The sequence below is a fragment of the Mycoplasma sp. P36-A1 genome (assembly GCF_049478495.1).
In the GTDB taxonomy this organism is placed as follows: domain Bacteria; phylum Bacillota_I; class Bacilli_A; order JAJDGJ01; family JAJDGJ01; genus P36-A1.
The window spans coordinates 1557130-1672472 of record NZ_CP168083.1 but is presented as its reverse complement, the minus strand read 5'-3'; the positions used below and the strand labels follow the sequence as shown (position 1 = coordinate 1672472).

110 protein-coding genes, 2 tRNA genes and 3 riboswitches (2 of these 115 only partly in view) are annotated in these 115343 nt (G+C 26.0%); of the genes, 72 read left to right on the top strand and 40 right to left on the bottom strand.

What is annotated here, in order from left to right:
* The 6 genes from ACD762_RS08165 to ACD762_RS08140 all read left to right on the top strand — a co-directional run.
* Positions 1-1495: the 3' portion of an SWIM zinc finger family protein gene (locus ACD762_RS08165; protein ID WP_423363497.1), read on the top strand. The gene continues 149 nt to the left of window position 1, outside the view; only the last 1495 of its 1644 coding nucleotides appear in the window; its start codon lies off the left edge, out of view; its stop codon occupies positions 1493-1495.
* Positions 1488-2957, top strand: a complete 1470-nt coding sequence (locus ACD762_RS08160) for an SWIM zinc finger family protein (protein WP_423363496.1) — start codon at positions 1488-1490, stop codon at positions 2955-2957. Before ACD762_RS08165 ends, ACD762_RS08160 begins: the two co-directional genes overlap by 8 nt.
* 13 nt (positions 2958-2970) lie before the next feature.
* On the top strand, positions 2971-6207 hold the full coding sequence (locus ACD762_RS08155) for an SNF2-related protein (RefSeq protein ID WP_423363495.1): 3237 nt from the start codon (positions 2971-2973) through the stop codon (positions 6205-6207).
* Between the two features lie 27 nt (positions 6208-6234).
* Complete coding sequence (locus ACD762_RS08150; protein WP_423363494.1) at positions 6235-6870, top strand: flavodoxin family protein; 636 nt, start codon at positions 6235-6237, stop codon at positions 6868-6870.
* 627 nt (positions 6871-7497) lie between these two features.
* Positions 7498-8691 (top strand): M20 metallopeptidase family protein, encoded by a 1194-nt coding sequence (locus ACD762_RS08145; protein ID WP_423363493.1) that lies wholly within the window; start codon positions 7498-7500, stop codon positions 8689-8691.
* Positions 8684-10219 (top strand): AbgT family transporter, encoded by a 1536-nt coding sequence (locus ACD762_RS08140; RefSeq protein WP_423363492.1) that lies wholly within the window; start codon positions 8684-8686, stop codon positions 10217-10219. Before ACD762_RS08145 ends, ACD762_RS08140 begins: the two co-directional genes overlap by 8 nt.
* Before the next feature lie 356 nt (positions 10220-10575).
* Here ACD762_RS08140 and ACD762_RS08135 read toward each other — a convergent pair whose 3' ends face one another.
* On the bottom strand, positions 10576-11565 hold the full coding sequence (locus ACD762_RS08135) for a carbon-nitrogen hydrolase family protein (RefSeq protein WP_423363491.1): 990 nt from the start codon (positions 11563-11565) through the stop codon (positions 10576-10578).
* 381 nt (positions 11566-11946) lie between these two features.
* Here ACD762_RS08135 and ACD762_RS08130 point away from each other — a divergent pair, with 381 nt between their 5' ends.
* The 9 genes from ACD762_RS08130 to ACD762_RS08090 all read left to right on the top strand — a co-directional run bounded on the left by ACD762_RS08130 (position 11947) and on the right by ACD762_RS08090 (position 29588).
* Positions 11947-15591: an InlB B-repeat-containing protein gene (locus ACD762_RS08130; protein ID WP_423363490.1), complete on the top strand. Its 3645-nt coding sequence runs from the start codon at positions 11947-11949 to the stop codon at positions 15589-15591.
* A 377-nt stretch (positions 15592-15968) separates the two neighbouring features.
* Positions 15969-16361, top strand: coding sequence for a hypothetical protein (locus ACD762_RS08125; protein ID WP_423363489.1), 393 nt, complete (start codon positions 15969-15971; stop codon positions 16359-16361).
* Between the two features lie 223 nt (positions 16362-16584).
* Positions 16585-17346 (top strand): ABC transporter permease, encoded by a 762-nt coding sequence (locus ACD762_RS08120; RefSeq protein ID WP_423363488.1) that lies wholly within the window; start codon positions 16585-16587, stop codon positions 17344-17346.
* The gene (locus tag ACD762_RS08115) at positions 17333-18052 is read left to right on the top strand and encodes an ABC transporter ATP-binding protein (RefSeq protein WP_423363487.1); all 720 of its coding nucleotides are present in this window, start codon (positions 17333-17335) and stop codon (positions 18050-18052) included. Before ACD762_RS08120 ends, ACD762_RS08115 begins: the two co-directional genes overlap by 14 nt.
* A gap of 2 nt (positions 18053-18054) precedes the next feature.
* Positions 18055-18993: an ABC transporter substrate-binding protein gene (locus tag ACD762_RS08110; RefSeq protein ID WP_423363486.1), complete on the top strand. Its 939-nt coding sequence runs from the start codon at positions 18055-18057 to the stop codon at positions 18991-18993.
* 1067 nt (positions 18994-20060) lie between these two features.
* Positions 20061-21974 carry a MucBP domain-containing protein gene (locus ACD762_RS08105; RefSeq protein ID WP_423363485.1) on the top strand — a complete coding sequence of 638 codons (1914 nt, stop codon included), beginning with the start codon at positions 20061-20063 and terminating at the stop codon, positions 21972-21974.
* Positions 21975-22660: 686 nt separating this feature from the next.
* Positions 22661-25642 carry a MucBP domain-containing protein gene (locus tag ACD762_RS08100; RefSeq protein ID WP_423363484.1) on the top strand — a complete coding sequence of 994 codons (2982 nt, stop codon included), beginning with the start codon at positions 22661-22663 and terminating at the stop codon, positions 25640-25642.
* 287 nt (positions 25643-25929) lie between these two features.
* Positions 25930-27318, top strand: coding sequence for a MucBP domain-containing protein (locus ACD762_RS08095; protein ID WP_423363483.1), 1389 nt, complete (start codon positions 25930-25932; stop codon positions 27316-27318).
* Between the two features lie 266 nt (positions 27319-27584).
* On the top strand, positions 27585-29588 hold the full coding sequence (locus ACD762_RS08090; RefSeq protein WP_423363482.1) for a MucBP domain-containing protein: 2004 nt from the start codon (positions 27585-27587) through the stop codon (positions 29586-29588).
* Between the two features lie 32 nt (positions 29589-29620).
* Here ACD762_RS08090 and ACD762_RS08085 read toward each other — a convergent pair whose 3' ends face one another.
* The gene (locus ACD762_RS08085) at positions 29621-30046 is read right to left on the bottom strand and encodes a hypothetical protein (RefSeq protein ID WP_423363481.1); all 426 of its coding nucleotides are present in this window, start codon (positions 30044-30046) and stop codon (positions 29621-29623) included.
* 228 nt (positions 30047-30274) lie between these two features.
* Here ACD762_RS08085 and ACD762_RS08080 point away from each other — a divergent pair, with 228 nt between their 5' ends.
* Entirely contained in the window at positions 30275-30469 is a 195-nt protein-coding gene (locus tag ACD762_RS08080) for a hypothetical protein (protein WP_423363480.1), read from the top strand.
* A 2-nt stretch (positions 30470-30471) separates the two neighbouring features.
* On the opposite strand, the gene ACD762_RS08075 is transcribed toward ACD762_RS08080, so the two are convergent.
* Positions 30472-31293, bottom strand: a complete 822-nt coding sequence (locus ACD762_RS08075) for a LysR family transcriptional regulator (RefSeq protein ID WP_423363479.1) — start codon at positions 31291-31293, stop codon at positions 30472-30474.
* A 103-nt stretch (positions 31294-31396) separates the two neighbouring features.
* Between ACD762_RS08075 and ACD762_RS08070 the strand changes: the two genes are divergently transcribed.
* Positions 31397-32374 carry a YeiH family protein gene (locus ACD762_RS08070; RefSeq protein ID WP_423363478.1) on the top strand — a complete coding sequence of 326 codons (978 nt, stop codon included), beginning with the start codon at positions 31397-31399 and terminating at the stop codon, positions 32372-32374.
* A 25-nt stretch (positions 32375-32399) separates the two neighbouring features.
* Here the strand turns inward: ACD762_RS08070 and ACD762_RS08065 are convergent, their stop codons facing one another.
* The 3 genes from ACD762_RS08065 to ACD762_RS08055 form a co-directional block, all read right to left on the bottom strand.
* Complete coding sequence (locus ACD762_RS08065) at positions 32400-32801, bottom strand: hypothetical protein (RefSeq protein ID WP_423363477.1); 402 nt, start codon at positions 32799-32801, stop codon at positions 32400-32402.
* 80 nt (positions 32802-32881) lie between these two features.
* Entirely contained in the window at positions 32882-33343 is a 462-nt protein-coding gene (locus ACD762_RS08060; RefSeq protein ID WP_423363476.1) for a hypothetical protein, read from the bottom strand.
* 17 nt (positions 33344-33360) lie between these two features.
* The gene (locus tag ACD762_RS08055) at positions 33361-33762 is read right to left on the bottom strand and encodes a hypothetical protein (RefSeq protein ID WP_423363475.1); all 402 of its coding nucleotides are present in this window, start codon (positions 33760-33762) and stop codon (positions 33361-33363) included.
* 297 nt (positions 33763-34059) lie between these two features.
* A riboswitch (cobalamin riboswitch) is annotated at positions 34060-34230 on the top strand.
* Between the two features lie 77 nt (positions 34231-34307).
* Between ACD762_RS08055 and ACD762_RS08050 the strand changes: the two genes are divergently transcribed.
* The 6 genes from ACD762_RS08050 to glmS all read left to right on the top strand — a co-directional run bounded on the left by ACD762_RS08050 (position 34308) and on the right by glmS (position 43358).
* Positions 34308-35219: an ABC transporter substrate-binding protein gene (locus ACD762_RS08050; protein ID WP_423363474.1), complete on the top strand. Its 912-nt coding sequence runs from the start codon at positions 34308-34310 to the stop codon at positions 35217-35219.
* On the top strand, positions 35212-36219 hold the full coding sequence (locus tag ACD762_RS08045) for a FecCD family ABC transporter permease (RefSeq protein ID WP_423363473.1): 1008 nt from the start codon (positions 35212-35214) through the stop codon (positions 36217-36219). Before ACD762_RS08050 ends, ACD762_RS08045 begins: the two co-directional genes overlap by 8 nt.
* 1 nt (position 36220) lies before the next feature.
* Positions 36221-36985, top strand: a complete 765-nt coding sequence (locus ACD762_RS08040; RefSeq protein WP_423363472.1) for an ABC transporter ATP-binding protein — start codon at positions 36221-36223, stop codon at positions 36983-36985.
* A 294-nt stretch (positions 36986-37279) separates the two neighbouring features.
* Positions 37280-39355 carry a type I DNA topoisomerase gene (gene topA, locus ACD762_RS08035; RefSeq protein ID WP_423363471.1) on the top strand — a complete coding sequence of 692 codons (2076 nt, stop codon included), beginning with the start codon at positions 37280-37282 and terminating at the stop codon, positions 39353-39355.
* Positions 39356-39391: 36 nt separating this feature from the next.
* Positions 39392-41161, top strand: a complete 1770-nt coding sequence (locus tag ACD762_RS08030) for a MutS-related protein (protein ID WP_423363470.1) — start codon at positions 39392-39394, stop codon at positions 41159-41161.
* Between the two features lie 409 nt (positions 41162-41570).
* Positions 41571-43358, top strand: coding sequence for a glutamine--fructose-6-phosphate transaminase (isomerizing) (gene glmS, locus ACD762_RS08025; protein WP_423363469.1), 1788 nt, complete (start codon positions 41571-41573; stop codon positions 43356-43358).
* Between the two features lie 49 nt (positions 43359-43407).
* On the opposite strand, the gene ACD762_RS08020 is transcribed toward glmS, so the two are convergent.
* From ACD762_RS08020 to ACD762_RS08010, 3 genes are read right to left on the bottom strand one after another with little or no spacing between them, the layout of a single operon-like run.
* On the bottom strand, positions 43408-44058 hold the full coding sequence (locus tag ACD762_RS08020) for an ATP-binding cassette domain-containing protein (protein ID WP_423363468.1): 651 nt from the start codon (positions 44056-44058) through the stop codon (positions 43408-43410).
* A 2-nt stretch (positions 44059-44060) separates the two neighbouring features.
* Positions 44061-46085, bottom strand: a complete 2025-nt coding sequence (locus ACD762_RS08015) for a hypothetical protein (protein WP_423363467.1) — start codon at positions 46083-46085, stop codon at positions 44061-44063.
* 23 nt (positions 46086-46108) lie between these two features.
* Positions 46109-46426 carry a lactococcin 972 family bacteriocin gene (locus tag ACD762_RS08010; protein WP_423363466.1) on the bottom strand — a complete coding sequence of 106 codons (318 nt, stop codon included), beginning with the start codon at positions 46424-46426 and terminating at the stop codon, positions 46109-46111.
* A gap of 586 nt (positions 46427-47012) precedes the next feature.
* On the opposite strand from ACD762_RS08010, the gene glsA reads away from it, so the two are divergent.
* The gene (glsA, locus tag ACD762_RS08005; RefSeq protein WP_423363464.1) at positions 47013-47945 is read left to right on the top strand and encodes a glutaminase A; all 933 of its coding nucleotides are present in this window, start codon (positions 47013-47015) and stop codon (positions 47943-47945) included.
* A 102-nt stretch (positions 47946-48047) separates the two neighbouring features.
* On the opposite strand, the gene ACD762_RS08000 is transcribed toward glsA, so the two are convergent.
* The gene (locus tag ACD762_RS08000) at positions 48048-49226 is read right to left on the bottom strand and encodes a cation:proton antiporter (protein ID WP_423363463.1); all 1179 of its coding nucleotides are present in this window, start codon (positions 49224-49226) and stop codon (positions 48048-48050) included.
* Between the two features lie 48 nt (positions 49227-49274).
* Positions 49275-49351: riboswitch (Fluoride riboswitch) on the bottom strand.
* 254 nt (positions 49352-49605) lie between these two features.
* Here ACD762_RS08000 and rpsL point away from each other — a divergent pair.
* The 5 genes from rpsL (at position 49606) to ACD762_RS07975 (ending at position 56454) form a co-directional block, all read left to right on the top strand.
* Positions 49606-50025 (top strand): 30S ribosomal protein S12, encoded by a 420-nt coding sequence (gene rpsL / locus ACD762_RS07995; protein WP_423363462.1) that lies wholly within the window; start codon positions 49606-49608, stop codon positions 50023-50025.
* A gap of 91 nt (positions 50026-50116) precedes the next feature.
* Complete coding sequence (gene rpsG, locus ACD762_RS07990; protein WP_423363461.1) at positions 50117-50587, top strand: 30S ribosomal protein S7; 471 nt, start codon at positions 50117-50119, stop codon at positions 50585-50587.
* Positions 50588-50621: 34 nt separating this feature from the next.
* Entirely contained in the window at positions 50622-52691 is a 2070-nt protein-coding gene (gene fusA, locus ACD762_RS07985; protein ID WP_423363460.1) for an elongation factor G, read from the top strand.
* A 108-nt stretch (positions 52692-52799) separates the two neighbouring features.
* Entirely contained in the window at positions 52800-53984 is a 1185-nt protein-coding gene (tuf, locus tag ACD762_RS07980; RefSeq protein WP_423363458.1) for an elongation factor Tu, read from the top strand.
* A gap of 406 nt (positions 53985-54390) precedes the next feature.
* The gene (locus ACD762_RS07975) at positions 54391-56454 is read left to right on the top strand and encodes a BspA family leucine-rich repeat surface protein (protein WP_423363457.1); all 2064 of its coding nucleotides are present in this window, start codon (positions 54391-54393) and stop codon (positions 56452-56454) included.
* Between the two features lie 15 nt (positions 56455-56469).
* Here the strand turns inward: ACD762_RS07975 and ACD762_RS07970 are convergent, their stop codons facing one another.
* From ACD762_RS07970 to ACD762_RS07955, 4 genes are read right to left on the bottom strand one after another with little or no spacing between them, the layout of a single operon-like run.
* Entirely contained in the window at positions 56470-57369 is a 900-nt protein-coding gene (locus ACD762_RS07970; RefSeq protein ID WP_423363456.1) for an energy-coupling factor ABC transporter ATP-binding protein, read from the bottom strand.
* On the bottom strand, positions 57354-58109 hold the full coding sequence (locus tag ACD762_RS07965; protein WP_423363455.1) for an energy-coupling factor transporter transmembrane component T family protein: 756 nt from the start codon (positions 58107-58109) through the stop codon (positions 57354-57356). Before ACD762_RS07965 ends, ACD762_RS07970 begins: the two co-directional genes overlap by 16 nt.
* Positions 58099-58383 carry an energy-coupling factor ABC transporter substrate-binding protein gene (locus tag ACD762_RS07960; RefSeq protein ID WP_423363454.1) on the bottom strand — a complete coding sequence of 95 codons (285 nt, stop codon included), beginning with the start codon at positions 58381-58383 and terminating at the stop codon, positions 58099-58101. Before ACD762_RS07960 ends, ACD762_RS07965 begins: the two co-directional genes overlap by 11 nt.
* Complete coding sequence (locus ACD762_RS07955) at positions 58376-59125, bottom strand: energy-coupling factor ABC transporter permease (RefSeq protein ID WP_423363453.1); 750 nt, start codon at positions 59123-59125, stop codon at positions 58376-58378. The genes ACD762_RS07960 and ACD762_RS07955 overlap by 8 nt, the downstream gene beginning before the upstream one ends.
* Positions 59126-59265: 140 nt before the next feature.
* Positions 59266-59386: riboswitch (cobalamin riboswitch) on the bottom strand.
* Between the two features lie 274 nt (positions 59387-59660).
* Between ACD762_RS07955 and ACD762_RS07950 the strand changes: the two genes are divergently transcribed.
* Entirely contained in the window at positions 59661-61334 is a 1674-nt protein-coding gene (locus tag ACD762_RS07950; protein WP_423363452.1) for an FAD-dependent oxidoreductase, read from the top strand.
* A gap of 116 nt (positions 61335-61450) precedes the next feature.
* Here the strand turns inward: ACD762_RS07950 and ACD762_RS07945 are convergent, their stop codons facing one another.
* Positions 61451-62335 (bottom strand): LysR substrate-binding domain-containing protein, encoded by an 885-nt coding sequence (locus tag ACD762_RS07945; protein ID WP_423363451.1) that lies wholly within the window; start codon positions 62333-62335, stop codon positions 61451-61453.
* Between the two features lie 95 nt (positions 62336-62430).
* On the opposite strand from ACD762_RS07945, the gene ACD762_RS07940 reads away from it, so the two are divergent.
* Together ACD762_RS07940 and ACD762_RS07935 are read left to right on the top strand one after the other, a co-directional pair.
* A complete protein-coding gene (locus ACD762_RS07940; protein ID WP_423363450.1) occupies positions 62431-62973 on the top strand; it encodes a chromate transporter in 543 nt (180 codons plus the stop codon).
* On the top strand, positions 62973-63518 hold the full coding sequence (locus ACD762_RS07935) for a chromate transporter (protein ID WP_423363449.1): 546 nt from the start codon (positions 62973-62975) through the stop codon (positions 63516-63518). Before ACD762_RS07940 ends, ACD762_RS07935 begins: the two co-directional genes overlap by 1 nt.
* A gap of 66 nt (positions 63519-63584) precedes the next feature.
* On the opposite strand, the gene ACD762_RS07930 is transcribed toward ACD762_RS07935, so the two are convergent.
* From ACD762_RS07930 to ACD762_RS07920, 3 genes are read right to left on the bottom strand one after another with little or no spacing between them, the layout of a single operon-like run.
* Positions 63585-64319, bottom strand: coding sequence for a hypothetical protein (locus ACD762_RS07930; RefSeq protein ID WP_423363448.1), 735 nt, complete (start codon positions 64317-64319; stop codon positions 63585-63587).
* A complete protein-coding gene (locus ACD762_RS07925; protein ID WP_423363447.1) occupies positions 64319-65176 on the bottom strand; it encodes an ATP-binding cassette domain-containing protein in 858 nt (285 codons plus the stop codon). The genes ACD762_RS07930 and ACD762_RS07925 overlap by 1 nt, the downstream gene beginning before the upstream one ends.
* Positions 65176-65541, bottom strand: a complete 366-nt coding sequence (locus ACD762_RS07920) for a GntR family transcriptional regulator (RefSeq protein ID WP_423363446.1) — start codon at positions 65539-65541, stop codon at positions 65176-65178. The genes ACD762_RS07925 and ACD762_RS07920 overlap by 1 nt, the downstream gene beginning before the upstream one ends.
* Before the next feature lie 199 nt (positions 65542-65740).
* Here ACD762_RS07920 and ACD762_RS07915 point away from each other — a divergent pair, with 199 nt between their 5' ends.
* The 3 genes from ACD762_RS07915 (at position 65741) to ACD762_RS07905 (ending at position 68175) form a co-directional block, all read left to right on the top strand.
* Positions 65741-66919, top strand: coding sequence for a DUF4026 domain-containing protein (locus ACD762_RS07915; RefSeq protein WP_423363445.1), 1179 nt, complete (start codon positions 65741-65743; stop codon positions 66917-66919).
* A 206-nt stretch (positions 66920-67125) separates the two neighbouring features.
* The gene (locus tag ACD762_RS07910; protein WP_423363443.1) at positions 67126-67815 is read left to right on the top strand and encodes a hypothetical protein; all 690 of its coding nucleotides are present in this window, start codon (positions 67126-67128) and stop codon (positions 67813-67815) included.
* A gap of 6 nt (positions 67816-67821) precedes the next feature.
* Positions 67822-68175, top strand: a complete 354-nt coding sequence (locus ACD762_RS07905; protein ID WP_423363442.1) for a hypothetical protein — start codon at positions 67822-67824, stop codon at positions 68173-68175.
* 80 nt (positions 68176-68255) lie between these two features.
* Here the strand turns inward: ACD762_RS07905 and ACD762_RS07900 are convergent, their stop codons facing one another.
* The 3 genes from ACD762_RS07900 to ACD762_RS07890 are packed head-to-tail and all read right to left on the bottom strand — an operon-like array spanning position 68256 to position 70521.
* Positions 68256-69227 (bottom strand): CAP domain-containing protein, encoded by a 972-nt coding sequence (locus ACD762_RS07900; RefSeq protein ID WP_423363441.1) that lies wholly within the window; start codon positions 69225-69227, stop codon positions 68256-68258.
* Positions 69166-70056 (bottom strand): metallophosphoesterase, encoded by an 891-nt coding sequence (locus tag ACD762_RS07895; protein ID WP_423363440.1) that lies wholly within the window; start codon positions 70054-70056, stop codon positions 69166-69168. Before ACD762_RS07895 ends, ACD762_RS07900 begins: the two co-directional genes overlap by 62 nt.
* A gap of 3 nt (positions 70057-70059) precedes the next feature.
* Complete coding sequence (locus tag ACD762_RS07890; RefSeq protein WP_423363439.1) at positions 70060-70521, bottom strand: hypothetical protein; 462 nt, start codon at positions 70519-70521, stop codon at positions 70060-70062.
* A gap of 317 nt (positions 70522-70838) precedes the next feature.
* Here ACD762_RS07890 and ACD762_RS07885 point away from each other — a divergent pair, with 317 nt between their 5' ends.
* Positions 70839-71171 carry a DUF1904 family protein gene (locus ACD762_RS07885; protein ID WP_423363438.1) on the top strand — a complete coding sequence of 111 codons (333 nt, stop codon included), beginning with the start codon at positions 70839-70841 and terminating at the stop codon, positions 71169-71171.
* A 102-nt stretch (positions 71172-71273) separates the two neighbouring features.
* Positions 71274-72368, top strand: coding sequence for a PucR family transcriptional regulator (locus ACD762_RS07880; RefSeq protein ID WP_423363437.1), 1095 nt, complete (start codon positions 71274-71276; stop codon positions 72366-72368).
* An 88-nt stretch (positions 72369-72456) separates the two neighbouring features.
* Here the strand turns inward: ACD762_RS07880 and ACD762_RS07875 are convergent, their stop codons facing one another.
* Both ACD762_RS07875 and ACD762_RS07870 read right to left on the bottom strand, forming a co-directional pair.
* Positions 72457-73203: an NAD-dependent protein deacylase gene (locus ACD762_RS07875; RefSeq protein WP_423363436.1), complete on the bottom strand. Its 747-nt coding sequence runs from the start codon at positions 73201-73203 to the stop codon at positions 72457-72459.
* Positions 73167-73793, bottom strand: a complete 627-nt coding sequence (locus tag ACD762_RS07870) for a flavodoxin family protein (protein ID WP_423363435.1) — start codon at positions 73791-73793, stop codon at positions 73167-73169. The genes ACD762_RS07875 and ACD762_RS07870 overlap by 37 nt, the downstream gene beginning before the upstream one ends.
* A 291-nt stretch (positions 73794-74084) precedes the next feature.
* Between ACD762_RS07870 and ACD762_RS07865 the strand changes: the two genes are divergently transcribed.
* Complete coding sequence (locus ACD762_RS07865) at positions 74085-75122, top strand: VanZ family protein (RefSeq protein ID WP_423363434.1); 1038 nt, start codon at positions 74085-74087, stop codon at positions 75120-75122.
* A gap of 45 nt (positions 75123-75167) precedes the next feature.
* Here ACD762_RS07865 and ACD762_RS07860 read toward each other — a convergent pair whose 3' ends face one another.
* Both ACD762_RS07860 and ACD762_RS07855 read right to left on the bottom strand, forming a co-directional pair.
* Positions 75168-75506 carry a hypothetical protein gene (locus ACD762_RS07860; RefSeq protein WP_423363433.1) on the bottom strand — a complete coding sequence of 113 codons (339 nt, stop codon included), beginning with the start codon at positions 75504-75506 and terminating at the stop codon, positions 75168-75170.
* Positions 75497-76741 carry a DUF1576 domain-containing protein gene (locus ACD762_RS07855; RefSeq protein WP_423363432.1) on the bottom strand — a complete coding sequence of 415 codons (1245 nt, stop codon included), beginning with the start codon at positions 76739-76741 and terminating at the stop codon, positions 75497-75499. Before ACD762_RS07855 ends, ACD762_RS07860 begins: the two co-directional genes overlap by 10 nt.
* Before the next feature lie 256 nt (positions 76742-76997).
* On the opposite strand from ACD762_RS07855, the gene ACD762_RS07850 reads away from it, so the two are divergent.
* From ACD762_RS07850 to ACD762_RS07805, 10 genes are all read left to right on the top strand, one after another.
* On the top strand, positions 76998-78260 hold the full coding sequence (locus ACD762_RS07850) for an IS30 family transposase (protein ID WP_423363431.1): 1263 nt from the start codon (positions 76998-77000) through the stop codon (positions 78258-78260).
* Between the two features lie 442 nt (positions 78261-78702).
* A complete protein-coding gene (locus ACD762_RS07845; protein WP_423363430.1) occupies positions 78703-79197 on the top strand; it encodes a hypothetical protein in 495 nt (164 codons plus the stop codon).
* A gap of 310 nt (positions 79198-79507) precedes the next feature.
* Complete coding sequence (locus ACD762_RS07840; RefSeq protein ID WP_423363429.1) at positions 79508-80269, top strand: C39 family peptidase; 762 nt, start codon at positions 79508-79510, stop codon at positions 80267-80269.
* 1 nt (position 80270) lies between these two features.
* Positions 80271-81410, top strand: a complete 1140-nt coding sequence (locus ACD762_RS07835; RefSeq protein WP_423363428.1) for a hypothetical protein — start codon at positions 80271-80273, stop codon at positions 81408-81410.
* A gap of 339 nt (positions 81411-81749) precedes the next feature.
* Positions 81750-82034: a hypothetical protein gene (locus ACD762_RS07830; RefSeq protein ID WP_423363427.1), complete on the top strand. Its 285-nt coding sequence runs from the start codon at positions 81750-81752 to the stop codon at positions 82032-82034.
* A 1-nt stretch (position 82035) separates the two neighbouring features.
* Positions 82036-83178 (top strand): hypothetical protein, encoded by a 1143-nt coding sequence (locus ACD762_RS07825; RefSeq protein WP_423363426.1) that lies wholly within the window; start codon positions 82036-82038, stop codon positions 83176-83178.
* A 377-nt stretch (positions 83179-83555) separates the two neighbouring features.
* Positions 83556-83819 carry a hypothetical protein gene (locus ACD762_RS07820; RefSeq protein ID WP_423363425.1) on the top strand — a complete coding sequence of 88 codons (264 nt, stop codon included), beginning with the start codon at positions 83556-83558 and terminating at the stop codon, positions 83817-83819.
* 64 nt (positions 83820-83883) lie between these two features.
* A complete protein-coding gene (locus tag ACD762_RS07815) occupies positions 83884-84960 on the top strand; it encodes a hypothetical protein (RefSeq protein ID WP_423363424.1) in 1077 nt (358 codons plus the stop codon).
* 223 nt (positions 84961-85183) lie between these two features.
* A complete protein-coding gene (locus ACD762_RS07810) occupies positions 85184-85426 on the top strand; it encodes a hypothetical protein (protein WP_423363423.1) in 243 nt (80 codons plus the stop codon).
* A 1-nt stretch (position 85427) separates the two neighbouring features.
* Positions 85428-86567, top strand: coding sequence for a hypothetical protein (locus ACD762_RS07805; protein WP_423363422.1), 1140 nt, complete (start codon positions 85428-85430; stop codon positions 86565-86567).
* Positions 86568-86709: 142 nt separating this feature from the next.
* On the opposite strand, the gene ACD762_RS07800 is transcribed toward ACD762_RS07805, so the two are convergent.
* The 9 genes from ACD762_RS07800 to tdcB all read right to left on the bottom strand — a co-directional run bounded on the left by ACD762_RS07800 (position 86710) and on the right by tdcB (position 96650).
* On the bottom strand, positions 86710-86967 hold the full coding sequence (locus ACD762_RS07800; protein ID WP_423363421.1) for a TIGR03905 family TSCPD domain-containing protein: 258 nt from the start codon (positions 86965-86967) through the stop codon (positions 86710-86712).
* Between the two features lie 88 nt (positions 86968-87055).
* A complete protein-coding gene (locus ACD762_RS07795) occupies positions 87056-89404 on the bottom strand; it encodes an HAD-IC family P-type ATPase (RefSeq protein ID WP_423363420.1) in 2349 nt (782 codons plus the stop codon).
* A gap of 122 nt (positions 89405-89526) precedes the next feature.
* Positions 89527-91179: an SdrD B-like domain-containing protein gene (locus tag ACD762_RS07790; protein WP_423363419.1), complete on the bottom strand. Its 1653-nt coding sequence runs from the start codon at positions 91177-91179 to the stop codon at positions 89527-89529.
* A 116-nt stretch (positions 91180-91295) separates the two neighbouring features.
* Positions 91296-92780: a DUF1846 domain-containing protein gene (locus ACD762_RS07785; RefSeq protein WP_423363418.1), complete on the bottom strand. Its 1485-nt coding sequence runs from the start codon at positions 92778-92780 to the stop codon at positions 91296-91298.
* A 111-nt stretch (positions 92781-92891) separates the two neighbouring features.
* A tRNA-Gly gene (locus tag ACD762_RS07780) sits at positions 92892-92965 on the bottom strand.
* Positions 92966-93012: 47 nt separating this feature from the next.
* A tRNA-Gly gene (locus ACD762_RS07775) sits at positions 93013-93086 on the bottom strand.
* 146 nt (positions 93087-93232) lie between these two features.
* On the bottom strand, positions 93233-93706 hold the full coding sequence (locus ACD762_RS07770; protein WP_423363417.1) for a hypothetical protein: 474 nt from the start codon (positions 93704-93706) through the stop codon (positions 93233-93235).
* A 240-nt stretch (positions 93707-93946) separates the two neighbouring features.
* Complete coding sequence (locus ACD762_RS07765; protein ID WP_423363416.1) at positions 93947-95536, bottom strand: IS1182 family transposase; 1590 nt, start codon at positions 95534-95536, stop codon at positions 93947-93949.
* Positions 95537-95645: 109 nt separating this feature from the next.
* A complete protein-coding gene (gene tdcB / locus ACD762_RS07760) occupies positions 95646-96650 on the bottom strand; it encodes a bifunctional threonine ammonia-lyase/L-serine ammonia-lyase TdcB (protein ID WP_423363415.1) in 1005 nt (334 codons plus the stop codon).
* A gap of 390 nt (positions 96651-97040) precedes the next feature.
* Here tdcB and ACD762_RS07755 point away from each other — a divergent pair, with 390 nt between their 5' ends.
* Both ACD762_RS07755 and ACD762_RS07750 read left to right on the top strand, forming a co-directional pair.
* Complete coding sequence (locus tag ACD762_RS07755; protein WP_423363414.1) at positions 97041-97856, top strand: tRNA 2-thiocytidine biosynthesis TtcA family protein; 816 nt, start codon at positions 97041-97043, stop codon at positions 97854-97856.
* Between the two features lie 17 nt (positions 97857-97873).
* Complete coding sequence (locus ACD762_RS07750; protein ID WP_423363413.1) at positions 97874-98644, top strand: type III pantothenate kinase; 771 nt, start codon at positions 97874-97876, stop codon at positions 98642-98644.
* A 39-nt stretch (positions 98645-98683) separates the two neighbouring features.
* Here ACD762_RS07750 and ACD762_RS07745 read toward each other — a convergent pair whose 3' ends face one another.
* On the bottom strand, positions 98684-99535 hold the full coding sequence (locus tag ACD762_RS07745) for an aldo/keto reductase (RefSeq protein ID WP_423363412.1): 852 nt from the start codon (positions 99533-99535) through the stop codon (positions 98684-98686).
* 18 nt (positions 99536-99553) lie between these two features.
* Positions 99554-100309, bottom strand: coding sequence for an SDR family NAD(P)-dependent oxidoreductase (locus ACD762_RS07740; RefSeq protein ID WP_423363411.1), 756 nt, complete (start codon positions 100307-100309; stop codon positions 99554-99556).
* Between the two features lie 131 nt (positions 100310-100440).
* Between ACD762_RS07740 and ACD762_RS07735 the strand changes: the two genes are divergently transcribed.
* Together ACD762_RS07735 and ACD762_RS07730 are read left to right on the top strand one after the other, a co-directional pair.
* Positions 100441-100866: a hypothetical protein gene (locus ACD762_RS07735; RefSeq protein WP_423363410.1), complete on the top strand. Its 426-nt coding sequence runs from the start codon at positions 100441-100443 to the stop codon at positions 100864-100866.
* A 428-nt stretch (positions 100867-101294) separates the two neighbouring features.
* Positions 101295-101537: a hypothetical protein gene (locus ACD762_RS07730; protein WP_423363409.1), complete on the top strand. Its 243-nt coding sequence runs from the start codon at positions 101295-101297 to the stop codon at positions 101535-101537.
* Between the two features lie 373 nt (positions 101538-101910).
* Here ACD762_RS07730 and ACD762_RS07725 read toward each other — a convergent pair whose 3' ends face one another.
* The 4 genes from ACD762_RS07725 to ACD762_RS07710 form a co-directional block, all read right to left on the bottom strand.
* Complete coding sequence (locus ACD762_RS07725) at positions 101911-102999, bottom strand: tyrosine-type recombinase/integrase (protein WP_423363408.1); 1089 nt, start codon at positions 102997-102999, stop codon at positions 101911-101913.
* A gap of 204 nt (positions 103000-103203) precedes the next feature.
* Positions 103204-103932 (bottom strand): DUF3800 domain-containing protein, encoded by a 729-nt coding sequence (locus tag ACD762_RS07720; RefSeq protein WP_423363407.1) that lies wholly within the window; start codon positions 103930-103932, stop codon positions 103204-103206.
* Positions 103933-103988: 56 nt separating this feature from the next.
* Positions 103989-104522, bottom strand: a complete 534-nt coding sequence (locus ACD762_RS07715; RefSeq protein ID WP_423363406.1) for an HIRAN domain-containing protein — start codon at positions 104520-104522, stop codon at positions 103989-103991.
* Positions 104523-104554: 32 nt separating this feature from the next.
* Positions 104555-105193, bottom strand: coding sequence for a LexA family protein (locus tag ACD762_RS07710; RefSeq protein ID WP_423363405.1), 639 nt, complete (start codon positions 105191-105193; stop codon positions 104555-104557).
* Positions 105194-105375: 182 nt separating this feature from the next.
* Here ACD762_RS07710 and ACD762_RS07705 point away from each other — a divergent pair, with 182 nt between their 5' ends.
* From ACD762_RS07705 to ACD762_RS07610, 20 genes are all read left to right on the top strand, one after another.
* Complete coding sequence (locus ACD762_RS07705) at positions 105376-105585, top strand: helix-turn-helix transcriptional regulator (RefSeq protein ID WP_423363404.1); 210 nt, start codon at positions 105376-105378, stop codon at positions 105583-105585.
* A 2-nt stretch (positions 105586-105587) separates the two neighbouring features.
* On the top strand, positions 105588-105857 hold the full coding sequence (locus tag ACD762_RS07700) for a hypothetical protein (protein WP_423363403.1): 270 nt from the start codon (positions 105588-105590) through the stop codon (positions 105855-105857).
* A 40-nt stretch (positions 105858-105897) separates the two neighbouring features.
* A complete protein-coding gene (locus ACD762_RS07695) occupies positions 105898-106416 on the top strand; it encodes a BRO-N domain-containing protein (RefSeq protein WP_423363402.1) in 519 nt (172 codons plus the stop codon).
* A 75-nt stretch (positions 106417-106491) separates the two neighbouring features.
* The gene (locus ACD762_RS07690; RefSeq protein ID WP_423363401.1) at positions 106492-106755 is read left to right on the top strand and encodes a hypothetical protein; all 264 of its coding nucleotides are present in this window, start codon (positions 106492-106494) and stop codon (positions 106753-106755) included.
* Between the two features lie 34 nt (positions 106756-106789).
* Positions 106790-107608 (top strand): tyrosine-type recombinase/integrase, encoded by an 819-nt coding sequence (locus tag ACD762_RS07685; protein WP_423363400.1) that lies wholly within the window; start codon positions 106790-106792, stop codon positions 107606-107608.
* Between the two features lie 150 nt (positions 107609-107758).
* Positions 107759-108613 carry a hypothetical protein gene (locus tag ACD762_RS07680; protein ID WP_423363399.1) on the top strand — a complete coding sequence of 285 codons (855 nt, stop codon included), beginning with the start codon at positions 107759-107761 and terminating at the stop codon, positions 108611-108613.
* A gap of 329 nt (positions 108614-108942) precedes the next feature.
* Positions 108943-109068: a hypothetical protein gene (locus tag ACD762_RS07675; RefSeq protein WP_423363398.1), complete on the top strand. Its 126-nt coding sequence runs from the start codon at positions 108943-108945 to the stop codon at positions 109066-109068.
* 129 nt (positions 109069-109197) lie between these two features.
* Positions 109198-110010 carry a DNA-methyltransferase gene (locus ACD762_RS07670; protein ID WP_423363397.1) on the top strand — a complete coding sequence of 271 codons (813 nt, stop codon included), beginning with the start codon at positions 109198-109200 and terminating at the stop codon, positions 110008-110010.
* Positions 110011-110021: 11 nt separating this feature from the next.
* Positions 110022-110384: a hypothetical protein gene (locus ACD762_RS07665; protein ID WP_423363396.1), complete on the top strand. Its 363-nt coding sequence runs from the start codon at positions 110022-110024 to the stop codon at positions 110382-110384.
* Between the two features lie 11 nt (positions 110385-110395).
* A complete protein-coding gene (locus ACD762_RS07660; RefSeq protein WP_423363395.1) occupies positions 110396-110716 on the top strand; it encodes a hypothetical protein in 321 nt (106 codons plus the stop codon).
* 14 nt (positions 110717-110730) lie between these two features.
* Positions 110731-111150 (top strand): single-stranded DNA-binding protein, encoded by a 420-nt coding sequence (gene ssb / locus ACD762_RS07655; RefSeq protein ID WP_423363394.1) that lies wholly within the window; start codon positions 110731-110733, stop codon positions 111148-111150.
* A gap of 12 nt (positions 111151-111162) precedes the next feature.
* Positions 111163-111837, top strand: a complete 675-nt coding sequence (locus ACD762_RS07650) for a putative HNHc nuclease (RefSeq protein WP_423363393.1) — start codon at positions 111163-111165, stop codon at positions 111835-111837.
* The gene (locus ACD762_RS07645) at positions 111819-112244 is read left to right on the top strand and encodes a hypothetical protein (RefSeq protein WP_423363392.1); all 426 of its coding nucleotides are present in this window, start codon (positions 111819-111821) and stop codon (positions 112242-112244) included. The genes ACD762_RS07650 and ACD762_RS07645 overlap by 19 nt, the downstream gene beginning before the upstream one ends.
* A gap of 13 nt (positions 112245-112257) precedes the next feature.
* Positions 112258-112464, top strand: coding sequence for a hypothetical protein (locus tag ACD762_RS07640; protein ID WP_423363391.1), 207 nt, complete (start codon positions 112258-112260; stop codon positions 112462-112464).
* Positions 112465-112839: 375 nt separating this feature from the next.
* Positions 112840-113184 carry a hypothetical protein gene (locus ACD762_RS07635; RefSeq protein ID WP_423363390.1) on the top strand — a complete coding sequence of 115 codons (345 nt, stop codon included), beginning with the start codon at positions 112840-112842 and terminating at the stop codon, positions 113182-113184.
* A 64-nt stretch (positions 113185-113248) separates the two neighbouring features.
* A complete protein-coding gene (locus ACD762_RS07630; protein WP_423363389.1) occupies positions 113249-113623 on the top strand; it encodes a hypothetical protein in 375 nt (124 codons plus the stop codon).
* The gene (locus tag ACD762_RS07625; RefSeq protein ID WP_423363387.1) at positions 113616-114407 is read left to right on the top strand and encodes an ADP-ribosyltransferase; all 792 of its coding nucleotides are present in this window, start codon (positions 113616-113618) and stop codon (positions 114405-114407) included. Before ACD762_RS07630 ends, ACD762_RS07625 begins: the two co-directional genes overlap by 8 nt.
* A gap of 1 nt (position 114408) precedes the next feature.
* On the top strand, positions 114409-114603 hold the full coding sequence (locus tag ACD762_RS07620; protein ID WP_423363386.1) for a hypothetical protein: 195 nt from the start codon (positions 114409-114411) through the stop codon (positions 114601-114603).
* A 94-nt stretch (positions 114604-114697) separates the two neighbouring features.
* Positions 114698-115171 carry a capsid assembly scaffolding protein Gp46 family protein gene (locus ACD762_RS07615; RefSeq protein ID WP_423363385.1) on the top strand — a complete coding sequence of 158 codons (474 nt, stop codon included), beginning with the start codon at positions 114698-114700 and terminating at the stop codon, positions 115169-115171.
* A 1-nt stretch (position 115172) separates the two neighbouring features.
* On the top strand, positions 115173-115343 hold the 5' portion of the coding sequence (locus ACD762_RS07610) for a hypothetical protein (protein WP_423363384.1). It continues 96 nt past the right edge of the window; the window shows 171 of its 267 coding nt (coding positions 1-171); it begins with the start codon at positions 115173-115175; the stop codon falls past the right edge of the window.

The window sequence follows — 115343 nt, the reverse complement described above, 5'->3', positions numbered from 1 at the left end:
ATTTGATGAAGATACATTAAAAGTTATAGATATGCGCTGCGATTGTCCAATTGGAAATAAAGGTAATGATTGTAAGCATATGGCTGCAACCTTATCATATATTGATGCAGCTGGAGGCTTAATGGAAATAGAAAACGATTATCAAGATTATTATGATGAAGATCATGATGATGATGAAATATTTTTTAATGAAACAGAAGCATATGAACAACAGCATGATGATGATTACTATAATGAGAGTTCAGAAGATTTAGATGATAAAGACATTTCAAAAATTACTGATATTAATTATATGAAAATACTAAATAAATATAAAAATAACTTTAGAAATAATGACTCTAAATTTATATCAATGTTTGATGAAGAGGTATCTTCTTACTTTAAAAATGAACTAGATAAAGTTAAAGATAAAAAAGGACTTCTTAATGTTAATAATGAAATAATACTTTTATTAAAAGACATAGCACCATTTAATTTTAATGTAGAATTTACTAATCTTGTAAATATAATAAATGAATTCTTTACACTAGCTTCCTTATATTTAAAAGAAGAAAAAATAGTTGAAATTACAATAATTGCAGTTAAAGAGATTACATATCAAGAAGAACTATTTAATATATATTTTTCTAAATACTTTGACTTAATAGTTAATGTTAAATATCCTGGAAATGACACTGATCAGATATATTTTATTAAACACATGTTGACTTTACATGAAGAAAATAATGATACAGAAAGACTACAGTTAATAATTAACTTAACTATAAATAAACTTAAAATATTAAACTATCCTTATATGAAAATATTAGATTTATTAAGTAGATATAAAAAATATGAGCCAGTAATCTATTTTCAAGTTGAACATTATTTAAACAGTAATAATATCGATAAAGCTAAAACAGCTTTATTTGAACATAATAATTCAATAGAAGACATAGAGACATATAAAACAATACTAGATAAATTATTTAATGAATATACTGATGCTAATAACAGAATACATTATTTAAATTTATTACAAAAACTAAATGATAGTAATGCATATAAATTAACTTCAAAATATTTATTGAAATTTGAAAAATTATTTTCAAGTAAACAAGAATATCAAAATTATATGCATAGCCAATTTGATATGATAACTCATACTTTTGAAATAAGTAGAATGTATGATGGCTTTTTAGAATCTAATCAAATTGATTTATTATTAAACTTATTAAATGAAACAAATGATATTGTTTTACTAATGTCATATAAAGAAAAGTTAATACAATATAATGAAATGCTATTTCATCAACTATTTTTAAAGATAATTCTATCATTACTAAATAATAGTGAATATGGACTTAACAATTTACATAGTTTTATCCTAGAATACAGTAAACTAGCTAATAGTGAAGCTAATATAAAAGAAATACAATTGTATTTAATAAATAATGATAATACTACTGATATAGCAAATATCATAAAAGAATATAATGGTGATCACTATGAGTAATGTACAACAATATAAAAGATATTTTTCTAATACAATATGGTCTAGAGGAACAACCTATTTTGAAAGGGACCTAGTAAAAAATATCACTAAAAGAAATAACCTAATAACTGCCATTGTTAAAGGAAGTTCTAACTATGATGTTGAACTATTAATTAATGGTGAAAGTAAAATTACTGGTATGAGTTGTGATTGTATGTATGCACATGGTGGAAATAATTGTAAGCATATGGTCGCCGTAATATTAGAAGCAAATTTTCAAGATTTATTTGTGCACAATGACAACAGGTTAGAAAAAAAATATTTTGATCTTTTTCAAGAATATCAGTATTCTCTAGTATATTCTCAAAAAAGTAGTATTACAGAGTTTGATCACAAATTAGCTAGTATGTTAAATACAGATTTAAAAAAAGTTAAAGATAGTGAAAAAGTTTATCAGTATCTAGAAGTGTTGCTAAAGATATTTATAGAAATTGATAGATATAAAAAAAGTCAGAATTTAAATGAATTATATGTTGTTGTTGAGCTGTTTTTTAGCACAGCAAGCAAGTATTTAAATGATAAAGAGTATTTAAGTGTTATAGAACAAATGTTACTTGATTTTAAAAGAGAAGATATTATACATCTAATTTATAAAGAACTTTGTAGAGTAAATGCTGATAATACAGAATATTTAATAAATTATTTAGCTAACTTAAAAACTATGTTTGATAAAATTTATAATATTAATGTTTTATTAGAAATAATTTTAAGTAATGAAAACTATACAGTCTACAAAGAAATACAAAATTATTTAGATGATTATAAGTACTATGAAACAGTTGTTTATTACAATATATCTACTTGTATACAAAATAAAGATTATTCAAAGGCAATTAATATTATTTTAGATACAAATAATTTATTAACCGATTTAACATTATATGAATCTAATGTATATGAACTATTTTATGAAATGATTATTGATAAAGATCTTGATAGTCAATTAGAATTTATGTGCAGAATAAGTAATAGTAATTATCATAAGTTCACTTACAAAATGTATGATGAGTTTAATAACAATTTTGAAGATATTAGTGAAAAGAATTCTTTCTTCTATAGTAATATAGAAGCATTTAGTAAAAAAATAGATATTTCTATTATTTATAAATTACTAAGTGAAAGTGAAGAAGTTGATTATTTATTAAATATTATTAATTATCGAAATGATATATATGCTATGATAAAGTATAAAGGTTTAATTACATTCAAAAATGAAATGTTATACCATCAAGTATTTTTAATGATAGTTATAAATATATTGAATACAAATCTGATAAATGAGAATTTCATGCAATTTAAAAGTAGTGTAGAAACATATGCTAATACATATCCAAAACATAATAATATTATTGAAATTAAATTAGAAATACAAGAAAAATTCCTGCATAACGATGATATGCAAGAAATAGCGAATAACTTATAAAAGGAGGATGTACATGAGTAATAAAAAGCAGAACATAGACTTAAACAATATAATAACAAACCCCTTATACTTAAGTTTAGCAAGAAATATTAATGAAATAAATGCAATTAAGAGTGTTACAATCTCTAATATAAATGGTAACTATAATATTAGTGGTACTATAAGAATTCAAGGAATTGAAACTTATTGTAACTTTGAAATTGATAAATATAAAAAAGTGACAACTGCAAATGTAGATAATACTAATATTAAAAGTGATGAACAATATATTTACTTAGTAGCTTTAATAGAATTTGTAAATAATTTAGATGAAAAAGATTTAAAGCATAATGAGATTATTTTAAATGATCAATATGAAGCTAAAAAAACTAAGCTTGCTAATATTGAGGAACAAATATATTTAAAAAGCTTAGATGATGAAGTTAGATCTAGTAGAAACTTAATTGATAAATATAAAATTCATTATCAAACAGAACTTACTTCTCAATTGAATAATAATGTTTATGAATTAGAGCCAGTTATAAGTATAGATTCTAAAAATTATTTAGAAGTAACTTATAAAATAGGGACAGAGAAGAAGTATATAATTAAAGATATTTCTAAATTTATTGGATATGTTGATAATAATGAATTATATAAATATGGTAAAAACTTTTCTTTAGTACACAGTGAAGAAATATTTGATGAAGAGAGTTTAAATCAGTTTAAAATGTTAAAAGAGGCAGTTAATTTAAAAAATACAAAATCGCATAAAGATGACTATTTTTATAGAAATGATTATACTATACATCGATACTTTCCCATCGATACTGATTTAATTGATATGTTTTTTGAGACCTATAAAGGTGTAGAAGGATATAATTTTGAATGCGTAGATAGTGATGAGTTAATAAACATTACAATTGATGAAACTAAGTATTCTTATATATATAAGATAGGTGAAAATATAAAAGGTGCTTTTAAAGGTAAGTTACATTTATATAAGGCAACTAAGACAATGCCTTATGTTATTACAAGATATGAATTAGATAATAAAGCTAAAGCTTTAAGTTTAATAACAGAATTATTTGATCATGATATAACTGTTTTAAAAGAAGAAGATGAAAACTTTAGAAAATATGTCTTAAATGACTTAGTAGATTATCTTGATTTTCCTGAAAGTGAAGTTGAAGATGATACTTTTAATCGTATTAAACTATTTGGAGATATTAATGAAAAAAATGTCATAATGAGACTAGAGTATTTAAATAATGAAAATGACTTGATAAAAGCTTTTAGTAGAAATCATACTACTACATTTAATCAAGATTTAGTAGAAAGTTATTTAAAAGAATATTCTACACATTTAGATGTTGAAGAAAGTGTTGCTTATTTTGATTTAGATAAAGAAAAAACATATGAATTTTTAGATATTGGATTAAATAAAATAAATGATATTGCTGATGTTTATATTTCAAAAGAGTTAAAAAATATTGAACAAAAACATCATTATTCTGTTAGAGTAGGTGTTTCTTTATCTAATGATTTATTAAAAATTAATTTTGATAGTGATGAAATTCAAACTAGTGAATTAAGTGATGTTTTAAAGGCTTATCGTAAAAAGAAAAAGTTTTATAAATTAAAAAGTGGTGAGCTAATTAATCTTAATTCTAGTAATATAGATGAATTAAATAATTTTGTGATTGATTATCAAATACCTCTAAATGAGATAAATAAAAAGATAGAAATGCCAACTTATCGTATGATTACTTTAGATAATGATAAAGTAAATTTTGAAAATCTAACATTTATTAGAAATAAGATGTTTGAAACAAAGATGGCAGAAATTAATAATAGTAAAGATATTGATTATACTGTTCCAAAACACTTAGATAAAGTACTAAGAGATTATCAAATAGATGGTTTTAAATGGCTTAAATTTCTTCAAAGTCATCGTTTCAATGGAATACTTGCAGATGACATGGGTCTTGGTAAAACACTACAAATTATTAGTATCTTTGCAAGTGAAAATGATAGTAAAAATTTAGTGGTTTGTCCAGCATCTTTAGTATATAATTGGCAAGATGAAATTATTAAATTCTCAAGTGATTTAAAAACTCTTTGTATTACTGGTAGTGAAGCAACTAGAAATGAACTAATTAAAGAAATTGATAATTATGATGTTATTATTACTTCATACGATTATATTAGAAGAGATATTAGTAAATATTCAGATATTGAGTTTGATTACTTAGTTATTGATGAAGCTCAAAATATTAAAAATCATAAAACTAAAAATGCAGCCTCTGTAAAAAAGATTAAAGCTAAAAATAAGGTTGCTTTGAGTGGCACTCCTATTGAAAATTCATTAGCTGAACTATGGTCTATATTTGATTTTTTAATGCCAGGATATTTATATAATTATAATTATTTCAATAAAACATATGAAACAGATATTGTAAAAAATAATAATTTAGATAAGTTAAATAGACTAAGAGAGTTAGTTAGTCCTTTTATCTTAAGAAGACATAAAAGTAATGTTTTACTAGAGCTTCCAGATAAAATAGAAAAAGACTATCTTATTGATTTTAATGAAGATGAGAAAAATCTGTATCAGGCTTATTTAGTAGATATTAATAAACAACTACAAAAAGAATCTAGTAATAAAGGTAGTGAAAAGTTAGAAATATTAGCTATGCTTACTAAACTTAGACAATTATGTTGTGATCGTCGATTACTGTTTGATAATGTCTATGAACCATCATCAAAATTAAAAGCTTGCATTGATCTAATACAAACATTAAGAGAAAATAATCAAAAAGTATTACTATTTTCTAACTTTACTACTATGTTAGATTTGATTAAGCAAGAATTAGATAAAAATAAGATATCTAATTATATGTTAACAGGTAAAACATCAAAAGAAAAAAGAAAAGAATTAGTAGATTCATTTCAAAATGATGATACTGAAGTGTTTTTAATCTCTTTAAGAGCAGGTGGAACAGGACTTAACTTAACAGCTGCACAAGCAGTTATTCACTTTGATCCATGGTGGAATAGTTCTGCAAAAAATCAAGCTACAGATAGAGCTTATCGTATTGGACAAGAAAAGAATGTTCAAGTCTTTAATCTAGTAATGAAGGATAGTATTGAAGAAAAAATACTTGAATTACAAAATAAAAAGAAACAATTATCAGATTCAGTTGTTGAAAATAATGATAATGTTATTGCTCAGATGTCTAAAGAAGAGTTGATGGATCTTTTTAAATAAAATATTATCTGAAAAGAAGGTGTAATCATGAAAGTAGTAATTATAAATGGAAGTCCTAGGCATCCTAGTAATACCTTATTTATTGCAAATATACTTAAAGAAAGATTAGAAGCTTCTAAAATAGATGTTGAAATAATAAATCTTTATAAGTTAAATGCAGTGTATTGTAAGGCTTGTGATAAATGCTTTGAACTAAAAAACAATGCATGTGTTTATACTGATGGTACAAATGAAGTGATTGCTAAAATGATAGAAGCAGATGCTATAATTTTAGGATCACCAATACACTGTGGTGATGTATCAGCATTAATGAAAGTAGTAATGGATAAAGTTACTTATGTATCTCTTGCAAATAAAGGTTTATTTAAAAACAAATTAGGGGCTAGTTATGTAACTGTCAGAAGAATGGGTGGATTAACTGGTTTGAATACTTTAAATAATTATCTTACTTATGGACAAGTTAAACTAGTAACTGCAGATTCTTGGAATATAATATATGGTCAAAAAGTAAATGAAGTAGCATTAGATAGAGAAGGAATAAGCGCTATTACAAGAACTTGTGATAATTTAATAAATGCATTACTTAATAAGAAGGAAGAACCATCCGTAAAAAAAGAATATCTTAACTATATTAGAAAAGATCTAACTTTAAAAGAAATTTAACTTAAATAAATATCTAATAAAAAAGCTTAATGTTTAGAAAAATTTAATCATAATAATAAATAATACAATAAGAAAGCTCTTTATCAAATAGGTAGAATATCACTATTTTGATGTATGAGTAAGTAAAGGATATAACAATAAATGTTATGTCTTTTTTTTATGCTCTCTTTAAAAATTAATAGTTATTGTATATTTATTTTAGTTTTATTTTTTTTAATTATTAATCTATATTTTAATTATAAATCTTTTAAGCTTTCATCCTAACTTATAATCTATCAAAACTTCTAAAGCTATAAGATATTGTTTTTAACTTTTTAAATTTGTTACTCACTCCTATATAATACAAAATCTAAATTATTTAAGAGCTATAGTTATTTTCTATGCAAAAAAAATAAAATAAAACTATAGCGTATATAACATAATTTCAATTTATAATAACTAGCTAAACTCTATAAATAAATGTAAACAAAATGTTAGTTAAATTAAATAATTATAATTATATACATATGTATATAAAAACTCTAATAGTAATTGTTAAATAGACATCAAATATACTTAAATACACTTGTGTAAAAATTTATTTTAAAGGTAGTATGTATTAAACAAAAAACAAAGGAGTTGTTTTATATGAATAATATAAAAACATTAGCAAATAAGTATTTTGATGAATATACTTCAATACGAAGAACAATACACCAAAATCCAGAGACAGGATATAAAGAATTTAAAACATCTAAAATTATTAAGGATACACTTGATAGCTTAAATATAGAATACTATGAGTGTTTTAATACAGGAGTCGTAGGTTTAATTAAAGGAAAGAATGAAGGTAAAACAGTTTTATTAAGAGCTGACATGGATGCTTTGGAAGTAGATGAAAAAGCTGATGTGGAATATAAATCTAAAGTAAAAAGATTAATGCATGCATGTGGACATGATGGACATGTTGCAGGATTACTTGGAACAGCAATGATATTAAATGAATTAAAAGATACCTTTGATGGAAATATAAAATTAATGTTTCAACCTGGAGAAGAAAAAGAAGGTGGAGCATTACAAATGATAGAAGAAGGAATATTAGAAAATCCTAAAGTAGATGCAGCTTTTGGAGTCCATTTATGGGGACCAATACCAAAAGGTAAAGTATATGTAAAAGAAGGAGCAACGATGGCTGCACCCGATCAATTTAAAATGAAAATTATCGGAAAAGGTGGACATTCAGCAATGCCACAATACTGTATTGATCCAGTTGTTATAGCTGCTAATACAATTTCAGAAGTTCAAACTATTGTTTCAAGAAAAATTAATCCATTACAACCACTAGTTATATCAACATGTACAATACATGGTGGTGATGCATTTAATGTAATACCACAGGAAGTAACTCTAGAAGGAACAGTTAGATCTTTTGATAAAGAAGTAAGAAAAGAAGTGCCAATTCTAATGGAAAATATTTTAAAAGGTCAGGCTATTTCTAATAATAGTGATTATGAATTAGATTATATTAATATATATCCAGCAGTAATTAATGATAAAGAAATGACAGAATTAGCTAGAAAGTCACTTGGTAAGATTATTGGTAAAGAAAATGTAGAAGACTTACCAGAACCAAATATGGGTGGAGAAGATTTTGCCTACTTGTGTGAAAGAGTACCAAGTTCATTCATATTTGTCGGTATTGCTGAAGAAAATAAACCAGCACCAGTTCATCATCATCCAGAATTTCAATGGAATGATGATGCATTAAAAATTTCAAGTGCATCACTAGCTCAAATAGCTATTGATTTCTTAAGTAGAGGAAAGGAAGATGTAAATGACTAAGCAAGTAAGTAATGATAAAAAAATAGGTATCTTTAGTAAATTCTTAAATGGAATTGAAAAAGTAGGTAATAAATTACCAGATCCAGTAATGATATTCTTTATATTATGTGCAATAATTATGGTAATATCACTATTTATGTCAAATGCAGGAATATCTGTAATTCATCCAGGTACTAAAGAAACTTTAAAAGCAATGAATCTACTTTCTGTAGATCAACTAAAGATATATCTAGGAAGCTTTGTTGGTAATTTCCAAAACTTTCCACCATTAGGATTAGTACTAGTAGTAATGATGGGAGCAGGAATAGCTGAAAAAACTAAATTCATGGAAACAGCAATGCGAAGTAGTGTAATTGGACTTCCAAAACAACTGTTAACATTTATGATATTCTTCATTGGTATCTGTGCAAATGCAGCTGGAGATGCTGGATTTATCATACTTCCACCACTAGCAGCAATCATGTTTCTTTCAACTGGAAGAAGTCCAATAGTAGGTATCTTTGCAGCATTTGCAGGTGTAGCAGCAGGTTTTTCAGCCAATTTAGTAGTAAATTTACTAGATGTATTATTAGCTTCTTTTACATTACCAGCAGCACAAACTATAGATCCAAATATAGCACTTTCAGCTACAATGAACTGGTATTTCTTAGCAGCATCTACTTTAATACTAACAATAGCTGGTACATTAGTAACAGAAAAAATAGTAGCACCAAGATTTGAAAATGATAAATATGTAACTGATAACAAATCTCATGAATTAACAGAAATTACTCATGTAGAAAAAAAGGCATTGAAAAAAGCATATATTTCAGTATTAATATATGTAGTAGTAATTGTTGCAGCCTGCCTAGTACCAATAAATGGTAAACCATTTATGGTAGGATCAACAGGTTCACTACTAGAAAGTGATGCACCATTTATGACTGGTATAGTACCACTAATTACTTTTCTATTTTTCATACCTGGATTAGTTTATGGTATCGCATCAAAACAAATAAGAAAAAGTTCAGATGCAGTTAGATTAGTAGAAAAATCACTATCTGAAATGGGTGGATACATATTACTAGCATTTGCAGCATCACAGTTTATTGCTTTATTTAATCAAAGTAACATAGGAATTATCTTAGCAGTAAAAGGAGCTGAATTTCTAAGAAGTGTTGGACTAACAGGTGGACCACTATTTGTAAGTTTCATAATCTTCTGTGGAATAGTAAACCTATTTATAGGAAGTTCAAGTGCTAAATGGGCAATGTTAGCTCCAATATTTATACCAATGTTCATGCTATTAGGATATGATCCAGCAGCAACACAAATGGCATATCGTATAGGAGATTCAATTACAAATCCAATTTCACCACTATTTCCATACTTTCCAATGGTTGTTGGATTTGCAAGTAAATACAAAAAAGATATAGGAATGGGGACAATCATATCAAGCATGCTACCATACTCAATCGTATTTGGTATAATATGGATAATAATGTTCTTAATATTTTTCTATTTAGGATTACCATTTGGTCCAGCATAAAAATTTGAAATGAATTAAATTTAAATAATATAAAAAGTATATTTAATTCCTTATTGTTTTTATGAATTATAAAACAAAGAATAATTATATACTGAGTAAATCAAAATAGGGTAACAAGAGTTACTCTTTTTTTATTACATGACTAATAATCAACATTAGGTCTTATGTTTGATAGTTAAAAGATTGATAATTAACCATTATCTAAAGCATATTATTAGATTTATATTCTTGTAAAAACTATGTAAATAAAAATCTAAATAGCTAATGTCTGTTTTATATATAATAAAAATCCGACATAAATAGACTAACTAATTATGCCGGATGATTTATTGAAAGTATTATAGACCTTTTTTTTATTACTTATTATTTAAAAAAGAATCAAGCTCTTGCTTTAAACTCTTTGTGTTAATATCTCTGAAAACATTATACCTTTTTCCAATACATCCAATACCAATATCATTTTGTATAGCATCATTTTCTTTAACATTTAATGGTGTTTTAATAATATTATCAAAGACAGGTGCTGCTTTAATATTATCAGAAAATGGCATTGGAATATCAAAATCTCTTAAATGTTGTAAATAGTGGTCAGTGAAAAGAGTTCCATAATTTCTAGCTAAAGAAACTGCATCTAAGTCTAAAACAAGGCAAATTGAAACAGGTGTATTACTTGCCTGCCATAATACTTCACCTTCGGGATTAACCACAGTAGAATGACCACATAAATGTGATCCTAAATATGTTCCAACTGACTGTGTAGAAATAAAATAAGCTTGATTTTCAAGAGCTCTAACAATCGGAACATATTTATTAATATTATATAACTGAACAGGATCAAGAGTTAGTTTTACTAAAACTTCAGCGCCTAATAATACCTCATTACGAGAAATTTCAGGAAAGTTCATATCATAACAAATTTGAACACCTATTTTAGTATTCTTTTCTACAATGTCAAATACCACATATTTGTTGCCAGGAATAGTATTTGATTCAGTTGGACCATAAGGCATTATTTTACGATAAACATCTATTAACTCACCCTTTGGATTAAAAATAGGTGCTGAGTTATAAAACTTACCTTTTGCTAGTTCATCCGATTTTTCCATAATACTTCCAGGAATAAAATAAATTCCATGTTTTTGGGCTATTTTTGCAAAGAAAGCAGTTTGTAGACCTGGAATATAATCAGGAACAAGACCTTGAATTAGTTCAGGCCCAATGATTAATTCAGGTTTGGGATTACCAGACATTAAGTATTCAACTTCTTTTTCTAAATTAATAAAATTCATCGTCGCATTTTCAGAAAGGCTTAATTGGATAATACCAATATTTAAAAATCTTTTCATAAAAATCCTCCTTTTCACGATATTATATTGATTATATTCATTATGGTATATCTAATACACAAAATATACTAAAATCATACAAAAGACACTAGAGCTAAGTTAACTATAAGCTAATAATTGCAAGGTCATATATTACTATATGATAAAATATAGTTTTTACAAATGGGAATAATGTTGTTTATATGTTTAATTATATAAAAAGTTTACAACGTTATGAATATTATGTGGTATATCATTTGATTGTATCTCTTATTTTTATTAAGATACTATTAATTGTTTGTTTAGCTATTTTTATATTTATCTATATTTATTATATAAAGATAAATAAATAGTTAAAATAGTTATGTAAAGTACATTTAAATAAAAAAAGAGGGCGAATTTATGAGAAAACCAAACAAAACTTATTTTAATATTTTTTTATTAGTTATGGTTTTAGTAATAGGCTATAATAGCTGGTTTATAGTTGATGCAACTAATGATACTAAAGTTGTTGAAACAGAAATTACTAATGAAAAAATCACAACAAATATGAAAGATGAAAATGAAAAAGAAGAGATAGTTGAAAAAGAAGAACTAATTGAAAATGAAGAGGTATTAGAAGAAGAAAGCACTTTAGAAACCAATGATGAAAATGGTATTGTTGATGAAAAAAAAGAAGATAATAAAAATGAAGATTTAAATAAAGAGAGTAATAAAGAACAAAACATAGAAAAAGATGATGTAAAAGATAATGAAGTTGATAATAATAGTGATAGAAATAAAGTTACTACTTATACTTTAACTTATATAAGTAACAATAAAGTGATTGATACACAAAAAATTGCTGCAGGTAGTAACTACAAAATTAATTTAGTACCTAGTTTAGGTGCTGAACATACTTCTTTTCTAGGGTGGTATTTAGACAGCAACTTTACAACTAAAGCTAAAGAGACTATTACAATGAACCAATCAATGTCATTGTATGCTAAATTCTCAACTACATATAATGTTAATTATATTGTTAAATCTGAAACAGGCAGTGATGTAATAAAATCTATTACAATAGAAAAAAATAATAGAATAGATTTTTCTAAAGATCCATTACCTACAGAAGAAGAATTAGAGCTTGAAAGTGGCTACTACTTCTTATACTGGTTTAATGAAAAAGCTGAAATTGAAAATGAATTTGATTTTTCAACAAGAATAAATGATAATATAAATCTTGTTGCTAAAATAAGTAATCTACACTATGTAACTTTAAATTTAAATGGAGGTAATATTGATGATGATATCTTCATAAATGTAGAAGATGGCTCAACAATTTCAACTCCAAATGATCCAACTAGAACAGGATATACTTTTAAGCATTGGTCAACAGATCAAGCTGGAAATAATGTATTTGACTTCAGTACTTCAATAACTACAAATCTAAATTTATATGCTATTTACGATGCACAAGAAACAACATATAATGTAGCAATTTGGTTAGAAAAAAGCGATAATACAGTTGAGAATATTCAAGATGATACAAGTTACTATAATTTTGTAAAGAATGAGGATGATTTAAAAGCAATGAGTGGCTCTAGAATAAGTGTAAGTCAAGCAGATGCTGATGCTTATTTAGAAGGTTATATAGAAAATAATTACAACTTTTTAAAGTATAGTGTATTCAACGTAAGTGAAACAAAAACTATTAATGGTAATGGTAGAACTACTATAAATGTTTTCTATAAAAGAAAAGTCTTTAATATCGAGTTTAGTTTAGATAAACCAAATGTAGTTGATATGAATATGAATAATGTTACATATGAACCTAAAAACTCAAGATATGTTATAAAAGCTAAATTTGAACAAAATATTAAACTTTTATGGCCAGAATTAGACACAGTTTCTGTCAATGCAGGCTATAAAATGAGTGGTTGGAATTATAGTGAAGCAAATGGTGTAGGAGAAAGTTCAACATATACAACTGGTAATCCATTAATTTATAGTTCGCGATTTATTGATAATTCAAATTCTGAGGGAGTAACTATAATGTATCCAAAATTATTACAAGATAATAATTTAGCAACAAATAAAAGAGATTATTATATAGAACCAGTTATTGGAGAATTTAGTGATGATGATATAAATGAAAGTAATTATGAGTATTTATATACTCAAACATACTATACTGAAAGTGGAAGTGCAAATAATTATACATATGATGATGTGTATGGATTTAGCTGTGTTAAGAACTGTGGAACAATAGCAACAACTACATCTCAACACTTCTTTAAAAGAAATAGACATAATATTACTTATGATTTAGATGGTGGTACAATCAATGGAGATGAAGAACTAGAAATTAATAATGTTAAATTTGAAGCACCAGTTATAAAACAATCAACACCAGTTAAAGAAAACTATGATTTTAAAGGGTGGTTTTATGATGATAAATTTATGAAAGAAGTAAATTTTGAAAACTTAACAATGCCAAATTACAATCTTGCTATATATGCTAAATGGGAATCACAAGATGTTACTATTAACTATTTAGATAGTATTAGTAATGATGTATTAGCAGATAGTGTAGGGGTAGAATTAGGAAGTAATTTAGTCTTACCAAAAGAATTTGTAGAAAATGTAACAGTTAATAAAGATAAAGGAGTCTTTACAGGTTGGTATATAAAAAATAATGGTATTTACTTTAAGGTAGATGAAAATACAACAGTAAATAAAGATATAAATTTATATGCAAGATGGAAGACTCAAGGGTTTACTTTAACATATGATATTGAAGATGGTATAGGAAGTGCAGTAGTTGATAATACTAAATATAATTTCTTAACTAATGCTGTTGTAAAGGACTTTGAAGGAAGTGCAAAAGATCCTGATTCTGTCTTTATTGGATGGAAAAAAGATGAAACAGATTCTAAGATATATTATGCAAACAATCCTCTATTAATTGAAAATGATACAGTGTTACACGCAATATATGCTAAAAGAGATACTTTAAATGAAATTACATATATTGCTAATAGAGAAGTAAATGAACCTGACAGTACCCTTAATCAATATGTAGAAAAAAATAACTCATACAATTTATTTGGTGAAGTATTTACAGATAAGAAAAATGAGATGGAGTTAGTAGGTTGGACAAGTAAGAAAGAACCTCAAAGTGCTAAAGAAGTAACACCAGAGTATACTCTAGATCAACTTATAGAACAACCACTTACAAGTGATAAAACATTATATGGTGTGTGGAAACATTATGATATTACATTAGCCTTTAAAGCAGATGATCATGGTTACTTAGAGTACACAGCACAAAATGTTAAACAAAACTATGTTTATGAACATGTTTATGATAATGATGATCTAAGTAAACTACCAATTCCAAAAGCTGACAGAGGTTATGCATTTGCTGGTTGGGATATTAAAACACCAAAAATAGGTGATATTTTAACTGAATCAAAAACATATACTGCAAAGTTTAAAAAACAAGCAAGCTCAAAAGTTATATTCAAATATCAAGATGAAAATAATAAAACTTTAGCAAAAGATAAAACAGTCTTAAATGACTTTGTTGGTAATAATTATGATTTAAGAGAAAGTAAAGACATTATAAAGATTGATGGTTATAAATACCTTAAATCTTCAAAACCTCTTTATGGACAACTTAATAATAAGCAAGAAACAATTGTTTTAACTTACAAAAAGAATAAAGCAAAAGTAACTATTAACTATATAGACAAAGATACAAAAGAAAAAATTAAAGATAGTAAAATAATTTACATGAATTATAAAACAGATTATAACTTTAATAATTTAAAAGTTGATATAGCTGGTTATACTTTTGTAAAAGCAGATTCAAAATTAACAGGAACTTTGACAAACAAAGATTTAACATTAAATCTTATTTATAAAAGCGAAGTTGCTAATGAAAATTTAAATAATAAACTACCAATTACAGGACAAAATATTCTAAAAATTGTAGTAGTAATATTAATTATTACCTTGGCATTAATCTTGTTAAAAATAAGAGTAAATAAAAAAAATAAATAATTAATAAAATCACCCGCTTAAAATTATACTTTTAAAATGGGTGATTTTTTTAATAGAACAATATTATCTATAACAGATGCTATTCTTTAGTAATATTATTTAAATTTTAAACATTTAATACTCTTTATTGCAAGCAATTAATGCAGTTCAATATAGAATATGATAATTAAAGATAATAATGTTCTTTTTCACACAATACTAACTTAGTTATTACAAAAGAAATAAGATTATAATCTAAAATGTTATATATTGGACTATCTTTATCGAAATTAAAAAATAGCTGCATAAAAAAAACTGTTTACATTATTTTAACTTGTAGACCTTAATTATATATATTATAATTAACTTGTTACATATATATAAAGGAAGTGAAAAGAATGAAAAATTATATTTGGTTTAATCCAGTAGTTAAGAAATTAACGAATCAATCGGAACTAGAAACTTTTATGAAAACATTTAATTATGAAGAAGTGAATACAAATGCTAATTATTTAGAAGTAGTAAGAGATAAATATAATAAACATGTAAAAGAATGCTGTAATTTAACAGTTGATATGAGATGTCCACTTGCAGCGGAGTATGTTAAAGATAATTATGATTGTAATTATAATTATCCAGATATTCATCCAATACTAGTACATTATGCAATAGAACTAGCAAACCTTTACATCAAGAGTAAAACAGATTATCTAATCATAACAACACCTTGTTTGAGTCTTGCAGAATATGGTAATAAATTAGGTATAACTAATGTTAGATTTGTACCTTAGACAACTTTATTAAAAGAACACAAGCATACAGGTGTATTCAATGTATTAGATAGCAGTCCAATACCACCAGGATTCTTTGATAGTGAAAAGCTTAAAACACTAAGTTTAGTTTCTAAAGCTGACATTGATGAATTCTTTATAAAATCTAACTATCATGAACAGTATGATATTGTAGAATTATTATATTGTCAAGATGGTTGTCACAATGGAGATGGTATACTAAATGTTATCTAAAATAATTAAACCTTCTATCACAATTATAATTATATTGATAATTTGGTTTGTTACTAGTCATTTACAAATTTATAATGCATATGTACTTCCAAGTCCAGAAAAGGTATTTACTACTTTTATGCAAATGATTGCAAGTAAAGAAATATTCATAAACATCTATATTAGTTTAATAAGAGTTTTAATAGGTTTTAGCATTGCGGTCATCTTTGCTTTTATATTAGGTACTTTAGCTTATAGCTTTCCTAAAACATACCCGTATTATGAATTTCTAATAGAATTTTTAAGAAATGTTCCACCACTAGCAACTATACCATTATTAATACTATGGTTTGGTATAGGTGAGAATACTAAAATTATCATGATTATTTTAGCTGCATTCTTTCCAATATTCTTAAATATTCAAAAAGGATTCTTTTCTGCTGATAAACAATTAATAGAAGTAGGAAAAACAATGAATTTAAAACCTTTTGAAATATTTAAAAGAATAGTATTGCCTTATGCCATTCCAGATATTCTAGTTGGTATGAGAATAGGTTTAGGATATAGTTGGCGTGCAATAATTGGTGCAGAAATGATTGCTGCTGCCTCAGGATTAGGATATATGATACTGTTTGCACAACAGATGTCTAGATCAGATAAAATAATAATTGGTATAATTGTTATAGGAATAATAGGCTATTTATGTGATTGTTTATTTAAATATATCATCAATAAAACATTAAAGGGGCGCTTTGATAATGTCACTAATTAAATTAAACAATATTTCTAAGTCATATAATATTAAAGAAAGTAAAAACACTATCTTATGTAATTTATCACTTGATATAGATACTGAACAAATTAGTGTTATACTAGGTAAAAGTGGCTGTGGGAAAACTACTCTATTAAGACTTATAAGTAAATTAGAAAACTATGATCAAGGGAATATTTGTTATCCTAAAGATTATACAAGTTCATATGTTTTTCAAGAACCTAGATTAATGCCATGGCTTAATGTAGAAGATAATATAAGTTTTGGTATTGTAGATGATAGTGAAAAACACTTAAAAGTAAGTAACCTTGCTAAAATTGTTGGCCTAGAAAACTACTTAAATGCTTATCCAAAACAATTATCAGGAGGAATGAAGCAAAGAGTTGCTCTTGCAAGAGCATTAGCTACTAATCCAACTCTTATATATATGGATGAGCCATTTGCAGCTTTAGATTATTTTACTAGAGAAAATATGCAAGATGAGATAATTAAACTATATCAAGAAACTAAAACAGGAATTTTATTTGTAACACACAATATAGATGAAGCATTAAAAATAGCTCATAAAATTGTTGTTATAAATAAAGGTGAAATAGCTAAAGTTTATGATTTAAAAGAAGAATTAAGTAAAAGAGACATATTATCACAAGAATATATGTCTATCAAAAAAGATATTATGTATCAAATAAAGAAAATAGGAGAATAGTAATGAAAAATATTAAAAAAATATTAGTTTTAGCTTTATTATTAGTAGTAAGTGTAGGATGCTCAAATAATAATAAAGCATTAGATAAAATAGTTGCCACATATGTTAGTGCACCACTTAATGTACCAAGTATAATTGAAAAAGATGGAAAATATTTAGAAAAAGCATTAAAAGAAAAAGATATAGCATTTGATTATTCTAATTTAACTACAGGTCCTGAGCAAACACAAGCATTAGCATCTGGTGATGTTCAAATACTTAATTGTGTAGGTAGTACTTCTGTAATTCTTTCTGCAGCTAATGGTGCTGACATAAAGATACTAGATATGTATGGTAGATCAAGTGAAGCATATACTATATTTTCACATGACAAAAGTATAAAATCAGCTAAAGATTTAAAAGGTAAAAAAATTGCAGGACCTCAAGGAACAGTTCTACATGAATTATTAGTAGCATACTTAAAAAGTGCAGATTTAACTTTAGATGATGTAGAATTTGTTAATATGACTATTCCTGATGCTATGGCAGCATTATCAAACAAAAGTGTAGATGCATCACTTGTAGCTGGAGCTGCTGCTTATAATGCAGAAAAAAGTGGTTTAAATTTAGTAACAACAGGTAAAGGTTATATTAATGCAACTCTTGTTGTAGCAGTAACACAAGAATTTTATGATAATAATAAAGAAGCCGTAGAAATATTTAGAAATACACAAAAAGAAATATTAAAATACATGGATGAAAATCATGATGCAACAATCAAAAAAGTAGCTAAAGAACTTGATTTAGATGAAGCAGCAGTTAAAACAATGTATAAACAATATGATTTTTCAACTGAAGTAACAGATCAAGATAAAAAAGATATGCAAAAAACAGCAGATTTTATGCTAGAAAACAAAATGATTGAAAAAGAAGTAAATGTAGAAGACTTATTTATTAAATAATATATTACAAAAAAACTAAGATAATGATTACAAATTATCTTAGTTTTTTTGTGCCTAAATTTAATAATACATTAAGTTGATAAAGAACAAAAAAAGATTACTTCAAATAATATTCACTAAAACAACATAGCTAAACAATAAATAAAGTAACATGTCTATTCATTTATAAAATAAAAACAAATATAATTAATAAACGCTTAGTCATGAACCATCTTAAGACTTAAAAACTTAAATAAAAATTCAGTAATTTAAATAATAGTTAATTTGTTAAAAGAAAGTGGTTACAATCCTAATAAATATTAATTTCTATTTATTTTATATTCATAAAAATACAAAGCCATAAGCAACTTGTTTAATATATATATTGAATATCTATCAATTATTAACATAGATATTAAATGTAACAATAGTATAAAATAATCACAAACATACTTTTAGTTATTTACACATAAATATGTGATAAGTATGGTTATTATTCTTATTAATTGTAAAATAATGAAAAACATAAACTAGATAAAAAAGTATAAGAAATATAGATAGTTAAAAAATATATTAATAACATAAAATACACATAGTTATAAATAGAAACTTAATTAATATTTATGTATTAATTACGTATTTTCACATTGAAATACTTGTGAATAAGAACACAAATCTATAAAAATATAATGATTGTTTAAAGTTCAATTAAATCAAGATATAGTTTTAAATAAGGCTATTTACTAAATTTTTTTAGCTATATATAATGTGGGTGTAGTACCAAAAGTGGATATGTAAGGTTAAATCACTACTAAGATATTAATATTAAACAGCAATAACTGCATTGTAATTATCTTAATTACACCAAAAATTAATATTAAATATTTAATATAGTTTTTATTACATAACACTAAAAGATTAAAATTACTTTATTAAATCAATATACTCACACAAACAAATTACTATACTTCAAAATGAATATTCATCACACATGTTGAATTTAATAAAGTAATATATTAAAGACTATTTTTGAATACATATTTAATAATAGTCTTTTATTTTTATAAATATTTAAAGGAGTCGATAATATGAGAGCTAAAAAAAGGATCATATTTAAAGTAATATCATTAGTACTTGCTATTTTAATATCAAATTCACTTTATATTAATGCACAAAATATAAATACAGAGACAGTAGATACAAGTGTAGCTGGATTTAGTCTAGATCAAAGTAAAGGTTATGTTCATATACAATATCTAGACTCTAAGACAAAAGTGAAAATTGAGGATGATATTACAATAGCTGGAACTATGAATACATCATTTGAGTATAGTCTAAAGGATATAACAGGGTATTCATTACAGTCTTCAAGTACATCTTATACTATTGAAGATAATGTCTTAAAGGGGACATATACATCAGCTAAAACAGAAATACAACTAGAATATGCAGCATTAGGTAAAATTACTGTAAGATATATTGATGATCAAAAAAATGAACTTGCAAATGATAAAGTTTTTAATACACCCAATAATCAAGACAACCAAGATTTTAGTGAAAGTGCAATACCTATTACAGGATATGAATTAGAAGATAATCAAAATATACAAACACAAAAATATCCAAGTACAGAACAAGAAATAACTATTACATTTATCTACAAAAAAGTAGAAGAAAATGCAACAGCAGTTATTAAATATATTGATATCAGTACAAACAAAGAAATAGAAACATCAGAGAGTAAAACAGGAATAGTAGGTAATGCTATCAGTGAAAATGTAAAGACAATTCCTGGTTATATTTATTTAGATAAACAAAGCATTAATATGCATGCTAACTTTTCAAATGATAATAATGAAGTCCTAATTAAATATGTATCTGAAAACTATCAAAGTAAAGTAATTATAAAATATCAAGAATATGAAACTAAAAATACTATTAAAGAAGATAAGATAATAACAAGTAAGATAAATACTCAATATAGTGTTTTAATCCCGGATATCCCAACATATTATTATCATGGCAAGATTGGTGATGAAAAAGGTAACTACACTTATGAAGATAGAGAAGTAACATTTTTATATACCAAAGACTATGTAAAAGCACATACATCTTCAAATATAAATGATCAAAATACTAAAACAATCTATCTATTAGGAAACTATTATATTGATATAACAACAGGAAAAGATCTTTATCCTGCCGATATATATAGTAGACTAGATGGAGAATCATCAAATTCATTACCAATGGAAATTGAAGGATATACATTAGTTAAAACTGAAGGTGAAATAAAGGCTATCATAAATAAAGATAGAAACGTTTATTTCTATTACAAACCAATAAATACTAATACACCTACTACTAAAACAGAAGAAAAAATTATAAAAGAAAGAGAAGCTAAAACAGAAGTTCAATATACTGATTATGATACTAAAAGTGCATTAGCTCCCTTTATTAAAATAGATGAAAAAGACAAGAATAATATTATGAATAATCCCAAAATAATAGCTGGCTATACCTTTATTAAGACTGATTTATCTAAAGATGCTACTCATAATATAATTAATTTAAGATATAAGAAAAATACAAGTGTAGAACAAGCAAGTATTACAGTTAAATATATTGATAGTGTAAGCAAAAAAGAAATTGCTAAAGAAAATATTATAAATGGATACATAGATGCTAGTTATTTAATTAATGCTATAACTATTGATCAATATCAACTTGTATCTAAACAATCACAAGTAAATGGAATTTATACTGAAAATAAAAAAATTATTTATTTTGAATATGAACTAAATAATGTTAAAGCTAATAATGTTAATGAGCCAAAAACTAGTAAAAAAGTATCTGATAAAATAAAAAAAGAAATAAGTAATAAAAAATTAAAAATAGTTAATAAACTACCGGTTACTGGTAGTCAACTATTAATGATGGCAACTGTCTTAGCTATAATTTGTGCCTTATTAATCCTAAAAAAAATAAGATCAAGAAAGTAGAAAAATAAAATAATTCACAAGAAGAACTTTAGATAAATAATATATAAATAAAAGAAATGAAAATAAAAAAATATAGAGTAAAAAACACTAAAGTTAGTGTTGATAGTTAAAAAATATAGATATTTATTAATAATATAGCTCATTTTTATAACAATACTACTTATTTCTAAATAAAACTTTCATAAAAGTAGTATTACTTTTTCAACTTTTTTTAAAATATAAAAAAATAGACTAATTAATAATTAGACTAAATAATAATAAATATTATTGTATCTAAATATACATACTAATAATAAAAAAGTGACACATCAGTGAAAACTATTACAATATTTGATGTTGTATATGAAATTTTTTATATAAAATATAATTCAATAAATTACTAAACTTAAAAATAAATAGGTTGTTCAAATGTGAATTAGTATATAAAAGAAACTTACTAAGATAATTGAGCACAAAAGTCTAAATTGATACTAATAATCAGTCAAAACATTAACTAAATACAGTATAAAAATGAATAATATTTAAAAATTAATTAGCTAAATATATAGTTTTAAATAAAAATGTTTACTTAATTAAATTAATAACTATAATGAATGTATATAAATAAAGAGGGATTACTTTAAGAAGAAATTATACTATGTAAATATCAAATATTAAGAAAAATTAATTAAAAAGGAGCAATTAAAATGAGTGAAAAACCCACCATATTTCTAAAGCTATTTATAGCTTTGACATTAACATTTAGTATTACAACAATAAATAATACAAATGTTTATGCCGATGATACTTTAGAAAATAAGCAGGAAGTACAAACAGAAACAGAACCAGAAAAGAATTCAGAGACTACACCAGTACCAGAACAAGCTGTAGAGAAAGGAACAGTAGAGTATGCAGCATATGATGAAAATAATAATTTAATAGCAAATACTAATAAAACAATAAGCGGTGATGTAGACACTGCTTATAAATTAGATGCAACCTTATCAACTGTTCCAAGTAATTATGAATTTGTAAAAGTTGAAGGAGCAATTGAAGGTACATATACAAAAGATACTATTCAAGTTAAATATATTTATAAAAAAATACTTAGTGAAGGTAGTATTACTATAAAATACATCGATTATGCAACTAAAAAAGCAATAGCTACTGATGAAGTGATCAAAGGAAAAGAAAGTGAAACTAAAGCAATAACTGCTAAGTCTATTGATAACTATACATTTTATAAAGATAAATCATCTAGTTTAAATGTAACTTTTAATTCTGGAAACATTGATGTAAATCTATATTATGTTAGTAATGATTATCAAGCAAAAGTTATTGTTAACTATTTAGATAAAAATAGTAATAAAGTAATAAAACCATTCAAAGAAATAACAGGTAAGATATCAGAAAAATACAATATCTATATTCCAGATGTTTCAGGATACTATTTTAATGGTAATAATGGTTCATTAATCAATAAGTTTACTTATGAAGTTATGAGTGTAACCCTTTACTATACAACTGATTATGATGCAGCACATACAGGTCCAAATGTTGGTAGAGATGCAACTATTCCTAATTATCAAATAGGTAATTTCTATGTCGATATTGCAACAGGAAAAGATATCTATCCTGCAGATATTTACACATATACAAAAGGTGATGGTGTAACATCAACAGCAATGGAATTAGATGATTATACTTTATTACCAGAATACACACAAGGTGATACAGTATTAACAGTTACTAAAGATGAAGATGTAACATTTTATTACAAAGCTAACAATGAAATAACACCACCAACTAAAACTCCAGAAGAAGTGCAAAATGAAAGAGCAACCAAAACCATAGTTAAGTATGTAGAATATTATACAAAAAGCGCTATAGCTCCAGAAATTAGAATAGAAGAATCTGAAGAAGCTGCAAGCTTAGCTGAAAGTAAGGATATAAATGGATATACTTTTATTGATACTACTAATGAAGATACAGCTGATCAAAAAGTTATAGTTAAAAGATATAAAAAGAATACTTTTTTAACAGTCAATTATGTTGATGAAAATCAAAATGTAATTCAAGATGCAACTAAAACAAATGGTTATGTAAATGATGAATATACTGTTAAAGCAGCTACTATTGCAGGATATACATTAACTAGTGCAAAAGATAGCATTACTTCTAAATATGTAGATAAAAAAGAAGGATCATCAGAAACATTTGTTTATAAAAAAGATGATAATATTGGTACAGTAAATGTAAAATATGTCTATTACAAAGATAATAGTGAAATAGCTCAAGCAAAAACATTTTCAGGTGCAATAGATAGTGAATATAACATACCTAAAAATAATATTACAGGATATACTTTTATTTATACTAAAGATGATGCAAAACTAAAAGGAAAATATACTACAGATAGTAAAGAAATTACATTATTATATGCAAAATTTCCAAAAGTAACTATTAATTATGTAGATGAACAAAAAAATGCAATAGCTAATCAAAAGGTTACAATATATGATAAACAAGAAGATCAAAATTCTTACATCACAGAAAAAGCACTTGATATAGATGGTTATGAAATTGCTGATAATAATAAAAGTTATAGTATTCTAATACCAGTAAATGATCAAGAAGTAACTAAAACATTTACCTATAAAAAAATAAAAGCAGCACCTACAATAACATCAAAGTTTGTTGATGAACAAGGAAATAAGTTAAGAGAAGATAGAGTTAATACACAAGCTGCAGGTTCAAAATATAATGAAGTAGGACTTACTATTGATGGATATACAATAGATGATAAAGATAGATATCAAAGTGGTGTTTTAAAAGAAGACAGCATAATACTAACTTTTGTTTATAAAAAAGAAATTAAAACAGGTAGTGCAACAATTAATTATTTAGATTTAAAAACAGGAGAAGTACTTGCAAAACAAGAAATACTTAAAGGTAATGCTGGTCAAGAATATACAGTAGAAGCAAAAGAAATTCCTAATTATCAAGTATTTTCACCAGATAAAGCAACTGAAGAAAAATATACTTACACTGCACATTTTCAACCTTATACCGATTCAATAATAAATGTATATTATCAAAAAGAAATTACATTAACTATTAAATATGAAGATCAAGATGGTATTGAAATAGCTGATTCAAAAAAAGTAATTGGTGTTAAAGATGATATGTATACTGAAGTACCTATTGATATAGACTCTTATGTAGCTGAAAAAGCAAATACCAAAACAGTAGGAGTATTTGTAGATAATGATATAGAACTAATCTTTGTATACAAACAAAAAGCAACAAGTACTATAAAATACATAGATACTCTAACTAAAAAAGAAATTTCTAAAGATGTTGTATTAAATGGTTTTGTAAATGAATCATACACAGCAAAAGCTAAAAATATTTCAGGATATGTTCTAGCAACATCTAATGATCAAGTAAGTGAAGTATTTACTAAAAACGATAATCAAGTAGTCTTTGAATATAGTAAAATATCAAATGAAGAAAGTAGTAAAGTAGATACTAATAACAAAACAGATAAAAAGCAAGATGAAAAAGGACAAAAAACAGCAACAGCAAAAACATTATTACCAGTAACTGGTAATATAACATTTATTGTCTCAGGACTTTTAGTAGCAATAGCAATAGTTATATCATGCATAAAAAAGATTAAGGAATAAAACAATTTAATAATTACTTACGATACAAAGTTATACACAACAAGATAAACTATACAACTTATGAAATAATATATTTGTATAAATTTGTAAAGCAAGTAAGATAAAAAATAGACTATGTAACAATAAAATCAGACTCCTTTATTACATAGTCTATTTAATTTGTCTAAAAAAAACAATAAGTAAGGAAAGCAAAACAATAATGCTGTATGTGACATATGTCATATTAAAAAGCATAGTTTTAAGTTATGATTAAATAGTAAATAATATAAGTAAAGCAGGAGAAAAATATGAATAAAGTAAAAAAGATATTATTTGTTGTGTTAATGTTAGTAATTACAACAACAATAAATAATGTTGAAGCAAGTAATATAATGAGTAATGAAAAGAATGAAATAACCTTTAAAGTACAACCATATTATCAAGTAGGTAAGTACAAAGTGAACTTTGCTAATCCTTCTACAGTTAAAGCACAAGCTAATCAGAAATTTGTTTTTAACTTAGATTATAGTATTAGAGATATTAATAAAATAGTCGATAGTTCAAACCTTATTGCACCTAGCAATGAAAATGAGATAGTCTATATTCAATATACACCAAATTTAAAGCCAAATGCACATGTTCAAGTAAGAGTTCTTCATAATGATGTTAATGGTAACTGGCTAGCAAATGAAGACTCATACAACGTGAATTTTGGTGAAGAAAACTATTTATTAAAATCTAAGACAGAAATTAATGGTAAAAAAGTAAAAGTAGTAAAAAGTAAAATTGTACAATTAGTTAATTATGATAGTCCTGGTGCGGTAACAATTACACAAGACAACAATTTAAATTATTATTTAAACTGTATATTTAAAGATCCTTATCAAGTACCACAAATAGTTGTAAGTTATAATTATGAGTATGTAACATCAGATGATAATGATCAAGATAATTCCTTAGATAATAATGATAATCAATATACGGTAAATTATTTAAACAATATTACTAATAAACAAATAATAGAATCAGATAGTTATATTGCAAAAGAACAGGATAAATGGCAAGCAAATCCTTATGAAATAACTGGTTATAAATATATACCAGCTGAAGGTGAAAAAAATATAGTACGTAATAAAAATAAAATAACAGTAAACTATTACTATCAAAAAATAAGTGATGAAACACCAAAGAAAAGCCAAGAACTAATTGCAACCTTAACTATAAAACACATAGATATTGATACAAACAAAGAATTGCAACCAACGATTGTAGAGACTACTATTGATGGTTTAAAGTATACTACTATAGCTGCCAAGATACCTAATTACAAATTAGTTAAAACTTCAAATAATGAAACTGGTGTCTTTAAAATTGGAAATACAGAAGTAATATATTATTATAAAGATATTAATCTAGCTCAAGACGATACAAATAAAGATGATACAAATAAAGAAGATACAAATAAAGAAGATACAAATAAAGAAGATATAATAAATGAAGAACTAGACAAGAACAATTTAGAAAATAATAAAGTTGAAAAAAATAAAAATAATAAAGTAAAAGATGAAGAAAGTTACAAATATAATCTATCAAAAGCAATAAATTTACCAAAAACAGGTAATCAAAAAATAGTAATAACAACTACATTACTTGTTCTAGTTTTTGTTTTTACAGCTACAAAAAAAATAATAAAATAACATACTAAAACATACTTACAAAAAAGCGATTAATTTCGCTTTTTTTTATTTTCGCTCAAAACATTACATATTGTAAAAATGTTTACAAGATTTTGTAATAAAAGTGGTATTATTGTGAGTTTTAGAGAAGAATAATATAAAATAATGTGTAATCTTATTAGATAAATTAAAAAAATATAAATCAAAGGGAGATAATTATGAGAAACAAAGGTTTAATAAGTATAAGGGCAATTGTATTACTAATTTTTTTCATATCGTTCAATAGTATGATATGGTCTGAAAGTGTAGTCTATGCTAAAAATACTGATGTGGAAAATAAAGTAACAGAAAGTAGTTTAACAGTAACAAATACCTACATTGATCAAAATAGTCAAAAAGCAATACTTTTAGAGACAACAACAGTAGTAAATCAAGATAGTAATAGTTCATTAGTACAAATTAAACAAATTGATGGTTATACTTATGTACAGTCAAAAAAAGCAAATAATAATACTATGATTATCAATTATTATCAAAAGAATATTAATTTAAGCATTAGATATATTGATGAAAATGGAAACCTAATTGATTCAAAAGCTTTAACTGGTTTAGAAGCAAATTCATTTAGTGAGACTGCAAAAAATATAGATGGTTATAAGTTCATTGGTGCAGCTAAAACAATAAATGGTGTTTTCAAACAAGATTTAGATAGTATTACATTTATCTATAAAAAAGATGTAATAAATAACGAATATGATTATACGATTAATTATTTAGAAGCTGAAACTAAAAAAACAATAAATCAATCATATAAAACAAAAGATGATGCAATTCTAATACAAGAGCCACATGAAATTATTGGCTATGAATATTTAAATAACATAACAAGTAAAGAAGTAATAAGAAATGGTAAATATGTAAATATCAATTATTACTATAAAATAAAAGATGTAAACAACAGTGAAGAAGTAGTAGATAAAAACTATAAACTAGTAGTAAAACATAAAGAACTAGATACAAATAAAATATTGGCAATTGAAGAAGAAAATTCTGATATTGCGATAAAGTATAAATCAAATAAAAAAGACTTTAAAAATTATAGACTAGTCGAAATTAAAGGTGAGTCTAAAGGAATTACAGATAAGGAATATACAGAGATAGTATATATTTATAAGCAAGAAAAAGCAGTGACTATTAACTATACAGTTAACTACATTGATATTGAAAACAAAGGTAGTAATCCATTGATCAAAATAATACCATCAGATACATATGTTACAACTGATCAAAACTGGGTTGCTAATCCATATACAATAAGAGGTTATCAATACCTTAAATCAAATGGTGAAGATAACATCGAAAGAGATGGAGACAACATTACTGTTAATTATTACTATTCAAAAATTAGCAATGAAACTCCAGTCAAAGAAGAAGAATTAAAAGCAACCCTAATTTTGAAATACATAGATGCTGATACCCAAAAAATAATTGAAAAAATTGAACATACATCAATAGATGGATTAAAATACAATCCAACTGCTAAAGAAATTGATGGATACAAACTAATTAAAACAATTGGTAATAATGAAGGCTATTTCAAAATTGGTGTAACTAATGTTAATCATTATTATGTGAAAGAAAACAAAACATATGATCATATATATATAGTTAACTATTTAGATAATACTACTAAAGATAGTATTATAAGCTCAGATGTTTATATTAGAAATGAAAAAGATAAGTGGATTGCTAATCCATATGAAATAGCTGGATATAAGTATCTTAGATCAAATGGTATGGATAATGTTGATCAAAGTGGAAATACGATAAATGTTAATTACTATTATCAAAAAATAAGTGATGAAGATCCAATAAAAAAAGATGAACTTGTTGCTAAATTAGTCATAAAATATCTAGATATAGATACTAATAAAATCTTATTTAAAATTGATGAAACAACAATCGATGGACTTAAGTACACAACTATAAAAAAAGACTTTGAAAATTATAGATTTATTAAAGTTGAAGGGAATGAAAGTGGACTTTTTAGTGTTGGAACAACCAATGTTACTTATTACTATAAAAGTACATTAACTAATACACAAACACCTACTCCAAAACCAACACCAGAAAATGAAGATAAGCAAAATGAGAATATTAATAATGATACAGATAAGGATAAAGATGAAGTACAATTACCAAAAACAGGAAATGAATTTCTATTTATAAGTATTATGTTTGTTAGTTTCTCAATATTAGTATTATTAAGCAAAAAGCATTATAAAATTTAAGACAATCTAAAAGGAAGCTAGCTGCTTCCTTTTTAGTATTTCTTAAATTTTGTATATAATATTGCTACAGTTAAGAAGGTTGTAAACATAAATAATGATAAATATAATTTATTATAGTTATTTGAAACATAGTATTTTGGTCTAATATTTTTTCTTAAGGGTTTTTCATTAACTAAATTTTTATTAAAACAAATAATCTTATTAGTTTTAGCTAAATCATCAACTAAATAATTATTATTTTTGAATAAGCGATAAAATAATACATTGAAGATATTTTCTTCTAAATACGCATTTTCTTTTGAAAAACTAGTATTTTTAAAATCTGAATCTACAATAGAATCAAATTCGACAAGTTCTATAGTTTCACTAGAATAGATATCTTCATATACTACAAAAGAAGAAAAAACAATAGATATACAAGCTACCAATAATAATAAAAAAGACTTTTTATAATACATATACTAACCTCAACTTCAAAATATTTATGTAATAATATAATATAATTTTATATAATTAGGTATCAATATGCAAGTATTATAGATTATAAATATAGATAATGACTGATTATAGTAATAATATTTTATATATATTTTATTATAAGTAATATTGTTTTCTGATAGTTAATAATCATAATAGCTATTAGTGGTATAATAAATTAAAGGTTATTAAAAAAAGGAGGGATTAATATGGAAAAAGATAAAATTAAACGTTACCTATTAATAGTAGGAATATTTCAATTTGCAATTATATTTTATGCTATTCAAATAAATAATGAAGCTGAATCACTCTTTGCTAGATCAATTTTAATATATTCAATTGTTAGTTTATTAATAATAATCTATGTATATTTTAAATATGGAAAAGATAGAAATAAAAAATAGTATTATATCTTACTTATTTTTTTGAATAAATAATTTAAATAATCTAAAATTTCTTGATGTTTAGGTAGTAAATCAAAGTGTAAAACGAATATTTTTCTTGAATACATACTATTTAGAACAGAATAATTTTGATTATTACTAATACATTTAATAGATAAAATTGTGTTTCCGATTCCTTTGTTTACTAGCTCAGCAATTAATGTTGAACTGTTAATATGCATTACATTGTATGATTTAGTAGAGTTTAATAGATATAAATCATTATAATATCTAACTCCTGAATCATTTTCTCTATTTAAAAATAGATTAGAACTTGCATTGCTAACTAAAACTAATTGATCATGAAACACTTCTTCTTTTATTAGAGTTTTAGATTCGATAGGTTTTTCAACATAACCAAAACTAAGTTTTTTAGATATAACACCTTCTTTAATAGTCTCACTATTAGCTATTTCAATATTAAAATTAACATTAGGAAATTTAGAAAATAATAAACTAGCTATTTCATTAAAATAGAATTCTCCTACTGTTTGTGAAAAACCAATATTACATTCAAACTTATAATTAGCACTTTCATTTAATAATTCAATTGTATTATCCCAATTTACTAAGATTAAATTAGTTCTTTCATATAATATATCTCCTTTTATAGTTGGCTTTAGACCATGAGTTCCATTTCTTTCAAATAAAACAGTATCAGTTTCTATTTCTAAACTTTTAATGATTTTTGAAATAGCTGATTGTGTTTTATACAACTTTGATGCTGCTAAGCTAAAACTTTTTAATTCATAAACAATTTTAAAAGTGTATAGTTTATCTAACATAATTACCTTCTTTCTATTCCGTTAAGGAATATATAGTATTACTAATATGAATTATACTATATCTTATATTTGAGTTACAATAATATATGAAAGAAGTGATAAGATGAAATATTTACAAGAAATAAAATTAATAATTCCAGGTTTAGTTCTATCGTTTATTATTGCGGTATTTTCTAAGTATTTAGATAAGTACTTAAATGTTGGAGCAGCAACAATTGCTATAGTCATTGGAATTATACTTGGAAACATATTTTTTAAACAAGATGTCTTTAAATCAGGGACTCAATTTAGTGAAAAACGTTTATTAGAATATTCTGTAGCATTATTAGGGTTTAGTGTAACATTTAAAACTTTAATTGATCTTGGGTTAGGTTCTATTATTTATATTCTACTACAAGTAGTTATAACCCTAACAGTAGGATTTATTGTTGGTAAGAAACTAGGTTTTAGTAAAAAGTTTAGTATTTTAATGGGAGCAGGAAATGCAATCTGTGGATCTAATGCAGTTGCTGCGGTATCTGGAGCAATTGATGCTAAGGAAGAAGAAAAAGGGCTAGCAATAACGATGGTTAACTTATTAGGTACTATAATGATGTTTGTAGCACCTATAGTAACCTTTTACCTTTATAATAATGAAACATTTCATACATCAGCATTAATTGGTGGTGTATTACAATCAGTTGGACAAGTTGTTGCTAGTGCAGCAATGATAAATAATGAAGTATTAGATTTATCATTGATATTTAAAGTAGTAAGAATTCTTACTTTACTAATTGTTGTTCTATTAGCAACAAAGATGAATGATAGTGAAAGTAAAAAAAGTAAAGTGAAATTTCCATGGTATGTTATAGCTTTCTTTGTCATAGCTGGAATAAGTACGATTATATCTTTACCACAAAATGCTATTGCTAATATCAAAGATGTATCTGGTTGGTTTGATATTATTGCATTAGCGGCTATTGGTTTAAGACTTAATATTAATTTGATATTAAATCAAGGGTTTAAATTAATCGCTTATATATTAATAATTGCAACGATATCTTTGATTAGTTCAACTTTCTTAATAGGAATATTACTTTAAAAAAAAGCCAATTTCTTGGCTTTTTTTAGAGCTTGTTTATTAAAATTTCAATTTCTTTAATTAACTCTTTGGTATCAACAAATTTATTATAACTAATAGATTTATGTTCTTGATCGTTTTTAATGTTTATAAATGTTTCAACTTTCATTTTACTACTACTTTGATTTGGTGTTAGTTTGTCTAGTCTTAATAAATAATCTATTTGACACATAAATGGAGTCACACTCTTTTCTTTTTTAACATCAAATTGAACGGTAATAATATAATTACTGTTTTCAATATTACTTTCACTTTGCATGCTAGAAACTTCAAAATGTTGACTCTTAAAGTGATACTCTAAATCTTCAATAACTTCTTTAATCTGATTCTCATAAACTGAAAATGTATCGGCTATTGTTCTACCCTCAAAAAACTGTTCAGTGCTCATTATTAATACCTCCATAGTATTTTATAATTACATTATATGCCTCAATTCTTTTATAATGAAGTAATATACTTCAAATAAAATTATGAAAGAACTTTACCATTAATTACTTCTTTATTGAAGTGATTTAAATCTGCCTGATCAACTTTTGTAATAAGTAATATTACATTGCTTATTACTTTGTCAATACTAAAACAATTATTCATTGTTTTAGTGTGTTGATTATATTCATTATCATCAATACTGATAATAATTTTTTCAGTATTTTTTTTATTATCTTCAGCTAAAATAAGCCAATCTATTTCAAAGAATAGACTAAAATTGTAATCTTTTAACTTATTAGAATCATGTATTATTATATCTAAATTTATACAATAAATACTTTCAAATAACATTACATTAATTTCACTAATTTTATAATTAATATTATTAGTCACTAGCATTCTTTCTATATCTTTAAGTAATTGTAAGCTTTTATTTTCAAAAAATAATAGTTTTTGTCCAAAACTTATTTTATCTTGTGCATATTGTTTAATGTTTTTCATATCTAACCTCTTTTAAATTACGATTTAATTTCAAAATTAACATAATAAAGTATTTTATCTATTACAGTCTTTATATGCATATAAGAATTGTATCTTTTTTCAAATATTAAAGTATAGGAGTCTTTAGTACCTAAACTAAAGTAAGTTTCATGCTTAATATTACTTAAGTGTTCTCTTTCTTGTAAATGATCTAAATCTAAAGAGTAGATTAAGTTACATTCAAAGTGACTAAAATTATGATCAATAATATAAAAGAATAAAATTATATCATAACATTCTTGTTGAATATCATAACTTAAAGTATGAAATGTTGTATTGTAGTTATACTTATTTAGTTCTGATTCTATTTTACTAAAAGAATCAATTACTTGTGATTCAAATCCACTAACTACTTTAGAGAATGATTCTTTATACATCATAATTATCCACCACCTTTTTTGTATTATATCTTAATAAAATAATAATTAAGAATAATTTACTAATTTATTATTTTTAAACACTTTTTTAATTTATAAATTATTGACTTTGTATTCAATGTACTATAAAATATTGGAGTGTGCCAAACACTGAAACGAGAGTTTCTTTGCATTAACAAAATAGCGATTTTGGGGATTTAACTATTATAGTTAAATCCTTTTGCCATTTCTTGTATCTTTTACTTAATAAGTATGAATTCATATTGCATTTTTAGTAGTTCAGTTATATAATATAGGTGTAAATATAATAAGTGAATTGGTGTTTTAAACATAAAATGGAATCTAGTTAAAGTCTAGAGCTGTCCCAGCAACCGTAAGATTGACAAAAGCTTTATAACCACTGAGAAATCGGGAAGGAAAGTTAGTAGGATGAAATCAAGCCGGTATACATGCCAATCTATAAATCCCTGGGTTATGGAAAAGTGTAATTATATCATTTAATCATAGCTTCAGGCTATGATTTTTTTTAATTAAAAGGAGAAATAAAAATGAAAAAATTAGTAAAAGTATTATCGATGATCGCTTTAGTATTTTCTTTATCATTTCTAAGTGGATGTTCAAGTTCAAGTGATACTAGTCGTTATGGTGATGATGTAGAAAAACCAGAAAAATTAGATAGAATTATATCTACTTCACCTTCTAACACTGAAATATTAGCAGGATTAGGATTAGCAGATAAAATTGTTGGTAGTGATTCTTATTCAATTGATAGTGTAGAAGGTTTACCTAAAGATATAAAAACATTAGATTTCATGAATCCTGATATTGAAACTCTAATAGCTTTAAAACCAGATGTTGTAATTGGTGCAGAAATCAATACTGTTGATGGTAAAAGTCCTTTAGATGAATTAAAAGATAAAGGAATTAAAGTATTGTATATTCCTACTGCAAAAACTTACAAAGAAATTACTAAAGATATTGAATTCTTAGGTGATTATACTAGTACAACTGATAAAGCAACTGAAGTAGTTAAATCTATGAATGAAACATATGATAAAGTTAGTAATATTGCTAAAACAATTCCTGAAGATAAAGTTAAATCTGTTTATGTAGAAGTAAGTGGAGAACCTAGTATTTTTACTACTGGTAAAGACACTTTTATTAATGATTTAATTTCTAGTGTTGGTGCAAAAAACATTTTTGCTGAAAACGAAGGTTGGTTCTCTCCAAGTGTTGAACAAATTATTACAGCTCAACCAGATGTTATTTTAACTACTGAAAGTTATGATACTGCTGCAGTTAGTAAAATTTTAAAAAGAAGTGATTTTAAAGGACTAGATGCAGTAAAAAATAAACAAGTATTTGCTGTTGATTACAATGCTAGTAGTAGAGCAAGTCAAAATGCCGCTAAAGCTTTAGAAGAATTTGCAAAAACAATTTATCCAGAATATTATGAATAAAAGAATATTACTATTAGTAGGAATACTATTAGTAATCTTTTTAGGAGCTGTATGCATTGGCTCTACGAGTATACAATTATCAGAACTTAAGGATATTTTTCTTAAGTTCTTTCTAGGTATTGAAAACGAATCTATAGATAATAGTAAATATTTAATTGCCACTACTATAAGATTGCCAAGAGCATTAGTTGTTTGTTTAGTAGGTGGAGCTTTAGCAGTTAGTGGAGCTATAATACAGTCAATATTAAATAATCCAATTGCAACTCCATATACACTAGGAGTTAGTAGTGGTGCAGCATTGGGTACTGGATTAGTAATAGTTAGTGGCTTTGAAATAAGTAAAGTTGGCCAATTCAGCATGCCACTAGTTGGGTTTTTATTTGGTTTTATTACTATCTTAATAGTTATTCAACTTGCAAATAAAACCGATGTTAACTTAAGTGATTACAGCATAATTTTAAGTGGAGTAATTATTTCATTATTTATAAGTGCTGCTTTAACCTTAGTATCAGTCTTTAATCAAGAAAAAATGAATCAAATAACATTATGGCAATTAGGATCTTTTTCTGGTCGTGGCTGGAGTCAACTAACAGTATTAATACCATTTTTATTAGTTTCTTTCGTTTGGCTAATGTTTTATATCAAAGATTTAGATATTCTTAGTTTTGGAACAGACTCAGCGCACTCTTTAGGAATTAATACTACTAAAACTAAAAAGATATTATTAATAATAACAACGTTAATTAGTGGATCATGTGTTGCAATTTGTGGAATAATTGGTTTTGTTGATTTAATTGCACCTCATGTTGCAAGAAGGCTAGTGGGAGCTAAACACAACAAGCTACTACCAGCAACCTTTTTGGTTGGAGCTAGTTTATTACTAGTTGCTGATACAATGTCACGAACATTGTTTGCGCCAATAGAACTACCAATTGGAGCTATAACAGCAGTCATTGGAGTCCCATTCTTTATCTATATATATACAAGAAAGGCACTTTAATATGAACAAGTTAACAGTTAAAAATGTAAGTGGAGGATACAAAGATAAATTAGTTGTCAAGAATAACTCTTTTGAATGTTTTCCAAAAGAACTTACTTTTATAATAGGTCCAAATGGGTGTGGTAAATCAACCTTATTAAAGTGTATATCACAAATGTTAGATTATACTGGAGAAGTCTATTTTAATGATGAAGATGTTTCTAAGATGGAAAGTAGACATAGAGCACAGAAAATTGCCATGTTTTCTCAAATGTCGATGGTAAACTTAAGCTTTACAATATATGATACAGTTATAACTGGAAGGTTTCCTTATCTAAAATCTAAACTCGCGACCTTTACAAATGAAGATAAAGAAATTACTTATAAGGCTTTGGAAATGGTAGGGTTATTAGAAGAAAAAGATAAGAAATTATCTTCTTGTTCTGGAGGACAATTACAACGAGTTTTGATTGCTAGATTAGTAGCTCAAAATCCTGAAGTAGTTATAATAGATGAAATAACTAATCACTTAGATTTTAAGTATCAAATTGAAGTTTTAGATTACATCAAGAAATGGGCAGCTTCAGAAAATAAAATAGTTTTAGGAGTACTACATGATATTAATTTAGTTAATTCATATGCAGATAAAGTAATGCTTATGAAAGAGGGAAAACTAATCAATTCAGGTACTACTGAAGAAATACTAACTAAGGACAACCTAGAGAATTTATATGGTATGGATGTTCAGGGATGGTATGAAAAAGTTTATAAAAAATGGTTTAAATAATAACTTATATTTATAAAATATTCTTGTATGATACTATAAAAGGCTTTTAAAAAGAGGTGTATTTAGGTAACCACCACTTTTTTAAAAGCCTTTTCTTTGATAAATATTAAAAATATTTAGGATTATTAATTAATTGGCACTATTATGATTTAGATAGATAATTTATAGCTTATAAAAGGGTAGTAATAATAAAAAGTATGCATTATACAAGAGTGTATTCATTAATAAAACACGCTAGAATATTGACAATTTTTAAATTTTAAGGTACAAATAATATGCAAAGGGAGTGATACAATGGCAAGTAAGCTATTAATAGTCGAGTCTCCGTCAAAATCGAAGACTATAGAAAAATACTTAGGTGAAGACTACCAAGTATTATCTAGTAAAGGGCATATACGAGATCTTGCTACCTCAGGAAAAGGTGGCCTTGGAATAGATGTAGACAATGGGTTTGTTCCAACTTATAAGAACTCTAAAGATAAAAAAGATGTAATTAAAGAATTAAAAAAAGCTGCAAAAGGAAAAGAAGTTTTTCTTGCAACTGACCCCGACCGTGAAGGAGAAGCAATTTCATGGCATTTAGCACAAGTACTAAAATTAGATGAACACGAAAATAATCGTGTTGTTTTTAATGAAATCACAAAGGATGCAATTGTTGAAGCGTTAAAGCATCCAAGACCTATAGATATGAATACAGTTCATTCTCAAGAAACAAGAAGAATGCTTGATCGTATTATTGGTTTTAAATTATCAACATTGTTGTATTCTAAAATAAAGTCTAAATCTGCAGGTCGTGTACAATCTGTAGCTTTAAAACTTATTTGTGAAAGACAAAAAGAAATAGATGCTTTTATTCCAGAAGAATACTATACAGTAGAGGCTAAATTTAAGGAACAAGAAATTGAATTTGAAGCTTCACTAAATAAGTATAAAGGTAAAAAAATAGAATTAAGTAATCTAGAAGAAGCTCAACAAGTTAATACTTCTTTAAATAAAGAGTTTAACATTAAAGAGATTAAAACAAAAAATAGTAGTTCTAAACCTAAATTAACTTTTATAACTTCAACACTTCAACAAGAAGCTTATGGTAAACTAGGATTTAATTCTAAAAAAACAATGAGAGTAGCTCAAAATTTATATGAAGGTATTGATTTAAAAAGTGATACTGTAGGTTTAATTACCTACATGAGAACTGATTCTACTAGATTAAGTGATGGCTTTGTTAATGATACTTTAAATTATATAGTAGATGAATTTGGAAAAGAATATAAAGGAAGTTATCATATAAAAAATGCTGCAGGTAATGTACAGGATGCGCATGAGGGTATCAGACCAACTTCAATTTTACGTACACCTAAATCTATTAAAAAACATTTAACACCTGATCAGTTTAAATTATATGAATTGATTTATTCAAGAACGTTGGCTTCTTTAATGGCTCCAGCTAAAAAACAAGGAACTAACATTACATTAGAAAATAATGAATATGAATTTAATGCAACTGGTAGTGTTTTAATATTTGATGGGTATAAAAAAGTATATGGTAAATTTGAAAGCAATACCGATACAATTCTACCTAAACTAGAAGAAAATACTAGCATTAAATCACAAGCTATTGATTTAAATCAACACTTCACTAAAGGTCCAAGTGCCTTTACAGAAAGTTCTTTGATCAAAGAACTTGAAGAGTTAAAAATAGGACGACCTAGTACTTATTCTTCAATTATAGATACACTTAAATTAAGAAAGTATGTTGATTATGAAAATAAGAAATTTGTACCTACAGATCAAGGTAAATTGACTAATGAAGAATTAACTAAATTCTTTTTAGATATTATTAATGTTAAGTATACAGCTAATATGGAAGGTGAGCTTGATGAAATATCTGAAGGTGAAGCTGATTATATTCAAATACTAACTGATTTCTATGCAAAATTTGATCCACTATTGAATAATGCAAAAGAAAATATGGAAAAAATACCACCTAAACCAACAGGAGAAAAATGTCCAGAGTGTGGCGAAGATTTGGTTTATAGACAAGGTCGTTATGGTGAATTTATTGCTTGTTCTAATTATCCAGAATGTAAGTATATTCCTAAAAAGAATAAAAAGGAACCTGAAAAAACAGGTGAAGCATGCCCTAAGTGTGGTGGAGATATGGTAAAAAGATTCTCTGCAAAAACTAATAGTGAATTTGATGCCTGTTCAAACTTTCCTAAATGTCGTTATATTAAACCAAAACCAGATGTTGTTGTTGAAAATGAAAACTGTCCAACATGTGGTAAAGAATTGGTTATGAGACAAGGAAGATATGGTCAATTTAAATGTTGTATTGATTATCCAAAATGCAAAACAATTATTAAGGATTAGAAATAATCCTTTTTTCTAATTAAAGGAGATTTAACAATGAATAAAAGTTTTTATACGCAAGCTATACAAGATAATAAAGAAGCATTAGCAAATTTAAATAAGAAATCAAATACTTTAAGCTTTTTGCGATTTGCTTCATTCTTTATTTCAGTAATTTGTTTTTCTCTGGCTTTTGCAGATGAAAGAAAATTATTATTTATCCCATTTATTATATTTTTACTGCTGTTTCTATATTTAGTGGAATTTCAAAATAAAATTATATACCAAATTGAAATAATTCAATCTAACTTAGAAGTATCAGCAAACTACTTTTGTAGATTGGATGATTCTTGGCAATCATTTCCAAACAATGGTATTGAATTTTTAGACAAAGATGATCTTTTAAGTAAAGATTTAGATTTAGTAGGTAAAAATTCGTTATTTCAGTATATAAATATTTCAAAAAGTAGAAATGGTCAAAAAAGAGTTTATGAAGCATTATCAAAAGGACTTTTAAATAAAAAAGATATCAAAGAACGCAATGAAGCAGTAAATGAGCTTGCAAATAATTCAAAACTGTATTTAAAAATAGTTTCTTTGATGAATTTATACAATGAAAAAAGTGAGCTAGATTATTTGAATAATGATAACCTACTAAATGCATCTAAGCTGAAACTATATAAAGTAATGATAATAGTTCAACCTATAATTATTTTATTAACTTTATTATTAAGCATATATTCACTTAAGCTTGTACCTTTTTTTGTCATAGCCTTATTATTAAGTCTTGTTATTTGTGCAATAGGTTCTAAATATAATAGAAACTATCTAGATAAAATGAGATATAAAGATGCTAATATAAAAATACTAACAGATGTAATGAGTGAAATTGAAGAACAATCATTTGAAGCTAAATTATTACAAGACTATTTAAATAGAATAAATCAAAATAATAAGAAAGCTTCTAAAACACTGAATTCTCTTAAAAGTTTAAAAGAGAAAGTAGAATCGATGAATAATGGAGTAATGTATCTACTGTTAGAAGCCTTATGTCTTTATGATTACCAAATAGTATTTAGATATGATAATTGGAAAAGAAAAGAAGGTCTTGTAGTAAATGAAATAATAGATTTTTACCATGAACTTGAATTGTTATTAAGTCTAGGAGTTATAAGTCAAAGTAAAGAACATAACACTATTGCTAATATTGTTGAAGAAGATAAACCATATATTGATACTTGTAATATGTATCATCCATTAATTAATCAAGATAAAGTTATAGTTAATAATTTTGAAAGCAGAGCAAATACAATAGTTATTACTGGCTCTAATATGTCAGGTAAAACTACTTTTATCAGAACAATTGGTATAAATCTTGCTTTAGTCTATGCTGGTGCAAATGTATGTTCTTTAAAATTTGATTGTTCTATAATGAAAATTATGAGTTCAATCAGAATAGAGGATGACTATTCAACAGGAGTATCAACTTTCTATGCTGAAATAAAAAGAATTAAAGAGATGGTAGAATATTCTAATACTAGTAAACCAATGATTGCATTAATCGATGAAATATTTATGGGAACTAATTCCGCAGATAGAATATATGGTGCTAGTAAAGCTTTAAAAACACTATCTAATCCATATTCTTTAGTTCTAGTAACAACACATGACTTTGAATTAACAAAGCTTGAGAATGTGCTTAATTTCCACTTTAAAGAATATTATGAAAATAATCAAATAATGTTTAACTATAAGTTATTAGATGGTCCAAGCACTACAAGAAATGCTCGTTATTTATTACAAATGGCTGGTATAACTACTGATTAAATACACTATAGATATTGTTAATTAATACTTAATAATATCTTTTTTATTTATTATAATTATAAGTAGGTATAATTGATTTAATAAAAAAATAAATATTATTAAATAAATATCTCTAATATACATATATAAGTCATATATCTAATCCATATTTATCAAAAAAACTTTAAATGCTTTTGTGTATATTTATATTTAATAATTACAATATACACCTTTGATAACACATTTTATCATATAGTAAACAATTAAATAGTGTAAAAATAATTAAGGTAAATATTGAATAAAACAATTATGTTTAAATATTGTATTACTTGCTTATTTTATAAATAAAAGATATCATTATATTATACTTTTTTAAATTTACAATTTTAGTCAAATAGTAAAATACAAATATATCGGAAGAGGTGGAATTATGTGTGGAATCGTAGGATACACAGGACCAAAAAATGCTACAGACATAATAATAGAAGGATTAAAAACGCTTGAATACAGAGGATATGATTCAAGTGGTCTTGCATTAGTAGTAGATAATAAATTAGAAATTTATCGTGAAGTTGGCAGAATTGCAGCTTTAGAAGAACTAGTTGAAAATACACCAGTTGCACACTTAGGTTTAGGACACACTAGATGGGCTACTCATGGAAAGCCTTCAAAGTTAAATTCTCATCCTCACACTTCTATGAGCAATATTATTACTTTAGTTCATAATGGTGTTATTGAAAATTATTTAGAAATTAAGAATGATTTAATTGCTAAAGGTTATACATTTACTAGTGAAACAGATACAGAAGTAATTGCAAACTTATTAGAAGATTTATATAAAGTGAATAATGATATGAAACAATCGATCATTGAAATGATGAATACTGTACATGGTTCATATGCATTAGGTATCTTATGTGCTGATGATCAAAACACTTTATACTGTGCAAAAAACAAAACTCCAATGTTAGCTGGTTTAGGTGAAGGATTTAATATGATTGGATCTGATGCAATGGCAATGATCAATCAAACTAACACTTTCTATGAAATTAAGGATTTAGAGTTTTTAGTTTTAACAAATGATAACATTGATATCTTTGATATGAGTGGATGTAAAATAGAAAGAGAACCATTTACATCTACAGTTAATTCAACTGATATTAATTTAGGTACATATGAACACTATATGATGAAAGAAATTGATGAACAACCATCAGTTATTAGAACACTTCTTTCAAAATATTATGATTCAGGGAATTTAAATATTGATAAAGATATTCTTAATGCAATTAAAGCTGCAGATAGATTATATATAATTGCTTCAGGTACAAGTAATCATGCTGGTCTTGTTGGTAAATATATGATTGAAAATATGGCTAAAATTCCAGTAGAAGTACATTTAGGTAGTGAGTTTGGTTACCATATGCCTTTAATTAGTGATAATCCTTTATTTATCTTTATCACTCAATCTGGAGAAACTGCAGATAGTCGTGTTGCTTTAAAAGCTGTAAAAGAAAAGGGCTATAAAGCTTTAACGATTACAAATGTTGAAGGATCAACGCTTTCAAGAGAAGCCGATTATACTATTTTATTACATGCAGGGCCTGAAATTGCTGTTGCATCAACTAAAGCATATGTTGCGCAAGTAACATTATTAGCTTTACTTGCTAATGAAATAAGTAATAAATCAATGGATATGAACTTAGAACTAAACATTGTTGCAAATGCTATAGAAGACATTATAAGTAAAAAAGAAGCAATTGAAGCAATAGTTAGAAGTAAAGTTGTTTATTCAAGAAATGCCTTTTATATTGGTAGAGATTTAGATTACTTTGTAGCATTAGAAGCTGCTTTAAAATTGAAAGAAATCTCTTATATTCAAACTGAAGGATTTGCAGCAGGAGAATTAAAACATGGTACAATTGCCTTAATTGAAAAAGGTACACCTGTTATTGCGATAATATCTCAGCCAAATGTTGCTTTAAATACAAGATCAGCAATTCAAGAAGTTAGTGCTAGAGAAGCTACAACAAGTATTATTTCTATGGAGAACTTAGCTCATGAAGGTGATGACTTTGTTGTTGCACAAACTAATACAATATTAGCACCACTTGCTATGGTAGTAGTAACTCAACTAATGGCATACTATGCATCTTCAATTAAAGGTTTAGATATTGATAAGCCAAGAAACTTAGCAAAATCAGTTACAGTAGAATAATATTATAAAATATAAAATGACATCATTTATAAAAAATGATGTCATTTTTTTATTCAGATTTTAAATTTATTCTACGAGTTGCTATTTTAGATACTTCTAAATCATGGGTAACTATAATAATGGTTTTATTTGTAGATTTATTGATTTTTTCAAATATATTTAAAATAATATCACGATTATTGTTATCTAAATTACCTGTAGGTTCATCTGCTAATATAATGCTAGATGGTTTAATTAGAGATCTTGCTATGGCAACTCTTTGTTGTTCACCACCACTTAATGTAAATATCTTTGTATTTAGATCATGTTTAATAAAAACACTCTTTAATGCATTATTTATTAATGCGATTTTTTCTTCTTTTTTTACTTTAACATTTTTTAATGCTAGTAATAAATTGTCTAGGATACTTTTATCTTCGATTAAAGCATTGTTTTGGAATAAATAACTAATATGTTTTGCAATAATATTTTGATTATGATTGCTGCCAATTTTTGATACTATTTTGTTTTCAATTGCTATTTTCCCAGTGTTTGGACTATCCAACAACCCTATCATATTTAATAAAGTTGTTTTACCACTGCCACTATTTCCTGTTATTACAGTTATACCACCACGTTCAATATTAAGATTAAAATTTTCAAAGATTATTTTTTCATTATATTTTTTTGTGATATTTTCAATTTTTATTATGCTATTCATTTTTAAAATCCTCCTTTTAAACTATGTAAGATATGTTTTATAAATTGCCTTTTCAAGTAATAGTATGTTACAAAAATATTAAATAATAAGATGCTAAATAGTATTGTAAAATATGTTTTGGCTGAAAATATAGGAAAGCTTAAATAAAGAGCACTTGCAAATATTGTTAGCAATAAAATATCATCTATTATAAATTGTTTAAAGGTTACATGGAGTTTAAAACCTAATAGATAATTTAATGATATTTCTTTTTTATTTGTAATTATATAACTTGTTAAGTTTTGAATAATAACAACTATAACAATTAGAATAAGCAATAGTGTTGCAGTTAATGAGGTAACTAGAATTCTAATGTTGTCATTTATTAGTACATTAATATCATCACCTACATATGATAATTTATCTACATACTCAGATATTTTATTATTTTTTAAATACTTATCAATATTAGTAGATGTATCATTCATGAAAAAGGGTGCTATATTAGATCCAAAGGCATTGCCCATAAAATCAATTGAAATATCATCTTTAACTATGAACAATACAGGATCTTTTATATAATTACCTTGTTCTTGGTTTAATAACATATTATATGAAAAGTAATTTTGGTTTTCTTTTGCTTTAATAATTTCATAAGAATATTCTGAATAGCTAGTTTTAAGATAATCATTAACCTTATTATAGAGAGTATCATCATTCTCTTTTAATGTTACAATTATTTTATTTTTATTATTAGAAACATTAATATCTTTATTTTGGTAGTCTTTAATGTTATTTGCATTAATATAGTTTAAATTAACAGTTGCAAAACTAAAACCTAAATCGCTAGCATTATCATCCAAATACATACTAAAATCAGCATAGATACTGCCAGACTTACTCAATGATTTATATACTTTATTATTTGCAGTTCTAAAGTCTTTAGTTCTAGTGAATTCAAAATTATCATCAGTGGTAATGAAATAAGGTATTAGATATGTATTTGAAACTGTTTGCCATTTAGTTATGCTAGTATCGTAATAATTTTTAACTGCTAATAGGTTTTTGACAGAATATGTTGTTGCAAATAATAATAGTAATATAGAAGCATAGTAAATGCCCCTTTTAAAATAAAATATTCTTTTACTTAGAAATTGTCCTTTTAATAAGACAGGTAATTCTTTCTTATTTATTAGATAGTTAGTTGTGAAATATACTATTGCAGCTAGTAAAATATTGAGCAAATTTAGTAAAACTAAATAAATTACAAAATCAATATATATAAAATTTGAATTGATAGTTATAATAATATACAAAATGCTAGTACTTATAATATTAATTATTGTAATTATTATTGTTGGTCTTAAAACATTTTCATTAAAAATACTTCTTTTATTGTATCCAAGCATTTTTTTAATATATATTTCTTTACTAGAACGCTCACTGCTAAATATATTTATAATCAAAATTGTTAATGCTAGTATTAATAGAGCTATGAAATAGGTTATATCTTTTATGCTATTATCAATATCATAATTAGGAGTGAAAGTTGCTGTGTATTCACTATTCTTATTTATGAAGTTGTAAAAATCGTCAGTGTTTTCTTGTTCACCAAGGACTAATAAATTAGTACTTAGTGTATCTTTTTCAAAGTAATTATTGTAATTATAATAGTTTACTTTATCATTGTTTAAAAAATCTGGAATAATACTAGCAGATTTATTGTTATATTCAAAAGTAGAACAATATGATTTATTCTTTATATTTGTAAAATCACATAGTTTATTCTTATCGTTTAAATAATAGTTTGTTTGATCGTTTATTTGTTCTTTGATAATTATATTTACCTTGTTTATTTCTGCTGCATTGCTTAAAAATTTTTTATAATCTTTAGAAGTTTGAGGATTGTTTTTCTTGACATATATTTTTGTATTATCAGTATCTTCAAAATTCAATTTTAAACTATTGGATGAATCGTAATAGTTTACTAACACAAAAAATGATAGTATTGATAAAACAGTAAATAATACTTTAATTATATTTTTCATAATTTATTCCTATCTTTATATTTTTACCAGAAATTATAATATGAGTTTCTTTGACTATAAGAACCCCATTTTGGCGATGATGTTTTTGCCCAAACACGTGCTGGTGCTTCTGCTTTAAATGTTAAGTCAAAGTTGTCGCCTCTATATCTAACTTTGACAGTTGCAGAATGCTTTTTGGTTGTATGATAAACATCTGAATATTGTTTATCACCAAATATTGAAATACGTAAACCATAGCTAAAAGTTCCACGATTATTATCAAATTTAAGTGTAGCGGCCTGCAAAGAATAACTACACATACTTATTATTAGAATTGTAAATGCTATTTTAATTCTTATCATTTATTCACCTCCTACAAGCATAATAGCATAAAGAATTAACTTCTCCTGTAATCTTTAGGGTATCTTCAGTAAAGATTGCGAAATCGCTAAAAATAAATGTATATCTAAAGAGTTATTCATATTTATTATTTTTAGGTATATAATATATATATTAAGCGATAAAAAGTCTATAAATGTTAAGATATCGTAAATATTTGTATTGTTAATAATAAAAATAAGTGTATAATATAAATAAAGGCGGTTTCTATTATGAAAGTAAAAAAATTATTAATTATAGTAATGTATGTTCTTAGCTTTATTTTAGGTGCTTATATAGTTTATTGTGGTAATTCTTCTCTTTCTTGCAAAGTATGGTTTAAAGTATTATATCTTTTGTTTGGATTATTGTCTTTTTCTACAATTTATAAAATCGCATACTTTACTAAATAAATTATCATACAAGAGAGTATGATTTTTTTATTTAGTTATTTTGTTTGTGAGATTAATATCATGTAGAAAGTAATGATATAAGTGCTATTTAAGTCTATATTAAAAAATGTTATAATGACATAGAAAGTATACTAATAAGTATAAAGGAGAGTAAAAAGTGGAAGATATAAAGAAAAAAATAGAGAGTATTTATAATGATTGTACTAAATTAATTGGTAGTGGTGAAGTTGCTGATTATATACCAGAGCTTGGTAAAGCTGATCCTAATCAATTAGGATTTTATATGGTGAATGGTAAAGAAGAAGATGTAAAAATAGGACAATACGATGTTGCTTTTTCTATGCAAAGTATTTCTAAAGTTATTATTTTTATCTGTGCTATTATTGAAAGAACTTCTGAAGAAGTTTTATCTAAGGTTACTTTAGAACCAACTTCTTCTTCTTTTAATTCAATTGTAAACTTAGAATTAAAAAATGATAATAGACCTTTAAATCCTTTTATTAATGCTGGAGCAATTGTTACAACTTCTTTATTAAGTGGAAAAGATGCAAATGAAAAAGTTGATCAAGTGCTTTCTTTAATAAGAAAAATGGCACAAAATGATAGTATCTCTTATAATAAATCAGTTTATATGTCTGAAAAAGAAACTGGAGCACGTAATAGAGCATTAGCATATTATATGCAAAGTACTGGGGTCTTACAAGATGATATCGAAGAGGTGCTAGATGCATACTTTAAAATTTGTTCTATTGAAATATCATGCAGGGATTTAGCTAAGATTGGGTTTGTTATTGCAAATGATGGTTATATAAAAGAAACTGAAGAGCAGTTATTTACTCCAGAAATTGCAAGAATTGTTAGAACTGTAATGGCATTATGTGGTATGTATGATGCATCTGGTACATTTGCTGTTAATGTTGGTTTACCATCAAAAAGTGGTGTTGGTGGTGGGATAATGTCTGTATCTACCAAAATGAACGGTATTGGAATAGGTGTATTTTCACCTGAACTTGATATCAGGGGTAATAGTGTCTGTGGACAATACATGCTTGAACGTGTCAGTAAATTACTTGATTTAAGTATATTTTAATATTGAAAAGCTGTAATTCATAATTTTTAAGTTATGTATTACAGCTTTTTATATTTATCAAAGTAGTACTTGAAATCTTAAATATTTAAATAATAAATGATGTTACTCTTTTTTTAATAGTCTGTTGTAAGTTAAATCAATAGCTATTGCTCCTAGAGGTGCACATATTAAAATAGACAATACCGCAATAGCTTGAATAATGCTACCACTACTTAATCCTAAACTTAAAGGTATTGATCCTAATGCTGCTTGTACTGTTGCTTTTGGTGTGCAAGCTAAAGCAGTAAATATTCTTTCATTAGTGTTTAAATTTGTTTTGATTAAACAAACTAAGACTCCTATAATTCTTAGTGCTAATGCAAGTAATATTAAAACAAAAGCTTTGGTTCCAACTTGTGTTATAAATGAAAGATTAACTGTTGTACCTACCAATACAAATAGAATTATCTCAGCAACAACCCATAGTTTATTAAATTTTAAAGATAATCTAACAGCAAGTGGTTCGTATTTATTGAATATTATGATAGCAATTGTCATGATGGATAGTAGAGGTGCAAAAGGGATGTATTGATTAATTATCTCTTCTAATCCAACTAATATAAATGATATACCTAAGATAATAACAACTTTTGAAGTATCTCTAATATGAATGTTTTTAAATAATTTTATTAATATAAATCCTAAAACTATCCCTATGCTAATTGCACTTATTAAAGATAAAGGTATATTTATTATACTGTTAATTGAAAATGTATTTGTTTTTGCGATATTTGTAAAGATGGTAAATAAAATAATTACAAATACATCATCAACTGATGCACTAGCTAAAACTAACTGTGGAATGTTTTTATTAGAACCATAACCTTTCTCTAATAGACTTAACATTTTTGGTATTATAATTGCAGGTGAAACAGCAGCAATTATAGCTCCAAGGATGGCTCCTTCTATTAAAGGCATATCAAATAACTTCATTGAAAAATAAGTAATACCTACTATTTCAAAACAAGCTGGTATAAAACATAGTAATAAAGCTGATCTACCAACCTTCATTAATTTACTAATGTCTAATGCTAAGCCTGCTCGTATTAAAATTATTATTAAAGCAACTTCTTTTAAATCAGCTGCCATTGATAAAATAGATTTATCAATTATATTCAGACCAAAAGGTCCTATAATAATACCTGTAATTATCATACCTATTAGAGTTGGTAATTTAATCTTTTTCATTAGGTAGCTTGAAAACATACCTATTAATAAAATGTATGCGAAACTAAGTAACATTGTGATTCCTCCTTGAATGTAAAAAAAGCTAACAACAACTACACTTGAAAAAGTGTAGAAGTCATTAGCTTTAATAGCGGTTTTAATTATAATAATTAGGGGAGAACTTCATTCCCGATAAAAATAGTATACATTGTGATGACTTTTATGTCAAACTTTTTTGTTATTCATCTATTACATAAGATAGATTACCAATAATCATTAAATATTTTATTAGAATTACGCATAGAATAAATATTGAAATATTAAATAATTGTTGACACGTGAATAGGTTTAGAGTATACTAAATAAGTAAACACATCTATGTGTCTTTTTAATCGGAAGCGGTTGAAACACCTGGAAGTGTGTGTATGAAAAACATAGGAAAGGAGGCAATTACATGCCAACAATTAATCAATTAGTTAAAAATGGTCGTACTGACAAAGTAACAAAATCAAATTCACCAGCATTAAATCGTGGGTTTAATACTATACTTAAAAAGAATACCGAAACAAAATCACCACAGAAAAAAGGTGTTTGTACTAGGGTAGCGACTATGACTCCAAAGAAACCAAACTCAGCTTTACGTAAGTATGCTAGGGTAAGATTATCAAACGGTATGGAAGTTACAGCTTATATCCCAGGAATTGGTCACAACTTACAAGAACACAGTGTTGTACTAATCCGTGGAGGAAGAGTAAAAGACTTACCAGGAGTTAGATATCACATTATCCGTGGTACATTAGACTGTGCTGGTGTTAACGATAGAAAACAATCTCGTTCACTATACGGTACTAAAAGACCTAAAGCTTCTAAATAAATATAAAAATATTTAAATCGCAAAGCGATTTAGTTTGTAAGAAATTATTGAAATCGCAAGTCGGTTTAATTTTAAGGAAGGAGGCAATTACATGCCAAGAAAAGGACATGTTGCCAAACGTGACGTACTAGCAGATCCAGTATATAACTCGAAACTAGTTTCACGTTTAATCAACAAAATCATGGTAGATGGAAAAAAAGGTGCTGCTCAAACTATCCTTTATGATGCATTTAAAATGATTGAAACAAAAACAAATGAAAACGCAATGGACGTGTTTGAAAAAGCATTAGACAACATTATGCCATTATTAGAATTAAAAGTAAGAAGAATCGGTGGAGCTAACTATCAAGTACCAGTTGAGGTTAGAGACGAAAGAAGAGTAACTTTAGGTTTAAGATGGTTAGTTAACTATGCAAGACTTAGAGGAGAAAAAACTATGACTCAACGTCTTGCAAATGAAATTATGGATGCTGCTAATGCAAGTGGAGCTTCTGTAAAGAAAAAAGAAGACGTTCATAAAATGGCTGAAGCTAATAAAGCATTCGCTCATTTCAAATGGTAGTAAATTAAGTTAAACTTAGGAGGAAATGAATTTTATGGCACGTGATACGTCACTAAAAATGACTAGAAACTTTGGAATCATGGCTCACATTGATGCTGGTAAAACTACAGCAACTGAGCGTATTCTTTATTTTTCTGGTAGAATCCATAAAATCGGTGAAACACACGAAGGTGCTTCTCAGATGGATTATATGGATCAAGAAAAAGAACGTGGAATTACAATCACTTCAGCAGCTACAACTGCTAAGTGGCACGGGTACCGTTTAAACATTATCGATACTCCGGGACACGTTGACTTCACTGTAGAGGTTGAAAGATCTTTACGTGTACTTGATGGAGCTGTTGCAGTTTTAGATGCAAAAGCTGGTGTTGAGCCTCAAACTGAAACAGTTTGGCGTCAAGGAACTAAGTACAATGTACCTAGAATCGTATTTGCTAATAAAATGGATGCAACTGGTGCTGACTTTATGATGTCAGTTAAGTCTATGCATTCTAGATTAGATGCAAATGCTGCTGCAATTCAGTTACCTATTGGAGCTGAAGGAGATTTCTCAGGAATTATTGATTTAGTAGAAATGAAAGCCTATCATTATAATGATGAAACAGGTGAAGATATTTCTGAAATCGCTATACCTGAAGATTTACAAGATGAAGCAGAAATAGCAAGAGCAGACTTACTTGAAAGAATAGCTGACTTTGATGAAGATCTAATGATGGCTGTTCTTGAAGGTGAAGAAGTTGAAGCTCCACAAATTAAAGAAGTAATCCGTAAAGCAGTATTATCAGGAGATTTCTTCCCTGTACTTTGTGGTTCTGCTTACAAAAATAAAGGAGTTCAATTACTACTTGATGCTGTAATTAACTACTTACCATCACCATTAGATATCCCTGCAATTAAAGGTACTGTTGATGATGTTGAAGAAGAAAGACCAGCTGATGATAATGCACCATTCTCAGCACTAGCGTTTAAGGTTATTACTGACCCATTCGTTGGACGTCTTACATTCTTCCGTGCGTATTCTGGACATGTTTCTTCTGGAACATATGTTTATAATGCCACAAAAGGTAAAAGAGAAAGACTTGGACGTTTACTTCAAATGCACGCTAATGATCGTTTAGAGATTACTGATGTATACGCTGGAGATATCGCTGCTGCTGTAGGTCTTAAAGATACTACTACAGGTGATACTTTATGTGATGAAAAACATCCAATCATTCTTGAATCAATGGAATTCCCAGAACCAGTTATCAATGTTGCTGTTGAACCAAAATCAAAAGGTGACCAAGATAGAATGGGTATGGCTCTTTCAAAACTTGCAGAAGAAGATCCAACTTTCAGACAATATACTGATGAAGAAACTGGACAAACTATTATCGCTGGTATGGGTGAACTTCACCTTGATGTTATCGTTGATAGAATGAAACGTGAATTCAAAGTTGAAGCTAATGTTGGGGCTCCACAAGTATCTTACCGTGAAACTATTACTGCTGAAGCAGAAGTTGAAGGTAAATATGTAAAACAATCTGGTGGTCGTGGACAATACGGTCACGTATGGATTAAATTTGAACCTAATGTTGATAAAGGGTATGAATTTGTTGATGCTGTTGTAGGTGGGGTTGTACCTCGTGAATACATCAGTTCAGTAGATGCAGGTCTTAAACAATCATTATCAGGTGGTATTGTTGCTGGTTACCCAGTAATTGATATCAAAGCAACTTTATTCGACGGTTCTTATCACGATGTCGATTCAAGTGAAATGGCATATAAAATTGCTGCATCTATGGCGTTAAAAGAAGCTGCAAAAAAATGTAAACCAGTATTACTTGAACCAATCATGAATGTTGAAATTACAGTTCCAAGTGAATACATGGGAGATGTAATGGGAGACATTTCATCACGTCGTGGACGTATTGAAGGACAAGATGAAAGAGGAAATGCAATCGCAATTCACTGTATGGTGCCTCTTGCTGAAATGTTTGGATATGCAACTAACTTAAGAAGTAACACTCAAGGACGTGGAACATATACTATGATCTTCGACCACTATGAGGCTACACCTAAGTCAATTACAGAAGAAATTATTAAGAAAAACAAAGGTGTTTAATTAGATTATTTGCTTTGAAAAATAATACACATTTAAACACTTGATTTTATAATGAATTTTTTATAAAATAATAAAGAAAGTTAAAAATACACAGGAGGATTTTATAAAATGGCAAAAGCTAAATTTGACAGAAGTAAAACTCACGTTAACATCGGTACAATCGGACACGTTGACCATGGTAAAACGACATTAACTGCTGCAATCGCAACAGTACTAGCTAAAAAAATTGGTGGAAGTGCTGCATCTTATGCAGATATTGACAATGCACCAGAAGAAAAAGAACGTGGAATCACAATTTCTACATCTCACATCGAGTACGAAACAGAAACTCGTCACTACGCTCACGTTGACTGCCCAGGTCACGCTGACTACGTAAAAAACATGATTACTGGAGCTGCACAAATGGATGGAGCAATCCTTGTAGTTTCTGCTACTGATGGACCTATGCCTCAAACAAGAGAACATATCTTATTATCTCGTCAAGTAGGTGTTCCTTACATCGTTGTATTCCTAAACAAATGTGATATGGTAGACGATGAAGAATTAATCGACTTAGTAGAAATGGAAGTAAGAGATTTACTTTCAGAATACGATTTCCCAGGTGATGATACTCCAATTATTAGAGGATCAGCTTTAAAAGCACTTGAAGGGGAAGAAAAATGGGAAGCAAGCATTATCGAATTAATGGACGCTGTAGATAGCTACATCCCAGCTCCTGAAAGAGATACTGACAAACCATTCTTATTACCAGTAGAAGACGTTTTCACAATCACTGGACGTGGAACTGTTGCAACTGGTAAAATTGACAGAGGAACAATCAAAGTTAATGATGAAGCAGAAATCATCGGACTTAAAGATACTCACAAAACTGTAATCACTGGATTAGAAATGTTCAGAAAATTACTAGATGAAGCTTACGCTGGAGACAACGTAGGAGCACTTCTTCGTGGTGTAAACCGTGAAGAAATTCAACGTGGACAAGTTCTTGCGAAACCAGGATCAGTTACTCCTCACACTAAATTCCGTGGAGAAGTTTATATCCTTTCAAAAGAAGAAGGTGGACGTCACACTCCATTCTTTGGAAACTATAGACCACAATTCTATTTCAGAACTACAGACGTAACTGGTGTTGTTGAGTTACCTGCAGACACTGAAATGGTAATGCCTGGGGACAATGTTAACATGATTGTTGACCTTATTGCTCCAATCGCATTAGAACAAGGTACTAAATTCTCAATCCGTGAAGGTGGAAGAACTGTTGGTGCTGGTGTAGTTGCTGAAATTATTAAATAATTAAGTAATTATATAACTTAAAGTTAAACTTTAATAGACTGTAATGTATTGATCTATATCATACACTACAGTCTTTTTTTAGCCTTAAATAAGATTAGCTAATTTATAAAATAGCTAATCACATATTATCAATAATTACATTATAATGATTCGATGTTACTGTAAAATATATTCACTTTCTTAATCCTAAATATTGAATGTTTATATGAATTAATAGCTATTCTGGTTTAATATTCATATCTAAAATTTTAATAAAATATAATTATTATTATTTAGTTGTTAGTTTACAGTTCTTTTTATATTAAAGTATACTATATGTGAATTTCATGTTTGACAATTTTTTTAGATTTTAATATTATATTTACAACACATGTGTTTAAAAAGTATTACATAAGGAGGATATATAATGAATAAAAATCGTATCAGAATATTAGTTATGATGTTATTATTGTTTGCTTTTACGACTAACAGTAAAATAAAAGCTGATGAAAAAACAAATACTAAAATTAGTCAAAGCAGAACAAATATTAGTATTGGTACAGTAAAAGTAAGTTTAGTTGATAATATTCTTACACTAGGTGAAGGGGAATTCCCATCTAGTAACATTGAACAATTTCCTATATACTTTACAGATGAAGAAATAGAAAATGTAGAAATTGTCAACATAACAGGTGAAATAGTTTTAGGTGAAGTAACGGTTGGTATGTTTGATAACTTTAATAGTTTACAAACAATAAATGGTTTTGATAATTTAAATTTTAGTAATGTAATTAGAGCAAATAATTTTTTAAGAAATGCATCTTCTTTAACTCATTTAGATGTATATAATGTAGATACTACTAACTTAACTGTAGCAGACAGCTTTTTTGCTAACACAACAAATCTTCATGTTACTGGTTTAAATAATTGGAAAGTAAATAATTTACAATCAATTTCTAATTTTTTATTAAATAATAAAAAAACAGAATACTTAAATTTAGAGAATTGGGATACGGCTAGTCTTATTAAAATGAATAATTCATTTGCTGGTATGACTAATCTTAAAGAATTATTAATCTCTAATTGGAATACAAGTAATGTTGAAACATTAGCAGGTACGTTTAACAATTTAAATTCTTTAGAATACTTAGATATAGAAAAATGGAATACAAGTTCAGTTGAAACTATGAGCAGTACATTTAGAAATATGAGCAGTTTAAAAAGTTTAACTGTTGGTAATTTTAACACAGATCAATTAACTAATTTAAGTAATACATTTGAAAATATGTCAAATCTTGAAACTCTTAATATAGAAAATTGGAATATGGATAATGTTACTTCAAAAGAAAATATGTTTTCAGGTTTATTTAACCTAAAGAATATAACATTAGGAAGTAATAATAGCTTTGATAGTTCAGTAAATCTACCAAACATTAATACTAATAATTCAGTATATAGTGGAAGATGGATAGGATTAAATAGTAAAAAAATATTTAATTCTAGTAGTTTGTTAGTAGCTAACTATAATAAAGGTGATAATGGAACTTATGTCGCAGAAAAAAATGTTGTAATAAATGTTAAAAGCAGCAATATTAACATCAATACAAATTGGCAACCAGTTAATAATTTTGAATCTGCATCACATGGTAAAGAGACAGTAAAGTTTGAAGATATAATTGTAAGTGGAAATGTTAATACAAGTGTTGCAGGAAAATATAATGTAACATATACTTTTGGTAATAAAAGTGCAGTTATTGTTGTAACTGTAGTTAATAATACTGTCCCGAATACTGGTGGTAATAGTAATGGTAGCACAACTACTGTAAACAGAGTTACTACTGTTAGAGATTCACGTAATAGAATTACAAGTATTACTCAAAGAAATACTAGTAATGTAATTATTAGAACAACAACATATACTTACTTCAGTACAACTAATAATAATTGGAGAACACGTAATATCACAACTTTTAATAATAGTGGTAGAAGAACAACATTAGAACAAGTTGTAAGACATACTAATCTAAGAAATGCAAGTAGAAATTACTATAAATACTATACTAATGTCAATAATGTATGGAGTGAAAGAGATCTAAGAACTTATCATAGTAATGGTGTTATAAATAGAAGAAGAACTACTAAGCAAACACGTGCTAAAAATAGAACTTCTTATTATGAATTAACAAGAAGAAGTAATGGACGTAATATTAGAATAATTCAAGATTCTAACTTTAGTAAAGGTGTATATAGAACAAGAAGAATTACTACTTATCGTACTAATAGTAAGCGTCAACGTTTAGTTGTGACTAATAGAACTGCTACAAAAAGAGTAACTAAAATTACAACTTTTAATTATAATAGTAATGGTGTATTAAGAAGCAATAAAAGTGGCAATGCATCAAGAAATGTTAAAACATATAATTCAAAAAGAAAAAGAACTAGTAATGTTACAAGAAGATATAATGCTTCAGGAAGATTACTAAAGGCATAATAAATTATTTGACTATTATTTGGACAACTGTCTAAATTTAGCGTAATGAGCATAAAATAGCAACAAAAAACCATTCATATTGAATGGTTTTTTATATCATTTTGTGTTTTTAATCCAATTTATAACATCGTTTAATTGATAATAATTGAAGTCTTTATATTCTTTATTTAATATAGATAGTAACTTCAAATAGTTACTATTAAGTGAAGAATTCAGTAAGTCTAAATTATTTTGAACAAAGATATTTTTAGTAGTATCACTTTTAATTTGTCCATTTTCTAACATTACAATACGTGAACAATTATTTAAAATAAACTCATAATCATGAGATGACATTATGATACTAATATTACTATTGGCTTTAATATCATTGATTGTAACTAACATATCATTTATTGATGCTTGATCTAATCCTGCAGTTGGTTCATCTAAAATAAGAATTTCAGGATCCAATACTAATATACTAGCTAAACATATTTTTTTCTTTTGACCAAAACTTAAAGTATGAATTGGTTGATCTAAAAGTTTAGTAATATTTAATTTATTAGCTATTATATTTATTTTATTAAGTACATAATCTTGAGAATAGCCTAGATTTAGTAATCCAAATCCTATTTCAGATCTAACATCATCTAATATAATCTGATCATCAGGATTTTGAAATAACAGTTGAATATTTTTATTTAAATTTATTAGTGACTTTCTTTTATAATCTAGTTCAATTTCATTTACAAAAAAATGTCCACTAGATTTTTTATTTAAGCCTACTAAACACTTTAATAAAGTAGACTTTCCAGCTCCATTTGGACCAATAAGACCAATACAATCATTATTATCTATTAACAAATTTATATCATTAAGAATATTATTATTCTTAGAATAAGCAAAATAGAAATCAGTTAATTGTATTTTCATAAATATACTTCCTTTATAAATAATGTAGTTGTAAATAAAATAATTTGTAAATATAGTAAAGTTATATTCCAACTTTTCTTTGATTGAACTATAGGTATAAGAGTATTAAAAAATCTTAGTTCCATGGAATTATTTATTTCTTGGCTTTGATTAATAGACTTAGTAAAAGAATTAGCTAAAAGGTAACTTAAACTTTTTAGACTTCTACGATAGTTAATATAACCTAGTCTAATGTGTTGAGCATTACTAATTATTTTAGCTTTATGTAGTAACAAGTGTATAAGTCGATAAGTCAATAACATAAGTGATATTAATAATTTAGGAAATCTAATTCTTTCTAGATAAATTAATAATTCATTAATATTTGCATAACTAATAAATACTAGCATATTGAGCATCATAGCAAAACTTCTAAAAAACAAAATGCTACTTTCCTGTAAAGATTGTTCTGTGATATTTAAAGAATATAGAGAAACTATAATATTACTATTATCAAAAACAAATAGAATTGGTATTATAGCAATTACAGTGAAAATTGATAAAGTTAGTAATAGTTTAGCTTTGTGAAGCATAGTTTTATTGTATAGAGAATACATGAGTAATAAAATAGTTATATAAATAACTGAGATTATAAGACTATCATTAAGCATTAAAATAATAATGTTACATAATAGAAATAGTAATTTTTGAGCAATTGTAGTATTAATAATAGAAGATTCTAAATCATTTTTACTCTTCATTAGTATTTTTCTTTGATGATATTCTACCTAAAGCAATACCTAATACAAAAGCACCTATTGTTGCTTGCAAAGTGAAAAAGATGCTTTCCATTTCATCCGATATATCAAAGATATTATCAAACCAAGGAGTATATGTTTGATTAAGTTGTGTAATTGCTTCTACTGCTTGATCATCAGTTCCAACAAATTCATTACCTGATAGTTGCACTAGAGGTATCATTATTAAAAGAATTGCAGCTATAATTAATATTGGATAAGTAATTTTTTTATTCATGAATAAGCTCCTTTGTATCTTTAGAAAAGACATCTTTATTTTTAATACCTTCAAAAATCATAACTGTTAAAATACTTTCTACTAGTGCAAGAGGTATTTGTGTAATTGCAAAGACACTTAAAAATTTAATTAAGGAAGCGATAACTCCACCACTTGGATCAGGAAATGCTAGTCCAAGTTGTAAAGCAGTAGTACTATAAGTTGCTAGGTTAGAAACTAGAGTTGCAACAAAGATACAAACAGCTGGTTTTACTTTTAATTTTTTTAATAAGATATATACTGCATAGGCACTAAAAGCTCCAACAATAGCCATAGAGAATATATTAGCACCAAGAGTAGTTAAACCTCCATGGTTTAAGATTAATGCTTGAAATAATAGGACAATAAAGCCAATTATAGCCATGGGAGATGGCCCTAACAAAATTGCACCTAATGCTATTCCAGTTGCATGTGATGATGAACCAGTAACTGAAGGTAGTTTTAATGCAGACACTAAGAAAACATAAGCAGCACAAGTTGCAAATAATAGTAAAGTATTTTTATTATTATCATGTTCTTTCTTCATATTGAAATAACCCCAGACTAAAAAAGGAATTACAACAATACTCCAACATATACTCCAACCTGGAGGCAAAAAGCCTTCCATAATATGCATAGCCGATACATTATTTGTAAAAGCAAATGCACACATAAAGATAAACATTTTTAAGACAATTCTTCTTTCTTTTTTTTCAAGTTTCATATAATTCTTACCTTTCATATATATTGTTTAAGCAATATAGAAATAGGCAATAGCTTCAATGAAAAACTACTTATTATTTTAAAGACATAAAAAAAATAACACACTCATTCATCGTAAGTTGTACCATCGAATTTAAAAGTTAGTATCCTGACTTATGCTTAATCATTTTATTATGCCTTCCCAAAATATATCAGTGGCTTTGTTTAATAAAACTAGACAATTACAGTTGCGAGACAGTGCTAGAATTTAACTAGCTTCCTATTTCTTTTAAATTAGTATTTATATATTACTACTTTATTCTATGCCACTATTTATAAAAAAGCAACTGTAAGTTAACAAATAACTTAAAAACAGTAATAAATACTACAATAAAATAGTATTGCATAAAATATATTTATATAAAATCAATTCATAGATAATAAATAACTAATATCTAAAAAAATATTATAATAATAAATATAAGTTACTTTAGCACTTATACATTAAATATATATTATAATATATATGATGAAAAAAAAGAGAAAGGGGAATTAAGATGAAAGTTGTAATAATAGGAGGAGTAGCTGGAGGGGCTAGTACAGCAACTCGTTTAAGAAGAGTAAATAAGGATGCTGAGATAATCATAATTGAAAAAGGTCCTTTTATATCTTATGCAAATTGTGGTTTACCATATCATATTTCAGGAATAATAAAAGATGAAGAAGATTTATTATTAGTAAGTCCTCAAATAATGAAAGATCGCTTTAATATTAATGTTTTAGTTAATAATGAAGTAATTAGTATTAATAAAGAAGATAAAACAATTGAGGTTTTAAATATTAAAACAAATGAAAAATTTATTGAAAGCTATGACAAGCTTGTAATTTCTACTGGATCATCAGTAATTATTCCAAATATTGAAGGTGTCGATAATAAAAAAGTTATGAGTTTATGGACCGTTCCAGATACTATAAAAATTAAACAGTATATCGAGTTTAATAACATTAAGACAGTTAGTGTAGTTGGTGGTGGCTTTATTGGTTTAGAGATGGTAGAAAATTTAAGACATTTAGGTTTAGAAGTAAATTTAATTGAAAAACAAAATCAAGTATTAGGAAGTTTAGATTTTGAAATGGCTCAATTAATTCATAAAGAACTAGCTGATAATAATGTGATATTATACTTAAATAGAGGTTTAAATAAAATAGAAGATGATAATAATGAAGTAAGATTATTCTTAGATGATGGAACAGTTTTAAAAAGTGAGTTAGTTATTATGTCAATAGGTGTTAAACCGAATAGTAAACTCGCAATCGATAGTGGTATTTCAACAAATGCTAAAGGTGGAATACTAGTTAATGAATATTTAGAAACAAATATTAAAGATATTTATGCTTTAGGTGATGTAATAGAAGTCAATGATTACATAGATGGTAGTAAAACAATGATACCACTAGCAGGTCCTGCTAATAAGCAAGGTAGATACTTAGCAGATACTTTAAATAATAATCCTAAAAAATATAGTGGTACATTGGGTACAAGTATAGTGAAAATATTTAATAAAGTTGCAGCTAGTACTGGAAATAATGAAAAACAATTGATGAAAAAAGGAATGAAAGAAAATATTGATTATAAAGTAGTTATTGTAAAAGGTGCATCACATGCTAAGTACTATCCAATGTCATCACCAATAATTATTAAAGCTATTTTTGATAACTCTGAAAAAATATTAGGAGCACAAATTGTTGGTTTTGTAGGTGTTGATAAAAGAATAGATATAATAGCTACTGCAATTAAGACAAATTTAAAGATTACTGAACTAATGGACTTAGAACTTGCATATGCTCCACCATTTTCTTCTGCAAAAGATATCGTGAACATGGTAGGGTATGTTTCAGAAAATGTTATAAACAATCTTGTGAAGTTTATTCATCCTAGACAATACTATGCAATAAAAGATGAAGTTGTAACACTTGATGTAAGAGAAGACTTTGAAAGAAAACATAGTAAAATAGAAGGCTCTGTTCACATTCCTATTGGAATGTTAAGAACTAGATATCAAGAATTAGATAAAGATAAAACTATTGTAGTATACTGTATGTCTGCACCAAGAGCATATAATAGTGCTATTATACTTCAACAAATGGGCTTTAAAGATGTTCTAGTTCAAAGTGCAGGAATGGACTTTTACTTAACATATTTATTTAATACTGACAGTACTCATAATTAATTGTCGAGCTATTTTAAATAGTGATATAAAAAAATTAAAATATATTCTTAAAAAGTAGATACATTGTAGTAAATGTATCTACTTTTTTAACTATAGCACTGTTAAAATGAAGCTTTTTATAGTTTATTTTCGATTAGTTTGAAACATTCAATAATATCAAGGTACATCTTGTTTAGTGATTTACCTTTTAAAGTAACAGCATAATTTATTGTAGACAGCTTTGAATCTAATAAATCTAAAGCTATAAACTTATTAGACTTTAAATATTTACTTGCAATAGGTTCTGGAAGAATAGTAATACCTAGATTATTAGATACTACATTTATTAAAACTTCAGTATTAATACTTTCAATAAAAGGAACTACTTCTAGATCAAATTTGTGAGTAAGTTCATCAAAGCAATCTCTTAAACTACTACCTTTTTCTCTAAGAAGAAAAGGTAGTTCTAAAATATTAGTTTGATTAACTTTTTTTATTTTAGAATAAATGCTTTTAGCATTACAAACTAAAAAGAGATTATATCTTGATATTTCAAATTTTTCAAAACAATTATTACTAATAAATCCTTCAGTAAAAGCAATATCTATTTCGCCATTTAATAATTTTCTTTGTATTTGTTCTACATTTTCACAATATATTTTTAAAGGTGTACTAGGATACTGTTGTTTAAACATATTGCTAGCTTCTACTAAAGAGTTCATTGCAATTGTAAGACTTGTACCTATTCTTAGAGGAATTTCATTTGCATAATTATTAGTGAAATTTTCTAGAGAGTAAAAATCATTTTTTAATTGAATAGCTTTTATCTTAAATACCTTACCATACTCATTTAAACTTAACCTATTATCAATCCTATCAAATAACAATATATCAAGATTATCTTCTAATTCTTTGATTGTCTTTGAAACAGCAGGTTGAGATATAAACAATTCTTTTGCACTTTTACTTATTGATAGGGTATTAGAAACTGATAAAAACACCTCAATTTGACGTATATTCATATATTCACCTCATAACTATTTTGTTATATATACATTACCATAAATGTATTTTTAGTTAAAGTGTTAAGTTGTTATAATATTATTGAGGTGATAATATGAATAAGAATTTAGCATTATTTAAAGCTTATATAATAGCTGGTAGTTTTACTTTTTCTGGAGGAATGGCTATGTTACCAGTTATTGAAAGAGAGTTATGCAATAAGCATCAATATTTATCAAGAGAAGATTTATATGAATATACAACACTATCGCAAACATTTCCAGGCGTTATAGCTTTAACAAACGCTTGTTTTATTGGTAGGAAATTAAATGGTATTCAGGGGATGTTGATTGCTGGATTTGCAGCTATAATGCCTGCTTTTGTTTTAATGATCATTGCAACTATTTTATTTTATATGATTCCACAAACTGGAATTATTAATAATGTACTTACAGCTATTAGAGCTTGTTCAACAGCCTTTTTATTTACAGCCGCTTATTCTATTGCAAGATATAATCTTGCTAATTTCTACTATATAGCAATAGCCTTTATCTGTTTTATATTAACTGTATTTAAAGTAGTTAATGCACCAATTTTAATAATAATATCTTCAATGATTGGTGTTTTAATTGCCTTTAAGAATAGAGGTTTAAAATAATGTTATCAATATTTACTTCCTTTTTAAAAATTGGTTTTCTAGGTTTTGGAGGAGGATATGCTATGTTGTCTTTGATATTTGAAGAGTCTAGTAAATTTGGGATGAATATAAATGACTTTGCAGATATGAATGCTTTAGATGGCATAATTCCAGGACCAATAGCCATAAATTCCGCAACATTTGTTGGTTATACTACAGGAGGACTTCTAATGGCATTAGTGACTACTCTTGCTGTATGTATTCCATCATTTATCTTTGTACCACTTTATATTAAATATGAATCTAAAATTAAGAATAATGCTATAATGAGTGAAATGCTAAATTGTATCAAAGCATCTTCTGTTGGTTTAATACTTGCAGTTGCTTTTACTTTAATGATAAGTTTGATTTTTAATAATGCAAGTCTAATTTCTATTACTAACATATCAATAGAATTCAAATCACTTTTTATTATTTTAGGAGTTATATTTCTTCATTTGAAATATGAAATAAATCCGCTACTACTAATAATAGTATCTGGATTAGTTGGTATATTTCTTTTTTAACATTATTGCTACATAAAACAGCTATTTATTCAAGTATTATTTGAATAAATAGCTGTTAAATAAGTTTTAATCTAAGGCTAAAAATGATTTAATTTCCTTTTTAGAAATATTTAAATAGATTGCAATATTGATTAGAATAATTAAGATTGTGAATGTTATAATTAATGGTATAAAATTATATTCTCCATTTGAATAACCTATTGCATTTGATAGAAGATTTACAATTGATGAAGTAAAATTACTTGGAAGGTTTACAATTAAATATATTATAAGTATTGGAAGTAAAATTAGAAATCCTAAAGCTACTAACTTGTTTTTTCTAGATACTGAATTATACAGTCCAATAAATAAGTTACCAAAAGAAGATGATAGCCAATACAACAATGTTGTAATCAATAGTTTAAGTAATATATTCTGTGTATAGACATCTACTATTATCATACTAAAATTTAGTCCTATCTTTCCAAAGATTAGTTTGAAAACTATTTGAATCAAAACAGAAAATAAAGCTAGTATTACACTAATTATTAAATTTGATAATATATATGATTTGAAAATATTATTCCTACTTGTTCCAAATTGAATACCTGTTTTAAAATCAGAATTATAACCTGCTCCGGCAACAAACATTAAAAAGCAGAGTGTTGAAATTGTAATATCTTGATTACCAGAAGAGAAATCTGAAGAAGTCAAAGACACAAGCATGCCTATAAATGTAACTCCAAAAAAGAAGAAAGAATAATATAACATTGTTTTAGTCATATATTTAATACGATAATTAAGTAGGGCCTGTAGTTTCATTATAATATACCTCCATTTTTAGTTATATTTAAGAAATAATCTTGAATGTTAAAAGGGCTAATACTTATACCATTTGGAATATTTGTTTCTGTATAATTTGATATTTGAACAGATGTTATTCCCGCAAATTCATTGCTTCCAATAATATCATAATCTTTAACATATTCATTTATTATATTAGTAGGACCACTTAAAGTAACAACAGAAGAGCTCAGCTTTGAAATATCTATTTGTTTAACGATTTTTCCATTATCAATAATAATTGCATACTCAATTGCTCTTGCAATTTCTTCTATTAAATGTGTTGAAATAACGTAAGTTTTTTCTTTTTCAATGTATTGATCTATTAAAATTTTGTAGAATGCTTCTCTATTTTCAACATCTAATCCTAGTACAGGTTCGTCTAAGAAAATATATTTACAAGGAACACTAAATGCTAAAACTAACTTTACTAAGCTTTTAAGACCAGTAGATAATTCATTTAATTTCTTATTAGTATTTAATTTAAATAATTTAGTTAATTCATATGTTAAATTCCAATCATAATCTTCATAAAAAGAAGCTGTTAATTTATAAATATCTTTAATTTTTAAATTAGTTACTAAAAGCTCTTCTGATGCCAGAAAAATATTATTTTGATTAGCTTCATTATCAAAGATTGTTTTATTATTTATTGTTATTGCGCCACTAGTAGGAAATAATCTATTAGCTAAGATATTTAATAAAGTAGACTTTCCAGCACCATTTTTACCAAGTAATGCATATATTTTCCCCTCTTCTATACTAGTGTTTATATCATTTAATGCATAGAAATCATTCTTATATTTTTTAGTAATATTTTTTATTTCAATACTCATTATTTATACCTTCTTTCTATATCACTTAATAACTGAGATAGACTTATGTCTAGATTTTTTGCATCTTCAACAACTTTATCTAATTCAGTATTTAAGAATATTTCTTTTCTTTCTTCTTTAAGTTTTTGGTAAGCGCCATTTTTTACAAACATACCTATTCCTCTTTTCTTTTCAATTATTTCTTTATTTACCAAGATATTAATACCTTTTAAGACAGTTGCCGGGTTTATTTTAAATTGTTTTGAGATTTCTGTAGTAGATGGTATCTGATCTCCTTCTTTAAAAAAACCAGTAGCAATACTATCTTCGAGTTGGTTTGCAATTTGAATAAATATTGGCTCAACTCCATTAAATATAAAATTCATAATAAAACCTCTCTTTCGTTTGGTTAGTTAGTTGAGTAGTTAACTATAGTAGTATTGTACATCAAGGTTTATTATATGTCAACTTATAACATATATTTATTTTTTCAGAATGAATACACAAAAAAATGATTATTTTTTGTATAAAAGATAGACACATTAACAGATATTAGCTAAAATATATATAGTGGAGGATGAGAACATGGAAATACAACAGTATGTAAATAAGGAAGAAGAGCAACTTTTTGTTCCTAACAGACCTTCGGTTATAGATTTATATTTTGATGAAGAAACAACCTTTGAAGATATAGAGCTAAAACTACAAGATCAAACTCTATTTAAATCTTTAGAGATTATAAATTTGCAAATGGGAATAATGAAGGTGAAAGTATTATATAAAGATAATTATTTTAGTATTTATATCAAAATTGTTAATAATGATGATATTGATCTTACTAAAATAAATAGAGTTCTAGTTGATGAAGAAGATATTTATAAAGCTGCTAAAACTTCTAAATATATTAAGACATATGTTGATGCTAAAACTAATTTTGTCCAAGCTTATTATGCTCAAATAAAGCTATTATACTTACTGTCTAATAAACCTTTAATAATTGTTGATTGCACACAGTGGTGTATTTATTCAGCAAAATATTTACAACAGTTTGCTTTAAATGATATTGATATTATCGATTCTAATTTGTATAAAGTAAAAGCAACACCAGATAATACCATATATACAGAAGGTTTAGAAAGATTTGGCATAAAAGATATAGAGATGTGTGGTATAGATACAAAATATATTAAGTCTTGTGCTTCATTTCTATCGCAGTTATCACGTTACTTTATTAAAAATGGACAAATTGCAAATTCATGGAAAATATATAATGAAGTGTTTGAACAAGATTTCTATGCTTGTATTGTAGATATTGAAGAAGCAATTATTACACTAGATGAAACTGCAATAATTAACATGGAAAAAAGAGATCAATATTTAAATGAGAATAAGTTATATATTACTGTTCATACAGAAGTAGATATAGAACAATGGTATTTAAATGATGAAAATGTTTTAAAATACTTAGATGAAAACACTACTTTTTATACTGATAGTGATCACTTTGAAGATGAAAAGAATCTAGCACAAGCAACAATTGTGAATGCAATTAATTTCTTAAATGATATTGAAGATCAACATAATTTAATGATCTTAGCAAGAAATCAAGAAATAAATACGGATTGGTATTATTTTGATAGTATAGAAGATGGTATTTTTAATTTAAAGACAGATTCAGAAACATTACAAGTAAATCTAGATGATATTATGAATTGGAACTATCGTGGTCTTACACCATTACATGCTTACTCAATAAGTGAATAATTATAAAAATGAGAAATAACTTTGATTATCTCTCTTTTTTTTTGCTTTTATTGTTAACTACAGCTTACATAGTGACTTATTTTATAGAGTTATACATTATATGTATACACTTTAATATATTTATGATATATTTTTTGTAAGAAAAGAATGAGTCCACTATCATTATTTTTCGATTAAAAAAATTTTTAATTATGGAGGAAGTTTATTTGGTAAAAAAAATTATTGCTTTAGCCCTTTTTTCATCTATGATGCTAATAGGTGTATGCAAAGATAATGTTGTGAAAGCAAATAACGATGTACTTAAAAATATTAATTCAAATAATGAAATAGTAATTGAAAATTTTAAAAAAGAGTTTGATATTAACAAACAACTAAATATATTAGATGTAGAAAAAAGTATAAAAGAATCATTAGTAAATTTTGAATACATTAATATTAATAAAAAAAGAAATATTAATGATATTATGATTGAAGAAGATGAAGTAATTGCAAGTTCTTATTTTCAAAATGGTTATATCAATATGTATTCTGATAATACTTATTCAGTTACAATTCAAGATACTCAAAGATTAGGTGTCTATAATTATATGGCTGTATCTAATAGATATCTATATAATGGTATGGGAGTTAGGGCTTTTGAATTTCATATAAGCGCTAATATTAGTTGTAATGCTAAAAAAGTATGGATGAATGGTAATCCAACTAGAACTGCAAAAGTAATTTCATCTTCATGGCTTAATAGTTTTGTTAATAGGTATAATGCGACCTTTTATGTAAAAAATGGAGTTGGAATCGAACAATCAGGTATTTATCGTAGTGCTGGTAGTGATCGCTCTTACCTACATAGAATGAGTATTAATCAAATATGCAAAACTAATACGGTATTTGGTGGATAATAGTTTATGAATATTAATTTAAAAAGAATGATTGCCATATTAATATCCTTAATGGTATTTAGTACTTTAGTTCAATTAGTAGTTCAAATTGATATAAAATACTATTTGTTTATAGTTTGCTCAATAACTTATACAACTTATAGTATTTGTATGTTTAGTATTAATAAATTCAATCAAGAATGGTTTAAAACTAATGCACTAAAATTAATGCTTACAAGTTTAGCTTTTATTTCTATTTCAGCTTTTAATATGTTAATGGTAAATCAATATAGTATTAATTTTTTAGGGATAATAAGTACAGTTTCAGTATCGTTTGTAATCTTCAGATTACTAAATGTTTTTCAAAAATTAATAAAATAATACAGAATGATATTAGTCGTAGTGGATATATATTAAAAAAGGTAAACAATTTCAAATAGAAATTGTTTACCTTTTAGTTTTTAGTTAAATACATCCATAATCATATAATTCATACCATCTTTATTAACAATAGCAATCGCTACTGATTTGTAATTACCACTTAATACTGCCTCATGTGGCGGATCAGAAATGAAGAAATCCATTGCTACTTGTACATAATCACTTGTTTCAGATGACAAACCTGCATTTTCATTTGCAGCAGCACTACATAACCAGTTGTGAGGATTTTTGTTTGAAGCATAGGCAGCAGCTTCTTTAAAGACACATGATTGCATACTATAGTTATATGTATAAGCTTTTAGTCCAAGTGATGCTCGATATTGATTTGTTAGCTTAAACATTCGCATAGCTTGTTCTTTAAGTGTTTCACTTTGAAATCCATCTAATTTTTTTATTCTAGCTTTTTCTGCTGAGATAGTTTTTTTCAAATTTTTTAAGGTTTTTGTTTTGTCTGAACTTTTTAACTTATTAATTTGAGCAGTACTAAATCCTAAATCTGTTAATGATTTTGTATATTTTTTAATTAGTGCATTTTGATTACTAGTAACTAATTTATTTAGATAAGTATATCTATTGTAAATATCTTCAGTTTTATATTTGTAATCAATATTTGCTTCTTTTGCTACTATTTCTAAAGATTTTAGTTTATCTTTTAGATTGCTTTCTGTTTCAGTACATAAATTATCTATTTTTTGATAATCAGAATATAGTTTAGTTTGGCTTAAGCCTAATTTATCAATATCATTTGATTCTATACCAAGTTTTTCAGAGTCTTCAGTTCGTGCTTTAATTAAGGTAGTTAATTTTTCTTGTTGTTTTGTTGCAACATCAAACATATTTGATACATTAACTAGTGATTTTGCATGTGCTTGATCATAACCTAAGGAAACAAGTTTAGCTGTTGCATTATTTATTGATAAAACAACAATACTAGAAACAGCACTTAACAAGATTAGTACTATTAATACTTTTACTTTGTGATTTCTTTTCATTCTTACTCACCTTTCATTTTATATATAGTAAATCTATTGTGGAGGGGGCTCTAAATCGCATGTCGCCATGTTTTGTACCAATTCCATTATTATTTATAACTAAGGTATCACTTATTACTTTGCTGCCTTTATAATAAGGTATAGCTTTGATATCTGAATAGACAGAGCCAAATAATGGTAAATTATATTGGCCTCCTAGAGTATGTGCAGTAACTACTGCATTTAAATTGTACTTTACTAATTTATCTACTGGAGTAGGATTATGAATGAATGCAAGGTTAATTGTTTTATCTGAAACACTATCTAGTGTCTTTTCATAATCTTTACTCAATAATCCACTAATTGTAATATTTTTAGTGTAAAGGTTAATGTTTCTTGTCTTATTTTCTAGTTGTTCAAAGCCTCCTGAAAATAATATTTCTTTAGATGTTTTTCCATCTTGATCTCCTGTTATAGCAAACTTTCCATATAACGGTTTTATTTTTTCTAATTCTAAAATTAATGCTTTTTTATCTTCTTTACTTATTTCTACTTTTTCACCTAAAATATCACCATTAAAAACTACAATATCTGGATCATATGAATTAAGTCTTGTAATTACTCTATTTAACTGTTCAACAGTATAATCACTGCCTATTTGAAAGTCTGACAACACTGCAATTGATATTGGCTTGTTTGCTATTTCTTTATCTTTTGTAACATCAATAGTTGTTTCATTTACTTTTATTTTATTTTGATAATTGCTTGGGATTGTAAAAAATATTATAAATAATAAAATAATACCAACCATACCAATACACATATATACTAGATTCTTCTTACTTAACATATTTTACTCCGCCTTTTGTCTTAAATAATATTGATTCAAAATTAAATAATAGATTATAATACTTATTAACAAAAAGACTGCATAAAAATCTAGTGTATTACCTAATAAATTGTTAAAACCAATGTTTAATAACTTAGCATTAAAAAAAGCAGGATATATAATTCCAATTATTGTTATTGGATTATTTGCAAAATATAAACTTAAATTCTTTTTTATTAAAATAAAGGCAAAGACAAAGCAAATATTACCTAGTATAAGTGAAGCATATTCATTGTATGATATGTAGACAAATAAACTAATAAAGTTTGCTAAAAAAGTTGTTAGTAGTCCACCTAGTATAAAAGAAAAAGCAACTATGCTTAATAATTTATTTAAAAGTTTTGAGTATTCTAACATTTTATTTTCATCTACAATTATATTATTTTCATTGAATATATGTCTATATAATGAATTATCATTTATCATATATATATCCTCCTTTTTACTGTCTTTTTTATAATATACTACTAGATAAATAAATGCAATAAATGGCATGTGTATAAGTACAAAAAATGTCTATTAAATTATAAAGAAAACGCTTATCATTTTTACTATTTTAAATGCCATTGTTTTTGTTAATAATAGAAGTAAAGTCTAACTGGAGGTATAATTATTTAGTACTTACTTATAAAACTATTTCTTTTACTACAATTATTGATAAGACTAGTTGATATTTATTAAATGTATGCCATTCTTTATAAGAAAGTGCTATAATTAATTAAAACACACATGGAGGAAAGATAATGCCACATATAACATTTAAAAATGTAAATACGCCTATGCTTGAAAAGTTTATTACTGAGAAAACACAGTTACTTGCAGAAGTTATTGAATGTCCAAGTGACTGGATAACTTTTTATGATACACAAGCAACTGCTTATATTGATGGAAAAGTAAATGAATTAACTTGTTTTGTGAAAGTAGAATGGTTTAAGCGACCTGATAAAACTAAAGATGAGGTTGCAACTATTATAACTGAAGCTTTAAAAGGTTTAGGAAAAGAAGAAGTAATAGTCCAATTTATTGAAATACAACCAACAAATTATTATGAAAATCTTGAAAGATTTTTAGACTAAAGCTTAAATTAAGGTTATGTTTTAAACATATCCTTTTTTTGTGAGCGTTTTTAGCTTTTATTATACATTAGTGTTTGCTATAATAAAATAAGAGGTGATATCATGCAAACTTTACGTACAATAATGGATAATGTTATTTTAAAGAAAATGGAATTAGTTATTCCTAATGCTAATATAGATAATAAAATTGATAATGTTTCTGTATTAGATTATGAATTTGATCCTGAGTTATTAGATGATGTTGAATACTTTAGAGAAAATGAATTAGTAATAAGCTCTTTACTTGTTGCTAAAGATAATGATCAATTGCTTTATGATATTGTTAAACAATTAATACAGGATAAGGTTAGTGGACTAGCTATTAAAAGAGTTTACTATAAGCAATTACCTGAAAAAGTTAGAAGACTAGCTACAAGACACTCTTTTCCAATCTTCTTTTTTGGCTATGACCTTACTTTTGAGGATATCATTTATGAAGTTTCTTATGAGATAAGAGATGGAGAAAGAAATAATTATTATGAACAAATGATTGATGGTATTATCAATGAAACAATTACAAATACTAAAGCTTTAGAATTGTTTGATTTAAATAAAAGAACTAAATATTTAGTTTTTGTATTTAAAATAATGGATCATGATGCTTATCATGAAATAAATAAGTTAGCACAAGGAACAAAAGTTTATAAATACTATAACTCTGCTTTTATATTTATAAAAGAAGATAAAGCTCTTACTTATTACATTGATTACTTTACAAATATAATGGATGACTTTGATTATTATATAGGAATGACTTTACTTCGAGAAGATATGGCCATGAGTATTTCTAATGCCTTATCAAACTTACAAGTAGCATATGTAACTAAAAGAAGGTTGGTAACAAATAAAGATGAAGATTTCTTACACTTATTGATTAAAAACTATAAAAAACCAGAATACCAAAGCTTTATGCAAGAGTACTTAGATCCAATATTATCTGATGAGCTAATGATGGAAACTGCTATTGCTTATATTACTGCTACTGGAGATATTAAAGATAGTGCAAAATTATTGTATGTGCATGAAAATACAATTAGATACCGTATCAATAAATTAAGACAGATGTTAGAAGAAAGTTCTAGTGAATTTGAGTTTTATAAAAATTTATCACTAGCAGTAAATATATATAATTTAAATAATACAGATTTTGTCTTTTAATTATTAACTTTTAGTATAATATAATTATGAAAAAAGACAAATAAAAACCGATTATGAATTTATATTCATTATCGGTTTTCTTTTATATTTAATCTAATTCCTTTAATAGTTTAAAAACTGTTCCAGCTTTTTCATATACTCCTAAAGTCAAAGAATTGTCTATAGTAGTAGGTTTTAAATTTATTTCAACTAAATTTTTGTTAAAATAATCAATAAGACCTGCAGCTGGATATACTTGTAAGGCTGTGCCTATTACTAGAAGTAAATCTGCATTAATCAAAAGATTAATAGCATTTTTTAAATCATCATTGTTTAAGTTTTCACCATACAATACTACATCTGGTTTTAATAAATGATTGCAATTAGGGCATTTTAGAATTCCATTAAATGATAGTTCACTCATAGTGTAATGGTTATTACAATGATAACAAGTGTAGTAATTAGTTGAGCCATGTAATGTTATTACATTTTTACTTCCTGCTTTTTGGTGTAAATCATCAATATTTTGCGTTATAACACCTTTTAGTTTTCCTGTTTTTTCTAATTCTGCTAGATAAGTATGTGCAGCATTAGGTTGTGCATTAGGATTAACTAAGTATTGATTATAAAATTTATAAAACAGATCTGGATGTTCGTAGAAAAAGTTATGTGAAAGTACAAGTTGTGTTGGATATACTTTCTTTCCTTCTATTAGTCCTTTACTTGAGGCAAAATCAGGTATACCACTTTCAACAGATATTCCTGCACCAGTTAAAGCTACTATATTCTTTGATTTTTCAATTAAATCATGTAATTGTTTTATTTTACCTTGGCAAAAAAGTTTGTCATTTTCCATGGCATTTCACCTAGTTTCATTTCATCTTTATGTGCTAACATTTTTATCATACTTTCAACACTAAAATCAATATTAAGTAGTCCTTCATCATCATTTAAGACCTCTTGAATTTTTCTTCCGTGTAGAACACTCCAATATCTTGTAGGTACAAGATAAGTTGAAGCTAAAGCAAAGTAGTTTTCAATTTGTCTTAAAGCATCCATACCACCACCACGACGCTCTACAACAAATGGTAAAGCCACTTTATTTGATAAAAGGTCTGAGTTTGTATAGAAGGCTCTATCTAATAAACTCTTTAGGTTTCCAGTAATTCCACCATAGTAAGTTGGAGATCCAACAATAATACCATCGGCTTCTCTTAATTTTTTAGTTACTTCATTTACAATATCATCTTTAAAGACACATTCATTATTAGTATTATCTTTTTTATGACAGTATTCACAGGCAATACAACCATGTATAAGTTTTGTAGCAATATTGATAACTTCTACTTGAATATTGTTTGCTTCTAATCTTTCTTGTGCTCTTAGGATTACCTGTTCAGTGTTTCCATTTGCTCTTGCTGATGCATTTATTGCGATTATTTTCATTTGTTTTAATTCCTTTCATGTTATTGTCTATTATATTATATAGTATTACATTGTATGAATCTATATGTTTAAAAACATAATATATATCAATTTCTTATATAAACTATAAATAAATAGTAAAGGCATAGTTAGAATATTAAAAATATAGCTTATATGCTTTTAGAATTAATCTCTATCCATTATAATTACAATGAAAGGAAGATGTCTATGTCTATTTATGCCAATACAATTATTGTGGCATTATTAATATTTACTTTTTTATTTTATTTTATATTACTTTTTACTTATCTAATGGAATTTAGAAGAAATGGTTATTTTGTTGTAAAAGAAGGATTTGTTTTTTTGTCATTTATTTTTTATATTGAAGTTGCTTATTTCATGACAATTTTACCACTACCTGATATTACTGAAATGAGTGATAAGTTACTTCCATTAACAAATTATATGCAACTTGATCCACTATATTTTATAAAAGATATATCAACTTATTTTGCAAAACACGGTTTTTCAGTTATAGGTTTCTTTAAAGCTCCACCAGTGTATACAACATTATTCAATGTAATATTGTTATTTCCATTAGGAGTATATCTTAAAAAATTATTTAATCAACCTTTATCTAAGATAATTGTAATAGCTTTTCTAGTATCATTATCATTTGAACTTCTTCAATTATCAGGATTGTTCTTTATTTATCCTTATCCATATAGATTGTTTGATATTAATGATTTAATGTTTAATACTTTAGGAGCAGTTATAGGAGCTTTAGTTGCAAATAAATTAAATTTTGTTTTTAATCCTGAAAAAGATCAATCAGCAAAAAGTAGCTATTTTCAAGTTACTAAGTTTAAACAATTTGTTATTTATTTAGCTGATATTGCAGTTATATTTGTTATGAGTATTTTTATGAATTTAATTGCTGCTTTAGTAGTGTCAGCTAAACATATAAGTAGTAGTGATACATATACATCATCAAATATTACAACTATTCTAGCTTCTGTGGTTATTATAATATTCTTTACTATTCCATTGTTTAGTAAGAAGTATCAAACCATAGCAATGAAGCTAAGTGACACTTATCTAGATACTAATAATGATAATATGATAAAACGTTTTTTAAGAACATGCATTGTATATTTACCAGCTTGTTTTCCAATGATATTTACTTCTGGAAATGTAAATTCAGTCTTTAGTATAATAGGTCTAGTTTACATTATATATTTTATAATACATATGTTTATACGTAAAAAAGGAATGTTTATCATTGATAGAATATTTAAATATCACTTAAAAAGAGAATATGATGAAGAAAAATTGTTAATTGATGTTTAAGCATAATAAAAGATACTAAGTTAGTTATTCTAACTTAGTATCTTTTTAGATAAATCTTACAAGTTTTATTTTGCCAGTTGTTCCTTCTTTTTCATAGTAGAAACGATCAAACAACATACCAACTAGTTCTAACTCATTTGAACTTTCACTTTCACCAAGAAGCTCCCATCCATATTCCTCTACAGAATAATTTCTTCTTGAATCAAAAGATTCAATTATTTTCTTTTCTTCTTTTGCTTTTATATTATTAATTTCAATATTTAAAATGATTCTTTCATCTTCTATTGCGATATCAAAATTAATGTGATGGTAGTTATTCTTTAAAAAGTAAGTAATAATTTCATCACTAAGTTTTCCTATTTTTTTATATTCATTTAATCTCATTTTCATTCTACCTTTCTTATATTATCAATAATACTAACTAAAACACCAGCAACGATACCACTAGCAAAACCATTGTTATATAAGTTGAAAGCACCTTGCCAGCTTCCAGAAAAACAAACAATTGAATAGTGCATCATACCTGCTAAAATACCATATATTGGACCATACTGTCCTGCAATTGGGCTAATACCAACAACAAATATTAGAGTAATAATATATTCAGTTTTAAGTTCATTACCAGATAAAAAGTGCATTAAAGCAGCTCCAATAATTACTGAACATGCATTTACTGGACTAGCACCAAATGCAGAAAAGCCCATGATTGTAAAGATTGCACCTATAATTGGTCCATTAAAAGGAACTTGGCATGCTAATGCTAAGGTTGTGATACTAATACCCATTACTCCAATATTCATATAAACAGTGCATGGATTATGTAAAGCAAAGTAGTCAGTAACGGCTCTACCACTTCTTTTTGTTAATTTAAGATAATCTTTTAGAGAAAAAGTTTTATTTATTAAAGCTAAAATAATAAATACTATTGATATTCCATATGATAAAAATAATAATTGATAATGATATTCATCACTAATAAAATAGACAGATGTTAATTCAAAGCCCATTGTTTTAATGATGGATGCTATAACAATTGCAAACATTCCACCGGCAAATCCAACATTATACAATGTATAACCATTATGGAATCTCATAACATGGGAAGCTAATGGTGCAATGACAAATCCATATACTATACCTATAGCAATTCCTAAGATAAAACCTGAAGGAGTACCAGTGAAGTTAGAACCAATTAATGGTGCTAAACAAGTTGAGAATATAGCTATTAAAAAAAAGTTTTTTAAAGGTTCATTGACATAATTAGCATATAAAAAGACTCCAAAATAAATAGGTAAGATATTATAAACATTCTTTCCAAAAAAAGAGAATCCTATTAATGTAAATATAGCCGCAAATGCTAAACCATTCATTCGCATACCTGTTTTTCTTATTATAGAAAGTGTCAATAAGGTTACTAATGATGTGTTTAATAATGCTGGCCCAAAACCTGCAACTTCAAAGTAATCAGTTATTAAAACCTCTTCCATTGTTATTATTTTAATTAATCCATTAAATAAATCTGTTATTGATGTTGTAGCAAAAGCAGTAATCATAAATCCTGCAATTAAAATATAAAATAATTGGTATATAAGTTTTTCTTGTCTATAAGGTTGTAGCACAAATCAAACTCCTTTCACAAAATATACATATAAGATATTATACATTAATAATATTTATTAGTATATAATATCTTAAACTCAATTAGTCATTTTTATTCTTGTAAAGTGTAAAGTTAACTTCTACACTTACACTTAATTCGTAGAATTAAGTCTTACATCGATTTTCATTAAAATATCAGTAGAAGTTAGTCTTACACAGGTATACAATAGTATTAATAGATTTCGCTTTTTATATTTTTATGAAAGAGTGATTAGTATGGAAACAAACAAAGGTAAACATTTAACTTTAGTAGAAAGAGAATACATTGAAAGCAAACTTAAAGAACTTGCTACTAAAACTTCAATCGCTAAAGATTTAGGTAAAAGTAAATCTACAATAAGCAAAGAAATTAAAAATCATCGATACTTATATATTAAGTCTTATTCAAGAGATAGAAGTCTTGTATTTGATTGTATTCATATGCAAGAATGTAAAGTTAATAAATGTAATAATACTTGCTCTGATTATTCAATGATACCTTGTAAGCATAGAGATAAAATAATCGGTGTTTGTAATGGATGTGTTGATATACTTAGCTGTAGATATACTAGGTATAGATATGATGCGAAAAGAGCTCAAAATGAATATGAGTATTCACTTGTAGATTCACGTATAGGTGTAAACCTTACTACTTCTCAAGCTTCAATTATCGGTTCTATTATCAAACCTTTAATAAATAATGGACATTCTCCATATGCGATTATTAAATCTAATGATAATTTAAATATTTGTGAAAAGACACTCTATAATTATATTTCTAATGGAGTCTTTTCTAAAGATGGTTTAATAGATCTCGATTTAAGATGTAAAGTATCAAGAAAAGTAAAAAAAATTAAATCAAAGCCAAGAAATAATAGAGCTTATTTAACCAACAGAAAGTTTAATGACTTTGAAAAATATTTATTGGAACATGCTTCATCCTCTGTAGTAGAAATGGATACAGTATATAATAATATATCAACTGGTCCATTTATTCAGACTTTTTATATTAGAAAATTCAAAATTATGATTGGGGTCTATCAAAATGAAAAATCTATGGAAGCAATGGTAAATGGTCTAAAATATTTAAAGTCTTTACTTGGAGATGACTTATATAAAAATATATTTCAGGTGATTTTAACAGATAGAGGTAGTGAATTTTATGCAACTGATAAAATTGAAGAATTAGGTAGTAAATTATTTTATTGTGATCCAATGGCTTCATATCAAAAAGCAAATGTTGAAAGAGGCCATGTAACATTGCGATATATATTGCCAAAAGAAAAAGATCTAAATAATCTTGGCTTAAAATCACAAGAAGATTTAGATCTAATCTTTTCACATATTAATTCATATCCAGTTGAAACTTGTAATGGTAAATCACCAATTAATTACATGAAATATTTTATTGATAACACCAATGAAATATTACAATTACTAAAAATTAGTGAAATAGAACCTTCAAGTATAATACTTAAGCCAAAACTTATAAAGAAATAAACCGTAACGAATTAATATCAAAATAAGCGAAATTCTATCGATTGAATGAATACATACATAGTAGAAGTTAGTGTTACAACATTACAAAATTACAAAACTACTATGATTTTCAGTGTGTAGAAATTAGTCTTACTTTGAATATAAGTATACCACTATAGATAAGTATTGAAAGTAAACATCACTAAAAAAACACCTTTTAATCGTTAAGTATAGAATTTAGTATTACATGAACCATCTATAGCCTAAGTGTAGAATTAAGTTTTACACTTTACCCATTTTTATTCTTATATGTATTTAACAATTAAACAATAGTTAAATATATATAAGGACATCAAAGTGTCTAAGCATACAAAATTTATTAAATATACTATAATGATATTAGATTGTAAATGTAGTTTGTTTTATACTATATATAAGAATATAAAGAAAATGAGGGATTATTATGAAGCTAAGAGTTTCAGGAAGTGTTGTTTTACAAATATTATTATCTATTGTGTGTTTCTATGGATCATATATATCCTTTAAAAGGGGCACTGCTGCATGGGCAACTAATGGAACATATATTCCAATTATGTTAAACATTGCACCATTTCTATTTAGAATCATCGGATTCTTAATGATAGTAGTTGCTATATACATAATGTATAAATTTGGAACAAAAGGAATACTTGGTAGTGTTATAACTATTATAGGTGCTGCCATAGTAGTATTCTTTGGTGCTACTTATGGTTTTGTAGCTGGTATATTAGGTCTAGTTGGATCATACTTTGTTATTAGAAATTTATTTAAGAAAGATCTTGAAGAAAAATCTAATGATAGTAATGATAAACATCAAGATAATAGTAAAAACATGTCTTCAACTACTAATGAAAGTAAAAAAGCAGAACCAGTAGAACAAGAAATTGTTGATCAGCCAAATAATTATAGTGATTATTAGGAAAAAGGATATTTTCTATTTTATAGAAATATCCTTTTTTTATACAATATAAAAATGTAAAAATAAGTTATATATTAAAAAAACAAGCTACCTTAGATAATGTATATACATGTTTATGAGTTGTAGATAGTTTATTGATTAGGCATCATTAAAATATAAATATAATAATAATTTGTTATAATTAAGTTATCTAAGAGTAATAATTCCATAAAGTATAGTAATGAATTTAATTGTATGATATTTTGAAAGTAAGAAAAGATTAAAAGAGCGCTCATATTAATTTTTTGAAAAAATATAAGGAGAATTGATTATGAAGAAATTAATTGTAGTATTAACAGTGTTTTATTGCGCTCTATTATTAAATATTAATGTTCAAGCTAATGCTAATGGAGTGATCTCAGAAGAAATAATACAATCAGAACAAGAGTTATTATTTCAAGAACAAGTTGAACAAGATATCAAATACTTAGAAACAGTAGAAGTGTTTAATGATAAATTAAGAGTAATAACAGGATATTCTGGTATTAAAGTACCTTATGTTAAACAAAAAAATCATTATTATTGTGGACCGGCAACTGTCCTTCAAACTCAAAGGTACTTTTATCCTAAAACAGCTTCAACACAGGATTCACTTGCAAAAAGTTTAAAAACAACAACGGCAGGTACATCGTATTCGATGATTAGAACAGTATTAAATAGTAGATCATATATATCTAATAAATATCGTTTTGTAAATATAACTAAGTTTAGTGAACAAACTCTAGTTAATTATATAGGAACAGTAGTAGGTGTACAAAAAAGACCAGTGATACTGAATATAGGAGTTAAAAAAAGAGATGTTAGTGCTTATGATAGACTTGGATATCATACTAATGGTCATTTTTTAAATGCATCAAAAGCAAAGGGTAAAAGATATAGTAGTGGGATGCAAGAAGTATCACTTATAGAACTCGTAGACCCATATAATGAATATGGCAAAAAGTCAAGCAAAGGAATAGTTAAAGTAAAAAAAGATATAGCTAGAGTAATTATACGTAACCAGCCGGCTGCAGCTAAGATGATATTGGTTTAATATGAAAAAGAAAAAACTAATTTTAATAATACTTTTATCAATATTCTTCTTAATAATATTATTATTTGTAAGGCAAACAAATAATAAGAATTTAATAAAAGCAAAAGCTACTTTTCTGAAAAATTTTACTGAAGCTAATTATGTTAAAGAAAAAAAGAATGCTGTAAAAAATTATAGTGAGTATAAAATTAGTAACACTAATTTTGAAGTAGTAAAAAATGAAAATGCTTGTAAATATAAAGATCAATTAAAAGGATTAGATGTTGATTCATCTAACTACTATTATACATATGAAGAATCAGTTATTATATATTATTTAGAAAATGGTAAATGTAAGAAGATCGCAGAATTACCTAGTATAAATGCTATTTCAATAAATGTCATTAATTTTGAAAATAAGGTGTTAATTAACTTAATGTCATCTGAAGCTAATAAGTCTGGAATATACTTAGTTAATAAAGATGGAGCTAAATTAATAAGTAAATGTAAGTATTTTGCTAAGTTTATTGTAAATGATGTTGATAAAACAATAATAGCACTTGAACCAAATGAAGATGATATGTATATAAGAGAGTATAATTATGATGGTAAAAAAATCAAAGAAAGAGTTCAAAACTATAACTCAGATTACTATGATGATATCTTTGTTTTAGATAGTAATACTATTGGAGTGATTGAATTTAAATATGAGAATTTAGAAGTTGAAGAATCTGATATGGTAATTGAAATCTATGAAAAAAATAATTTTTTTAGTAAAATGGAAAATAAAGATTTTATTAAAACTAAGATTTATGAAAACTTTGAAATAAGAGTCACTAACATACAAGTAATAGATGGTTTAATTAGATTTAGTGGAAGTGGTTTAAATGATAATGATTTAATAACACTAATATGTACAATTGATTTTAAAGAGTGTAATAATTATGAATTTGCGATATTATTGAAAGATAAATATATTCTGATTTCTGAAGATAAGGATAGAAGTGTTAATCTTTCTAGATTTGGTGAAAAAACATATGAAAAAATTTTAAGTACAGTTGATACTTATCAAATTAACAGTAGTGACAACAATGGATTTAACTTAATTGTTTATAATGATCAAGAACATAATTTTGAAATTAGATATGATTATCTTGTATAAATAAAGTAACAAAAAAACAAAAAATAAAAAAGAACAACAATTAATTAAAAATGATTGTTCTAATTAATACTATAGAGACATTATTAAAAGAGCTAGTTATTTATTTAACTAGTTTTTTTTGTAACAATTAAGATATTTAGTTATGTATTGAAAGATAAGACAATGAATATTATAGAAAAAAATATTATGTATAGTGAATATTTGTTATAATTAAGTTATCTAAGAGTAATAAATTCATAAAGTATAGTAATGGATTTAATTGTATGATATTTTGAAAGTAAGAAAAGATTAAAAGAGCGCTCATATTAATTTTTCAAAAAAATATAAGGAGAATTGATTATGAAGAAATTAATTGTAGTACTAACAGTGTTTTATTGCGCTCTATTATTAAATATTAATGTTCAAGATAATATTAATGGAGTAATCTCAGAAGAAATAATACAATCAGAACAAGAGTTATTATTTCAAAAACAAATTGAAGAAGGTATAGAATACTTTGGAAAAGTATATATACATAATGAACATGGTAATAAACCAAATAAAGGGATAGTTAAAGCAACAAAAGGTGTAACTAGAGTAATAATACGTAATCAACCGATGACAGCTAAGATGATATTGGTTTAATATGAAAAAGAAAATACTATTTTTAATAATACTACTACAAATATTCTTAATAATAATATTATTACGTGTAAGACAAGTCAATAATGATGATGTATTCACAGCCGACACTACCTTACTTGATAATTTAACTAAAGCTAAATATGTTAAAGAGCAGAAAAACGATATAAAAAATTATAAGGAATATTATATAGATAATAATGATTTTAAAGTTATAAAAGTCAATAATAAATGTACTTTTGCAGATCAATTAAGAAACAGAGGTACTGATTTATCTAATTATTATTATATATATGAAGAGTCAGTTACTATTTATTACTTAGAAAATAATAAATGCAAAAAAATTGTTGAATTACCTAGTATAAATGCTATTTCAATAAATGTTATTAATTTTGAAAATAAGGTGTTAATTAACTTAATGTCATCTGAAACTAATAAGTCTGGAATATATTTAGTAAGTAAAGATGGAGCTAAATTAATAAGTGAATGTAATTACTTTGCTAAGTTTATTGTAAATGATGTAGATAAAACAATCATAGCACTTGAACCTAATGAAGATGAAATGCATATAAAAGAATATTCATATGACGGTAAAAAAATAAATGAAGAATCTCAAAATTATAACTCAAAATATTATGATAATATTTTCGTTTTAGATAACAATACTATAGGATTGATAGAATTTAAATACGAAGCACCAGAAAGTGACAAATTTGATATGGTTATAGAAAAATACCAGAAAGACAAATTTTTTAGCGCTTTAAAAAATGGAAATAAAATAGAAACAAAAAGAATTGAAAAATATAATAGATCAATCACAAACATACAAGTACTTGATGGTCTAATAAGGTTTAGTGGAAGCAGTTTAGATGATGATGGATATAATACTCTTATATGTAGTACTGATTTTGTTAAATGTCACAATTATGAATATGCAATATTATTGAATAATAAATACATATTTATATCTGATCATAAAAATATGAGTATTAATCTTTCTAGATTTGGTGAAAAAACCTATGAAAAAATATTGAGCTATAGTGAATCATTCGAAATTAAAAGTAGTGATAATAATGGAGTTAATTTACTTGTTTATAATGATAAACAACAAAATTTTGAAATTAGATATGACTATCTTGTGAATTAAAGAAATAAAATCAAATAATTAATAAAGGACAACAATAAATTTATTAATGATAGTCCTAATTAATATTATAAGGACATTATAAAAAGGACTAGTTATTCATTTAACTAGTCTTTTTGTGACAGGTAAGATATTTAGTTATATGTAGAAAGATAAGATAAAGAATAGTATAGATAATTGACAACTTGCATGTAAAAACAAGTTATAAAATAACTAGTTTTTATATTACGTATAGTGAATTTTTGTTATAATTAGGTTATCTAAGAGTAATAAATCCATAAAGTATAGTAATGGATTTAATTGTATGATATTTTGAAAGTAAGAAAAGATTAAAAGAGCGCTCATATTAATTTTTCAAAAAAATATAAGGAGAATTGATTATGAAGAAATTAATTGTAGTACTAACAGTGTTTTACTGCGCTCTATTATTAAATATTAATGTTCAAGCTAATGTTAATGAAGTGATCTCAGAAGAAATAATACAATCAGAACAAGAGTTATTATTTCAAATACTAATAAAAAAACTATACCCATATAATGAATATGGTAATAAACCAAATAAAGGGATAGTCAAAGCAAAAAAAGGTATAACTAGAGTAATAATACGTAATCAACCAGCTGCAGCTAAGATGATATTGGTTTAATATGAAAAAGAAAATACTATTTTTAATAATACTATTTCTATCATTCTTAATATTATTTTTGCTTATGAGGCAAACCCAAGTTAATGATGTATTCACTTCAAAGACTATTGTTATAGAAAATATAACTGAAGCTAATTATGTTAAAGAAAAAAAGAATGATGTAAAAAATTATAGTGAATATAAAATTAGTAACACTAATTTTGAAGTAGTAAAAAATGAAAATGCTTGTAAATATAAAGATCAATTAAAAGGATTAGATGTTGATTCATCTAACTACTATTATACATATGAAGAATCAGTTATTATATATTATTTAGAAAATGGTAAATGTAAGAAGATCGCAGAATTACCAAATGTAGCAGCAATATCGATTAATATTAGAAATTTTGAAGATAAGGTAATAATAAATACTATGTCTAGAGAACCTAATAAATCTGGGATATACTTAGTTAATAAAGATGGAGCAAAATTAATAAGTAAATGTGAGTATTTTGTTAAGTTTATTGTAAATGATATTGATAAAACGATCATAACACTTGAACCTAATGAAGATGATATGTATATAAGAGAGTATAATTATGATGGTAAAAAAATCAAGGAAAGAGTTCAAAACTATAACTCAGATTACTATGATGATATCTTTGTTTTAGATAGTAATACTATTGGAGTGATTGAATTTAAATATGAGAATTTAGAAGTTGAAGAATCTGATATGGTAATTGAAATCTATGAAAAAAATAATTTTTTTAGTAAAATGGAAAATAAAGATTTTATTAAAACTAAGATTTATGAAAACTTTGAAATAAGAGTCACTAACATACAAGTAATAGATGGCTTAATTAGTTTTGATGGAAGTGGTTTAAACGATAATGATTTTACAACATTAATATGTACAACTGATTTTGAGGAATGTAATAATTATGAATTTGCGATATTATTGAAAGATAAATATATTCTCATTTCTAAAGGTGAAGATAGAAGCATTAAGCTTTCTAGATTTGGTGGAAAAACATATGAAAACATTTTAAGCACAGTTGATTCATATCAAGTTAACAGTAGTGACAAGAATGGATTTAATTTAATTGTTTATAATGATGACTATCAAAATTTTGAAATTAGATATGATTATCTTAAAAATTAAAGGATTAATAGTATAGATAAATAATAATTAATATATAAAGACTAGTTATAAATTAACTAGTTTTTATATTACGTATAGCAAATGTTTGTTATAATTAAGTTATCTAAGAGTAATAAATCCATAAAGTATAGTAATGGATTAAAATGTATGATAATTTGAAAGTAAGAAAAGATTAAATGAGCGCTCATATTAATTTTTCAAAAAAATATAAGGAGAATTGATTATGAAGAAATTAATTGTAGTATTAACAGTGTTTTATTGCGCTCTATTATTAAATATTAATGTTCAAGCTAATGTTAATGGAGTGATCTCAGAAGAAATAATACAATCAGAACAAGAGTTATTATTTCAAAGACTAATAAAAAAAGTGGGCACATATAATGAATATGGTAAAAAACCAAATAAATGTATAGCAAAAGTAACCATTAAAAACCAACCTGCAGCTACTAAGATGATATTGGTTTAATATGAAAAAGAAAATATTATTTTTGACACTACTTGTACCAACACTATTATTATTATTTTTATTCATAAGGCAATTCATAAATAATGATATGCTCACCGCAAAGACTACCTTACTAGGTGATTTAAAAGAGACTAAATATATTAAAGAAAAAAAGAATAATGTAAAGAATTATAGTGAATATTATATAAATAATTCAAATTTTGAAGTAGTAAAAAATGAAAATGCTTGTAAATATAAAGGTCAATTAAAAGGATTAGATGTTGATTCATCTAACTACTATTATATATATGAAGAATCAGTTATTATATACTATTTAGAAAATGATAAATGTCAGAAAATCGCAGAATTACCCAATGTAGACGCTATATCGATTAATATTAGAAATTTTGAAGATAAAGTAATAATAAATATTATGTCTAGAGAACCTAATAAATCTGGGATATACTTAGTTAATAAAAATGGGGCAATATTAATAAGTAAGTGTGAGTATTTTGCTAAGTTTATTGTAAATGATGTTGATAAAACGATCATAACACTTGAACCTAATGAAGATGATATGTATATAAGAGAGTATAATTATGATGGTAAAAAAATCAAGGAAAGAGTTCAAAACTATAACTCAGATTACTATGATGACATCTTTGTTTTAGATAGTAATACTATTGGGCTGATTGAATTTAAATATGAGAATTTAGAAGTTGAAGAATCGGATATGGTAATTGAATTCTATGAAAAAAATAATTTTTTTAGTAAAATGGAAAATAAAGATTTTATTAAAACTAAGATTTATGAAAACTTTGAAATAAGAGTCACTAACATACAAGTAATAGATGGCTTAATTAGTTTTGATGGAAGTGGTATAAATGGTAACGAGTTTACAACATTAATATGTACAATTGATTTTGAAGAATGTAATAATTATGAATTTGCGATATTATTGAAAGATAAATATATATTCATTTCTGAAAATGAAAATATGAGTATTAATATTTCAAGATTTGGTGAAAAAACGTATGAAAAAATACTAAACTTCAGTGAAGCATTTTTAATTAATAATAGTGATAATGATGGATTTAACTTAACTGTTTATAATGACAAACGAGACAATTTTGAAATTAGATATGATTATCTTGAAAATTAAAAGATAAATAACTATGATATTATAAGAAAGTTTCAAAGAATTTTTAAGATTGATTGGTTAGTGTCAATTTTATTATACTAAGCATTTATATAAAAAAAGCAAATTATTCTAGTAGAGATAATTTGCTTTTTGTTTATTTTATTTATTGTACTGATTCTTCACTTGCTTGCATTACAAATTTAGATAGTTCAGCAGCACATGATGTACTACGTTTTCCACAAGTTATTGTAGATAACTTTGACTCTATTTGAGTTGCTGTAAGACCATCAACTAAGATTGGAATTGCCTTTAAATTTCCAGGGCAACCTCCTTCAAATTCTACATTAGTTACAACTTCTCCATTTAAATCGAATTTAATGAATGAGGGACATACACCATTTGTTTTGAATTTATGCTTCATTAGTTCAACTCCTTATGTTAGTATTTACTACTATTTATATCTTACTAGATATTACCTGAAATGTAAATGTTGCTTTTATATCTATTATTTATTTCTTCTTTTTAATAAGTAGATTATTAATTCTCTTACTTTTATTTAAGAAGTTAATTATAGGATATCTGATTATTTTTAAAATAAATAAAGATAATGCAGCTGCTAGTAAAAAGTAACTAAATGTTGTAAGGTTAAATACCTCTAATCTGAAATGATGTATATTTAAAATTAATATTGTAGTAAATAGAATAATTGATATCATTAAAACAATGTATCGGTATATACTTAGTGGTTTGCTTTGTTGAATTACTGTTAAATATGTTATAAAAGCTACGATAGTATATAATAGAGTTGTTTTTTGTATTTCTGATAAGTAGTCAGTTACTGGTAGATAATGTATTACTAAATACATTATAAAAATTGTTATAGCATTAGGTATTGCCCTTGCTAAAGTTGATACTAAAAAATTGTTTTTAATTTTAGTATTGTCCCATTCAAAAGTCAAAAATATTGAAGGTATTCCAACAATGCATGCATTTATTAGAGTAACTTGTATTGGAATGAAGGGAAAAGTGCTTGAAAGTAATATTGAAAAGAGAGTAAATAGACCTGAATAGATTGTTTTAACAAAGTATATTGGTGCAACTCTAGTGATATTATTAATGACTCTTCTTCCTTCATTTACAACCATAGGTAAAACATCAAAATTTAAATCTAGAAGTACTAATTGTGCAACACTTATTGCTGCATCGGCACCTTTCCCCATAGCTATAGAACAATCAGCACTTTTTAAAGCTAAAACATCATTTACACCATCTCCTGTCATTCCAACAGTGTAATCAAGAGATTGAAGTTTTTTTATAATAATTCTTTTCTGTTCGGGATTTGCTCTTCCAAATACGGTATAATCATTTGCAATTTCTTCTAAATGGTTATTAGCTATATTTGTTAAATCGATATACTTACTAGCGTTATCTATATTAGCATCACTGGCAATTTTAGAAACTGTTTTTGGATTATCTCCAGATATAATTTTAATATTAACCCCTTGTTTTTTGAAATAACTAATTGTAGCTGCAGCACTATCTCTTAGTGGATCTAACATTGTTATTAAAGCTATTGGTTTTATATCATCATTTAAGACATCTTTATTACCTATTTTTTCACTAGAACCTAATAGGATAATTCTTTGACCACTATTAACAAGTTCATTCATTAATGGTGGAATGTTATTATATGTTAATATTTCTGGTGCACCTAAATAGTATGTTATATCTTTAAAAGAAGTACTACTCCATTTTTTCTGGGAGTTAAATGGTGATTGTGTAATAAATTCATGGATGCTATCAGGTTTAAAGTATTCTATCAAAGCTTTGTATGTTGAATTTTTTTCTTTAGAAACACTTAAATATTTTTTCATTATTTGATTAACATCATCAAGGGTTGTATTTTTTGATAAAGGATATATGTTTACTACTTGCATCTTTCCTTGTGTAAGTGTTCCTGTTTTATCTAAGCAAAGCATATCTACTCTTGAAAGGTTTTCTATTGCTGAAAGTTGTTGAACTAGCACATTATATTTTGCTAGTCTTGTAACTCCAATACTCATTGAGGCTGTTATTAGTAAAACTACACCTGTTGGAAGCATTCCTATTATTGAAGCACTTGATGTAATTACTGATGTTGTAATGTCTTTATTTTCTAAAATACTAGTTAAGAGTAATAGTAAGGCCGCTGGGACTATTATTAAAGTTGTAAGCTTTATTAACTTATTCATTGATTGCAATAATATAGATTCATCTTGCTTTTGCTTCTTAGATTCTATTGCAATCTTTTCTGCAAAATTATTTGCTCCTACATTTTTAATTTTTACTAAGGCATTTCCAGATATGATAAAGCTTCCTGATAATAATTCATCATTTTGATATTTATATAATGATTTAGATTCTCCTGTTAATAATGATTCATTTATCTCTAAGCTTCCTTCTTGTATTACACAATCACATACAACTTGATCTTCTGCTTCTAAGATCATAATATCATCAACTACTAGTTGAGTTCTATGTATATCTTCTATTTGATTATCTCTTATAACTTGTACTTTCTCTTTAGCAACAATTGATAACTTTTCAACAGTCTTTTTAGCTCTTATTTCCTGGATTATACTAGTTAAGGTATTTGCAATTACAATTAAATAAAAGAAAGTATTTAAATAGGCCTGTACTAATAGAAGTGCAACAAAAACGATGGTATTTATTATGTTGAAGGTTGAAAAAATATTATCTTTAATTATTTCTTTATTTGTTTTACTGTAGGTTGCATTGTAATCATTTGTTTGCTTGTTTTTAATCCTTTGATTAACTTGCTCATAACTAAGACCAGGATTATTATATGTATTTTCCATTTTAACACCTCTTTGTACTGTATTTATAATAATTGTAACATACCATGTTATAAAATGATGTTGATATTAACTTCTTGCTTTTAGATAAAAAAAAGCATTAGCATTGCTAACACTTTATTTTCTTATATAGAATGTCTTTTATTAAGATAAAAACGATACACTTGGATAACTGCTAGCAATAGAACTAGTAATAATAGTATTATTAAACTATCTACATCTTTATTAACATTGCTATTTATTAGTGTAGGTGTATTGGTTACTGCTATTGTAGGAGCTTTTGTATTTTGTTCTATTTTATTATTTAAAGCTATTTTTTTAGAAGTATAACTTGCACTATTCCCTGCTAAATCAGTTGCACTTATGCTGATAGTATATTTATTATTACTTAAGCTTTTTAGTATATTATTATCAAATTCTGAACTATTGCTATTTATAACAATATTATTTGAGTTGTCCATTACTTGATAATTAATTTTTATATTTGAATCTAAATTATCACTAGCACTCATTTTAATATGAGGATAATCATCTATATTTTTGACTTTGAAATAAATTATTGGTTTTGTATTATCGATAGTAAATTCATGCTTTTTGATTATAGATTTATTTTTAGATGCATCTATTGCATAATATTGTATTTCATATTTTCCATCATTTTTAGGAATGGTTAACTTATCACTTTTATAGACATGTTTAGTACTTAAGTTAGTTATTTTAAAGTTTGCACTTACTTTAGTGCTAGCATCTTCTAGGTTGGATACCTTTATATATGTTGGATTAAAGCCATTACTAGTACGATTACTTGTTATTTTAATTGAAGGTATATCAATATCAACTATATCAAAATCGATATTATTATTACTTTTAGAAATGACAATGTTTTTATTCTGAGTTAATTTATTGTTGTTTGAAAATCTAAAGTTAGTAGTGTTATTATTAGTTGCTACAAGCTTATATTTTTGATAGGGCAAATATAAGTCTTTGAACTGATAATCACCTGATGATTTTGAGTATATTGTGGTAATAAGATTATTATTACTATCTAATAGTTTAAAGCTAAAATTTGTAAGCGTTGTTGTTAGATTATTGTTTGAAATTCTTTTATTATAAATATCATTTAATTGTAACTTTCCTTGTACACTAACTTTTTTAGTTGCAGCAGTAATAACAAAATCTGCACTATTTGTGCGTTTGTAATTATCAATATAGGCAACTTTTATTTTATAGATGCCTTCCACTTCTGCAAGACAATTAACCGTTATATTTGTATGTGTGCATTTCAAATTGTTATTATTAGTGATTACATTAGTTATATTTGCATTTTCAAATAAATGGTTTAATGTTATTACCTTGTTCAAAGGTAGTCCTAAAGCACTTTTATTATTAGTAATACTTTTATTAGCATAACCAATATTAATTTTTGAATCGCTAGTTGTGTACATATCGCTTTTAAAGTTATTAGCATTGGTATAGTTATTTGAAGTGTTGATATCTAAAGTTTTATTATTTATTTTTTCTAATTTTAAGTAAAAAGGTTTATTAGTTTTTTCCATTTTATAATAGCCTTTTTTATTTGTGCTAGTACTAGTAATTAGCTTGTTAGAGCTGTTATACATTTTAATTTTTATATTTGCTAGTGTTTTCTCATTTTTGTCAAATTTTCCATTTATGTTGGAATCTTTATAAACTGTTCCACTTATATATTCTTTTCCTGCTATGTTTAATGGCAAAGAAAAAAGTACTATTAGTAAAAACAGTATACTTATTTTTTTCATATTTAGTTTACCCTCATTTTTCACTTTTAATCTTTAATACAATTATAACTTAAAGTTGTGTATAAATAAAGGAATAAATAAAACTGTGATCAAAAATCACAGTTTATGTTCGATATTTATTTATGAAATAGCTTTTTTGTTGAATATTGTGGTTCACTAGTTAAATTAATTTTTAATTTTCTTAATACATTTTTATCTACTTCTGTTAATATTACAGTTGAGTGAGCTTCGGCACCAGCCAATTTTTTTAGTTGTTGTAATGCTTTATGTGATATAGGATTTGTTGTTGCTGAAACTGCTAAGGCAATTAAAACTTCATCTGTATGTAATCGAGGATTTTTATTTCCTAAATTGTTAGTTTTTAAGTCTTGAATTGGGTTTATAATGTTTGGTGAGATAAGTGGAATATCTTCATCAATTTTTGCTAATACTTTTAAGGCATTTAATAAAGCAGCAGAAGCGCTACCTAATAGTGAAGATGTTTTTCCAGTAACTATTACACCATCATTTAACTCAAAGGCAAAAGCTGCATCATTTGTTTCTTCTGCTTTTAACAAAGCTGGTTTGACACATTTACGATCTTCAATTGATACTTGTGCTTGTGACATTATTAGTTCTATCTTTTCAATAGTTTGTTGAGTTCCAGTATTTTTTTTGAATTCTTCTAAAGCAGCATAGTATCTTCTGATTATTTCATCTTTACTTGCTTGTTGAGCTGCTTGTGCATCAATAATGGCATAACCTACCATATTAACTCCCATATCAGTTGGTGATTTATATGGTGATTCACCAGATATTTTCTCAAACATAGCTTTTAAAACAGGGAATATTTCTACATCTCTGTTATAATTTACAGTAGTTTCATTATAAGCTTCTAAATGGAAAGGATCAATCATGTTTATATCATTTAAATCAGCTGTTGCAGCTTCATAAGCAAGGTTAACTGCATCTTTTAATGGTAAATTCCAAATTGGAAACGTTTCATATTTAGCATATCCTGCTTTTATATTTCTTTTATGCTCATGATAAAGTTGTGATAAACATGTTGCCATTTTTCCAGAACCAGGACCTGGAGCAGTAACAACAACTAAAGGTCTTTCTGTTTCGACATACTCATTTTTTCCAAAGCCTTCATCACTAACAATATGTGATATATTACTTGGATATCCTTCAATTGGATAATGATAATATGTTTTAACACCAAGTTTATTTAATAGTGAACAGAATTTATCTGTGCTTGGTTGATTAGCATAATGTGTTATGACAACACTTCCTACATATAATCCAGTATCTTGAAAGGCATCTATTAATCTTAATGTATCTTCATCATAAGTAATTCCTAAGTCTGATCTTACTTTATTTTTTTCAATATCATTTGCATTTATAGCAATTATTATTTCAACTTGATCTTTTAAAGTTAATAACATTCTAAGTTTTGAATCTGGTAAGAAACCTGGTAACACTCTTGAGGCATGAAAATCATCAAATAATTTACCACCAAACTCTAAGTATAATTTGTTATCAAATTTAGAAATCCTTTCTAAAATATTTTCAGATTGCATTTTTAAGTATAAGTCATTGTCAAAAGCTATTTTTTTCATTTTTATATCTCCTATATATTTTTTTATATATGTTTTATGATTTTAAGAACATAAAACAAAAAACATGAATCAATTCAACGAAATGTTAAATTATTCATGTGGTCTCTAAAATGGAGCGGGTGAAGAGAATCGAACTCTCACAGTCAGCTTGGAAGGCTGAAGTTCTACCATTAAACTACACCCGCAAATATTTTGTTTGTGATTCTTTAAATAAGTCTTATTAATATATTAATGGAGCGGGTGAAGAGAATCGAACTCTCACAGTCAGCTTGGAAGGCTGAAGTTCTACCATTAAACTACACCCGCATCACAAGAGTAATTGTATAATATATCTGGGTCTAAGTCAATACTAATATTTAAAAATATCGTAAATTAACTATAAATAAACAATATTAACTAGTAATAAGTAGATAAAAAAAAGTTTAATGCATTTTCGCATCAAACTTGTGCTTTTAGACAGTTTTGTGGTTGTGTATTGCTGAGATTGTAATGTAATCTTCTTTTACTTTTGAAGGAGAACTTTCAAAGATATCTTGAGGTAGTTTAACTCTAAACATCCAGTCTTCAATTTCAAATACTGAAATATCATCGTTTGCTTGTTTAAGTATTTCTATTTTATCAGAAACATCTATATCATAAAATTCTTTATACATTGATGCTTGTTCTTGTGGCATTACTTTAATTTTTCCACATACTAAAAAATTGATGCTTAATAGTTTGTTGTGACTAGAAAGAAGTTTTGTTTTAACATTAACCTTACTACTATCAACACCAAGTTTTTGTAGTAATTGTTTTATTTCTTTAATAGAAATAGCATTAAAAAAATCATTGTTTTCTTTATTAATTAAAAATTCATTTTGACTATAATAATGTTGTGTTGCCTGTTGATCGTATTCGATTGTCCATGGCTTTAAATCTAGTAACATAATTTTAATCCTCCATTTTTTATTGTCAAAGTATTATATATAATGTTTAACTTACTAGTTTAAAGTTTTGCTTATAAAACAGTTAATATATTTGTTGTACACATACAAAAAAAGAGGCTGTAATGCATTGATTTAATAATCATGCATTATAGCTTTTTTAGTTTTAATACAGAATTTGTTCAGTTATTAATATATTTCATAAAAAAAGGCATTATTAAAAAGCCTATCACGATATTCAGTTTAAATATATCAATTAAGCTTAATTCTGCTTTTTTTATTATGATATTTTTTTATGTTATATCCTATACATATTAGTAAAAGCTCAGTTTTGACATTCTCTATCTTTTTTCTATGTATTCTAGTGTATTGATAATCTTGTTTAATTATTCCAAATGTTCCTTCTGCTTGGATACTTCTTTGTTTTCTTAAGTTACTACCAAAATCTCCTGTAAGGTTTTCATTTACTTTTTTGTACATTTCTTCAAGCTCAGGTGTAACTGTTATCATTCTATTTCCTGCAGCTTTAGTGCATTCTGATTTGACTGGACAGTCATTACATTTAGTGCATTCATATTTATATTGTTTTTTTCCGTAGCCATTTACATCTATTATATTTTCACTTATTAAAACATTAAACTCTTGATTTTCAGGACAAATTTTGAATCCATTTTCTGATGTTTTAAAGTTAATAGCTTGATATTTTTTCTTCTTAACAAAAGTTTTATCAAAATTAACTTTATTGAATAATGGGTATTTTAAAGTTAATTCCATATTGTGTTCTTTACAATATTTATAGTTTTCAAAACTACCATATCCAGCATCACCTACTGGATACTGTGGATAACTTTTATATTTAGATTTATACAAATCCATTAATGGAATGAATGTTCTCAAATCATTGGCACACTGAAATATATCTGCAACCATTATATATTCACTTGAAACTCCTACTTGGATATTATACCCTGGTTTAAAAACTCCAGTATTGTTATAATAATCATATTTCATGTGCATGAAAGTGGCATCATGATCAGTTTTAGAGTAACTGTTTCTATTTTCAAATATTTTAAAATGTTCTTCATATTTAGCTAATCTTGAATAATAATCATTTATTTTTTCATGTTTTCTTTGTAAATCGTGTTTTCTAGATCCTTTTCCATAAACAAACTCAATTTTTTGTTTTTTTATATTTATTTCAATATCTTCTACTATTGTTTTTAAGTATGTTGATTTATATTTATTTTTAACTGGAAAATATTGATCATAACATTTATTATATTCTACTATGAAAGTTGAAACATTAGTAAATAGTTTTTGTTGAAATTTTTCAACAGCTTTACGCCATACAAAACTAGTCTTTTTAGCATTGGCTTCAAATTTAGTACCATCTATATAAAGTTTTGAAGTATCAATTGAATCATCACAAGAGATAATATATTTATTTATATCATAAAATATATTTTCTATATTTTTATCAACTAAATTTTCATTTATAAATGTTGCGAAAGCATTGTGAGATGGAGTCTTCATATTACAAAGACTCATAAATCGTATGTCTGTTTTACATGCTTGTTCTATTTTTCTTAAAGAATAAATTTGGTTAGTATATGCAAATAAAATAACTAGTAACATCATTGTAGGATCATACCCTTGATTACCTCTATGGTATGATCGAGTTATGTATTTTGATAAATTAAATCCTTTCATTAGTTCTACAAATGAATGTACTACATCATCAGCTGGTGAAATTACTTCTACTTCTAGTGGTAAAATAAGCTGAACTGGTTTATAATTAAAAGCATAATTGTTATTGAGTAATTCGGTATTCATATATCAATTATACTAAAAAGGAAGAACGTTTTCTCTACATTGAGTAAACATTCTTCCTTTTATTGTATAGAACTATATATGCTAATGCATTACAGCCCCTTGATAATTATTATTTTTCTCTTTCTACATACTCTTTTGCGATAAAGTGATCACATACACCTGCCACTCTAGCTAAATCAACATTTCCTCCTGATAAAATTGCAACTACTTTTTTACCAGTAATAGCATGATTAATTTTTCCTGAGTGAACTGCTGCTGTAGCTAATGCTCCGGCACCTTCAACTACAACTTTACCACGTTGTAATAAGTCTTTTAAAGAAGTAGCAATTTCATCTTCTGTAACAGTAACAATTTCATCTACTAATTGACTTGTGATTTGGAAAGTTAAGTCTCCTGGAACAGCCACTGCACAACCATCAGCCATAGTAGGCGCTACATAGTGTCTTACTATTTTATTTGCATCATAACTTGCTTTCATTCCATGAACATTTTCTGCTTGAACACCAATAATTTTAACATTAGCATTAAATGATTTAATAGCAACTGCAATACCAGAGATGATTCCACCACCACCAATTGGTACAATTACAGTATCTACATCATATAAATCTTCTAATATCTCTAGTCCAATTGTTCCTTGTCCAGCAATTACAAATGGATCATCATAAGGATGTAGGAATGTTTGTCCTGTTTCATTTGCGATTCTCATACATTCATCTTTACATTCATCAAAAGTTTCTCCGTATAAGATTACCTCTGAACCATAACTTTTTGTTGCATCAACTTTGGCTTTAGGTGCCGTTGTAGGCATTACTATAGTTGATTTAATTCCTTGTAAGTGTGCTGATAAAGCAACACCTTGAGCATGGTTACCTGCAGAACATGCAATTACACCATGTGATTTTTCTTCTTCAGTTAAAGTTGAAATTTTATAGAAAGCTCCTCTGAATTTAAATGAACCTGTTAATTGTAAATTTTCTAACTTTAAATAAACATCTCCTTTTGTTAAAGAAGAGAAGAAGAATGATTTAATTAATGGGGTACGACGTGCATTATCTTTTAATACCTCTTGTGCTTTTCTTACATCTTTTAGTCCTACAATACTTGTTACCATAATATTTTAGTTCCTTTCATTATTTATTTTTTTGTATATAATATAAAAACTATAATTAATTATTATATACGTATAGTTTTTTCTGCTTTTACATCTATATTATAACAAGTATCTTGAAATAAACAACCTTTTTTTATAAAAGTATTATATGTGTAGTTTTTTTCACTTATTCTAGTACTAATTTAAGCTTAATTAAAGGGTTTTTTAATAAATTACATTTTTTAAAAATGTTAAGTATACTGTGAAAATAACACATAAAGTTACGATACATATCATTATGTTTACTTATAGTAACATTACACCGGAATTTAAGCATAATATATACCTTAATATATCATTGAAGTATATATTTAATAATGGTATAATTTTCTAGTTAAGAAGGTGAAAAACATGGAAGAAAAAGTAAGTTTAAAAGAAATAGAAAGATCTATTATAAAAAAATATCGTGGTAAGTTATGGGCACCATTTGTTAAAGCAATCAATGAGTTTGATATGATACAAGATGGTGACAAAATTGCAGTTTGTGTTAGTGGTGGAAAGGATTCTATGTTACTTGCAAAACTATTTCAAGAGTTGCAAAAACATGGTAAAAAGAAATTTGATTTAGAGTTTATTGCAATGGATCCAGGTTTTTCAGAATTTGATAAAGCTATGATGATTGAAAATTGTAAACATTTGAATATTCCAATTCATTTGTTTGAGACAAATATATTTGCAGTAATTGAAAAAAAGGCAGCTGATTTTCCTTGTTACTTATGTGCAAGAATGAGAAGAGGTCATTTATATGGTTTTGCACAAGAATTAGGATGTAATAAGATTGCTTTAGGTCATCATTTTAATGATGTAATTGAAACTACTATGATGAATGTTTTATATGCAGGTAATTTTAAGACTATGATGCCTAAATTAAAATCAACTAATCATGATGGTATGGAATTATTAAGACCAATGGTGTATGTTAGAGAAAAAGATATTATTAACTATACTAAACAAACTAGCCTTTCACCAATGAATTGTGGATGTGTTGTAGCAGCTGGTAAAACAGCAAGCACTAGAGCACATATTAAGCAATTTATTAAGGATTATAAAGATATATTTGATGATGTTGATAAATCAATTTTTGCTGCAGGAACTAATGTTAATATGGATACAATTATTGGATATGTTAAAGATGGAGAAAAATATTCATTCTTAGATGAATATTAAGAAATAGGAGGTATCTTATGCTATTAGCTATTGATATTGGTAATTCAAATATAAGTTTTGGATTATATAAAGAAAAGAAATTATTAGCAACATTTAAGTTAAACACAGATCATAATAAAACAGAAGATGAGTATGCGATATCTTTAATTACTTGTCTTCAATTAGTTGATTTAGATTATCATGAAATAAATGGTGTTATTGTTTCAAGTGTTGTATTAGCTATTAATCCAGTATTTGAAAAGTTATCTAAAAAATATTTTAAATTAAAACCGACATTTGTAGGACCTAATTTAAAAAGTGGTATTAAAATAAAAATTGATCAACCTAAATCATTAGGACCTGATATTTTAGTTGGTATTGTAGCTGCTTATGAAAAATATGGTGTTAATTGTTTAGTTATTGATTTAGGTACTGCAACAACAATGTCAATTTTAAACAGTAATAAAGAATTTATTGGTGGTGTAATATGTCCTGGAGTTAAAACTAGTGCAGATTCTTTGTCTACAACAACTAGCGCTTTACCATTGTTAGATTTAGATATACCATCTAAAGTTATTGGTAAAGATACTAACAGTTGTATGCAGTCTGGTATCATGTATGGCTATGCTTCAATGTTGGATGGTATGATAAATAAGATGGAAATAGAGTATGGTGCTAAACTTCAAGTTATTTTAACAGGTGGACTTGCTAAGATTATTGCTAAAATGCTTTGTAGTGATGTGATATTAAATCAAGATTTAATACTTGATGGATTACATCACTTATTCTATAAAAATAATATAAAATAAAGAAACAGAAGTTGTTAATAGCAGCTTCTGTTTCTTGGTTTATTCAATATGTAATTCTGTTTTATGATCAGGAGCAGGAAATTCCTTATCTAAAGCAGTATAATCTTCTTGTTTTAGTTTAATGTTTGCTGCTTCTTGAAGTTCTTTTATATGTTGTGCTTTTCCTGATCTTGGTATCGCAATTATATTTTCATTTTGCATTACAAATGTTAATAATAATTGAATAGGTTTAATATTATATTTTTTAGCTATTGTTACTAAAGTTTCATTTTTTAATATACCTTTAGCATAGTTACCAGCTTGTGTTAATGGAGAATAAGCCATTAATGCGATGTTGTTTTTATGTAAGTAAGGCATTAAATCATATTCTATTCCTCTAGATCCTAAATTATATAATACTTGATTTACTACACAATTATTTCCATTATTACACTTTAGTAATTCTTTCATATCATCAGTATCAAAATTAGATACTCCCCATGATTTAATTTTTTTTGACTTAACCATTTCTTCAAAACAATCAACTACTTCTTGTAAATCATTTCCTGTAGGCCAATGTAATAAATACAAATCAATATAATCTACATCTAATCTTTCTAAACTAGCATTTAAATGTTCAAATATTTTATTTCTAGTAGCATTTTGAGGCATTACCTTGTCTACAATAAATAATGATTCACGATCATACTTTTTTATTGCTGTTGCTATTAGCTCTTCTGAAGCACCATATCCATATAGTTCAGCTGTATCAATTAAAGTAATTCCTAAATCGATTCCTTCTCTTAAGGCTTCTAATTCCTGAATACATGTTGATGCTTTTTCTCCTAAATACCAAGTTCCCATTCCTAATCTAGGTATTTCCATATTATTTTTTAAAGTTATATTTTTCATAGTTGAACTCCTTTTATTTTATCTTGAATTAACAATTCCACCATCTACTATTAATTCAATTCCTGTGATAAATTGCGATTCTTCACTTGCAAGATAGACTATTGCAAAAGCAATATCTAAAGGCCTGCCTAAGCATGGTAGAGGTGTGTTTTCTTTGAAATACTTTAGCATTAGTGGATTTTCAAATAAATCTTTAGTCATGTTAGTAGCAATATATCCTGGATGTACTGAATTACATCTGATATTCATGGCTGCAAAATCATGTGCAACAGACTTAGTAAAATTTGTTAATGCTGCTTTAGAGGCAGCATAAGGCCCAGCCCCACAATTACCTAAAAGACCACACATCGAAGATACATTAATAATAGAACCATGTGATTGTTCAATCATTAAAGGTATAGTTTCTTGAACACCAATAAAAACACTTTTCATATTAACATCAAATACTTTATCCCATTCTGCATCTGTTAAAGATGAAAAAGAAATATTTGAACTAATTCCTGCTATGTTAGCAAGAACATCAACTTTTAAATCATTTTCTTTTATGAAAGTTATTAAATCTTGCCAATCAGTTCTACTACTAACATCATGTTTGAATGAATATACTTTTTTATTATTAGCTTGAATTTTACTTACAGTAATATTTAGACTTGTAGTATCAATATCAGTTGCAATAACTGTTGCACCTTCATGTGCAAATAATATAGCAGTTGCTTGTCCAATACCACTACCAGCACCTGTAATTATAGCAACTTTATTATTTAGTCTTCCCATTATAGTCCTCCTTAATTATCCATATATTTCATTATAGCAAATATAAATCAAGTCAATTATATTTATGCTTTTACTTATATATCAAATGTAATATTTATGGTATACTATTATTGAAAAAGGAGTGATTTAGATTGTTTAAAAGAGTTTTAACTTTAATATCTGTATCACTGTTGCTTATTGTTAGCATTTTTGCTGGTGGAACAATGTATTTAGTATTTACAAATCCAAGTAGTTCATTTGTATTCAATCCACTTGCAATTAGCTTTATTTTTGCAGCAGTAATGATAGTTGTTTGTGTCTTTTTAACCGGATATGCATATAAATTTAATGATAGAAAATTAATTATTTATGGTACTATAGCTTTAGTAATATCAACAATTCCTAATATTATTGTAGGATTACAACAAGGAATTAATGATCCATACTTATTATCAAAATTAATTGCACCATCATTGTTACTTAACTTGGTTATGTTAAATTTATATACACCTAAATATGATGCTTGGGAAGCAGCTAATGTTAAAGAAAGTAGAAAATCGCATTATAAAAAAAGATAAAAATATTCTTCATGTTAACAATGTTAATATGAAGTTTTTTTATCTAGACTAATTATTGATTAATAAACATATTGTTGTAAAGTTAACTTCTATACTTCTAGTTGATTCATAGAATTAAGTCTTACATCGATTATCATTAAGACATCAGTAGAACTTAGTCTTACATAGATATTCAACATTATTAATAGATTTCGCTTTTTATATTTTTATGAAAGAGTGATTAGTATGGAAATAAATAAAGGTAAACATTTAACTTTAGTAGAAAGGGAATACATTGAAAGTAAACTAAAAGAAATTTGCTACTAAAACTTCAATTGCTAAAGATTTAGGAAAAGTAAGTTACAATAAGTAAAGAAATTAAGAATCATAGATACTTATATATTAAGTCAAATACAAGAGATAGATCTCTTGTATTTGATTGTATTCATATGCAGGAATGTAAAGTTAATAAATGTAATAATACTTGCTCTGATTATTCAATGATACCTTGTAAGCGTACAGATAAAATAATCGTTGTTTGTAATGGATGTGTTGATATACTTAACTGTAGATATGTTAGGTATAGATATGATGCGAAAAGAGCACAAAATGAATATGAGTATTCACTTGTTGATTCAGTTATAGATGTAAACCTTACTACTTATAAAGCTTCAATTATCGGTTTTATTTAAAACTTTAATAGATCTCGATTTAAGGTGTAAAGAAGCAAGAAAAGTAAAAAGGGGTACTTATATTGAAGTTTGATTTAACTGAAAAAGTGTGTAAAGAGCAAGGTTTAAAAATTTTTTAGGTTGATATATTGTTTGGAGGTTTATTAAATAATCCAAAAAAACTATTTTAAGCTCTAATCAGATATTTGATTATTTTAATATAATAAAAACCCCTTAAGTAAGGGGCTTGTTTTTTATAATGGAGGTTCCTGCCGGTTTTATAATATAGATGTGATAGATGTAGTAAAACGCAGTTTAATCGAGTTTTTAGCAGTTTACAATATGTGCAAAATATAGCTAAATTTGATATTTTGGCGACCGATTGGCGACCGATTTACTTATTTAAATTATTTAACTCAAACATTAATTGAGTTTCACTATCTTTAATTAAATGAGAGTATGTCGCAATTGTTTCTTTTTCAGTTTTATGGCCTAATCTTTTTGATGCCATTTTATAATCTTTTGTTTTTTGAATTATCAATGTAGCGTGAGAATGTCTAAAGCAATGTAAACTAATATACTCCACTTCAGCAAGATTTGCGTATTTTTTATTATAACTATTAACTGTATTTTTTCTGAATGGTTCAACTCCACCAAAAATAAATTCATCTTCAGTATAACCATCATAATTCTGTTTGATTTCTTTTAATTGAATTAATAAATCGAAAGTATGATTATCTAATAATATCTTACGATTACTTTCTTTAGTTTTAGTTGGTCCAATCTCCCAGGCAATACCTTTAATGCCTTGAATACAACTCTTATTAATATCAACTTCTTTTGTTTCAATTAAAAAGTCATTCCAAGTTAGCGCCCAACTTTCAGCTGATCGTAATCCAGTCCAGTATAGGATGTTGAAATATACCTTATATTCAAAATCATCAATTACATCTTCATACTTTTTAAATGTGGGATAGTCATATACGACTATCTCTTTTTTTGGCTTTTCTTTTAGTTTTTCTATAGCTTTAAAAGGATTATAATTTGAATCGTTTATTTTATTAGCAAAATTATATATTTCTCTTAATTTTTTAGTTACTCCATTTATTCTTTTATTAGAAAGTTCTTTATTAGCTAATTCATTATGCCATTTTAATAATGTTTGATGATTTATTTCTCTTAATTCTTTTTTTGACAAATGTGGCAAAATATGCAGATTGATAATGTTATTAGTGTATTTCATTGTGCTTTTTGTTACTGATTTTGATTTCGTTTCTACATAGATATCACATATTTCTTTGATAGTCATATTATTTGAATTATCTTGCTCATTTACACTTATTAAAAACTTTAGCTCTGCATCTTTAGCTTCCTGCTTACTATTAAATCCACTTTGCTCTTTTCTTTTATTTTGACCACTAAGAGTTTTATATCTAACATCAAAACTCCATTTACCAGTGCTTTTTCTTTTTCTTACAGACATAGTGTCACCTCTAAATTTATATTTAATATGTAAAACACTTTTATTGAATTTATATCATTTATGGTATATTATAATGGTACCGGAAGATTATTCTTCGACAGGTCTACACCTAATAAGTCAAATGAAAATTTTAAGCGTATTTATAAATACGCGGCCTAGGTGGGAAAGCATTTCTACAATTGTAGATTTGCTTTTTTTTTATATTTAAGGTTGATATAATTTTACATTTAATAACTTATTAATACTTTTTATATCTCTTCTAATATACATTTTTCTTACTTCACCTACTAGTATATCTGATGCTTGTATCAATGAATGATTTTTAGAGTCGCAATAATGAATTTTACATTCTGCAGATTTTAATATTGGTGGAAAAGTAATGCCATAATCAAAGTTTTGTATACCATATACTAATTCTTCAATTATCCCATCTTTTAAACCATAATATCCGTTTGATACAGTACTTGATTGGTCTAAATCAATACAAATATTTATATGTTTTTGGCCATTGATATAATTGTTATTTAATTCATGTTTAATAACATCTTTTATTATCCTTTTAATTATATAATCTTTATATCTTCCACGAGCTTCCTTTGCACAAAGTACACTTGAATAAAGCTTAGAATTATTAATAATGACTGAGTACGTATTGCAGTCTTTTTTTATAAGAGTAAAAATGCGTCTACGATCAGTATTTTTAATAATAGTATTTTTAACTTCTGGGCAATTGGATAAGTTGCATTTTCCTTGCTCGTCTTTGCAATATTTACATTTTATATTTTTTATTATTGACTTATATCTTCTCAAAAAAATTTCTTTTTTCTTTTTATCAGTAAACCATACCCCACCATATATAGAGCAAGGTTCATTTTTATTTATAAGTCCTGATTCATCCATATAAAACAATATGTTTTGAATTTTTTCTGGCATAGTTACATCCTTTCAAAAAAGAGTCGATTGGCTTCTTAAGAGTAAATCCATATTAATTATTTGTAGTTAATTTTTATTCTTACACTATAATGATCGTTAAGATACTCATGTATTGCTTTGTTAGATTCTATCATCTTGAATTTCCCACCAAATATGTACAAGATTATATTATCTATTTTATTCATTTTGCTCAAAATTGATTTATTTATTTCTGATGGAATATATCCAATATGATATGTTTTACCATCTAGTACACACACTACCTTGACTGCATTTCTATCATGTTTATTTTGAGGCTCTTTAATTAATCTAGTCTGAATATCTTTAGTTATTGGTAATTGGAAAATCTTTTGTCCAACTTCAAAATCATTTACTAACTCTTCATCAGTTTTTCCGTAGTAAATTGTTTCTTTGTCAACAATTTTAGAATAGTGATCTAACATTTTTTTAATGTTTGTTTGCATATAATCCCAACTATAAATATAAATTTCGTTTTCAATATCATAGGTTGTTTCTTTTGTGTGATCATCACTATTAGTATCCAAGCCAACTATTGTTTGAAATAATTCTTTTATTTTATTTTTAATCATTACTACAATTCTCCCTTTAATTTATTTTATCATTAGTAATCAATTATATTTTTTTCTAATCTGCCCATGATTACTACTGGTTTTTCTAAAACTTCTTGAGGTGTAAAATATCTAGCTTGGTGAATAGTGTTACTACTTTCAGGTTGAAGTATTAATAAGTTATCTTTTTTATAAACTCTTTTTAAAGTAAAGTCTTCTCCATTGACCATGACAACCGCAATATCTCCATTATTAACATCATTTTGCTTATGAATTAGAATCTTGTCACCTTCATAAATTCTAGCAAGATTCATTGAATCACCATTTACGTATAGAAATCCATATTCGCTTGGATTGCCCTTTACAAAGCTTGCTGGAACATCTTCATAACCAATTATGTTATCTTCTGCAAAAGTAGGATTACCGGCTTGTATATTACCTAAAACAGGTATTTTAATTAACTCTTCTTCAACACCATCAATAGTTATTGTTGGTGTTTTTTCTTTGCCTAAAAGAAAATCGGTAGTCACGTTAAAAATTTCAGATAAAATATTAATCGTTTCTATATTTGGTTCAGTTACTTCATTCTCATATTTTGAGTAAGCTTGATGACTAATATTCAATAATTTAGCTAATTCTTTCTGTGTTAGTCCGGATTTTTTCCTTAATCCCTTCAATATATCACCAATCATAAAACACACCTCCATTGTAGAAATATTCTACTTCTTGTTTAATATTCTATCTACTAAAAGTTGAACTGTAAATAAATATATCATTAATTCTCAAAAAAAGAGAATTTAATATTGACTTAAACGAAAGATAGAATTATAATATATTTGTATTCAACAAAAAGTAGAATAAAGAGGTGAAAATTTTGAATTTAATTAAAGAATACAGGTTAAAAAGAGGTTTGACTCAAAACGAATTAGCTAATGAAGCCAATATTTCTTTTCAATATATCTCACTAATAGAAAATGGTGAAAGAAATCCTTCAATAAACACAGCTAAAAAAATTGCGAAAATATTAAAAATTCCTAAATCAAAACGAATTAAACTGTATGAGGAATTTGGAAAGGAGGAATAAACATGACAGATAAATTAGTCAGCCCAGAGGCAATGTCAATTGTATTAAGACTTAAGGTAAGAACTTGTGAAAATATTATAAAAAAAATAAATAGACAAGTTAGAGAAGACCTTAAAATACAAACTACTCAACGTTGGGTATTAGCTAGTAGAGTAGCAAAAGTAAGAGATTGCACAGTAGAAACCTTAGTTAAAGCTCAAGATGATTTAGACAAACAAAAAAGCGATAACCCGCCAGTTAAATCGCTTAAAACAAATAAAATCTACGTTTAAATTATAACATACGTAGATTACTAACACAAAGGAGAAACATATGAATAATTTAGAAATTTTTAAAAACAATGAATTCGGAGAAATCCGAACAATTAAGATAGAAGAAGAAATTTATTTTGTAGGCAAGGATGTAGCTGGTATTCTCGGTTATACAAATACCCGAAAAACATTAATTGACCATGTTGATGAAGAGGATAAGGGGGTAACGAAATGTGACACCCTTGGTGGGAAACAGGATTTGACTATCATCAATGAATCCGGTCTGTACAGTCTCATCCTCTCAAGTAAATTGCCAAGTGCTAAAAAATTCAAACGCTGGGTTACAAGTGAAGTACTACCAACAATTAGAAAAGAAGGAATGTATGCTACTGATCAATTATTAGACAATCCTGATTTATTAATTGAAGCAGCAACCAGATTAAAAGAGGAAAGAAATAAAAGAATAGAATTAGAAAAACAAAACGAAAAAATGAAACCTAAAGCTTTATTTGCTGATGCAGTAACAGCAAGCCACACAACTTTAGTTGAACACATAATTTTATCGGTTTGATATATCTAATATAACATTGAAGTTGGCAAATAGGAAAAAATATAATTATAAAAAGAAAAATGAAAGGTCTAAAAGTTATATATTATGACTCCAGAAATAAGAAAAATATTGAATTATCTTTACTCAAGTGATCTTATTGTAAATCACGTAATAAATGAAAAGTACATATTTATTAAAACTAAAAGCAATTTGAGTTTTATAATCAAAAAAGATAATTTTGAAATATATAAAAAAGAAAGAATTAAATTTGAAAAATATGAAGATTTAGTAAGTTTAAGTAATCAAAATTTACCTCTTGCACTAGTTAGTGGTCTAAAGGCTTTAAGGCAAGAGATTTCTAAAAAATAGATATATAAAATTAAAAATGAAAGGAATGATAAAGTTGATTATTAAGGTTGAAGAATATATCGAAGAATGTATTAATAATGAGCTTGCAAATAATACTGTTAAAGCTTACAAATACTGCCTTAAACAGTTTAATAAGTACTGTGAGGACAACAATATTCAAGAGCTATCTAAAAGAGCCTTAATAAGCTTTAAGCAGTATCTTATTAGTACATACGATAATGAAAAAACAATCAATAGTAAAATTGTTATATTAAACATTTATATAAATTGGGCTTATAAGAATAAGATAATTACTCTAAATCCATTAGATTTAAAATTGAAGCATATGCAAATTCAAGATTTAGGTCATAGAGAATATTTGAATAAAAAAGAATTTAAAAGATTAATTAAAGCATGCGATGCTGACTATGATATTAAATCATTTATTCTAGTGATTATGAATTCAGGTATGAGAATATCTGAAGTATGTCAAATTACAATGCATGATCTAAGTAAAAAATCATTTACAGTAAGAAATAAAGGTAAAAGTTCTACTAAAGCGTTACCTTTATGGCTAAGAAAGCAGCTAGAACAACTTTATTCATTTAAAGGACCAGAAGAAATTATTTTTAATAAATCAAAAACTAGTTATCGCAGCAAGCTTAAACGCTTATCTGGAAAAGCTAAAGTAAAAAAAACTAAAGTATATCCACATGCGCTTAGACACTTATTTGCAAAAGAATATGTAAAAAAAGGAGACATCAGTCAACTAAAACAATTGCTATCTCATTCAAACATTAATACAACAGCAATTTACACAGAAATGAATCAAGAGGAATTAGTCGATATATTTAGGTCTCAAAAGAATAAATAGCCGTAAAAAAGTGGTCAAAAAAGGCCAATTTAATAATAACAATAAAAACAAAGAAAACAAGCATAGGTATCGCAAATAACAGTGATAATATGATGTTTCGATTATATAGAATAAACGCAAGCAGGAGATGGCAAGAAGGGAAGTCTAAAAATGGCAGTAAAAAAAGCAATGATAAGTATAGATTCTCACACGTATAAGTTAGTAATCGCTAAAAAGATTGATATCATTGAGGCTATAATTTTAAATGATATTGAATATTTTTCTAAAGGTCGAGGCTATGTTAAAAAAAATAAAACAATTGCAGAGGAGCTTAATGTTTCTTTGCCAACCGTAACTAGAAAAATTGCAAATTTAATTGAATATAATTTCATAGAAAGCAAGAAGTTAGCTCACTGTAGATTACTAAAATTAACGCCAAAATATAAAGAATATGTGTCTAATCAAATTGAAGAGGCACAACAAAAAAACGATGTTATGTCTAATCAAAATGATGAGGCATGCCTAATCAAATTGATTAGTCTGCCTAATCAAAATGATGAGGCTATTAATAAAGAGGAAGAGAATATAGAAAAGAATATAGATAATATACAAGATAATATTAAAATGTTAAAAATTATATTTTCAAAATACTATCAAAATTTTAGTTCTAGATTTTCAAAAAAGTTAGTTGACTTGCAATTAAAAAAGCAATTAAAAAAATATTCATTTGAAAAAATAAAAATTGGATTTGAAAATTATTTAATTACTCAAGCAAATTTAGGATGTCAATTACAGTTCATTAAAAATGTTCACTCATTTTTATTAAACGAGATGTTTTTGGATTATCAAAAACAAGTTAAATATAATCCTGTTGTTAATTCAACTAAAAACTATTACGAAAAAGAAACTTTGGGAGTTGATGATCAGTTATATACTGAAAAAGTAACGCCAGTTGATAAGAAAAAAGTTGACAAAATACTAAATCAAATGAGAAATGAAAGAAAAGAAAGTATTAACAAACAATAAAATCAAATAATTTACTTGTTTATTAGTCCATATGAGTTATTGATGTTAAAAATGAGTATTTATATAACTATGGAATTAAAGACGCTTAAAAGTTCTTAAATGATGTATTTTAGAAAGACAATAATAATAAAAATTACCTTCAAGGAGTAAGATATGTTAAAAAAATTAAAAAAAGTCACAATTGACTATATAAATTGCGAAGAAGATATATCTCCTTTTATGATTTTAATGCTGATATTATGCGGGCTAACGATAGCAGCTGATATATTAAATTTTATTTAGAAAATAAAAATCAAATGTAAATATCTTAAAAAAGGAGAAATACGAAAATGGAAAATATAATAATTCAACATATTAAATCATTAAATGATCCAAATTTAAATATTGAATTAGAGAAGCAGGCGATGCGTTCTTTACTAAAAAAGCAAGAAAGGGAGTGAATAACTCACTTTTAAAAATAACATCGTGTGCTATACAAAAGAGTCGGAACTTTATAAAAAAGGAGCGTGTAAACTTTCTACTTAATAAGTAATATGTTCAAATGCAAAACCGACTCTTTAAAAATTATTTAAAGGAAGAGTAAAATGGAAAATGCAAATAAACAAAGAAAGATAAAATGCGAGCTATATCATGATAGCTTTCAAAACTATAAAAGGTATAACATACCAAAAGCGCAATTAGTTATAGCAGACATTCCATATAATTTAGGAAATAATGCATATGCCAGTAATCCGAGTTGGTATATTGGCGGAGACAATAAAAATGGGGAAAGTAAAAAAGCAAATTCGCAATTCTTCCCTAGCGATAAAAATTTTAATTTAGTAGAATATATGCATTTTTGTCAAAAGCTTTTAATCAAAGAACCTAAAGAAAAAGGAAAAGCACCAGCAATGATTATATTCTGTGCATTTCAGCAAATGCATATGTTAATCGAAATTGGTAAAAGATATGGATTTAAAAATGCTTATCCGTTATTTTTTATTAAAAAAACAAGTGGACAAGCTTTAAAAGCTAATCAAAAAATACTAGGTGCAACAGAATATGCAGTTGTATTATATCGTGACAAATTACCTAAATTTAACAATGCTTGGCAACAAGAAGAAACAGGTAAAAAAATGATATTGAATTGGTTTGAGTTTAAAAGGGATAGTGTAAAAGAAGTACCCAAAATACATCCAACACAAAAACCAGTTAATTTATTAGAAAAATTAATTAAAACCTTTACTGATGAGGGTGATGTAGTTATTGATCCAGTGGCTGGGAGTGGTACAACATTATTGGCTACAAAAAAAACAAAACGTAACTCATTCGGATTCGAGGTATTAAGAGATATTTATAAAAAGTCAAAAGATGAACTGTTAAGCATTGAATTTGAAGAACAACAAAAATTATTTTAAGGAAGAATAAAATGACAGAAATCAAAATTGAAATGCCTTTAAAAAACTTTAATTTAAATAATTACACTCAACTAGCTAGGACTCATTGGGCAGTTTCCAATAAAGCCAAAAAAGACCTGCAGTCTTTAATTTGTTGGCAAGTAAAAGCTCAGATAAACGAGCTTATAGCTACGCCAGCTAAAATAAATGCAGTATGGCAATCTAAATCTAGTAATTTTGATTTAGATAATCTTTTATTGAAAGCTATATTAGATGAGCTTCAAAATATGGAATTGTTAGAAAATGATAATGCTAAACATATCCAATCAATTACCCATGATTTTGAAATTAACAAAAATTGGCAAGGTGTTAAATTAAAATTTATTGGATTATAAGGAGAAAATATATGGATAATAATCAACAAGCTAAAATATTAAATGAAAGATTACTCTTAATTAATAAGTTATTTGAAGATGCTGAAATTTTCAGTCAAAGAGTAACGAATAAAAATATTCAAATTGGATTAAGTATTCAAAATTCAGAATATGAATATGATTTAACTTCAAATGAAGTAAAAAGGAAAATAAAGTCAAATGTATTAAATTATGAAGTTTTAAAAGATTTAGAAAAATTTATAGAAGAATTAAGAATAAGACTATATGCCGAAGATATTGATCAATCGCAAATAAGTTTAACCGATCTTGGCATTTATGAAGATTTATATTAAAAGGAGGCATTTGCATGAATAGAACTGTTTTAACAGGAAGAATAACTAGAGACTTAGAACTTAAAAAGACACAATCTGGAAGAAGTTTTATTAACTTTACTATTGCAGTAAATAGAACTTTTACAAATCAAAGTGGCGAACGTGAAGCGGATTTTATCAGCTGTATAGCTTGGGGTAAACCTGCAGAAACAATGGCGACTTATCTTGCAAAAGGTGCTTTAATTGGTGTTGATGGAAGAATTCAAACTAGAAACTATGATGATGCTAATGGACGTCGTGTCTATATTACAGAAGTAGTTGTAGAAAATTTCGAATTTTTGGAAAGTAAGGAATCTAATATTGTTAATGATAATACTAAATCAGTTAAAGTAAATACAGGTAACCAATTTTTTGATAAAGAATTATCAATCAGTGATAACGAGTTGCCATTTTAAATAATGCCAGTCTTGATTAAAAAAGGAAATGATGTAGTTGTTCTAGGATTAGAGTTATCTAGCCTAGAGCAGCTTATGTTAAGTGAGAATGAACCACTTAAAGTTGAAATGTATATTACAGACAGAATCAGAATTACTGATTCTCAAAGAAAATGTATATTTGCAATTTGTAAAGACATTGAATACTATACAGGCCACGATAAAGAGATAATTAGAAAACAGATAATGCTTCATAATCACATTCAAAGTTTAAGTATATGTACAAAAGACCAAGCAATAAGGTTGATAACTGACTTAATAGATTTTGTAATCATAAACAACATACCAATAAATCTTAAAACAAAAGAATATGAAGACTTTAATTTTTTGCCATATCAAGTGCTTATGATGTGTTTAAAAAGACAGTGCGTAATCTGCGGTAAGCCTCACGCTCAAATACATCATGTTGACAGAGTAGGCATTGGTAGAAATAGAAATAAAATATCGCACATTGGATTACAAGTATTACCATTATGTTCTGATCATCATATTGAAGTTCATATGATTGGTGAGAATGAATTTAAAAATAAATATCATCTAACATATACAAGAGTAGATAATACCCTTGATAAGTTTATTAAAAGTGGCAAAATACAATTTTATGAAAATGATTGAAAAGGAGCAGTATTATGGATTGGTATCAGTTAGAAGAATATCCAAAATATGAATATAATCTATATATGGATATTCGCAGTATTAAAGGCAAGAAATATATTAAGCCAAATAAAAAAGATGTAGTTCAACTTTATGTTGAAGATGAACTAGGAATGTTCCCAAAATACCTAAGACGCTATGGTGTTATTTTAAAAGACTATTATAATCTAGATGTTTCAGTTAGATATATTAGAAATTTAAAATTTACGCTTAAAGACTTAGAAATATATGTCTATGATGTTTGGAAGCATGATAAATATCTAGGACAGTTTTTAACAAGAGATGAGATAAAACAATCACTAATGGTAGGAGAACGTATATTTAGTAAAAGCTACCAAAATCAAATAAATAATAAAATCTATTTAATCAAAGGTAAATGGATAAAAGCTTGTGAATTTTAAAGGAGATAAATAAATGCCAATATATAAAATTAAGTATCAAGATGGAACAATTGAAGAAAAGTTTTTCAAAAATAAAGATTTAAGAAATGAATACATCATAAATAAATACGTAAAAGAGTTTAAAGTGAAAAATGGTATTAAAGTAACATCTTCAACTTATGATCCAAATACAGGACATAATAGTGGGAAAATACGAAAGCATAAGAATAGATGGAAATAAAGAAAGGATAAGATTTATAATGGCAGGATTAGAACAACCAATTTTGGACCATATCAAAAGTATGAATGATCCATTTTTATTGGAAGAATTAGGAAATGAAAAAAAGCACTAAAAAATTATAGATTTAATATCAATAAATATTATTTAAATAACTACTTAGCATTACTGACAATACTTGTTCCAATACTTGCACTTATGCTCGCATTTGTATATATACTGTGTCTAAATTGAAATAATTATTAGAACTTATTACATCCTGGATATTTATTAATAATTGATTTAAACATGAAAAAACACCCTTTAGTAAGAGTGTTTTATGATTTATTATGACATCTAAATTATAACACAATTACTTATAAAAGGAGGAATAACAAATTGGGAAAATCATTTAGAAAACAAATTCAAAAATATAAAAATGATTTGAATAAACTGAAATATTATGAAGATGAATATAAACTTTTAGAAAAAATAAATGATAATCAAAAAATCGATAGCGAAGTATTACATAAAATGTTATATATAAGAAATCGTGTAGGCATTTTAAAAAATGCAATTGATAACCTAAATGAGAAGCCATACGATAAAGATAAAGAAATATTTGAATGTATTTATCTAAAGGGATATAGTAGAGAAAATACTGCATATTTACTCGGATATTCAGTATCTGGCATAGATAAAAGGATTGTAATTATAAATGATAAGCTTTCAAATCACTTATAAAGTTTACGTTAATTGTATAGTTTAGCATTAATTAATCAGCTTATTATAATGATGAGGTGATTATATGTTAGAATTTGATGATTATAGCAAGCTAGGTAATGTAAAGGCAGCAAAACATAAAACAATCAATATAACAAAAGAAATATCAATAAAACTTAAGTGTTTTGATTCTTATGTGAATTCAACAAGTGATATAATAAACATATTAAGTAATCAAACTGATGTTGATAAAGCATTAGAAATAGCTATATCATGGTATAAAAGTACAATAAGACTAGCTAAAGAGTTTTACGAAGTTAAAAATACAACTGACCAAGTATATAATAATTTAGGTATACTGATTAATGATGTGAAAATTGCTAATTTTGTTGGGATAAAAAGAACGTTTTTAACAACGTTTACTAATGTATTAAAGTATGAGCGTGTACATCATGAGTAGAGCATATGTAAGAGTGGCAAGAGGTTCAAAACCGTGTAAATGGTGTTTAGAACAACAAGGTACAGGGGATGAACAATCTGATATTAGTTTTGCAAGGCATGATTCATGTCAATGTGCTATTATTTCTACAGGCAATAACAAGGAATATACTGGAGCTAAAAAAGGTGTCTGGGAAGAACGAGAACTAGGAAATTTTAGAAGTCGCATTAATGAAGAACTATCTAAAATCGTAGATATAGTTGTAGATAAAACAATTGATGTAATTGATAAATTTGTAAAAGCAGATGTAACAATAATTAACAAATTAGAAAAACAGTCTAAGTCTTGGTATAAAGAATTAGATAAATATGAAGCTGAAGCAATAACCAGATATACAGATGTAGAAGCATCTATCATAAATGAATATCTGTCAGGGAAAAGTAAAAATATAGTTGCAGATATAAATGCAAATATACATCATATTTCTGAAACTATGGATAAATTTAACCTAAAAGATGATGTTATTACATTTCGAGGTACAAATTCTAAATATTATAATGATATAAACGTTGGGGAAAAATTCAAAGAAAAAATATTCTATAGTACAACTTTAGATGAAAATATGGCATTAGAATTTAAAGAAGATGTAATTTTAGAAATATACGTGCCTAAAAATTCTAGATGTTGTTATATTGGAGAACAGTCATTAAGCCCAGATGAAAAAGAACTTTTACTAGATAAAGATACTAAGTATAAATTACTGAAGAAAGAAAAAGATAAAATCATTTTAGAGGTGGTAGATTAAAATGGAAAAGATTAGCTTTAAAGAATTTGAAAAATTAAATAGAGATGAACAATATCAATATTTACATGATATAAATGAGCAGAATTATAAGATATATGAGCAAAAATGGAAAAAAGAAAATCCAGGAAAAGAAGTAACACCAAGTGTAAAGAGATATTTTAAAAGAGATCGAAAAAGCGAAGACTTCTATTTATAAAATTAAACAGCCAGTTAAACAGTACAGTTTTTGTATAGTTATAACTGGTTTTTTAGTGTCAAAATATAATTACTAAATAAAAGGAGAAAAAGTGATGAATACTAACAAATTTAAATTAAATATTCAGTTTTTTGCAGATGATCAACAAGAAACTGAAAAATCTTTTACGCAAGAAGACTTAAATAATCACATTGCTGCTACAAAAAAAGAAACAAGAGATAAGATTTTTAGTGACTTAGGCATTGAGGATATTGATAAATACAAAGAAAGTCAAAAGGAAATTAAGTCAAAATTAAATGGTTTTGAAAAAATAAATAATGAACTTAATTCATATAAATTAAAAGACATTAAATTAAACAAAGCACTTGAAAACGGATTAAGTGTTGATAGCTTAGATTTAATAGCTGGAGATAATGAAGAAGCTATTGAAAATAGTGTAAAGAAGTTGGCAAAATTTATTGACTCACACAAGCCAGTAGTTACACCACCTAATCCTTCAGAAAATAAGATTCCAAAAGATAGTGAAATTGGAGATATATTAACTTCAAAATTATTAGGAGGTAAATAAAATGATAGATAAAAATATTTTAGAGATTAAAGATGAGGTATTACGACAAAAAGTAGGTATGCCTAAATTTGCAAGACTAGTTAAAAAAATGCAAATTGACGGAACTTATATTATTGATTTTGTCGAATTTTTATATGGTGAAGATAAAGCAACTGACATTATTGATAGTTTT